Here is a 113049-nt window from a genome sequence, read left to right on the forward strand (position 1 = left end):
CCAGCGCCGACGGCGCGGACCCGTGCTGCATGGTCGGATCCCACGGTCCGGCAGCATCGGAGCTGACGGCGACCCGATTGTCCGCGATGCGGAAGATCGGCCGCATCAGCGCGCGCCTCGCCACGCCTCAACCCGCGCTGGCAAAGGCGCGGTCGGCGCCATTGGGCAGTTCGATGTCGACCTCGAGCGTCGAGACATGTTTTCCCCGGTCCATGCGAACGATGACCTTGTCCGGATCAAGTACCACATGGCGCGAAACCACGGCGAGGATTTCCTCGCGCAGCTGCATCAGGAGATCGGGCTGTCCACGCAGGCTGCGCTCATGCGCGAGCAGGATCTGCAGCCGCTCCCGCGCGACGGGCGCCGAGGCTGCACGCCCCGTAAAGAGCCGCAGCACACTCATGCAGCCCTCCGTCCCAAGAGCAGGTTCATCAGGCCCTTGCGCTCGGTCGGGATCTGCATCTCGACCTCCTCGCCGAGCAGCCGGCGCATCGCATCGTGATAGGCGCGTGCGGGGGCGCTCGCCGGGCTGTTGAGCGTCACCGGACAGCCGACATTGGAGGCGCGCAGCACGTCCTGGCTCTCCGGCACGATGCCGAGCAACGGCGTCGCCAGGATTTCCAGCACGTCGTCGATCGACAGCATCTCGCCGCGCGCGGCGCGGCCGGCATCGTAGCGGGTGATGAGAATGTGCTTCTCGACGCGCTCGCCGTTCTCGGCGCGCACGGTCTTGGAATCGAGCATGCCGATGATGCGGTCGGAATCGCGCACCGACGACACCTCGGGATTGGTGACGATGAGAGCCTCGTCGGCATAGCGCATCGCCAGCATGGCGCCGCGCTCGATGCCGGCCGGGCTGTCGCAGATCACCCAGTCGAATGTCTTGCGCAGCTCAGCGATGACGCGGCCGACGCCGTCCTCGGTCAGCGCGTCCTTGTCCTTGGTCTGCGACGCCGGCAGCAGCCAGAGATTCTCCAGCCGCTTGTCGCGGATCAGAGCCTGCGGCAGCTTGGCGACGCCATGGACCACGTTGATGAGATCGAACACGACGCGGCGTTCCGCGCCCATCACCAGATCGAGGTTGCGCAGGCCGACGTCGAAATCGACGACGACGACCTTCTCGCCGGCCTGCGCCAGCGCCGCGCCCATCGCCGCCGTCGTGGTGGTCTTGCCGACGCCACCCTTGCCCGACGTCACTACGAGTACTTTCGACATGTCACGGATCCTCCTGCTACTCAGTTCAATGCAACGATCTTCATGGAATGACCTTCGAGCCGCGCCTGCACGGCCCGGCCGCGCAACGCGGCGTCGATCTGCTCGGCGGTCTGGTAGTAGCCGTCGATCGCGACCAGCTCGGCCTCGATCTTCTGGCAATAGATGCGCGCCGCCGCGTTGCCGTTGATGCCGGCCATCGCGCGGCCGCGCAGCGCGCCGTAGACGTGGATCGAGCCGCCGGCGACGATCTCGGCGCCCGACGACACCGCGCCGAGCACGGTGACGTCGCCATCGGGAAACACGATCGACTGGCCCGAGCGTACGGGCTGGTCGAGCAGCAGCGAGGTCGGCTGCTGCAGCGACGGCTTCTCCGGCTCGATCTCCTGCACGGCGCAGTGACGGCCGCCCGACAACAAGGGAGGCATGCCGAGCGACAGCCGCCCCTGCTCGACGCCTTCGAGACCGAGCACGCGGATGTTGCGCGACTCGATGCTCTTGATGAGATGGGTGATGGCGAGCGGGCTCAGATCCAGCGCTGAGAGATCGAGCACGATCGGCTTGCCGACGAAGAAGCCGGGCGAGCCCGCGAGCGTTGCATCGAGCTCAGCCAGCCAATCGGCAATCGGCACAACCGGCGAAAACACGAAGGCGACGTAGGAGCGCCCGCGCAGACGAATAACAGGACGCACCGTTTCAGCGCTGGCACTCATGACCATCCGACCCAACCCTTCTTAGTGATTGGTTAACTGTCGGCGCCAGATGGTTAACGGATAGTTAAATCGACGCTAAGCCGCTCAAAAATCGACAGCGGCCCGCCCGACATAGTTCGATGATGATCGAATCAAGGCGCAATCTTGGCATCAATGAGACGCAATTCATGAGCATCTGCGTCAAGACCCGTCACGCCTCATTTTAATCACATCATGATGATAACTTTAACGTACATATAATTCGGAACCGACGACTTTAAGAGGTTCCGATCGATTGACACTCGTCAGGGGGCGGGGCATGGGATCGATAGAGGCGCCCAAGGCACGGCAAACGTGCCACGGCGCCTTGCAGGAAGGGACCGCTGGCGTGCGATCGCTGATCGACGCGAAACGTCTGATTCTGCAAGTGATTCCGTATACTCTGAAGTGGCAGACCAGCTCCCGCTCTTCGTTTGAAACTAGCTCTCATACGACCGTGGCAGAAGCGTATCAGTTTACCGGAATCGAGCGTCAGAGGAGTAGCGTATGAGTTCGTTGAGTGAACAGAATCCGATGAACCCGCAGGACCCGCTGCACTATGCGCCGCGGTGGCTGCGCGAACGTCCGGAAGCCGCGCGTCTATCTCTCGTCGGTGACAATGCCAAGGCAGCGGAGGCGGCCGAGCGTCCCGCTTCGGGACAGCAAGGACCGCTCGATGCTCGCCTGGAGACCGCCGTGTTCGAATCCCTTCGCCAGTCGCTGAATCCGCAAGTCATGCGCGAGCCGCCGGATCTGGAGCGCGAGCGCGACCGCCGGTCGGTCGTGTTCAAGGTGGCCGGCCGCTTCGCCGCCGCAACCGGCGTCGCCGCCGTCGTCGCGCTGTTCTTCGTCAACATCGTGCCGGTGTGGCGCCAGCCCGACGCGAGCTCGTCCTTCGTCGCCGCCGTGCAGTCGATGAAGACGCTACCGCCGGTCGCCGCCGACGTCCAGGACGCCAAGGCGGACCAGACCAGCGCGCTGCCCGAGCGGGTGGAGCCGCAGGCTCCGGCGCTGTCGCAGTTCAAATCGCTGCTCGCGGACGCTCCGGCGCCGACGGCAGAGACCGACACTCCAGAAAAGCCCATGCTGCAGCAGTTCATGCAGTGGAACCAGAAGACGGGTCAGATGGAGCGGGTTCGCTAACCCTCTGCACGACTGATCCGACTTCCAACACATCACAGGCGACGATGATCGACGTCCTACCGCAGAAAGCGGCAGCACGCCGTCCGCTGGCTCACGCCCGCATGGCAGCCATCCTGCTCGCGTCCCTCGTGGCCGGCGAGGCCGCTGCTGCGCCCGGCGAGAGTGTGAGCGTGGCGCGCCAGCTCGGCAGCCGCGTCGGCCCGATCATTGGCGCCGCGCTCGCGTGCCGCGACATCGCCCGGCCGCGCATCCAGGCCATCATCGAGAAATTCCAGCTCGTCATCCGCGAGGCCGCCGCCAGCGAGGCCGACCGTGACGAGCTGACGCGCCTGCTGGACCGCTATGTCGCCGAAGGTCGCAGCCTCGTCACGTCAGGCCGGCTGGATTGCGGCGGCGCCAATCGGCAGCTTGCCGATCTCGAACAATCCATCGCAGCGCCGCCTCCGGCGCGCGCGAACCTGTCTGCCGTGAGCATCGGACCTGCAACGGCGCAGGCCGCGACTGTACCGGCGCAACTGCTGCCGCCGGCCGGCAACGTGCGCGGGGTGACGCAGAGCGAGATCAAGCTCGGCATGGTCATTCCCTACAGCGGACCGGTGAAGGAGAGCGGGCGACTGCTCAAGATCGGCGTCGAGACGGCGTTCAATCGCGCCAACGAGGCCGGCGGCGTCAACGGCCGCATGCTGAAGCTCGTCACCGCCGATGACGGCTACGATCCCGCGCGCACGCTGGATGCGATGAAGCTGCTCTACGAGAAGGAGCAGGTGTTCGGCTATATCAGCAATTTCGGCTCGGCCACCGCCGCGGTCGCCATCCCCTACGCGCTCGAGCGCCGCACGCTGTTCTTCGCGCCCTATACCGGCGCCAACGTCGTGCGCCACGATCCGCCCGACCGCTATGTCTTCAACTACCGGCCGAGCTATGCCGAGGAGACCGACGCGCTGGTCCATTATCTCGTGAAGATGCGAAGGCTGCATCCGCGCCAGATCGTCGTGTTCGCGCAGAACGATGCCTTCGGCGACGCCGGCTTCGCCGGGGTGGCCAGGGCGTTCCGCACGCTCGGCGTCGGCGACAATTCGATCGTGCGGGTCAACTATCCGCGCAACACGGTCGAGGTCGACGACGCCATCAATCAGCTGAAGCTGCTGAAGACCCCGGTCAAGGCGGTGGTGATGCTGGCGACGACGCGCGCCGCAGCCAAGTTCATCGAGAAGGCCCAGGGCGTATTTCCGGGCGTCATCTTCGCCAACATCTCCGCGGTTGCTGGCTCGGCGCTCGCCAGCGAGCTGATGCTGCTCGGACCGCGCTACGCCGAGGGCGTGATCGTCAGCCAGACCGTGCCCGGCGTTTCCGGCTATTCGAGCCTGGTGCTCGAATACAAGACCGCACTTGCGAAATATGCCCCGGGCGAGCCGGCCGACTACACCTCGCTCGAGGGCTATATCGCCGCGAGCATCCTGATCGAGGGACTGAAGCGCGCCGGTCCGAACTTCGATACCGAGCAACTGGTCGAAACGCTCGAGAACATGCGCAACATCGATCTCGGCCTCGGCACGCAGCTCGGCTTCGGCCGCGCCGAACACCAGGCTTCGCACAAGATCTGGGGCACGGCACTGGACGACAGCGGCACCTACCAACCCGTCGAACTTGAATAGGATACCGCTAGAGGCGCGACGGCCTCAACTACCAGGACAAAAGAGCGACAGAGAAACCCGACATTAATTCGAAATGCCACGAATAGTAGAACGAAGAGGGTTTGAAACAAGCTGAGCAGGTGGAAGGTTCGATGGCCGTGCGTTGGTCCGCGTTGATCATCGGGAGTGTTCTCGTAGCTCCCTTCAGCCCCGCTTTGGCGGCGGCTCCCGACGTCGTCAGGGAGCTTGGCGGCCGGGTCGGACCGATCGTGGGACAGGCCTCCGCGTGCCCCGACATCGCGCAGGGCCGCGTCCAGAGCATGGTCGACAAATTCCGCGAAGCCATCCGCCAGGCGACCAGGAATGACGGCGAGCGCGATCAGCTGACCCGCAGCTTCAATGGCTACATCGCCGAGGGCCGTAGTCGTACGGGCGCCTCGCAGGCGGCCTGCGCCGCCGCGGAGCGGCAACTGACGGAGCTCGAACGCTCGCTCGACCAGCCGGCTGCGGCGACGGCCCCGATCACACCGGTCAAGGCCGAAACGACGACTGGCGCCGTCACCGCGGGCCCCGTGCGCGGCGTCACCGACCGCGAGATCCGCTTCGGCATGGTCCTGCCGTTCTCCGGCATCCGCAAGGAGACCGGGCGTCAGATGCGGCAGGGCATCGAGGCCGCGTTCGCACGCACCAACGATGCCGGCGGCGTCAACGGGCGCATGCTCCGTCTCGTGGCGGCGGACGACGGCTACGATCCGAACCGCACGCTGGCGGCGATGACGCAGCTCTACGACAGGGAACAGGTGTTCGGCTTCATCGGCAACGTCGGCACCGCCAACTCGCAGGTGGCGATCCCCTATGCGCTGGAGCGGCGCACGCTGTTCTTTGCACCGAACACCGGCGCAGCAGTGGTGCGACGCGATCCGCCGGATCGCTACGTCTTCAACTATCGGGCGAGTTACGCCGAGGAGACGGCCGCGCTGGTGCGCTACCTGATCAAGATGAAGCGCGTCTCGCCCAGGCAGATCGCGGTGTTCACCCAGCAGGACCCATTCGGCGACGACGGTTTCGCCGGTGTCGCGAAGGCCTACCGGCAGTTGAACATCGGCGATGCCGTAACGCGCATCAACTATCCGCGCGCGACGATGGACGTGGAAGAGGCGGTCAATCAGGTCAAGGCGCACAAGCCGGGACTCAAGGCGGTCATCATGGTAGCGACCGATCGCGCCGCCGCGAAGTTCATCGAGAAGACGCGCGACGCGGTGCCGGGCCTGATCTACGCCAACGTGTCCGCCGTCGGCTCGACCTCGCTCGCGGCCGAGCTCAAGCTGCTCGGCCCGCGCTTCACCAACGGCGTCATCGTGACGCAGGGCGTGCCGGCGGTTTCGGGCTATTCGAGCCTCGTGCTCGACTACAAGAACGCCCTGGCCAAATACGCGCCCGGCGAGGCGCCGGACTATACGTCTCTCGAAGGCTATATCGCGGCGACGATTTTGATCCAGGCGCTGAAGCAGACCAATCCGCTCGACACCGAGCGGCTGGTCGACACGCTCGAATCGATGCGCAGCCTCGATCTCGGCCTCGGCACGACGCTCGCATTTGGACGCGCGGAGCACCAGGCCTCACACAAGATCTGGGGCACCGCACTCGACGAAACCGGCACGTATCAGGCAATCGAACTTGAGTAGAATTAGCTTCTAAGGGGAAGAACTGGTGAAGACGTTTCGTTAGCAGGTCCTAAAGTATGATCGGAAAAAGGCGTGTCGGGTTACCGAAATGGTCATGCTCTTAGGAAAGGCTGGTCTGTGCATGGTGACGGTCTTATGTCTTCTCCGTCGCAGACACGGCGTCAATTCACCAGGCGGAAGACCTGGATGGGGTCCAAAGTGGGATAGTGGCAATGAACTTTCGTTGTAGCGTGTTCTTGGTTGCGGCATTGCTCGCAACGCCCGCCAGCGCGGCGGGCACCAATGCGGATGTGGTGCGTAATCTTGCGAGCCGGGTCGGGCCGATCGTGGGAGCAGCATCCGCCTGTCAGGCGATCGACCAGGGCCGCGTTCAGGCCATTGTCGACAAGTTTCGCGAGGTGATCCGGGAGGCCTCCACCGGCGGCTCGGATCGTGACGAGCTCACCCGCGTCTTCAACGGCTACGTCGCCGATGGACGCAACCGCGTCGGGGCGGCTCAGACCGACTGTAACTCCGCGGGCCGCCAGCTCGCCGAGCTCGAGCGCTCGCTCGGGCAAAGCGCGCCGAGCCAGACCGCCACCAGCCTCGCCGGGGTGATCGCCCCGTCCGCGGCCGTGGCTGCGACGGCACCGACCGCGACGCTGCCGCCGGCGTCCACCACCAACGTGCAGGGCGTCACCGCCAACGAGATCCGCTTCGGCATCGCCGCTCCGTTCTCGGGCGCTGCCAAGGAGCTCGGCCGGCAGATGAAGATGGGCATCGAGGCCGCCTTCAACCGCGCCAACGACGCCGGCGGCATCGCCGGGCGCTCGCTGCGGCTCTATTCGGCCGACGACGGCTACGAGCCGTCGCGGACGCTGGACGCGATGAAGCAGCTCTACGAGAAGGACAAGGTGTTCGGCTTCGTCGGCAATGTCGGCACGCCGACCTCTGCCGTGGCGATGCCCTACGCCCTGCAGCGCCGCGTGCTGTTCTACGGCGCGTTCACCGGCGCCAACCTCCTGCGCAACGATCCGCCGGATCGCTACGTGTTCAACTATCGCGCCAGCTACGCCGAAGAGACCGACACCGTCGTTCGCTATCTGGTCAAGCTGCGCCGCCTGCCGGCCAAGGACATCGCCGTGTTCGCGCAGCAGGACGCCTATGGTGATGCCGGCTTCTCCGGTGTGGCCAAGGCCTTCCGCTCGCTCGGCCTTGCCGACACGTCCATCTTGCGCCTCAACTACAAGCGCAACACGGTCGACGTGGACGACGCGGTCAACCAGCTGCGGGCGTTGAAGAACCCGCCCAAGGCGATCGTCATGGTCGCAACCTATCGCGCCGCCGCGAAGTTCATCGAGAAGACGCGCGATCTGTTCCCGCACATGATCTACACCAACGTCTCCTTCGTGGGCTCGACCGAGCTCTCGGACGAGCTGATGCTGCTCGGCCCGCGCTATGCCAGCGGCGTCATCGTCACCCAGGTGGTGCCGGCCGTCGGCGGCTATTCGAGCGCCGTGCTCGAATACAAGAGCGCGCTCGAGAAGTACTTCCCGGGCGAGGCACCGTCCTACGTGTCGTTCGAAGGCTACGTCTCGGCCAACGTGCTGGTCCAGGCGCTGCGCCGGGTTGGCCCGCAGCTCGACACCGAGGCGCTGATCGACACGCTGGAAAACATGCGTGACATCGATCTCGGTCTCGGCGCCAAGCTCGGCTTCGGCCGCGCCGAACACCAGGCCTCGCACAAGATCTGGGGCACCGCGCTGGACGAGCGCGGCAAGTTCCAGGCGATCGAGCTGGAATAGCCCGCCCGCTTGTTGCGACCTCAACAAAAAAGCGCGACAGCCCTGGCTGCCGCGCTTTTCTTTTGTCCGTCGCGGAGCCGCTTAGAGCGGCGGATCGATTGCTTCGTCATATTCCTTCTTGAAGCGCGCGATCAGCTCGGCGGCGGGCAGCACGTCCTTGATGGCGCCGATGCCCTGCCCCGAGCCCCAGATCTCCTTCCATGCCTTCGGCTTGGCGCGCTCGCCCGAGGCATCGGTGCCGAAGCTCATCTTCGACGGATCGGAGGTCGGGAGATTGTCCGGATCGAGGCCGGCGGCGACGATCGACGGCTTCAAATAGTTGCCGTGCACGCCTGTGAACAGGTTCGAATAGACGATGTCGTCGGCGCCCGAGCTGGTGATCATCTGCTTGTAGCCTTCGACCGCATTCGCCTCCTTGGTGGCGATGAAGGCCGAGCCGATATAGGCGAAGTCGGCGCCGAGCACGCGCGCGGCACGGATGGCGCGGCCGTTCCCGATCGCGCCCGACAGCGCGATCGGGCCGTCGAACCAGCTCCGCGTCTCCGCCACGAAGGCAAATGGCGAGATCGTGCCGGCATGTCCACCGGCGCCCGCCGCGACCAGGATCAAGCCGTCGGCGCCCTTCTCGATCGCCTTGTGCGCGAAGGTCTGGTTGATGACGTCGTGGAAGACGATGCCGCCCCAGCCATGCGCCGCCCGGTTCAGCTCCTCGCGCGCGCCGAGCGAGGTGATCATCATCGGCACCTTGTACTTCTCGCACAGCGCGAGATCCTGCTCGAGCCGGTTGTTGGAACGGTGCACGATCTGGTTGACGGCGAACGGCGCCGACGGGCGTTCCGGATGCGCCCGGTCATAGGCAGCGAGCTCCTCCGTGATGCGCGCCAGCCATTCGTCGAGCAGCGCGGCCGGCCGCGCGTTGAGCGCCGGAAACGAACCGACCACGCCGGCCTTGCACTGCGCGATCACCAGGTCGGGCACGGAGATGATGAACAGCGGCGAGCCGATCACCGGGATCGTCAGGCGGCCCTTGAACAAGGCGGGCATGGACATGGATGGGAATTCCTCTTGCGTTGAAATGCGGAAACACTCGTGATCGCGAGCATGCCCGACATCATGCCGTGATGGCAATTCGCTCGCAGAGGGACCGGAAAAGCCGGACCAGGGTCTTGCGTTGAGACGCTGGCGTGCCGGCGTCATTGGCAGAGCGCCGAGGTCACGTAGGTGTCCGTCCGGCAATCGCCCGGCTTGCGCTCGCGACCGGGGATCAGCACCCGCGCCGAGCAGGTCTCCGCAGAATCGGTGTTGAGGCTCTTGCCTTCCTTGTAACCCTTGCCCTGGCACAGCCGGTCGGCGCCGAGCTTGCAATCCGGCGTGCCGTTGGCGGCGATCGGGCAGACCGAGCGGCCGGAGATCATGCTCGAGGGCTGGGCGAGGCGCGACAAGGTCTCGCCGGTCTCCTTCAGCACGTCGGCGCCGCCCTTCGGCGCGACCGGGCCACCGGGCTGCACCGGTGTCGCGGCGGGCTGATCCGCGGCAGCGCCGGTGGGATCGCTGCCGGCCGCCGGCGGCTCGGCGCGGGCATCGCCCGAAGGCTTCAGCGGAATGATCGACATCTTCTCGAACAGCTTGCCGAGCTCCTCCACCAGACCCGGACTGGAGGGCGGCGCAGGCTGGACGGCAGGCTGCTGCGGTGGCTGTTGCGGCGCTTCTCGCAGCCCCAAGGAAGGCGTCGTTTGCGCCCATGCCGCGGCGGCGGAGAGAACCGAGACGACGGCGAGCAGCGCCGCGCCTGCCCCCAGCCCCGGGCGCAGCGGCCGCATCAGATCAGCTTCACGGCGATGACGAATCCGGCCACCAGCACGGCCGCGCCGATCGCCACCCACAGGCCGAGATGCTTCTCGATGCGCACCCTGATCCATTCGCCATAACGGTTGAGCAATATCGCGGCGATGAAGAAGCGGCCGCCGCGCGCGATGATCGAGCAGACGATGAACAGAAACAGATTGTAGCCGGCGAAGCCCGACGTGATCGTGACCAGCTTGTAGGGGATCGGCGTCAATCCCTTCACCAGGATGATGACGGCGCCCCACTCGGCGTAGGAGGCACGGAACGCCTCGACCTTGTCGCCGAGGCCGTAGAGCTGGATCAGCCAATGGCCGAGGGAGTCGTAGAGCAGCGCGCCGATGGCATAACCGACCAGGCCGCCCGCCACCGAGGCCGCGGTGCAGACGCCGGCGAACAGCCACGCCCGCTGCGGCTTCGCCAGCGACATCGGGATCAGCATCACATCCGGTGGCACCGGAAAGAACGAGCTTTCGGCGAAGGCAACCGCGGCCATGATCCACATGGCATGCGGCTTGTGGGCGGCGTCGATACACCAGTCGTAGATCCGTCTGAGCATGCTGGCGATGAAGCAAACCGGGCAGGATTTGTCCATGGCCCATATGTCGGCCCGAATCGGACCGCCACACTAGTGCCGCTTGCGGAGGGTCCGGCTTTCGGCCGCGACGATCGGTCGCCCCGCCACCCGTCCGGGCGCGGCCTTGGCGACCTTCACCGGCGATTTCGGCAGCTTCTCGGCGATGCCGAGCATCAGCTCGCGCCGTTCCATCTCGCGCCAGACGTCCTCGGGCTGGACATCGAGCTCGGCCCACAGCACGGCCAGATTGTAGATCAGGTCGGCGCTTTCGCGCACCACGGCCTGGGCGTCGCCGCCGACGGCATCGATCGCAACCTCGATCGCCTCCTCGGCGAGCTTCTTGGCCATCTTGGCCGTGCCCTGCTGCATCAGCTTGGCCGTGCGCGATCGCGCGGGGTCGAGATCCCTGGCCGCCAGGACAGCGCGATAGAGCCGATCGATCGAATCAGTCATCTCGCCACAATAGTTAAATTCGATGACCCGCATATTAACGTTCGCCGCAGGCAAGAAAAAATCCGCCGGCACGGCGGCCGGCGGATCGTTTCGTCCGATCTCACATCACCAATGCGGGTGATGGTAATAGCCGCCACCGTAATAAGGGCCGCCGCCGTAATACTGATAGCGCGGTCCGTAGCCATAATAGGCCGGCCGGCCATAGTAATAGTTGTCCTCGTAGTAGGAGCGGCGGTTCTGCGTCGCCGCGATGGCAAGCCCGGTGCCGACGATCCCGGCGAACGCCGCCGCAGCCGCCGCGCCGCCATTGCCGCGATAGTGGCGCCGGCGCGCGCTGACATCGGTCAGGCCGCCATCATTGGCCGTCTTGGCGACGACGCCCTTCTCGGCCGGCGCGGAGCCGGCAAAGGCGAGTGTCGGCTGCACGGCCGTCAAAGTCACCGCGGCCACCGTCGCCAGGACGGTAGCACGGCCAAAGCGTGAAAAACTTCCGCGCTGTGCGATCATGTGGATCCTCCGTACGATCTAATCTCGGGTACCAACTCGCGAACTGCGTTCACAGTTCCCCTCGCGAAACCCGAAGTCGAAGCCGCAAATCGCCGCAGGCCTTGCTCATGGACCGTTCACATTCGATCCGACATGATCAGGCACCGCCGGCCCGGAGCGGCAGCGAGACCGCGACGTTGTCACGAAATTGACATCTCGATCCCGCGATGGCCGGCGAACTGATTAGAATACCGGCGTGACAAGACCGGTACGGCCTGCGAATACCGGCGTGACATGATGCGCATGCGACGACCCGTCACCCTGCTTGCCTTGGCGCTCCTCGCCGCCTTCGTCGTGCCCTCATGCCTGTCGAGAGAGGAAGCCGCAGCGGAGGAGCCGAAACGTCCGGTCGCCGTCATGTTCGCGCTGGATCGGCCGCTCGATGGCAGCATGGCGCCACTGGTCCTCGCCGCCGGCCGCGGGCTGTTCGCCACCGAGGGCGTGACCGTCACCATCACCACGGCCAAGGGCTCTCCCGATGCGATCGCGCGGGTGGCCTCCGGCGAGACCGACATGGCGCTCGCCGACATCAACGAGCTGATCCGCTATCGCGACGCGTCGAACAGCCAGCCGGTCAAGGCCGTGTTCGTGCTGTTCAACAGGGCGCCTTATGCGATCATCGCGCGCAGGAGTCGCGGCATCAACGGGCTCGGCGACATCGAAGGCAAGACGCTCGGCGTCGCCGAGGGCGATCTCTCGATCCGGCTGTGGCCGGCGGTCGTGAGGCACAACCATCTCAGGCCCGAGACCATCAAGCTGTCGCGCGTCGGCGCGGCCGTGCGCGAGCCGATCCTGTCCGCCGGCCAGGTCGATGCCGTCAGCGGCTTCTCGTATCTCTCGGCGATCAATCTGCGCGACCGCGGCGTGCCCGCCGCCGATCTCGCGGTGCTGCGGTTCGCTGACTATGGCTGCGAGGCCTATGGCCATGCGGTGATCGTCAATCCCGGCTTTGCGGCCAAGCAGCCGGCGGCGGTGAAGGGCTTCCTGCGCGCGCTGACATCGGGGCTCCAGCTTGCCATCAAGGACCCTGCCGGCGCGATCGCCGACGTGGTGAGCCGGATGGATGACGGCTCCCGCGAGCTCGAGCTGCAGCGGCTGCAGAGCGTGCTCGTCGACAACGTGCTGACGCCGGACGTCCGCCGCGATGGCATCGGCGGCATAGAGCCCGCCCGGTTCGAGCGGGCCCTCGACCAGCTCGCCGAGGACGGCAAATTCCACCACAGGCGTCCGCAACCCGCCGACATCTTCGACGACAGCTTCCTGCCACCCGCCGACAGCCGGCTCGTCAACTGAGCGCTCGCCGCGGCGGCCGTTCCCTTGCTAACATGGTGCCGCGCGCGCCCAGCGCTGATTCCAACTGCCGACACGAAGCGCCCCGCCCATGTCCCTGCTCCGCATCTATGCCCGCGTGCTCCATCTGCTCGGAAAGGAGGCGCGGCTCGGCTGGTTTCTCGCGATTGCCAACCTGGCGCTGGCGGTGGCGCAGTTCGCCGAGCCGGTGCTGTTCGGACGCATTGTCGACTCGCTCTCCGGCAAGGCCTCGGCCAGCACCGCCTGGCCGCTGCTCGCGGCCTGGGCCGGATTCGGCCTGTTCACGATTCTGGCCAGCGCCTGGGTCGCGCTGCAGGCCGACCGGCTGGCGCACCGGCAGCGCCACGCGGTGCTGACGAGCTATTTCGAGCACATTTTGCAGCTGCCGCTGACGTTCCATTCCGGCACGCATTCCGGCCGGCTGATGAAGGTGATGATCAACGGCACCGACGCGCTGTGGAAGCTGTGGCTGTCGTTCTTCCGCGAGCACTTCGCCGCGATCATGTCGGTGCTGGTGCTGCTGCCGCTGTCGCTCTATCTGAACTGGCGGCTCGCGATCCTCTTGTTCGTGCTGTGCGTCGTGTTCACCGTGCTGACGACGCTGGTGGTGCGCAAGACCTACGGCATGCAGAGCGAGGTCGAGGAGCATTACAGCGACCTGTCGGCGCGTGCCTCCGACGCGCTCGGCAACGTCGCGCTGGTGCAGAGCTTCGTGCGCATCGATGCCGAGGTGCAGGGCCTGCGCACCGTCGCCGGACAATTGCTGTCGGTGCAGATGCCGGTGCTCGGCTGGTGGGCGCTGGTGACGGTCATCACGCGTGCCTCGACCACCATCACCGTGCTCGCGATCTTCACGCTCGGCATCGCCCTGCATCAGGCCGGGCTGACGTCGGTGGGCGAGATCGTGATGTTCGTGTCGTTCGCGACCATGCTGATCCAGAAGCTGGAGCAGGTCGTGTCCTTCATCAACAACGTGTTCATGGAGGCGCCCCGGCTGGCCGAGTTCTTCACCGTGCTCGATGCCGTGCCGGCCGTGCGCGACCGCCCCGACGCGATCGAGGTCGGCCGACTCTCGGGCCTGGTCGAATTCAACGATGTGTCGTTCTCCTATGACGGCAAGCGGCCGGCGGTGGAGGACCTCACTTTCACCGCGCTGCCCGGCCAGACCATCGCGCTGGTCGGCCCGACCGGCGCCGGCAAGTCGACGGCGATCGCGCTCCTGCATCGCGCCTTCGATCCGCAGTCGGGCTTCATCAAGATCGACGGCATGGATGTGCGCGGATTGAAGCTCGCGGCGCTGCGCCGGAACATCGGCGTCGTGTTCCAGGAGGCGCTCCTGTTCAATCGCTCGATCCGCGAGAACCTTTTGGTCGGCAAGCCCGACGCGACCGACGAGGAGCTGCGCACCGCCGCCGCGCGCGCCCAGGCGCTCGACTTCATCGATCGTGCCGACCAGGGTTTCGATACCAACGCGGGCGAGCGCGGCCGCATGCTGTCCGGTGGCGAGCGCCAGCGGCTCTCGATCGCGCGTGCCCTCTTGAAGGATCCACCGATCCTGATTCTCGACGAGGCGACCTCCGCGCTCGATGCCGTCACCGAGGCCAAGCTCAACGCGGCGCTCGACGAGGTGATGAGAGGACGCACGACCTTCGTGATCGCACACCGGCTCTCGACCATCCGCAACGCGACGCGAATCCTGGTGTTCGAGAACGGACGCGTGATCGAAAGCGGAACGTTCGATGAACTCGTCGCCAAGGGCGGCCACTTCGCGGAACTCGCGAAGGCCCAGTTCATGGTGCAGGAGAGCGCGCGCGCGACTCTCGCAGTGCCCGAGAGCGACGGCACCATCGTCAAGACCTGATCGCGGGACGCTTTCATCGTGGAATTGAATGGCTCGCCTCTGTTCTGGAGCGTCGAGCCGGTATAGGTTCGCGGCCTGCCGCAACCAAAGCGGCGCCGGACACGCTTGAAACCCGAAAGCCCGCTTGCCCACCTCGCCGCGCGAGGCGGGTCTCAAAGGACCGGACCAGACCAGTGCAGACGCTTCGCCTGTTGTTCCGCTACGCCCCGATCAAGATCATCGCTCTCGCTGCCGCTCTCGTGCTCGCGCCGCGCTGGGCCCATGCCGAGGCGCTGCTGCTCGTCGAAGCCGACACAGGCAAGGTGCTGGAGGCGCAGAACGCGACCTATCCGTGGTACCCTGCATCGGTCACCAAGCTGATGACGGCCTATGTCACCTTGAAGGCGGTCAAGGACGGCAGGATCACGCTCGACACGCTGTTCACGGTCTCACCGACCGCGGCATCACAGTCGCCGTCGAAGATGGGCTATCGGCCCGGCACGCAGGTCACCGTCGACAACGCACTGAAGATGATGCTGGTGAAGTCCGCCAATGACATGGCGGTGGTCTTGGCCGAGGGCGTCGGCGGCTCCATCGACGGCTTCTCGGCGATGATGAACGACACCGCCCGCAAGCTCGGCATGACGCAGACCAGCTACGTGAATCCGAACGGACTGCCTGCCGACGGCCAGATCACCTCGGCGCGTGATCTCGCGATCCTGGCGCGCGCCATCATCCGCGATCTTCCCGAGTACGAATATTTCGTCCACATCCCGTCGATCCGCTACGGCCGCCGCGTCGTGCAGAACTTCAACAAGCTGATCGGGCGCTATCCCGGCGCCGACGGTTTCAAGACCGGCTTCATCTGCGCCTCCGGCTACAATCTCGTGGCGTCGGCGACCCGCAACGGCAAGCGCCTGATCGCGGTGGTGCTCGGCGCCTCCTCGGGACAGATGCGCGCCGTGCGCGCGATCCAGATGCTGGACCGTGGCTTCAACGGCAACCAGCTGAGCTGGCTGAAGTCGCCGCTGGGCACGGTCGATCAGTTGCCCCCCGTCGACGCGACGCCGCCCAACCTGCGCGACGACATGTGCAACGGCCGCCGCCACCGACCAGCCAGCGACGACGACGAGGACACCGTTGCCGGTGCGGACGGCGAAGCGACCGGCGGCACCCTGCTCGCCGGCCTGCAGACGCCGACCATGAAGCCGTCCGAGCTGCTGGCGGCGGCGCCCGCCCCGTCCGAGCCGGTGCTGGTCTACACCGGCCCGACGCGCACCGGCGCGGCGCTGATCGCCGCCGTCGCCGCCGATGCCGACGCGCAGACCGCGACCAAGCACCGCGGCAAGAAGGCGCATGCCGCCGCCCGGAAGGACGCCAAGCCGGCGACCCGGACCGCCGCCAAGACCGATGCGGATGCGAAGGCCGCTGCGAAGCCGCAGGCCAAGCCGGCTGAGGCCAAGCCGGGCGCGGCCCGCCACGTCGCCGCCAAGCACGAAGCCGGCGGAAAAACGGCGGAAAAAGCCGGCTCCGACGCGCCCAAGCCCACCAAACCCAAGGCTGCCGCAAAGCCGAAGACGGACGGCAAGCCCGCGCCGAAGGACGGCTGATCCCGCGCGGCGCATACGGCCGCAGCCAGCAATTGGCACGGGCCCCCGGCCCGGATCGCCCGTCCCTCCCCTTTCGTCGCCGCGCCGGCCGCTTGCCTTGAACGGCCGGAAATTCGATATTGGCGCCGCCGGCCCGAGCGAGGCCGGCGGCTGCCGATAGACGAACAAGAGACGATCAGAGAGGAAGGGTCATGGAGCGCATCTGGCTCAAGCACTATCCGGCCGGCGTTCCCGCCGATATCGATCCGGGCAAATACCCGTCGCTCGTCGACCTGCTGGAAGAGAGCTTCAGGAAATTCGCCGATCGCCGCGCCTTCATCTGCATGGACAAGGCGATCAGCTATCGCGAGCTCGACGATATGTCGGTCGCGATGGGCGCCTATCTGCAGGGCCTGGGGCTGGCAAAGGGCGCGCGCGTCGCGCTGATGATGCCGAACGTGCTGCAATATCCGATCGCGATCTCCGCGGTGCTGCGCGCGGGCTACGCGGTCGTCAACGTCAACCCGCTCTACACGCCGCGCGAGCTCGAGCACCAGCTCAAGGATTCCGGCGCCGAGGCGATCATCGTGCTGGAGAACTTTGCCCACACGGTGCAGCAGGTGGTCGGCCACACCCAGGTCAAGCACATCGTCGTCGCCAGCATGGGCGACCTGCTCGGCTTCAAGGGCGTGATCGTCAACCTCGTCGTCCGCCGCCTGAAGAAGATGGTGCCGGCGTTCTCGCTGCCGGGCGCGGTCCCCTTCAACGATGCGCTCGCCGCCGGACGCGGCAAGCGCTTCCAGAAGCCCGCCATCGGTCCGGACGACGTCGCCTTCCTGCAATATACCGGCGGCACCACCGGCGTCTCCAAGGGCGCCACGCTGCTCCACCGCAACGTCGTCGCCAATGTGCTGCAGAACGATGCGTGGCTGCAGCCGGTGATGGACAAGCCGCCGCATGTCGATCAGCTGCTGATCGTCTGCGCGCTGCCGCTCTACCACATCTTCGCGCTGACCTGCTGCTTCCTGCTCGCGGTGCGCGCGGGCGGCGCCAATCTCTTGATCCCCAATCCGCGCGACATCCCCGGCTTCATCAAGGAGCTCATGAAGTATCAGGTCACCACCTTCCCGGCCGTCAACACGCTCTACAACGGCCTGCTGCATCATCCTGACTTCCGCAAGATCGATTTCTCCAAGCTTAAGGTCTCCAACGGCGGCGGCATGGCCGTGCAGCGCCCGGTGGCCGAGCAGTGGAAGCAGGTGACGGGCTGCAGCATCGCCGAAGGCTACGGCCTGTCGGAGACCGCGCCGGTGCTGACCTGCAACGTGCCGACCTCGACGGAATTCACCGGCACCATCGGCCTGCCGCTGCCGTCGACCTGGCTCTCGATCCGCGATGACGACGGCAACGAAGTGCCGCTGGGACAACCCGGCGAGATCTGCGCCAAGGGCCCGCAGGTGATGGCAGGCTACTGGAATCGTCCCGACGAGACCGCCAAGGTGATGACGGCGGACGGCTTCTTCCGCACCGGAGACGTCGGCGTCATGGCCGCGGACGGCTCGGTCAAGATCGTGGACCGCAAGAAAGACATGATCCTGGTCTCCGGCTTCAACGTCTATCCGAACGAGGTCGAAGAGGTCATCGCGACCCATCCGGGCGTGCTGGAGACCGCCGTGATCGGGCTGCCGGATGAGAAGACCGGCGAGGTCGTCAAGGCGTTCGTGGTGAAGAAGGATCCCAACCTCACCTCCGAGGACATCATCAAGCACTGCCACGAGCAGCTCACGAACTACAAGGTGCCGAAGCAGATCGAGTTCAGGACCGAGCTGCCGAAGACCAATGTCGGCAAGATCCTGCGCCGCGAGCTGCGCGACGAGAAGAAGAAGCCGGCAGCAGCGGCCTGAGTCCATTGGCGCCGCGAATCCCGGCGCACGATGAGGGACGTGCGATGACGGATACGTGATCACGGCGGGCCGTTGCCGTTTCCGGCCCGCCGAATAGTGTAGCGCGCACCGCGCAAGACACATCCAGGGGAAGGAGTAACTCGAATGACCATCCAGGTTGGCGATAAGCTGCCGCAGGCCCAATTCCGCGTCATGACCGGCGAAGGCCCGCAGGTCAAAACCACCGACGACATCTTCAAGGGCAAGAAGGTCGCGCTGTTCGCGGTGCCCGGCGCCTACACCGGCACCTGCCACAAGATGCATCTGCCCAGCATCTTCCTCAATGCCTATGCGTTGAAGGACAAGGGCGTCGACACCATCGCGATCGTCTCGGTCAACGACGCCTTCGTCATGAACGCCTGGAAGCGCGACACCGACCAGCGCGACGAGGCCGTGTTCCTGGCCGACGGCAATGCCGAGTTCACCAAGGCGATCGGCATGGAGCTCGACGCGTCCGGCGCCGGCCTCGGCATCCGCTCCAAGCGCTATTCGATGCTGGTCGAGGACGGCGTGGTCAAGAAGCTGAACCTCGAAGCCGCGCCGGGCAAGGTCGAGGTCTCCGGCGGCGACACGCTGCTCGGACAGCTTTAGGCCAGCATGGCTTGATCTGAATATGAAGGCCCGCGCTCACGTGCGGGCCTTTTGCTTATTTGGTCCTGCGTGCTGTTGCCGAACCGAGAAGAGTATCTGAAACGTTCTGTCGCTAGGGAGAGACAGGAGCAGGCTCGGAGGTCGTATGACAACAATCCTGATCACCTGCGCCTTGGCCGTATTTTGCCTATGGCGCATGCGCCGCGCTCACGAGGATGCGGCAGAGCATTGGGCGAGCGGCTTGGCCCGCGACCCGCTCTACTGGATCGGCAGCGTCATGGCGCTGATCGTACTCGGATTGGCGATGTACATGGCCCGTGAGCACATGGGCTTCACGGGCGCAGGACGCTGGTTCTGGGGCGCAGAACTCATACTGATCGTTGCGACTCTCTTGGTCCGCCGGACGCTCAAATGGCGGTATGGCTAACTCCGCACGTTCTTCTGCATCCTGGCCATCGCCACGCCGTCGCGGGCGAGCTGATCGGCGCGCTCGTTCTCGGCGTGCCCGGCATGGCCCTTGACCCAGTGCCAGTTGACCTTGTGCGGCTTCAGCGCCGCGTCGAGCCGCTGCCACAGCTCGGCGTTCTTGACCGGCTTCTTGTCGGCGGTCTTCCAGCCGTTGCGCTTCCAGCCGTGGATCCATCCGGTGATGCCCTGCCGGACATATTGGCTGTCAGTGTAGAGCTCGACCTGACACGACTTCTTCAGCGCCTCCAGCGCCGAGATCGCGGCCATCAGCTCCATGCGGTTGTTGGTCGTGTGCGGCTCGCCGCCCTTGAGCTCTTTTTCCTTGTCGCCGAAGCGCAGGATCGCGCCCCAGCCGCCCGGCCCCGGATTCCCCGAGCAGGCGCCATCGGTGTAGATGCTGACGACCGGATGCTCGCTCACGCCAATGCTCCGCCGATGCCGTAGTCGCGCACGCTGGTCACCGCCTGGTGGAAGCGCAGCTTGCGGACATATTCGAGCGGGTCCTTGGGCCTGACCAGCGCCCCCGCCGGCACGTTGAGCCAGTCCACCAGCCGCGTCAGCAGGAAGCGGATCGCGGCGCCGCGCGCCAGCAGCGGCAGCGCCTCCAGCTCGGCGTCCGACAGCGGCCGGACGCGGCCATAGGCGTTGAAGAAGGCGCGCGCCTTGGTGACGTTCAGCGAATGATCGGCCTCGAAGCACCAGGCGTTGAGGCAGATCGCGACGTCATACGCCAGAATGTCGTTGCAGGAGAACGGGAAGTCGATCAGCCCCGAGAGCTTGTCGCCGAGGAAGAACACGTTGTCCGGAAACAGGTCGGCATGGATGACGCCTTCCGGCAGATGCGTCGGCCAGGAGCGCCCGAGATGATCGAGCTCGGCGGAGAGCAGCGCGGAGAGGCCGGCCTGCACCGTGTCGGCGCGGTCGGCGGCCTGCGCGAACAACGACCGCCAGCCGGCGACCGAGAGCGGATTCTTGCGCACCAGCGGGAAGTCGCGTCCGGCCAGATGCATCTGCGCCAGCGCCGCGCCGACGCCGGCGCAGTGGGTGACGTTCGGCTTGCGCGGCCACATGCCTTCCAGGAAGTTGATGATCGCCGCGGGCCGGCCGGACAGGCTCGAATACACCGCCCCGTCGCGGTTGCGGGCGGGCTGCGGACAGCTCACGCCGCGCTCGGCGAGGTGGGCCATCAGCCCCAGAAAATACGGCAGGTCATCCACCGCCACGCGCTTCTCGTACAGCGTGAGGATGAAGGAGCCCTTGGTGGTGTGGAGCAGGAAGTTGGAGTTTTCGACCCCTTCGGCGATGCCCTTGTAAGAGAGCAGCTCGCCGATGTCGTAGGTCTTGAGGAAATCCGCAAGCTCGTCGGCGGCGACGTCGGTATAGACCGCCATGCGCTATCCCAGTTATCGAAGTTCGCCTGCCCCCGCCTCTCCGATGCGAACTTCGTCACCGAACAGGCCCGTAGCGCCCTTCATCGCGCATGCGGGCGCCACGTTCAAGGCCGAGAGGCCGCCGGGGGCGGAAAAGAAGCGGCCGACTTACTCGGCTGCCGCTTCCGGCCGGAGCGAGCGCGGCAGCGGGAAGAATTCGTTCTCTTCCGCCGCAGAGACCGTCTCGACATGGAGCACGTAGCGCTCGGCAAAAGCGCCCATGATCTCCTCGACGATCACCTCCGGCGCCGAGGCGCCGGCTGTGATGCCGAGGCTCTTGATGCCCTCGAAGCGCGCCCAGTCGATGTCCGAGGCGCGCTGCGCCAGCACGGCAATCGGGCAGCCCTCGCGCTCGGCGACCTCGCGCAGGCGCTGCGAGTTCGACGAGTTCGGCGCACCGACCACGATCAGCGCATCGACCACCGGGGCCACCTTCTTGACCGCCAGCTGGCGGTTGGTGGTGGCGTAACAGATGTCTTCCTTGTGCGGGCCCGAGATGTTCGGGAAACGGCCCTTGAGGATCGCGACGATATCCTTGGTGTCGTCGATCGACAGCGTGGTCTGGGTGACGAAAGCGAGGTTGTTGGGGTCTTTCGGGGTGAAGGTCGCCGCGTCCTCGGCGGTCTCGATCAGCGTCACGGCGCCGGCCGGAAGCTGGCCGACGGTGCCGACCACCTCCGGATGGTGCGAATGGCCGATCAGCAGGATCTCGCGGCCGCGCTTGAAGTGGATCGCCGCCTCGCGGTGGACCTTGGTCACCAGCGGGCAGGTCGCGTCCAGGGAGAAGAAGTTGCGCGCCTGGGCCTCGGCCGGAACCGATTTCGGCACGCCATGGGCCGAGAACACCACCGGTGCATTGGTACTGTCGGGAATCTCCGCCAGTTCCTCGACGAAGATGGCGCCCTTGGTCTTCAGGCTGTCGACGACGTATTTGTTGTGCACGATCTCGTGTCGGACATAGACCGGGGCGCCATAGATGGCGAGCGCCCGTTCCACGGTGTCGATGGCGCGCACCACGCCGGCGCAGAAGCCGCGCGGCGAGCAAAGCACGATTTTGAGGTCTGGTTTGGCTGCCATGGGGCTGGTCTGAGCTGATCTATGCGGGCTGGTTTCGGCGACCACGGACCCCCGGGCCGGCAAGCGGGGGCGGTCGATACGCGAAGAACTTGGGTCTGACACTCGTTTGGGTAGGACTTGGGACTGCTTTCGAGCGCTGTCAAGGCCGTTTTCTCCAGGCCATTGCGCCCTGCCCCCGGGACGGCTTATATAGGGCCAATTCCCGTCATCGCCGATGACCGCAGGTTTCGCCTCCAGGGCCGGGGCGGAGCACAAAGGAGATTTGCCATGAGCAACGCCCCGCTGATGCCGAAGGCAACTGCCGTGTGGCTGGTCGACAATACCGCCTTGACCTTCGACCAGGTCGCCGATTTCACCAAGATGCACCCGCTGGAGGTGCGCGCCATTGCCGACGGGGACGCCGCCCAGGGCATCAAGGGCATGGATCCGATCTCGACCGGGCAGCTCACCCGCGAGGAGATCGAGAAGGCCGAGCGCGACCCGAATTACCGGCTCCGGCTGCAGGAGAGCAAGGTGGTGCTGCCGCCGCAGCCCAAGCGCAAGGGCCCCCGCTACACCCCGGTCTCGCGCCGCCACGAGCGCCCGAGCGCCATTCTCTGGCTGGTGCGGAACCATCCCGAGCTCAAGGACGCCCAGATCATGCGCCTGGTCGGCACCACCAAGACCACGATCGCGAGCGTGCGCGACCGCACCCATTGGAACGCGCAGACACTGACGCCGATGGATCCGGTGACGCTCGGCCTGTGCTCGCAGATCGAGCTCGACTTCGAGGTCCAGCGTGCCGCCAAGGAAAAGCCGCTCGACGCCAATTACAGCGGCGCCACCCTGCTCCCGGCCTCCGAGACCACGCGCAAGGACGAGTACGAGCCGGCGGGCCGCGATGAGGACGATCTCAACGTCGACGCCGTGTTCGCCAAGCTCAAGACCATCGGCGGCAAGAAGCAGGACGACGAGGAGGAGTAGGACGGGCACCTCCTGTCCTCGGGTCAATTCACCCGCGACTGCCCCACCATCGGTGTCGTCCCTGCGAACGCAGGGACCCATAACCACAGGATTGCGTGACGGCCCAAGCTGGCTGTAACTCAGCGCGTCTTTCCTCACTCCCGCTGCGGCGTATGGGCCCCGGCTCAAGGCCGGGACGACGCCTGTTTTACAGGCCCGAGCCCGAGCTTCGCGACCCGCAAACAGTCCAAAAAAAATGGCGCCGGGAATGCCGGCGCCATGACAGTCTTGGGAGGAACTGAAAAAATCAGAACTTGTAGGTGACGCCGACGCCGACCAGCCACGGATCGATGTTGGCGCGGCCGGTGACCGGAATTGCGCCGTTGACGGTCGCCGAGTAGTTCGGCTGCAGCCACAGCTTCTTGACGTCGACGTTCAGGCCCCAGTGCCTGTCGAGCATGTAGTCGAAGCCGAACTGGACCGCGGCGCCCCACTGGTTGGAGATGTGCAGGTTGGTGACGGCAAGACCGTTCCACACCTGGTTCGCGGCGCTCTGGTTGAAGAAGACCGTGTAGTTCACACCCGCGCCGACATACGGCTTGAACGCGCCGAAATCGGTGAAGTGATATTGCAGGGTCAGCGTCGGCGGCAGCAGCCAGGCCTTGCCCATGTTGAGGCCGTCGAGCGAGCCGGTGCCGCCGATGGAATGCCGGGTGACGCCGAGGATCAGCTCGGCCGCGATGTTCTTGGTGAAGAAGTAGCTGATGTCGAGCTCGGGCACGACCGAGTTGGAGATCGACAGGCCGGAGTTCGGCGACGACAGCGCCGGCACGCCGGTCACGTTCACGGTGGAGCCGCCAGCATCCGGCAGCACGCCGAGCGCGCGCACACGAAGCATCCACGGATTCCACGCCTCGACCACCGGCGCCTTGGTGTAGACCGGCGCCGCCTGCAGGTCGGCCGCTTGCGCCGAGCCCATGGCTCCGCAGATCGCCGCCAGCACCAGCAGCGACGACGAGAGTTTCAACATCCTGTTCATCGAGATCCCCATAGCCACCCTTGAGCAACATCTGCGCGGGCACGGCCGCGCCTTGCGGTCACAGATGTGGCAGGGACGCCATGGAGTTGGATTTGATCTCAATCAATCGGCATTGTTGCAGCGCCGATGTCACGCAACTGTTGCATCGAAGTCACGCGCCATGAGAGGCGCTTGCACTGGCGCTCAGGGCCGGTCGGGGTGGTTCATCATGTATTCGCCGAGATCGCGCTGCCGGCGGTCGGCACGTGCCTCGGCGCGCTGCCGCTGCACGTCGCGGTCCTTGCGGCAGGCGACATATTCGGCGGAGCCCGGCGCGACCTTGCCACCGGCCTGACAGACCGCATCATCGTCGTCATTGCCGAGCGCCACCGCGGGACCCTGGTTGCGGGAGGCGCAGGCCGAGAGCGAAAATACGGCCATCAGCACCAGGGCCAGGCGGGCGGAGGTCTGTCGCATCGAACGTTCCATTCTCGTCAATCGGGCTGGTCTGACGCCGTTGCTTGACGAGAATGGGCGCCCGGGTCAAGCCCGGGGCACGTTCAGCGGCGTCGTGTCAGACGCGGCTCTTCAGCGCCTCGCCGATTTCCTCGAGCACCTTGGGATCCTCGATCGTGGCCGGCATGCTCCATTGCTCGCCGTCGGCGATCTTCTTGATCGTGCCGCGCAGGATCTTGCCGGAGCGCGTCTTCGGCAACCGGCCGACGGTGATGGCGAGCTTGAACGCAGCGACCGGTCCGAGCTTGTCGCGTACCAGCGCCACGATCTCCTTTTCGATCTGCGACGGGCTGCGCGAGACACCGGCCTTGAGCACGATGAAGCCGCACGGCACCTCGCCCTTGATCGCATCCTTGATGCCGAGCACGGCGCATTCCGCGACGTCGGGATGCGAGGCCAATATCTCTTCCATGCCGCCGGTCGACAGCCTGTGGCCGGCGACATTGATGATGTCGTCGGTGCGGCCCATCACGAAGACATAGCCGTCCTCATCCTTGTAGCCGGCGTCTGAGGTCTTGTAGTAGCCGGGGAATTCGCTGAGATAGGATTCCTTGAAGCGGTCCTCCTGCTGCCACAGGGTCGGCAGGCAGCCGGGCGGCATCGGCAGCTTGATCACGATCGAGCCCATGGTGTTGGCGGGCACGGGCTTGGCGGCCTCGTCGACGATGTCGACCTGGTAGCCCGGCATCGGCACCGTCGGCGAGCCGTGCTTCACGGGCAACAGGCCAAGGCCGACCGGATTGCCGGCGATGCACCAGCCGGTCTCGGTCTGCCACCAATGATCGATCACCGGCACCTTCAATTGCTGCTCGGCCCATTCCACCGTCGGCGGATCGGCGCGCTCGCCGGCCAGGAACAGGGTGCGGAAATGCGATAGATCGTATTTGCGCAAGAAAGTACCTTCCGGATCCTCCTTGCGGATGGCGCGGAATGCCGTGGGCGCGGTAAACAGAGCGACCGCCTTATGATCGCTGATGACGCGCCAGAACGCGCCGGCATCGGGCGTTCCGACCGGCTTGCCCTCGTACATCACCGAGGTCGCGCCATGGATCAGCGGGCCGTAGATGATGTAGCTGTGGCCAACCACCCAGCCGATGTCGGAGGCGCACCACCAGACCTCACCCGGCTTGATGCCGTAGAGATTCTCCATCGACCATTTCAGCGCGACGAGGTGCCCGCCATTGTCCCGCACCACGCCCTTCGGCTTGCCGGTCGTGCCGGAGGTATAGAGGATGTAGAGCGGATCGGTCGCCAGCACCGGCACGCACGGCGCCAGCTTGCCATTGGCGAGCGCAGACTTGCGCAGCGCCGCCCAGTCGTAATCGCGGCCGGGCTTCAGCTCGCAGACATGCTCGGGACGCTGCAGGACGATGCAGGCCTTGGGCCTGTTGTCGGCGAGCTCGATCGCCTGATCGAGCAGAGGCTTGTATTGCACGATGCGGCCGGGCTCGATGCCGCAGCTCGCCGACAGCACGAGCTTGGGCGTGGCGTCGTCGATGCGGGTCGCGAGCTCCTTGGCCGCGAAGCCGCCGAACACCACCGAATGCACCGCGCCGATGCGCGCGCAGGCCAGCATCGCGACCATCGCCTCGGGCACCATGGGCATATACAGGATGACGCGGTCGCCCTTGCCGACGCCGAAATCCTGCATGATCGCGGCGAGCGTCTGCACCTCCTTCAGCATCTCGGCATAGGTGAGCTTCGTGACCGAGCTGGCGAGCGGCGAATCGTGGATCAGCGCCAGTTGATCGCCGCGGCCGGCGGCGACGTGGCGGTCGAGCGCGTTGTAGCAGGTATTGACGACGGCCCCCGCAAACCAGCGGCCGTAGGCGCCCATCGCGGGATCGAAGATGGTCTTGGCCGGCTCGATCCAGTCGATCGCGCGGGCGGCCTCGGCCCAGAACCCTTCCGGGTCCTGCAGCGACCGTGCATGGACCTCGTGATAGCGGCTCGCAGCGCTCATGACGTTTCCCCAAGATCTGTGTTTATTCCCGAGTATTGTCACGGGACAAAGCGACAGTTCAAGCCGTCATGAATTGATCCAGATCAGGCAGGCCCGGACGTCCGCGCCATTTTCCGGGCCGGATCAATGCGCTCCATCGCGGAGGGTATCCAGGCGACGCTGCAGGTCTAGACGAAGGTCGTAGCCGGGCTTGCCGAACCGGGCATTGCGCTCCGCGATGAAGTCACGCTGCGTTCCGCGCAGCTCGGCAGCGGCGCGGCCGCGGGAGGACTTCAAGCGCCGGGCATAGCTTTCGGAAATGCCGAGATCGAGCACCGAGAGCTGCGGGTCGGCGCAGATGACCTTCTCGACCTCGCGCGCGGCCGTGGCGCAATCGAACGACGGACCGCTTCGCTCTGACGGCGCGTTCAACGGACGCGGCGGCTCGGCGCCGAACTTCTTGATCTCGGCCAGCATGACGCGCCGGCCGGCGATGGCATTGTCGTTGCCGGGATCCAGCCGCAGCGCGGCCTCGTAGTCGGCCAGCGCCTTGGCGCGCTCGCCCATCTTCTTGTACAGCACCGCCCGGTTGTTGTAGGCGAGCGCGAAATTCGGATCGAGCCGCAGCGCGGCGTCGTAGTCGCTGAGCGCCGCGCCGAGCTCGCCCTTGAACTGATGGGAATCGCCGCGGTTGGTGAAGAAATTTGCCCGCTGCTCCATCCTGATCGCCTGATCATAATCGGCGATCGCCTTGTCGTACTCCTTCATGGCGGCGTAGGTGAGGCCACGATTGTCGTAATATTCCGACACCTTCGGATCGCGCCGGATCGCCTCATCGTCATCGGCCAGCGCCTTGTCCATCTGGCCGAGCTTCTTGTAGGCCGCGGCACGGTTGGTGAATGTGCGCGGCCGTTTCGGGTCGAGCCGGATCGCCTCGTCATAGTCGCGCACGGCCTTCTCGTTGTCGCCGCGCAGGTAGAAGGCGACGCCGCGGTCGGCAAAGGCCTGCGCGTAGTCGGGCTTCAGCCGGATCGCCTGGTCGTAGTCGGCCAGAGCGCGATCAAGACGGCGCTGCTCGGTATAGACAACGCCACGCAGCTCATAGGCTTCGGCGTCATTCGGATCGAGCGAGATCGCCATGCTCAGATCGGCCGCCGCCCTGCCGGCATCGCCACCGGCTTCGCGCATCAGGTCGCCACGCAGCCGATAGGCGCGCGCATTCTTGCCGTCGAGCGCGATGGCACGGTCGAGGTCCTTCAGGGCCTGGGTCAGGCCGCCCGAGATACGCGCACGGGCATCGGCGCGGGCAACCAAGGCGATGGATTGATCCTTCGGCGAACTCGATGCCTGCTCGATTGCGGTCGAGCAGGCGGTGATGAGCTCGGACGGGGGCGCCTTGCTGCCCAAAGCGCATTCGGGGTCCGCGGCGAATGCAGGCTGGGCCCCGAGGCCAAGGACAAGACCGGCTGCAAGACCCAGCGCGAGGTAGGATGAGCAGGATGAAATCGAACGAATGAAAGCGTGCATCGGCATGGACTCGGCTCGAATTTCGACTGTTGCGGGTGAGACGCTGATCTCCCCCGTTGTCGTCTCCGGCCGGAACCCGGTTCAAGCGGCCACGCCGATGGTTAATAGCCGTCGACGCCGTTCAGCCGCCGCAGGCGGTCCTCCATCGCCTTCTTGAGATCGTAGCCGGGCTTGCCAAAGCCGGCGTTGCGCCGCGCGATGAACGCGTCCTGCTCGCGCTGCAGGGCGCGGGCTGCGGCGGGGCCGGCCGCCTCGCGAACGACGCGGGCCTGCGCGCCGTCGATCTCGCGATCGAGATTGGCGAGCTCCGGATCGGCGCAGATCGCCTTCTCCACGGCGCGACGCGCCGTGGCGCAATTGAAGCTCGGCCGCCCCGCGACGGCCATCTGCGCGCCCAGGCGCTCGAGCTCCACAGCGAGTGCGTGGTAGTTGCTGCGGGCGCTGGCGTGATCCGGATTGAGCCGCAGCGCCGCGGCGAAATCGGCCAGCGCCTTCGGACGGTCGCCCTTCTTGCGATGCAGTTCGCCGCGCGCGTTGAAGATGCTGGCGAGGGTCGGGTCGAGCTGCAAGGTCACGCCGTAATCGGCGATGGCGCGATCGATCTCACCCCTGGTGATGAAGATCGAGGCGCGCGCGATCAGTGCGTTGATGCGATCGACCCTCGCGGCCTTGGGATTGTCGATCACGGCGCCGCATTCGGTGAGCACCTTGTCGCCATCGTGCGCCTCCGAGGCCGCGATGCAGGCACCGGCATCCACCGCCGGCTCCTTGCCGGGCTCGGCCGCGCCGACCGCATGGGCCTGGGTCGAGACCAGCCATCCGAGCGTGACCAGCGCGGCCAGGCGCAGCACCCCATCCCGGCGATCGGCAGCAGCCCACGAGGAGACGGATGCGGTCAAGGCAGATGGCTCTCTCAGGTCGTGGGCGATCCGGCACGGCGCGCGGGGGGCGCAATCGCCGCCGCGGCACTTCAACTATACAGCGGCAGCAGCGGTGCGACAGTCCCTTTCCGGGAGAAGGCGACCTTTGCGAACGGGAGCTCGCGAGTGGATTGCGGCCTCGACTGAAATGCGCGTGATCGTGCCGCGCATTCCCCTCAAGATGTTGTGGATGCGCACCCCGGCGACGTCCTCGGTCGCCATTTGAACCTGTTGCGGTCCCCGCAGACACAACCGCATGACTATTCTGACCGACAATTCGCGCGCACGCGGCGTCGTTGCGTCCCCTGCGCGCTATTTCTATTTCAACATGGCTCTGGCCTGCATGGCCATTGCGATCATCGGCTTCGCACCGACCTACTGGCTGCCACTGGCCCGCCGCTCATTCTCCGGCGCGCCCGTGATTCATTTCCATGGCTTCCTGTTCTTCGCCTGGACTCTGTATTTCGCGCTGCAGAGCTGGCTTGCCGCATCCGGACGCACGGCGCGGCACCGCTCGCTCGGCATCTTCGGCGTATCGCTCGCCACGGCGATGACGATCTTTGGCTTCCTCGTTGCCATCGAGGCGATGAAGCGCTCCGCGGCGATGGGTCAGGCCAACGAGGGCATCGCCTTTGCCATCGTGCCCCTCAGCGGCATCGCCTTCTTCGCCGTGGTCTTTGCGCTCGCGGTTGTCCATCTGCGCCGGCCGGAAACGCACAAGCGGCTGATGCTGCTCGCCGGCATCTCGCTGCTCGACGCCGCCGTGGCGCGCTGGTTCCTGACATTCCTGGCGCCGCCCGGCCCGCTCGGCCCGCCGCCGGTGTTCGTGACGATCCCACCGGCCTTCGTCGCCTACCTGCTGCTCGTCGTCGCGATCGTCCACGACCGCCGCACGTTCGGACGCGTCCACCGGGTCTACGTCTATGGCGGGCTGGCGCTGATCGCCGTGAAGCTCCTGAACTGGCCGATCAGCATGACCTCGACGTGGCATGCGATTGCAGGCGGCATGCTGGCGATGGCGCAATAGCCGCAGCGCTGATCTCTCCTGTAACACGCGTCATTGCGAGGAGCCGAAGGCGACGAAGCAATCCAGGGCTTCCTGGAGACTTCCGCCTTCGCTCTTCGAGCGACGGCGGACACATCGCGTTGCTCGCAATGACGCGCGCGGCGAGACCTAACTCCGGCAGGTCAGCCCGCCATCCACCACCAGCATGGTGCCGGTGACATAGCGCGACTCGTCGGAGGCGAGGAACAAGGCGGCATTGGCGACGTCGAAGGCGTCGCCCATGTGCCCCATCGGCACCTGCGCATCACGCTTGCGCCACATCTCCTCGACATCGCCCTTGGCGTAGCTCGCGGCCAGCCCCGCTGAGTGCTCGACCATCGGCGTCTTCATGAGCCCGGGCAGGATCGCATTGACGCGGACGTGCTTCGGCGCGAACTCGACCGCGGTCGTGCGCGTCATCTGGTTCATCGCCGCCTTGCTGGCGCCATAGCTGACATAGAAGATGCCGACCTGGCGGATCGAGGCGACAGAAGAGATGTTGATGATGGAGCCGCCGCCCTGCCCGATCATCACCGGAATGACGTGCTTCATGGCGAGATAGGCGCTCTTGAGGTTGACCGCGAACACGCGATCCCACTCGGCCTCCTCGACATCGACGACGCTGCCCATCTCGGCGATGCCGACATTGTTGTCGAGCACGTCGATACGGCCATAGGCGGCAACGCAAGCCTTCACCATCGCCTCGACCTCGACGGCCTTCGAGACGTCGGCGGTGAACGCCTCGGCCTGCCCGCCTTCGCCTGAAATGATCGAGGCGGTCTCCGCGGCGGCGTCCTTGTTGCGGTCGACGCAGAACACCTTGGCGCCCTGCCGCGCAAAGGTCACGGCCGTGGCCTTGCCGTTGCCCCAGCCCGGCCCGATCGAGCCCGCACCGACCACCAGCGCCACCTTGCCCCTGAGACGATCCATCGTGTTCTCCCGTCGCTTATTCGTTATTCGGTACAGGCGCTCATCGTGATGGTCGCTGCGCCGATGTCATGGCCGAAGATGTCCGACAGCGTCCGGCATTGCCCGTCCGCGCAGATGCGCCACTCGCCGGCCGCGCCGGAATTGGCGAGCACGATCCGCGACAGCGGCCCCCGCTGGGTCTGCCACTGGAACCAGCCGTCGACCAGCCGCGCCTCCGGCGGCGGCTCCATGCCCGCGCCGGAGCCCTTGACGCGCGCCTGCACCAGTTCGAGACCGTCAGACGTGACGCGCCAGTCCTCCTGCCACGCGGTCTTCTCGACCGAGTGGGTCCAGGCCAAGGTGAAGCCGGCGAGGGTCAGCGCCTTCACCACACCTGATGAGGCGAGGCAGAGGCTCAAGCGGACGCCGCCACGGCAGCCGGCGGCCGCTGCCGCCACTGCCACGCCACGATCACCACCGCCAGGGCAAATCCCAGCACGTCACTGTAGGGAAATTCGCCGAGTAGGCAGACGGACGCGACAAACGCCAGCAGGCGCTCGACCAGGGTCATGCGCACGTACAGGAAGCCGATCGCCACCATGCCGAACAGGCCGATCGAGATCAGCGCCTTGACGGAAGCATACGCCACCGCGCCGATGAAGCCGAGTTGCGTCTCCATCGGGTCACCCGGCTGCAGCATCAGCGCGGGCGAGTAGACGAACAGGAACGGAATGACGTAGCCGGCGAGCGCGATCCGCATCGCCTCCCAGCCGATCTTGTCGGGATTCTCCTTGGCGATCGGGGCGGCCGCCAGCGCGGCCAGCGCGACCGGCGGCGAAAGGTCGGCCATGATGCCGTAGTAGAACGCGAACATGTGGCTCGCGATCAGGGGCACGCCCAGCTTGGCGAGCGCGGGGGCCGCCAGTGCCGCGGTGATGATGTAGGTCGGGATGGTCGGGATGCCGGTGCCGAGCAGGATCGACAGCAGCATGGTCATGATCAGCGCCGCGAACAGGCTGGTCTTGCCGAGGCCGATCACCCAGCTTCCGAAGATCGAGCCGACGCCGGTCTGCGTCATCATGCCGATGATGACGCCGACGATCGCGCAGGCCATGCCGACGGTCAGCGCCGACTTCGCACTTTCAGCCAGGGAATCGCGGCAGGCGTGCAAGGTGCCCATTCCGCCGCGCACGAAGCCGGTGATGACGATGAGCGCAACGACGACGGAGGCGACGGGAATGATCTGCAGGCCGTTGCGCGACAGCGCGCCGACGACGAGCGCGAGCCCGATCCAGAAGACGTAGCGCAGCACCTGGTTGGAGAAGCCCATGGTGATCGAGGTGCCCAGGATCAGCGCCACCGTCAGCGCGAGTCCCATCGAGCCCGCATACAGCGGCGTGAAACCCTCGAACAGCATGTAGACCAGCGCGGCGAGCGGCAGCACGAGATACCAGCGCGCCACCAGCGCCTTCCAGGCGCTCGGGATCTCCGACGGCTTCATGCCGGTCAGGCCGTGCTTGCCGGCCTCCAGATGCACCATCCAGAACGCCGAGGCGAAATAGAGAATGGCTGGAATGACCGCCGCCTTGACGATCACCGAGTAGTCGACGCCCAGGGTTTCGGCCATGATGAAGGCGACCGCGCCCATCACGGGCGGCATGATCTGTCCGCCCATCGACGCGGTGGCTTCGACGCCGGCCGCAAAGGCGCGGCGGTAGCCGAACCTGATCATCAGCGGAATCGTGAACTGGCCGACAGTGACGACGTTGGCGACGCCCGAGCCGGAGATCGTGCCCATCATGCCGGAGGCGAACACCGCGACCTTGGCAGGACCGCCGCGGGTGCGACCGAACAGGCCGAGCGAGACGTCGGTGAACAGCTGGATCATGCCGGCATGCTCGAGGAACGAGCCGAACAGGATGAACAGGAAGATGTAGGTCGCCGAGACGTAGATCGGCACGCCGTAGAAGCCCTCGGTGCCGAAGGAGAGGTGTGTAATCACCTGATCGAAATCATAGCCGCGATGGTTGAGCGGCGCCGGCAGATACTGGCCGAAGAACCAGTACAACAGGCAGGCGCCGCACATCAGCGGCAGCGCGAGCCCCATCAGCCGGCGCGTGCCCTCGAAGATCAGTACCGCCAGCAGGGTTCCGACCACGAGATCGGTGCGCGTCGGATCGCCGTCGCGCGCGATCAGGTCGGCATAGAAAATCCACTGATAGAGGCCGCACAGGAAGCCGATGGCGCCGATGGTCCAGCCCGCGATGCGCCCGGCGTCGGTCCTGGCGGTGAAGTTGCCGATCAGGCCGAAGGTCAGCAGCAGTAGGAAGCCGACATGGACGCCGCGCACGACCTGGCTCGGCAGATAGTTGAAGGCGGCGACGTAGAGCTGGAATATCGCAAAGGCGAGCCCGATGCCGTAGGCGAGATAGCCCCAGCGGCCGGGGCCGAAGCCTTCCGGAAAGCCGTGCTCGAAATTGTCGAACTCGACCTTGACCGGCGTTTCCATGTTCACGGCTTCGATCGTCATGATCCCCCCAACGCGCCCATCAGGCGCTGCTGACCATGGCCGCAATCACCTGAACGACAAGACTGCGCGGAATGTTTCCCACGCAGCCGGTTGCGAATGATCCGGCCTACAAGGCAGGCCGGGCGAGCAGCGTCCTTATTTCAGGATGCCCTTTTCCTTGTAGTAGCGGATCGCGCCGGGGTGCAGCGGCACCGGGCTGTCCTGCGCCGCCGTCTCCAGCTTGATCTCCTTGCCGGCGGCATGCGCATTGGCGAGCTCCGGCAGCGACTCGAAGATCAGCTTGGTCATCTGGTAGGCGAGATCGTCGGATACCGCCGAGCTGGTGACGAGATAGTTGATCACGGCCGCGGTCGGCACGTCCTTGTCCTGGCCGGTATAGGTGTTGGCCGGGATGGTCGCCGCGACGAACGGGGGCCCGATCTTGTCGACGACCTCCTTCGGCACCGACACCACGGTGATCGGCGACGAGGTCGATAGATCCTTCAACGATGCGACGCCAAGGCCAGCCGACTGCAAGGTGGCGCCGAGCTGCCGGTTCTTCATCAGGTCGACCGATTCGGCGAACGGCAGATACTCCACCTTGCCGAGATCCTTGTAGCTCATGCCGGCGGCGGCGAGGATCGCGCGCGAGTTGAGCTCGGTGCCGGACTTCGGCGCGCCGACCGACAGACTCTTGCCCTTGAGATCCGCCAGCGTCTTGATGCCGGACTCTGCCGTCGCGACGATCTGGATGTAGTTCGGATAGATCGCGCCGATCGTGCGCAGCTTGTCCAGCTTGGACTTGAAACCGGCCTCCTCCTCGCCGTTCCAGGCGGCCTTCAGGGAGTCGCCGAGCGCGAAGGCGAGTTCGCCGCGTCCCTGCTGCAGCAGGATCAGGTTCTCGACGGAGGCCTTGGTCGCCTGCACCTGGGTTTTCACATTGGGGATCTTGTCGCCGTAGATCTTCCCGATCGCGACACCGAGCGGATAGTAGACGCCCGACGTGCCGCCGGTGAGCACGTTGATGAAGCTCTGGGCCTGCGCCGCTGGCGCCGCGAGCAGGCAGGCGGCTGCCAGAATGAAACCGGTTGCAGTGCCAGAGATTTTCGAGAAGCGCATGGATCCTCCCATTGATTTTGCCGCAAATTGGACGGCTGCGGGCGCGGGGTCAACCCATCCGAAAGACTGGCGCACCAGCCTCTCCCGCTCCCACGGCGCGAGGCCGGGACCGATGCGCCCCGCGTTCAATCTTACATTGACAGCACCACCAGCTTGAACCGCAGGTGCAGCCCAGAGGAGCGGGCCGCCTCGCTCGCAAGGCCGCCGGTCACTGGAACGTCATGTCGAGGCACTTGGAGATGTCCGAGCCGAGCCCGGACGAGATCGTCATGCAGCCGCGCACCTTCTGCTGGGTCGTATCCGCCACCCAGATCGAATAGCCGCCATTGCCGAAGAAGGAATTGGTGTTCGCCGGCTCGGTCTCGGTGGCGTCGAACTCATATTTGGAATCGGTGTCGAACACGCGCGGCTTCCTGGTGCAGCCGCCGTCGGTCTGGACGTTGATGACTTCCTTGTTGTCCCTGGTCAGCGACAGTGAGACCTGGCAGCGGAAATATTCCGAGGTCTTCACGTTGAAGAGGTAGGCGTAGGACTTGCAGACGGCCGTATTGAGCTTGCCGGCGGAGAGACCGCGGCTGCAGGCGATGCGCTGGTTGTTGGACAGCTTGAAGTCGTCGGCCCGGGCGGATGCCAACGTCACCAGCGACAACGCCGCAACCCAACCGATCTTCGTGACAAGGCTCATCCGAATCATCCCCAAATTGTTTTCTTGGCCTATGTTTCTAAACCACGCTGCAGGATAATCGCGAGATCGGCGAATGGAAAATCCGCCCAACGATCACTGCACTGCGACGGGGCGACGTTGACGTCGCGTCAGCGTTCGTGATTTGTTCGAGACGACATCGATTGGAGGAGGACATGAAGAGCTTGGTTCTGAAAGCCCTGATCGCCCTCGGTGCGCTGGGTGCACTGACCAGCGCGGTGCGCGCGGCACCACCGGAGCCGTGGGAGCTGAAGCCCGACATGGGCTACGCCTATGGCAAGGATGGCCGGACGCTCGCCTACAAGATGGGCACCAAGAACGCCGACATGCTGCTCAAGGGCGCCAAGAAGGTACCGAAGGGCACGCTGTTCTTCGTCGGCCAGAACGGTCAGCTCTACATGCGGACGGCCCCCTATCTCGACGGCGACGGCAGCTTCTCGTTCGGCGCGGATGAGTAAGGGCGAGCGAGCGCAGCCTCAGAACGCGGCCGCCAGCTCCTTGGCGCCGGGCAGGCTGCTGAGCGAGTCCATCCTGGAATCCGTCACCGCAAGCAGCTTCGCCACGGTGTTGTGGCGAACGGCGACCGGATTGCGCTCGTAGCCGCCGCGCTGGAAGAAGTTGGCGGTCGGAACCTGATCGCGCATCTCGAGCGGCATCGTCACCATGTCGAAGCCCGTGCCGTCGCCGGTGAGATTCATCATCTCGAGCTCGGCGGCCGAAAGCGGCCGCGTGTAGCCCTTGGCGCGTGCGAACAGCACCGAGGTCAAGAGCTTGTGGGTCTGCAGCATCGGCCCGACGTCGATGTCGAGCACCATCGCATGCATGGCCCAGCCTTGCGGCGTGTTGCCGATCTTCTCATGCGCCGACCAGTCGTCCGGCACGGAGCGCGCGATCGCGACCATCTTCTTCAGGACCGCGAGCTTGTGCTCCATCGCGCCGCGTGCCGGGCCGGACGTCCGCGCCACGCGTTCGCCGAGCAGGCGGATGAACAGCGGGCCCTGCTCGGCCAGCAGCTCGACGCTGTTGGTGGTCAAGAGCTGATTGTAGCCGATCGCGGTCGAGATCGCGCGGTTGCCCTTGAAGCCCGATTGCGAGTCGTGCTTGCCGTTGCCGCCGGTCTCGAAGGCATAGACGCGCACCGCCTGCTCGCGCGTCAGTCCCGACGCCGCGGCGAAGCGCCCATAGGCGCGTTTGAAATCGATGTCGTTGGCAGGGCGCTGCGGCGACCATTGGAAATGCTCCTGTGCCGCCTTCACGAGGTCGGCGACCACGGGGATGTACTTGCGCTCGCGCGGCTCGCCCTCAGGTTCCGGCTCGGGGTTCACCGGCCGCTTCGGCCCCGTGTAGACCGGCGGCTGCTCCAGCACGTAGTCGTCGAGCCCGATCGGCTGGCGGTCGCGGCGCTTGGCGTTGCGGATGCGGCGCTTATCCGAGATCGCCTTCCAGTAGGCGCCCGCCTCCTGGTCGAACACCGCCCGCGCCTGCTGATATTCGGCGAGCCTGCGTTGGTACTCCGCGATCGCGGCGGGCGAGGCCATCTGGGCCAAGGCATCGCGCGGAGCTGCGACTGGCGCGGGTTCCACGGCCAGCAATGGCGGTGCGCCCGCGACCGCGCAGGCGAGAATCAGGACAAGCGTGCGAATCGGCTGATGAAGCATGCCGCCCTTGTAGCCGAAACGGCGGCTACTTCCAGGCAAACACCGGCTGTTCCAGCTCATGCACCCGGGTGTCGCGGCCGGACAGCACCTCGCGGAACTGATAGATCAGCGCTGCGGTGGGCGCGTGAATGAGGCCCTCGCGGGCGTGAAAGCGGATCACGCGCCGCGTGCTCTCTGGGATCACGGTGAAGTCGAACGCGTCATCCGCCGTGATCGCATCCAGGCCGATCCGGTGCACCGAGGAGACCTCGTCCGGATTCGGTCGCAGCGTGCGGCCATCGCCCGCCCATACCACGACCGGGGTAATCAGATAGCCCGACCGTGTCGGGTAGTCGTCGAGCAGGCCCAGCACCGCATCCGGCGCCAGGATCAGCCCGAGCTCCTCTGCGAGCTCGCGCAGGGCGGCCTCGACCGTGGTTTCGCCGGCGTCGCAGCGTCCGCCCGGCAGCGCCCATTGCCCGCCATGGCTGCGCAGCCCTGCGGCACGCAGAGTGAGCAGCAGCGCCGTGTTGCCGGTCTCGTGGTGGGGGGCCAGCGCGATCACCACCGCCGCGCGCTTCAGCGAGGCCGCCGCCGCAGTCGCCTCCAACCGCACGAAGCCCGCGCAGCAGCTTGCGATTTTCCGCCTGGTGGCATCGTCGAACGGCATCGGCATGCAGCTTGACTACACCAGGCCGGCGACAGATGAAACGACCTCCAGGCCGGCTCGGGCCACAACGGGAAGGGTCTTCAGCGATGACGAAATCGGCCGCGGCCAGGATGACGTCCGACGGCTGGGAGATCGTCGACACCTCCGGTTTCCTGCATCTGATCGGCCCGCTGTGGCAGCGGGTCGTCGGCGGTGTCCACGAGTACGCCATCGTCACCGAGGACAAGCACCACAACCGCCGCGGCCTGGTCCAGGGCGGCGTGATCATGACGCTGGCCGACCGCAGTTGCGGCATGACGGCCCGCTACGCCGCAGGCAAGGAGCACATGGCGACGATCCAGTTCGACACGCATTTCGTCGAGTCCGGCAAGATCGGCGAGACCCTGGTGTCGCGGCCGCATGTGGTGCGGATCACCCGCAGCCTGGTGTTCATCACCACCGAGGTCACGGCCGGACCTCGCGTGATCGCGATGGCCTCGGGCGTGTTCAAGATCTTGAAGAGCGAATAGGGGTCACTCGCTCCGCCGTCATCGCGAGGAGCGCAGCGACGAAGCAATCCAGGGTGGCGGAAAGGACTCTGGATTGCTTCCGCCTACGCCCCAAGGGCTTCGGCGGACACGTCGCTGCGCTCGCAATGACGCGTTGATGGGTTTATCGTCCTATCAAACCCATGCGCGCGTGTGGCAAGAATGAGGCATCAATGAACTATCGCCAGCTCGGCCGTTCCGGCCTGAAAGTGTCGCCGATCTGCCTGGGCACGATGATGTTCGGCGGTCCCACCGACGAGCCGGCATCCGCCCGCATCATCGCCAAAGCGCGCGACGCCGGCATCAACTTCATCGACACCGCGGATGCCTACAACAAGGGCGTCTCGGAAGAGGTGGTCGGCCGCGCCATCGCGCGCGAGCGCGACCGCTGGATCGTCGCCACCAAGCTCGCCAACCCGATGGGCGACGATCCCAACCGCGCCGGCCTGTCGCGGCGCTGGGTGCTGCAGGCCGCGGACGAAAGCCTGCGGCGGCTCGGCACCGGGCACATCGACATCTACTACCTGCACAAGGAAGATCACGCGACGCCGCTCGAGGAAACCGTGCGCGCGATCGGCGATCTCATCCGTGCCGGCAAGATCCGCTATTTCGGCGTCTCCAACTACCGCGCCTGGCGGCTCGCCGAGATCTGCAATCTCTGCGACACCATCGGCATCGACCGCCCTGTCGTCAGCCAGCCCTACTACAACGCGATGAACCGGATGCCCGAGGTCGAGCACCTGCCGGCCTGCGGCTATTACGGCCTCGGCGTCGTGCCCTACAGCCCGCTGGCGCGCGGCGTGCTCACCGGAAAATACAGCCCCGATGCGCCGCCGGACATGGACACCCGCGCCGGCCGCAACGATACGCGAATGATGCAGACCGAGTGGCGGCCCGAATCGTTGAAGCTGGCGCAGGAGATCAAGCGTCACGCCGAGGCGAAGGGCTTCACGCCGGGACAGTTCGCCGTGTCCTGGGTGCTCAACTCCGCCTTCATCAGCTCCGTGATCGCGGGTCCGCGCACCGAGGCGCAATGGGACGACTACATCCGCGCGCTCGACTATCCCTTTGCCGCCGACGACGAGGCGCTGATCGACCGGCTGGTCGTGACCGGTCACGCCTCGACGCCCGGCTACAACGATCCGGCCTATCCGATCGAGGGCCGCAGGCCGCGGGTGGGCTAGCACTCTTACAGGAGCCCGTAGAACAACAGCTTCAACCGAAAGGAAAAAGATATACTCAATAGATATTGATGAGGCGACGTGGCATGCTCCGCATCCCAACTCAATCGATGCTATGATTGGTGATGTCGATGACCGAACCGTCGTTGCCCGAACCTATTGTCCAGGCCCCCCTCTATCCGCCCTTTTCCGAAATCGCTCATGCGATTCGGCTGCTCGAAGGTGAGCCTGTCCAACGGGTGCGCGATATGCTCAGCGCAATCGCGGCGCAAATGGGCAGCCCCCAGAACCCCGTTGATTGGTCAACTCCAGACTCCTGGATTGCCGAGCGCCTTACTGGCGACCTCGAAATTCTGGCCCGGAAGATATGGGAAGGTAGCAATAAGGAATTGAATCCCCGCTACCTGAATGGTTGCTACCTGTTCATAAATCGCATGAATTTACTGGATCAGATTCATGGGATCTACAAATTGGGCGAGCGAGGAAGAAAGTTCCTAGCCCAGAACGAAGGGCTTTTCCAGGAATTGGACGCTGCGGAAGGCATCCCAAAATTACTATCGCTTGTCGCCGAGCGTTCACCCTGCAAACGCGGAGACATTTTGCCGGCATGGTCAGATTATCTCAAAGCTGTATCCCAATTTTCAACTCCAAACACCTTCGCAGACACTCTCAGACGCCGACTGATAGCAGCTGTGGAGCGCGGTCTAATCTCCCGAGAAGGCAACTTCTATGCAATCACCGATCTTGGCCTTCGCTGGCTGAAAGGGTTTTCTGCGCCGGTTGACAGCGCTCCAATCGCGGCTCCTTCACCCAAGCGAACCACAGTAGCCGAAGCTGCCCACGCACACAACGAGGAGCAATTGTCTGCATTTCGAACTCGTTTAATGCAGCTCGAGCCGGTTCAATTTGAACATTTCGTCAAGGAGCTCCTTGATGCCATGGACTACGAGGATGTCCGCGTCACGAAATTTAGTGGCGACAAGGGAGTTGACGTTGTTGCACGCGTACAATTTGGCATCACCGAGATTACTGAAGTTGTGCAGGTAAAGCGAACGGAAGGGACGATAGTCCGGCCAAAGATTGATGAGCTCCGAGGAGCGCTACCTTATCATAAAGCCATCCGAGGAACCATTATCAGTCTTGGCAGCTTTGCAAAGGGCGCACAGGAAGGAGCCTTGTTTCCCGGCGCGGCACCGATAACACTGATCGATGGAAAGCGACTGCTAGACCTCTGTATCAAGCATCAGGTAGGAATTCGTCGTCGCCCCGTGGAAATCTATGAAATAGACGATTCCTTCTTTTTGAGAAAATTCAATCGGGAAGATGTTGAGGAGGCTACGCCTATTCTCGACGAGACTGACTAGCTGCTGTGGATTAGGACGCCTTCGATGAAGATGGATATCGATACGCCTGTAGCCAGACGTATGACTACGTCATTTCATCTAGACGCGCATCAAGTGCTCCGGCTGCGCCCTCGCTCATACCTGATATCTGATCGCAGGCATCGGGTGGGCTAAAGATGGAGGAGGATCGCTACGGCCTGCCACTGTCGACGGCCTCCACTGACGCGGCCGCAGCCTATCGCGAGGGCATGGATCTGCTGCTCGCATTCTGGCCCGGGGCCATTGACGCGTTCGAGCGGGCGATCATGCTCGATCCGGAGTTCGCGCTGGCGCACGCGGCGCGTGCTCGCATCCACGCGATCTACATGCAGCGCGAGGCGGCGCTGCAGACCATCGCGCGCGCCCGCGACCTCGCTGCCAAGCGCGGCACCCCGCGCGAGCAGAGCCATGTCGCGACCCTGGTGCTCGCCATCGAAGGACGCGGCACTGACGCTCTGACATCGACCCTGGCGCATCTGGCGAACTGGCCGCGGGACGCCATGATCATGGCGCTCCCGCTCGGCGCTTTCGGCCTGCTCGCCTTCTCCGGCCGCGCCGATCACGATGCCGCCCGCCGCGACCTCTGCGACCGCTTCGCCGCTGATTATGGCGAGGACTGGTGGTTCATGTCCAACCATGGCTGGGCCCTGACCGAGGCCGGCGAGTTGGCGAAGGGCCGCGCCGTCACCGAGCGCAGCTTCGCGCTGCGCCGGCACAACGCCTATGCCGTGCATGCGCTGCTGCATGCGATGTTCGAGGAAGGCGCGGTGGACGAGGCCGATGCGCTCGTCGAGGGGTGGATCGGCGACTATGATCGCACGGGAATGCTGCATGGCCATATCTGCTGGCACCAGGCGCTCGGCGCGCTGGACCGGGGCGATGCCGACAAGGCGCGGGCGGTCTATACCGACGTGCTGGTGCCGACGATGGACTCGGCGCCCCCGCTCAACACCCTGTCCGACTGCGCCTCGCTGCTGTGGCGGCTGATGGCTGACGAGCAACCGGTGCCGCCCAACGCATGGGCCGACACGGCGGCCTATGCGAGCACGCGCTTCACGGGTTCGACCCTCGCCTTCGCCGAGATGCATCTGGTGATGATCGCGGCAGCAACGCATGACAGCGCCGCGCTCAAGGGACGCCTTGCCGCGATCGAGCGGCGGCAGGCCGAGGGCAGGCTGCCGGCCGGGCGCATCGTGCCGCACATGTTGCGGGCACTGCGTGCGTTCGCCGATGACAATTGGCGCGGATGCGCGCGCGAGCTTGCGCCCGTCATCGGCGATCTCCCCCGCATCGGCGGCAGCCACGCCCAGCGCGAGGTGATCGAGGACACCTACATCCTGGCGCTGATCCGCAGCGGCGCGCTGGCCCAGGCGCGAGACCTGCTCGATGCCCGCCTGCACCGCCGCCCCTCCGCGCGCGACACCCGCTGGCGGGCGCTCACCGCGAGCTGAGCCGGATTATCCCTCGGTCTCCAGCCCGGTCGGCATCGGCACATTCTCGGGCTGCAGCTTGAGGCCGGCGGCGAGCGCCACGGTCTCCAGCAGTGCCGCAAAATCCTTCTCCAGATAGGCGGCGGGATCCGATTGCAGCGAGGCCGCGCCGACATGGGCCTGCAATGCCTCGCGCGTCGCGGCCGTCACCGGCATCGCGACGTCGAGCTGGCGCGCCGCCGACAGGCCGAGATCGAGATCCTTGCGCAGCAGCGGCGGCGTGAAGGTCGTGGTCCAGTCGAGATTGACCAGCGCGTTGCTCTTGTACTTCGTGAAAGTCGAGCCCATGACGCTGGCGTTCATGAAATTCAGGAAGGCATGGCGCGGCACGCCGGCCTTCTGCGCCAGGATGGTGATCTCGGCGAGGTTCTGGATCACGACGCCGAGGAAGACATTGTGCGCGATCTTGCAGATGCGCGCGAGCTCGCCCTCGCCGACATAGGACACGCCGGAGACAGCGATCTTCGCCAGATAGGGTGCGATGACCTCGAATGCGGCCTTGGGGCCGGAGACGACCGACGACAGCTTGCCGGCCTTGACGCATTTGCCGTTGCCGGACACCGGCGCGCGCACGAACTCACAGCCCAGTCGAACGAGCTTGGCGGCGATCGCCTCCGACTGCTCGATGCCGATCGAGGAGCAGTCCACCAGGATCCGGGGACGCGATCCGGAACTGGCAGCCACCAGGCCGTTGTCGCCGAAATAGACCTGCTCGAGATCCTTGCCCGTCGACACCATCGTGAACACGATGTCGCACGCGGCGAGATCACGGGGATGATCGACGATCACGCCGCCTTTCGCCGCCAGCGGCTCGGCCTTGGCACGGGTGCGATTGTAGATCGACACCTTGTGGTCGGCCTTGAGCAGGCGCTCGGCCATCGGATAGCCCATGCGCCCCATGCCGATCCAGCCGAGCGAATGCGTCGTGGTCATTGTCGTCTCCTCGTCCTACTTATCACGGATGCCGTCATTGCGAGGAGCGAAGCGACGAAGCAATCCAGAGTCACGGATGCCGCCCTGGATTGCTTCGCTTCGCTCGCAATGACGAAAACACGAAGACCACTCTCCTGGTCGCACCGTCCGTTCGCTCAATAGCGGTTGGCGATCGGCAATTCCTCGGCCGGGAACAGCGTGATCACCTGACAGCCCTTGTCGGTGACCACCACCTCCTCCTCGATCCGCGCGGCCGAGAAGCCGTCGGTCGCCGGACAGTAGGTCTCGAGCGCGAACACCATCCCGGTCTTGATCTCCATCGGATTGTCCAGCGAGACCAGCCGCGAGATGATCGGGCGCTCATGCAGCGCGAGCCCGAGGCCGTGGCCGAACTGCAGGCCGAAGGCGGCCATCTCCGAGGGAAAGCCGAACTCCTCGGCCTTAGGCCAGACCTTGGCGACGGTGTCGGTCGAGACGCCCGGCTTGATCAGCGCGATCGCATGATCGAGCCATTCGCGGCACTGCTTGTAGGCGTCGTGCTGCGCCGGCGTGGCGCGGCCGACGTTGAAAGTGCGGTAGTAGCAGGTCCGGTAGCCCTGATAGGACTGCAGGATGTCGAAGAACGCCTGGTCGCCCGGACGCAGGATGCGGTCGGTGAAATTATGCGGATGCGGATTGCAGCGCTCACCGGAGATGGCATTGATCGCCTCGACGTCGTCGGAGCCCATCTCGTAGAGCATCTTGTTGGCAAGCGCGACGATGTCGTTCTCACGCACGCCCGGCTTCAGGTGCTCGTAGATCGAATGATAGACGCCGTCGACCATGGCCGCGGCCTGGTTGAGCAGCATGATCTCGTCGATGTTCTTGATCTCGCGCGCGTCCAGCATGACCTGCTGGCCATCGACCACCTTCATGCCGGCCTTCTGCAGCTCGAAGAACATCGCAGTTTCCGCAAGGTCGACACCGACCGGCATGTCGGCAACACCTGCAGCGCGCAAAAGGCTCATGACCTCCTCGGCATGCGCCTTCATCAGCCCGACCGCGGGCGGCACGGTGCCGCGCATCCCGAGCATGCCGGCGCGGCAGTTCTCCGGCGCCAGCCAGTCGCAGAACAGACGATGGTGGACGGCTGCCGAACCGAAATCCCACACGATCGGCTCGCCGTCGCCGGCCAGCAGCGCGAAACGGCACAGCTTGTCGCGCTCCCATTCGCCGATCTTGGTGCCGGACACGTAGCGAATATTGTTGACGTCGAACAGCAGCAGCGCACCATAGCCCGACGCCTTCAGCGCCGCGCGCGCCCGCGCCAGTCGGTAGCGCCGCAACCTGTCGAAATCGACGCGGCGCTCGAAATCCACCGAGACATGGCCATGCGACGGAATCGCCCGCCCCCAGCGCCAATGCGGATCGAGATGCTCCGGACTGACCAGATGCGGCTTCAACGCGCTGGCTGTCATGTGGACGTTTCCCATTGTGCTGTTGCAATCGATTGCAGAGCCGGATTTATTGCACGCACACAAAATGTGTCAAGGTACCGCGCGATCAAAACGTCGTTGCGCTGCGGCATCGGGGAGCGGGGATGAAACGGACGTCGCCATCGACAAGGAGCCCGCGCGCAACGGCGTCCTCACGCCCGACGATCAAGGACGTCGCCGCGCGCTGCGACGTGCATCCCTCCACGGTGTCGCGCGCGCTCAGCCCGGCCATGAAGCATCTGGTGGCGGGCGATGTCGTGGAGCGGATCCAGGCCGCCGCCAACGCGCTCGGCTATCGGCTGAACATGGCCGCCAAGGGCCTGCGCACCGGGCGCAGCGGCCTGATCGGTGTGCTCGCGCCCGATATCGCCGATCCCGGCTTCCCGCCCGTGCTGTCCGGCATCGCCGATCATCTCAACGCCGAGGGCTATGCGACGATCGTCGTCGACGTCGGCAGCAAGGGCTCGGAGCAGGATCTGGTCGACCGGCTGATTGCCCGCGGCGTCGACGGTCTGGTGCTGGCGACGGTGAGCTTGCGCGACGATGTCGTGAAGCACTGCCTGGACGCGGCGCTACCGGTGGTGCTGGTCAATCGCGTCGATGCCGCCGGACTCCTGCCCTCGGCAGCCAGCGACGATGCCGCCGGCATGCGTCTCGCCGTCCAGCATCTCGTCGCGCTCGGCCACCGCTGCATCGGTCACGTCGCGGGCCCGCAGCACATCTCGACCGGTGCACGGCGCCGCGCCGGCTTCGAGGCCAGCATCAGGGTCGCGGGACTGTCCGCCCGCCATGCGCCGGTCGAAGCCGTCGAAGCCTATACGCGGGCGGCGGGTCGCGAGGCTGCGCTGCGCCTGCTCGCGCGGCGGACGCGTCCGACCGCGATCGTCGCCGCCAATGATCTGCTGGCGCTCGGCGTCTATGACGCGCTCGCCGCGCGCGGCCTGACCTGCCCCGGTGATATCTCCGTGGTCGGCCACAACGACATGCCGTTCGTCGACATGGTCGCGCCGCCGCTGACCACGGTGCGGATCGCCCAGCGCGACATGGGGGAAGCCGCGGCGCGGCTGCTGCTCGACCGCCTTGCCGGGCGCGAGGCAGCGACCGACCACATCGTCCTGGCGCCGGAGCTCATCATCCGCGGCTCGACGATCGCATACCAGCACTGACAGGTCCGCGGGGCATCGCTAAACTGCGCGGCAAAGCAACAACGGGAGGATACGCCGATGACGGAGATGGTCGGTCTGGAGGCGCTCGTCGCATCCATCGCACCGGGGCAATCGATCGCGATCCCGGTCGACCGTGCCGGCGTCTCGATGGCGGCGACGGCGGCCATGATCGAGGCCGGCCTCACCGGACTGCATCTCGTCTGCGTGCCGATATCAGGCCTCCAGGCCGATCTGCTGATCGGCGCCGGCGTGGCCGCGGTGGTGGAAACCAGTGCCGTCTCGCTCGGCGAGGCCGGCGGCGCACCGCGCTTCGTCTCGGCCGTGCGCGACGGCAGCATCCGCCTGCGCGATGCCACCTGCCCTGCGATCCATGCCGGCCTGCTGGCCGGGCAGAAGGGCGTGCCGTTCATGCCGATCGCAGGCATCATCGGCAGCGATCTGCTGCAGGTCCGCCCCGATTGGAAGGTGATCGACAGTCCGGTCGGCGAGCCCGGCAAGGTGGTCGTGGTGCCGGCGATCACGCCCGACGTGGCGCTGTTTCATGCTCCCGAGGCCGACCGCTTCGGCAATGTCCGCATCGGTCGCTACCGCGAGCTGGCGACGATGGCCTATGCGGCGAAGCGCACGCTGGTCACCGTCGAGCGCATCGTCGATCGCGATTTGATGGCAACCGAAGACTCGGCGGCCGGCGTGCTGCCGGCGCTGTATGTCGATGCCATCGCGGTGGCCGCGAACGGGGCCTGGCCGCTGCCGCTGTGGGATGAATACGAGACCGATGGCGCAGAGCTGGCGCGCTACGCCGCGATGGCGCGCACCGACGAGGGCTTTCGCAGCTATCTCTCCGCCTTCCTGACCCGCTGCAAGGAGGTGGCATGACCATGCACGATGAACGCGCGCGCAAGGAGCTGCTGATCACCACCATCGCCGACCTGCTCGATGGCATCCGCCATGTCGCTGTCGGCGCCTCGTCGCCGATCCCGGCGGCCGGCGCGATGCTGCTGCGCGCACGGAACGCGCAAGCGGGCAAGCCGCCGGTCCGCATCTCGATCCTCGGCTCGAGCCGGCACAATTTCTTCACCAATGGTGGCGTCGAGCTGTTCGACTGCGCCGCGCAGGGCCGCGTCGACGCGTTCTTTCTCGGCGGCGGTCAGATCGACGGCAGCGGCAACATCAACCTGGTCGGCACCGGCGACTATCCGCGGATGGATGTGCGCTGGCCGGGCTCGTTCGGCTCGGCCTATCTCTACCATCTCATTCCGCGGGTGATCCTGTTTCGCGAAGAGCATTCGCCGCGCGTGTTGGTGCCGAAGGTGGATTTCGTCAGCGCCGCCGCGACCACGCCGGAGGTGAAGCGGCGCGGCGGCCCGCAGGCGCTGCTGACCAATCTGGCGCTGTTCGATTTCGACCGCGAGCGCGGCAGCTTCCGGCTGCGCTCGGTGCACCCGGGCTACTCCGCCGACGACGTGCGCGATCGCACCGGATTCGATTATACGGTGCCGGAGATCGTGCCGCCCACGCCCGCGCCGGACCGGGCGACGGTCGAGCTGATCCGCGGCCGGATCCTCGACGAGCTCGCCGAATGCTATCCGGAATTCGCGCGCGCGATGGCTGCAGCGGCTTAGCTAGCGATCCAGGCTACGCCTGTTCATGCTGGTGCCGACGCCAAAATTGGATCGCCAATTGGATGGATAGGCCACCGCGCGCCGCGGGGCGGGCATTTTGAACTCGGCAAATCCGCCAAGGCTCAAATGGACGAACGAGTAAGAAAACTCAGGCCCATCGCCATTCCGCTGAGCTATGCTGCGACCGGAACGGTTTGCCGCCACTGGTAGCGGCGGGTCTGGCGCACGCGCCGTCCACGATGCCCGGGGGGCCAAAGCCGCCCGTCGACTCGGTCGGCATCATGCGATGCCGCGCCGGTGAAACCGGCGCACGGGCAAGCCGCGCGCCGCCTTCAGCGTTGATCAGTTTCACTGTTGATCAGTGACGTGCCGCCGCAGCACCGGCATAGACACCGGCAATGAAGGCCGCCGCCGCTCCGGCAACGGGCGCCAGCGCCGGAACGAACTTCGCGCCTGCCGCAGTATCGATGATCTGCTGCAGCGCATTGCCGTCCTTGGCCTGGGCGGACTCCTGGTAGATGCGCGTTGCGGCTGCTTCGATCTCGGCGAAGGTCGCCGTGCAGATCACCTTGTCGATGCCCTGATACGATACAGGTCCGGCTTTGCTGTCGTGAAGGTATTGATGCGTGAGTTGCAGGCCACCGCCGATGATCGCTCCTGCGGCTGCAGCGCCGAGCGCCAGCACGGCGGGCGCGATCTTCGGCCCGAATTCCTTCGCGCCCGCTGCTCCTGCTTCAGCGAACGCCAGAGCCGGCATGTGCAGCCAGGACACGGGAATGTTCGCCAGCGCGGCTCTGACGTCTTCATTTGCATTCATGGGATACTCTCCTCGGTTGGGTTTGATTGGACCAGACGACTTTCGCCAGCGCCTTCCCGCGGCCGCAGGTACCGACGAACGACTCCGCTCAACCTGCGGAGGCGCCCTTCGGTCAGGCGGGCGCCGCGATACGGCGCAGGATTTGTTCGATCTCGTTGTGGTGGTGCATGACGCGTTGCACGACCCGCACGTGATCATCGGCACTGTTCGTTGCGTCCGCGCCTGCGTGGCAATGCGGGCATTCCGGCTCTCCCTGATAGAAGAAGTGCTTGCAGGACTCGCAGAGCAGCAGCTGGTCCAGCCTCGCCGCCGCGTCAGGCGCGAGATCCTGGAACTCGTCGCTCGCGTACACTTCCTGGCCGTATCGGCGGCCGTGGGCGTCCTCGATCATGATGTCGAAGCAGCCATGGTCGAACGGCTGTCGTCCCGATGGCCTCGTCCGCTGCACGATCACCTCGCGCCAGCCGCGTTCGGCCAGCCGCAATACCCGGTAGTGGCAGAACGGATTGTTGCCAGGCCGTCCCGACAGCACGTGCGTGGTCCAACTGCACCCGGCGCGGCACATCGGACCGTAGTAGCATTTGGCGCAGAACCCCCAGCGGCGCCCGCGGCTCTCGTCGAGATCGCGCATGAAACGCAGTTCGGCGCTGTCGTTCCAGATGTCGGTAAATGATCGATCGCGGATATTGCCGCCGACATAGGCGGCCGTGGGGAGCGACGGGCAGCCCTTGATGGCGCCGTCAGCCTCGATTCCCAGGCCAGCCCGTCCGGCCTGGCAGCCGCCGTAGTATTCGAATCGTCCGGAGGTACTGCGCCAAGCCGCTTCGTATGGGCCAAAATACCCGATGTTGTTACCGGGCATAAGCTGCAGGCCGCGATCGAGGCCCTCTTCGAACAGTGCAAACAGCTCCGGCATCAGCGCAGCGAGATCGAAGGGCTGCAGCAGCAAGGATGGAGCATCGGCCGCATTGCCCATGGGCACGGTGAGCTGAATCTGCCAGGCGGAGGCCCCGGCGTCGATGATCGTATCGAAAATGTCGCGCAGGCCGCCCAGGGTAAGACGATTGACCTGCGAGTTGGCGGTCGCCATCAGCCCATGCTTTCGCGCGTTCCGGATCGCGGCCACCGCTTGGCCGTGGCTGCCCTTGATACCGCGGAGCCGATCATGTGTAGCGGCCGGGCCGTCGATGGAAACGCCGACGGTCTTGAGTCCGGCGCGCGCGGCTGCTTCGATCTTCGCTTCCGTGAGTGCCCGGGCGCCGGTCTGCAGGCCGCAGACAATGCCGTTGCGAGTGATCTCCTCGACGAGGACCAGCCAATCGGGGCGGAGGTAAGCTTCGCCGCCGATCAGAACGATCTCCTTGGTGCCAGCGCGCGCAAGTTCGCCAATCAGAGCGATGCATTCCGCGGTGGTCAGCTCGTCATTGCGAGGTGCGCCGGCCCGGGACCCGCAATGGCTGCACTTCAGGTTGCAGAGGAGCGTGATCTCCCAGACCACATAGCGCGGTTGAGCGGTAGGCAAGCCGCCGGAAGGGATTGATCGGACCGGCATCTCGGTATCGGCGTGGGGTACACGAGAGAACATGAAATTTGCCGCGACATCGTTGACGATTGGTATCGTAAAATACTAACCTTAGATTGTATAGAGGACGAGGGAGGCGAATTTGGCGAAGGAAGGCGTTCCAGGCGGAGTGGTGCCTCTGTACGGCCTTGCGATCGGCAATGCGCTCGCAAGTGGCGGTATCACTCTGGACGAGTTGGTCACATTGCGCTCGCACGCGAAGGCGATCGTCGACGCTCAAGGCGATCTGGTTTCTGCGGTGAACGCGCTCGACGAGGAAATCGTCAAGCGCGGCGGACAGGCGGCCGCCAAGGGCGCGGCGCCTGCCGAGGTCGTGCCATCCGAACGCTTCACCGTGCAGATCACCGGCCTTCCGATCGAGCCACAGGCGAGACAGAGCATCGAGCAGGCCGTCAATAATGCGGTGAAGGCTGCCATTGCCGCTCACGATAGCGGCGGCGACCTGAAGATCACGGCGTTGTCTCAAATCCAATCGTTCGGGGGAACGCACGGCGGCGCCACTGCGGGTCTGATCGCCACGATCGATCTTCAGTCAGCGCCTTGAAGGTCTGGAGGAGGACATCATGACCGAGAAGAGTACAGCTGGCGGAATCGCATCCTTCGCCGGTGGAGCAATCATGGTCTATGGCGTTGCCATTGGCAACGCGTTGGCGGCGGCCGTCAAAGGGCCCGCATCCATCGACGATCTGGTGTCGTTGCGCGACCATGCGCGCCAGATCGTCGGCGTCCAGGGTGATCTTGTCGCTGCGCTGGCCGCTTTGGACGCTGAGATTGCGAAGCGTGGAGGCGCCAAGGCGGCGCCGGCGCCGGAGATGGAGCGCTTCGTCGCTCAGATCGATGGCGGTCCGCTCTCCGGCCAGTTGAAGTCTGAGATCGAGCAAGCCATTCAGAAGGCGGTGACGGCTGAAATCGCAAAGCTCGATACGCGCGGCGACATGGTTGCGACGCCGCTGTCGCAGATCAAGGCGTTCGGAGCGGGACCTGGCTCCCACATTTACGGAGCTGTCTATCGACCGAAGCTGGATAATCCCTGAGTGCGGTCGAATGCCCGGCACACGTTCGGATCACGGCGATGTCCAGACCAAGCAAGCCGGGCGAGGCGAGAGCTAATCGAGAGGCGTTCAGGCGATGTCCGATGCAGCATCCGTGAAGCCGAAGTCGGTGCCGATGTGCCCGAGTTCGCGCTGCGCCGACGGCAACACGCTGCTCGGCATCGTCAATGCCGAGGGCCGGATCGATTTCATTCCCGAGCGCTTCGAGGTCGACGCCGCCTTCGTCGCGATCGCCCGGCAGGGACGTCCGCCGGAACAGCGCTTCCGCTTCTCGTCGCCGTGCCTCGCGCGCGGCTGCGGAAAGTGGGACGGTAAGCGCTGTGGCGTCGCCAAGATCCTGAACGAGCACGGGCTGGAGCTCTTGCCGAATGAGCGGACCGTGGCGCTGCCGCGGTGTTCGATCCGCGCGAACTGCCGTTGGCACGGCGACTACGGCGATGCGATCTGCGCGGTCTGCGCCTGGGTGGTCACGGAAAGCGGCAATCGGCTCGAACCGCCGGCTTGATGTTTGCGAGCCGAGACATCAGGGGGACGGAAATGGCCAAGGGCATTTCGCTGCATATCGGTCTCAATCGGCTGGATCCGAAGCACTATGCTGGGTGGGACGGCAAGCTGAACGCCTGTGAGAATGATGCGCGCGCAATGGAGGCGATTGCGAAGACGGCGGGCTATCGGACCGGCATTCTGCTCAGCGAGCAGGCCACGCGCGGCGCCGTGACCGACATGCTGACGATGGCCGCCCGCGACTTGAACAGCGGAGACATTCTGCTGCTGACCTATTCGGGCCACGGCAGCCAGGTTCCGGACCTCGATGGTGACGAGATCGACGCACTCGATGAGACCTGGTGCCTCTATGACGGACAGATGATCGATGATGAACTCTATCGCGTGTACGGCGCGATCTCCGATGGTGTTCGTGTTCTGATTCTCTCCGATTCCTGCCATAGCGGCACTGTGGCCAAGGTGAGCTACTACGAGATGGCGCAGGCCGCCGGCTTCGCCGGGAATTTGGATATCGCCGTGGCCGGCAGGGCCGCGACGAAAGGGATCAGCTATGCGCCCAAGTTCTTGCCGCAGGATATCGCCCTTCGTACTTATGAGCAGAACCGCGCATTTTATGAAGCCATCGGCCGGGCCGCAAAGGGCGCGCCGGGTGCGAAGTCGAGCGATGTCGCCAAGGCCAGCATCCGTCTGATCTCGGGCTGCCAGGACAATCAGGTGTCATTCGATGGCGCCATCAACAGCGTCTTCACCGCGGCGCTGCTGCTGGTCTGGGCGAACGGTCAATTCAAGGGCAACTACAACGATTTCCACCTTCAGATTCAGCGCAAGATGCTGCCGACGCAATCGCCGAACCATTACAGGACCGGCAAGGAAGATCGTGAGTACGACAGCCAGCGCCCGTTCACGATCTAGCTAGATCACCGCCGTGATCCGCGCGTGATCACCTGCCCCGCACGCGCCTTCTGGTGCGTGCCCTGCCACCAGGTCAGCGCGCCATTGACGATGACGGCCTCGATGCCGGCGGCCGGCACGCAGGGGGCATCATAGGTCGCGCTGTCCCGGACGCTGGCGGCATCGAAGATCGTGATGTCGGCATGGTTGCCGACCGCGATCGTGCCGCGTCCCTCGACGCCGAAATTCCGCGCGGTCAGCCCGCTCATCTTCCACACCGCGGTCTCCAGCGAGAACAGCTCGAGCTCGCGGCAGTAGTAGCCGAGCACGCGCGGGAACGTGCCCCAGAGCCGCGGATGCGGACGCTCGCCGAACGGCAGCCCGTCGGAGCCGATCATGGTCGGCTCGAAGGCGAGGATGGTCTGCACGTCGGCCTCGTCCATCGCGAAGTAGATCGCCGACGCCGGCTGCAGCCGCTTGGCGGCTTCGAGCCGGTCGACGCCCCAGCCCGCGGCGATGTCGGCGAGATCCCGACCCGCCATTTCCGGATGGGGTCCGGAGGCCGCGACGACGACCTTGACCTGCAGCTTGGCCGGGTCGGTGTGCAGCATGGTCGACGAGGCGTTGTAGGGATAGCAGTCGAGTGCGACGCATTGGCAGCTCATCGCCTTCGTGATCAGCGGCAGCGTCTCCCTGGTGCGGCCGAAATTCGCTGGCCCCACCACCTTGTGATGCGAGATCACGACCTGGACGTCGAGCGCCTTGCCGATGGCAAAGCTCTCCTCCAGCGACTGGATCACCTCGTTCGCCTCGTTGCGCATATGCGTGGCATAGACGCCGCCGCTGCCTGTGAGCGGACGGCACACCTCGATGATCTCCTCGGTCGGCGCCGCCTCCGCCGGCGGATAGAACGTCCCGGTCGAGACGCCGATGGCGCCGGCGTCGAGCGCCTCCTGCACATGCGCGCGCATCTCGGCGATCTCCACGTCCGTCGCGGCCCGGCCGAGGTCGCTCACGACCGACGCACGCAGCGCGGTGTGGCCGACCATGGGCGCCACGTTGACCGCCGCGGGCGCCGTGCGCAGCGCGGCGACGTAGTCGGCGAACGCGGCATACTCGACCACCTGTCCCTCGCTCGGCGATAGCAAGCCGAGCGGCATCGGCCGCGGCGAGCCCGGCTTCAGCGGCGCGATGCTGACGCCGCAATTGCCGGTCACGACGGAGGTCACGCCCTGCGAGACCTTGCAGGTCATGTCGGGATCGACCAGCACGGCGCTGTCGTCATGGGTGTGGGAGTCGATGAAGCCCGGAGCAACGATGAGGCCGGTGGCGTCGATCTCCCGCCTGGCTCGCCGGCCGTCAAGCCCGCCGATGGCGACGATGCGGCCGTCCTTGATGCCGACATCCGCCTCGAAGCGTGGCGCACGCGTGCCGTCGATGACGGTGCCGCCGCGGATGATCAGGTCGAAGGACTCGGACGAAGGCTGGTTGTCGGTCATGAAATCTCACGCGGAATTGTAGGAAGCCGGGAGACTATCCGCGAGCCGCACCGATGCGTCCAGAGCGATGCGCATGTGATCCGAGCCGGGCTGGACTGCATTGGAGGCGCGACGCGCGTCCGCCGTCGCCTTTCGTCCTGGCCACCCGGGACACACGATAGTGATAGGGACTCTGGCCAGGATTGATACGCCTCAACGGCGCGCGACCTCTCTGGCGCCATCCATCCTCCGGGAAGCAACCTGCGGAGGTACGTCATGAAAGCCCTGGTCTATCATGGTCCCGGCCAGAAATCTCTCGACGAGCGCCCGAAGCCGACCATCATCGAGCCTGGCGATGCGGTGGTCAAAATCCTGAAGACGACGATCTGCGGCACCGACCTTCACATTCTCAAGGGTGACGTGCCGACATGTACACCGGGCCGCATTCTCGGCCACGAGGGCGTCGGCGTGGTCGACGCGGTTGGCAGCGCCGTGCGCGCGTTCAAGCCGGGCGACCACGTCATCATCTCCTGCATCTCGGCCTGCGGAACCTGCGACTATTGCCGGCGCGGCATGTATTCGCATTGCCGCCATGGCGGCTGGATCCTCGGCAACAAGATCGACGGCACGCAGGCCGAGTATGTTCGCACGCCTCACGCCGACACCAGCCTCTACCACGTGCCTCCTGGGACTGAGGAGGATGCGCTGGTGATGTTGAGCGACATCCTGCCGACCGGTTTCGAATGCGGCGTGCTCAACGGCAAGGTCGAGCCGGGATCGGCGGTGGCGATCGTCGGCGCCGGCCCGATCGGATTGGCGGCGCTGCTGACGGCACAGTTCTATTCGCCGGCCGAGATCATCATGATCGACCTCGACGACAACCGGCTCGAGGTCGCCACCCGCTTCGGCGCCACCAGCGTCGTCAACAACGCCGACGGCAAGGCCGTCGAGAAGGTCCTGGCGCTGACGAATGGCCGCGGCGTCGACACCGCGATCGAGGCAGTCGGCATGCCCGCCACGTTCGTGACCTGCGAGGACATCATCGCCCCCGGCGGCACCATTGCCAATGTCGGCGTGCATGGGGTCAAGGCCGACCTGCATCTGGAGAAGCTGTGGGACCGCAACATCGCGATCACGACGCGGCTGGTCGATACGGTGACGACGCCGATGCTGCTGAAGACGGTGCAGTCGCGCAAGCTCGAACCGAAGCGGCTGATCACCCATCGCTTCAGGCTTGATCAGATCCTCGATGCCTACGAGACGTTCGGCGCCGCGGCCAAGACCCATGCGTTGAAGGTTCTCATCGAGGCATAGGCCTCCCGACCCGTACGCCGCGGCGCTCAGCCTGCCGGACGCCGCTGCGCGACGATCTGCCGGTAGAGTTCGGCGTAACGGCCGGCGCGGTGGCGCCAGGAGACGTCGGTCAGCATCGCATTGAGCTGCATGCGGGTCCAGTTCGAGGCGTTGCTGCGCGCGGCGTAGAAGGCCGCCGCGGCGCGGCGCAGGGTCTGATCGAGCGCCTCCGCTGTCACGGACGCGCACTTGAACCCGGTTGCGGCGACGCCTGCCTCGGTCTCGTCAATGACGGTGTCGGCGAGACCGCCCACCGCAGTGACGATCGGCAGCGCGCCGTAGCGCAGGGCGCAGAGCTGCGTCAGCCCGCACGGCTCGAACCGCGACGGCACGACCAGCGCATCGCAGCCGGCCTGGATGAGATGCGCCAAGCCCTCGTCGTAGCCGATGACGACGCCGATCTTTCCGGGATCGTTCGCGGCCGCGGCACGGAACGCGTCGCGCAGCTCGGCCTCGCCGTCGCCGAGCAGCGCCAGCTGGATGCCGCTACTGGTCAAGGTCGGCAGGCAGGACAGCAGCAGGTCGAGCCCCTTCTGCGAGGTCAACCGGCTGACGACGCCGAGCAGGAACGTCTCCGGCGCCACCTGCAGGCCCATGCGCGTCTGCAGCGCGGCCTTGTTGGGCGCCCGCGCCTCGATCCGGTCGATGCCGAAATGCGAGGCGATCGCCGGATCGCTGCCGGGATCCCACACCGCCGTGTCGATGCCGTTGAGGATGCCGACGAGGTCCGACGCACGCTGACGCAGCAGGCCGCCGAGGCCCATGCCCTGCTCGTCGCTCTGGATTTCCCGCGCATAGGTCGGCGACACCGTCGTGATCTTGTCGGCGAACTGCAGACCCGCCTTGAGGAAGCTGATGTCGCCGTAATATTCGAGGCCGTAGATCGAGAAGGATTCCGGCGGCAGGCCGAGCGGCGGCAGGAAGTGGCGCGGAAAGCGGCCCTGGAACGCCAGATTGTGCACGGTCACGACCGTGCCGGGATGCGGCCGGTGGCTGTACAGCAGATAGGCCGGCACCAGCCCAGCCTGCCAGTCGTGGCCGTGGACGACATCGGGCACGAAGGCCGGCACCGCGCCGAGCCCGATATAGGACGCCGCGCGGGCCAGTGCCGCGAAGCGGAACGCATTGTCCGGCCAGTCCTTGCCGTCGGGCCCCAGATACGGGTTGCCCTCGCGGTCGTAGAGATGCGGCGCGTCGAGCACGAACAGGTCGAGCGCGCCATGGCTGCCGCCGAGCAGCCTGGCGTTGCCGCCAAAGAAGTTCGGCAGCGAGCTGATCTCGCTGGCCTGCTCCAGCGCCTTCATGACCGCGGGATAGCCGGGAATCAGCGTGCGGACCTCGACGTCCTCCGCCAGCAGCGCCCACGGCAGGGCGCCGACGACATCGGCGAGGCCGCCCGTCTTGACGATGGGATAGACCTCGGAGGCAACCGACAGAACGCGCAGTGGCGTCATGAATTGAGCCCGTCGATCATCGGCTGGGTAATCAAGGTCACGCCGTTCTCCGTGGTCCTGAACCGCTTGGCGTCGAACTCCGGATCCTCGCCGACCACGAGCCCCTCCGGAATCTGCACGCCGCGATCGACGACCACGTTGGTCAGGCGCGCATGGCGCGCGACGTTGACGTAGGGCAGCAGCACCGCGTTCTGCAGCTTGGCGTAGGAATGCAGATGCGCTCCCGTGAACAGCAGCGAGCGCTGCACCTGGGCGCCGGAGACGATGCAGCCCCCGGACACCAGCGAGCAGGTCGCCTCGCCGCGGCGGCCGTCCGTGTCGTGAACGAACTTGGCCGGCGGCGTGATCTCAGAATAGGTCCAGAGCGGCCAGGAGCGATCGTAGAGATCGAGCTCGGGCACGACGTCCGTCAGATCCAGATTGGCCGCCCAATAGGCGTCCACCGTTCCGACGTCGCGCCAGTAGCTGCCCTGATCGTGGGCGGCGCGGACACAGGAGCGCGAGAACTGGTGCGCCACGGCGCGGCCGTTTCTGACGATGTAGGGAATGATGTCGCGACCGAAATCATGGTTGGAATTCGGGTCCGCTGCGTCGCGCTTCAGCTCCTCGAACAGGAATTTGGCGTCGAACACGTAGATGCCCATGCTCGCGAGCGACTTGTCGGGCTTGCCCGGCATCGGCGGCGGATCGGCCGGCTTCTCGATGAAGTCGCGGATCGTGTCGTCCTCATTGATGTGCATGACGCCGAAGCCTGAGGATTCCTCGCGCGGCATCTCCAGGCAGCCGACGGTGACGTCGGCGCGCTGGTCGACATGCTGCTGCAGCATCAGCTCGTAGTCCATCTTGTAGATGTGGTCGCCGGCCAGCACGACGATGTATTTCGTGTTGTAGGTCTCGAGAATGTCGATGTTCTGGTACACGGCGTCGGCCGTGCCGACGTACCACATCGTCTCGGAGACGCGCTGGCTCGCCGGCAGGATGTCGAAGCTCTCGTTGCGCTCGGGGCGGAAGAAGTTCCAGCCCATCTGCAGATGCCGGATCAGGCTGTGCGCCTTGTACTGTGTCGCCACGGCGATGCGCCGGATGCCGGAATTGACGGCGTTCGACAGCGCGAAATCGATGATGCGCGACTTGCCGCCGAAATAGACGGCGGGCTTGGCGCGCCGGTCGGTCAGCTCCAGCAGCCGGCTGCCGCGTCCGCCAGCCAACACGAAGGCCAGCGCGTGACGGGACAGCGGCTCGGTCCGTGCGGCGGGTGCCATGGTTCTCCTCCCTGCAACTCTTTGTCGCGTCAAGATTTCCGCGGCCCGGGCAGAGGAGTCTCGCGATCGCGCTTCCTCGTCCGGTACTCACATATGACGGGGGAACAGCCAACCAGTTCCCAATGACGAGTGCAATGGGGAGCTTCAGCCCAGGCGATCCCAGGTTGCAGCCACGTCGTCCCAGCGCGGCGGGTCGGCGCCCTCGCGGGTGCAGGTGACGGCCGCACAGGCTGCGGCAAAGGCGAGCGCCTTGCGCATTTCGGTCTGGCTCAATCCTCTCAGGGCCTCCCGGTCGATGCGGCCGAGCTTGCGCAGCGCGAACAACAGCCCCGCCTGGAAGGAGTCGCCGGCGCCGATCGTATCGACCACCTCGATCGCGGGGACCGCAACCTCGACCGCGCCGGCCTGCGCATGCCAGCCGAGCGCCCCCTTGGGACCCCGCGTGACGACGACCAGGCTGGTGCCGCGCGCCAGCAGCGCGCCCGCCCACGCAGCGTAGTCGTCGTGGCCATGCAGATAGTCGAAATCGACATCCGACATCTTGATCAGGTCGGCGCTCGCGGCGAACCCATCCATGTCAGCGCGATAGCCGGCCTTATCAGTCACCAGATTCGGACGGCAGTTCGGGTCGAAGGAGATCGTCACCGCGCCCTGCGTGGCGGCGATCAGTGCACGGGTCTCCGCGGCACCGAGATCGTGGATCAGCGTGGTCGATCCGACATGGATGGCGTCGATGTCTGCAAAGGCAATACTGCCCGGCCGGAACGTCCACTTCCGCGCGGCGGTCTCGGCGTCGTAGAAGGCATACTGCGCCTCGCTGCCGACATGGCGCACGAAAGCGAGCGTGGTCTGGTCCGGGCTGCGCGTGGCGTAGCCGAGGTCGACGTTCGAGCCTTGGGCATGCGCCGCGATCATGGTGCCGAACAGATCGGTCGAGATGCCACCGACGAAGCCCGTGGGCGCGCCGAGCCGCGCCACGCCGACGGCGACGTTCAGGCAGGAGCCGCCGACCACTGGCCGCAAGGCATCGCGCCCGTCGGCCAATCTGGCCGGGACGAAATCGATCAGCGCGTCGCCGCAGCTCAGGATCATCAGCGTGCCTCCTCATCGACACCATGCATCACGGAACGGCTCTCGCGATCAAGCGTCCGCAGCATGCCGTGGATGCGCCGCTTGCGGCGATGGAAGGCCGCGATGTTCGGATCGGTCGGGTCGCTGAGACGCCCGAGCGAGGACATCGAGGCCATCGTATCGCCGATCGAGCGGAAAGCGCCGCTGGCGACCGCGCCGAGCATGGCCGCACCGAGCAGCACCGGCTCCTGGGTGCCCGGCAGCGCCACCGCCATCCCGGTCGTATCTGCCATGATCTGGCGTACCAGCGGGCTGCGTGAGGCGCCACCCGCCATGACCAGCGTCCGGCTGGTAACACCGTTGACGGCGAAGGCATCGATGACGTCGGCAAGGCCGTAGGCGAGCCCGCACAACCCGGCCATGAACAGCCGCTCCATCGCGGAGACGTCGGCATCGAGATCGAGGCCGGCAATGACGGCGCGCGAGTCCGGATCGGCATAGGGCGAGCGGTTGCCGAGAAATTCCGGGAGAATGTGAAGATCACGCGCCAGCAGCGCCGCGCTGCCGGCATTCGGCACCCGCGCCATGATCCGTTTTTCGAGCAGGGTGATCAGGTCGAGCCCTTCCGCGCGCGCCGCAGCGGTCGCCTCGGCCGCGGCCGGGTGCGAGCGCAGCAGATGATCGATCGCCGCCCCCGCGGCAGACTGGCCACCCTCGTTGAGCCAGAACCCAGGCACCATGCCCTGATAATACGGTCCCCACACGCCGGACACGAAGGACGGCACCCGCGTCGTCGCCATGATGCAGGCCGAAGTCCCCATGATGTAGGCGAGCCGGTCGCAGACATCGACCTCCCCGCCGTCAGCCGCGCGGCCACCGATGGCGCCGATGCCGCCGGCATGGGCATCGATCAGCGCGGCTCCGACCGGCGTACCCGCGACGAGCCCGAGTTGTTCGGCCGCGTCCTGCGACAGCCCACGGCCGAGCGGCGTACCGGGCGCGACGATCTCGGTGCCGATCCGCGCGTAATCCTCGCGGACGAAATCCTCCAGCCCGATACGGCGAAAGAAGGCCGCGCTCCAGCGCGTCTCGTGCGCCAGATAATTCCATTTGCAGGTGACGGTGCACATCGAGCGCGCCAGAGAGCCTGACGCACGCCAGGTGAGGAAGTCGGCGAGATCGAAGAAATGGCCGGCCGCATCGAAACTCTTGCGCAGATGCCGCTTCAGCCACAGCAGCTTCGGCATCTCCATCTCCGGCGAGATCGAGCCGCCGACATAGCGCAGCACCTCGTCTTGGGTCGCATTGATGTCGCGGGCCTCGGCCAGAGCGCGATGATCCATCCACACGATGACATTGCGGCCGGCGTCGCCGGAGCCGCTGACGGTGACCGGCGCGCCCTGGCGGTCCAGCACCACCAGCGAGCAGGTGGCATCGAAGCCGATCCCCTTGATCAGCTCCGGCGCGATCGCGGCTTCCGCTAGCGCGGCTTTGACCGACGCGCAGCACGCACGCCAGATGTCGTCGGACGACTGCTCGACGACATCGCCGGCCTCGTGCCAAGTCTGGATCGGATGCCGCGCCGCGGCAAGCAGCCGGCCGTTGCCGTCAAAAATCCCGGCGCGCGTGCTGGTTGTGCCGACATCGACACCGATGAACGCCTGCCGCATGTTTCGCTCCCGTCAATTTTGACGCGAGCTTACCAGCAAGTGTAGCCGCCATCGACAACGACGACGCTGCCGGTCATCAAACTTGCGGCTTCCGAGGCCAGGAACAGCACCACCGAGGCGATCTCCTCGACCTGCCCCATCCGTGCCATCGGGGTTCCACCGATCCAGGCGTCGTACATCCGCGGATTGCTCTTCACGAAGGCGTTCAGCGGAGTCTCGATATAGGTCGGCGCGACCGCGTTGACGCGGATGCCCCGCGCGCCCCATTCGGCCGCCAGCGACTTGGTCAGATGGTGCACCGCAGCCTTGGACGCGTTGTAGAAGCACTGCTCCTGCGGCTTGTTGACGATGAAGCCGGACATCGAGCCGATGTTGACGATGGCGCCACTGTTGGCCGCCAGCATGTGCTTGCCGAAGGCGCGGCAGCACCAGAAGGTGCCGTTGAGATTGACGTCCAGCACGTTCAGCCAGTGCTCGTCGGTGACGGTCTCGGCCGGCGTCTCGCTGCGCGCGATGCCGGCATTGTTGACGAGGATGTCGATGCCGCCGTAGCGCGCGACCAGATCGTCGGCCACCTCGTTGACCTGAGCCGAGTTGGTGACGTCCATCAGCGCGGTCTCGGTGTCATAGCCCTTGGCCTTCATCGCCGCCTGCCCGTCCGCCGCCGCCTTGGCGTCGCGATCGGCGATCACGACATGCGCGCCCGCCTCCGCCAGCGCCTCGACGCAAGCCAGGCCAATGCCCTGCCCGCCGCCGGTGACCAACGCGGTCTTGCCGTTCAGTTTGAATTTTTCGAGGTACATCGTCGTGGTCCGTTGTTGTCGTTGACGCCCGAAGGGGACGTCACCTCTCATGCGAAGATCGAATTGCCGCTCTCGTCGAAGCGGTAGATGCGGCTGGGCTCGGGCCGCAGCGTCACAGTGTCGCCGGCACTGAGTCGTTTCTCGCCGACGACGCGCACGGTGAGCGTCCCGAGCGCGCCGGCATCGACGTAGAGAAAGGTGTCGCTGCCGAGATGCTCGGCGATCACCACCTTGCCGGGCCAGCCCTCGCCGCCGTCGTCGACGACCGCGACATGCTCGGGCCGCACGCCGATCGTGGTCGCATGGTGTTTGTCCGCTTCCGCGCCGGTGATGAGGTTCATCTTCGGCGAGCCGATGAAGCTGGCGACGAACAGATTGGCGGGGCGCTGATAGAGCTCGATCGGCGAGCCATATTGCTCGATGCGGCCGGCGTTCAGCACCACGATCTTGTCGGCCATGGTCATGGCCTCGACCTGGTCGTGCGTCACGTAGATCGCGGTGGTGCCGAGCTGCTTCTGCAGCCGCGTCACCTCGAGCCGCATCTGCACGCGCAGCGCGGCATCGAGATTGGACAGCGGTTCGTCGAACAGGAACGCTTTGGGCTCGCGCACGATGGCGCGGCCGATCGCGACACGCTGGCGCTGGCCGCCGGACAGCTCGCGCGGCTTTCGATCGAGATAGGGCGTGAGGTTCAAGGTGGCCGCGGCCGCCTCGACCTTCTGGTTGATCTCGGCCTTGGGCAGCCCGGCCATCTTCAGGCCGAAGGCGATGTTGCCGCGCACGCTCATATGCGGATACAGCGCGTAGGACTGGAACACCATCGACAGCCCGCGCTTGGCCGGCGGCACATCGACGACATTGTTGCCGTCGATCAGGATCCGTCCGCCGGAGACGTCCTCGAGCCCCGCGATCAGCCGCAGCAGCGTGGTCTTGCCGCAACCGGAGGGGCCGACGAACACCACGAAGGCGCCGTCGGGAATGTCGAGATCGGCGCCCTTGATGATGTGGACCGGCCCGAACGATTTCTGCACACCTTCCAGCGTGATCCGTCCCATGGTCAGCCCTTTCGTTACTTCACTGCGCCGAAGGTCAGCCCGCGCACGAGCTGCTTCTGGCTGAACCAGCCGATGATCAGGATCGGCGCGATCGCGAGCGTGGACGCCGCCGACAGCCGCGCCCAGAACAGGCCTTCCGGGCTCGAATAGGAGGCGATGAAGGTCGTCAGCGGCGCCGCATTCAATGTCGACAGGTTCAAGGTCCAGAACGCCTCGTTCCAGGCGAGGATCAGGTTCAGGAGAAGGGTCGAGGCCAGCCCCGGGATCGCCATCGGCGTCAGCACGTAGATCAGCTCGCGCCCGATCGTGGCGCCGTCCATCCGCGCCGCCTCGAGGATGTCCTTCGGGATCTCCTTGAAGTAGGTGAACAGCATCCAGATCACGATCGGCAAATTGCCGAGGCACAGGATGAAGACCAGCCCGGTGCGGGTGTCCAGCAGACCGAAATTCTTGTAGATGAGATAGATCGGCACGAGCACGCCGACCGGCGGCATCATCTTGGTCGAGAGCATCCAGAGCAGGATGTCCTTGGTGCGCTTGGTCGGCGCAAACGCCATCGACCACGCCGCAGGGATCGCGATCAGCATCGCGATCAGGGTCGAACCGCCGGCGATGATCAGCGAGTTCAGCGCGTGGTGCAGATAGTCGCTGCGCTCCTGCACGGTGACGTAGTTCTCGGTGGTCCAGTGGAAGAACAGGAACGACGGCGGCGTCGCGAACGCCTCCAGCTCGGTCTTGAAGCTCGCCAGCACCATCCACAGGATCGGGAAGAAGATCACGAAGCCGGCCAGCCACGCGGCCACGGTCGAGATCGCGACATGACGTCCGGTGACCTTGCGCGCCATGGTCAGGCCTCCAGATTGCGGCCGACGATGCGGACCAGGAAGAAGGCGACGATGTTGGCGATGACCACCGCGACGAGGCCGCCGGCCGAGGCGGTACCGACGTCGAACTGGATCAGCGCCTGAGAATAGACCAGGAAGGCGATGTTGGTGGTCTGCAACCCCGGCCCGCCGCCGGTGGTGACGAAGATCTCGGCGAACACCGTGAGCAGGAAGATGGTCTCGATCAGGATCACCACCGTGATCGGGCGCGCCAGATGCGGCACGGTCAGATAGATGAAGCGCGACAGCGCGCCGGCGCCATCCATCTCGGCGGCTTCCTTCTGCTCCTCGTCGAGCGACTGCAGCGCGGTCAGCAGGATCAGGGTCGCGAACGGCAGCCACTGCCAGGCGACGATGAAGATGACCGCGAGCAGCGGCGCGTCGGTGAACCAGTCGATCGGCGTCAGCCCCAGCGAGGTCGCGATCCAGGCAAACAGGCCGGACACCGGATGCATCAGCAGGTTCTTCCACACCAGCGCGCTGACCGTCGGCATCACGAAGAACGGCGCGATCACCATCAGGCGGATGATGTTGCGGCCAATCACGGGCTGGTCGAGCAGGATCGCGAGGGGAATGCCGAGACCGATGGTCAGCAGCAGCACCGAGCCGACCAGCACCAGCGTATTCTGCAGCGAGGCGAGGAAGGCGGGATCGGTGAGGAAGTAGGTGAAGTTCTCGAAGCCGACGAAGCTCTCCGAGCCGGGATCGAGCAGGCTGTAATGCAGGGTCGAGAAGTAGATCGTCAGCGCCAGCGGCACGATCATCCAGATGAACAGCAGGATGACCGCCGGCGACATCAGCGCGCGGGCGAGGAGTTGCGTCTGCCTGGTGGCCATTGCCGCTGTCCATTTGCTCGATGAACACTGCCGTCATTGCGAGCGAAGCGAAGCAATCCACAATCACGGGGGACTCTGGATTGCTTCGTCGCCTTCGGCTCCTCGCAATGACCACGCCGCCGTGAGAATAAAAGCCTCGGGCACGGTGCACCTCGCCCCGCAAGCGGGGAGAGGGAGCGCACCGTCGTCCGGGCAAGAGCTCGAACAACGTTGGAGAGAAAATGCGGCCATCCCTGTGGGGAGGGATGGCCGCCAGTGATCAGCTCGGGAGGAGTTTCGTGTCGAGCTGATAACTTTGCGCGCCTATTTGATGTAGCCGGCGCGCTTCATCTCGCGTTCGGTGGAGGACTGTGCCGCCGCGAGCGCCGCATCGACGGTCATCGAGCCGGCGAGTGCCGCCGAGAACTGCTGCCCCACCGCGGTGCCGATGCCCTGGAATTCAGGAATCGCGGCGTATTGCACGCCGACGTAAGGCACCGGCTTGACCGTCGGCTTGTTCGGATCGGCGGCATCGATCGAGGCCAGGGTCAGCTTGGCGAACGGCGCGACCTTCAGGTACTCCTCGTTCTTGTAGAGCGAGGTGCGGGTGCCCGGCGGCACGTTGGCCCAGCCGTCCTTCGACGCGACGAGCTTCAGATAGTCCTTGCTGGTCGCCCAGGCGATGAACTTCTCCGCCGCCTCGACCTTCTGCGAGCCGGCGGGCACCGCGAGGCTCCACGCCCACAGCCAGTTGGCGTTCTTGCCGAGGCCGGTGTTCGGCGCCAGCGCGAAGCCGACCTTGTCGGCGACCTTCGACTCCTTCGGGTTGGTCACGAACGAGGCCGCCACGGTCGCGTCGATCCACATCGCGCATTTGCCGGAGTTGAACAGCGCGAGGTTTTCGTTGAAGCCGTTCGAACTGGCGCCGGGAGGGCCTGCCTCCTTCATCAGCTCGACATACGTCGTCAGCGTCTTCTTCCATTCCGGCGTGTTGAACTGCGGCTGCCATTTCTCGTCGAACCAGCGCGCGCCGAACGAATTCGACATCGCGGTCAGGAACGCCATGTTCTCGCCCCAGCCGGCCTTGCCGCGCAGGCAGATGCCGTACACGCCGGCCTGCTTGTCGGTGAGCTTCTTGGCGGCGTCGACGACGAAGTCCCAGGTCGGGCTTTCCGGCATCTTCAGCCCGGCCTTGTCGAACAGGTCGGTGCGGTACATCACGAACGAGCTCTCGCCGTAGAACGGCGCGGCATAGAGCTTGGCGTCGACCGATACCGCGTCCTTGATCTTGGGCAGGATGTCGCCCGCGTCATAGTCGGCGCCGAGCTTGTCGAGCGGCACCAGCCAGTTCTTCTTGGCCCAGATCGGCACCTCATAGGTGCCGATGGTGAGGATGTCGAACTGGCCGCCCTTGGTGGCGATGTCCGTCGTCACGCGCTGGCGCAGCACGTTCTCTTCCAGCGTCACCCATTTCACGGAGATGTCGGGGTTGGCCTTGGTGAACTCGCTGGTTAGGCCCTGCATCCGGATCATGTCACCGTTGTTGACGGTGGCGATCGTCAGACTCGTCTCCGCCAGTGCGGGCGCATGTGTCAGCAGCGTGGCGGCGCCCAGCAGGGCGGCAAGCGTGCTCGTCCGAGTGAAGATGGTCTTCACGGTCTCCTCCCATTCCCGCGGTTATTGAATATATGCTCACGGGCTGAGCTGATGTTCACAACACTGATCGGGCTTTGTCAAGCATGCGCCGGCGCCCACAGGTTGTGCGGCGCGACAGGAATCCGATCTTTGATAGAACAATGCGCAGCAGCGCCGCGGGCCTTCACGCCAGGATGGCGCGCGCCGTGGCCTCGTCGGTAATCAGGCCGTTGACGAGCCGCCCGGTCAGCGCGGCGCGGATGGCCGGGATCTTCGCCGGTCCCAGCGCCGCCGCGATCGTCATCGCGCGGGCCGGCACCTCGGGCGGAATGCTGGTGAGTCTGCGGTTGGTGCCGCCGGCGATCACCCTGCCGTTGGCGTCATAGGCCCACCCGGTGATCTCGCCGATGGCCCCGAGCCGCATCATCTCGGTGAGCTCGTCGCGGGTGACGAAGCCGTCGACATGCATCTGCGCCTTCTGGTCCATCTGGCCGATGCCGACCAGCTTGAGGTCGGCCTTGTCGGCGACCGCCTTGACCTTGGCGATGGCATCGAGCCGGACCATGCGGTCGCGCTCGTCCTCGGTGCCCATCAGGAACGGCAGCGGCATCGGATAATGCCGCGCGCCGGTGCGGTCGGCGAGCCGGCCGACGGTGTCGAAGAAGCTGGCGGAGCCGTCGGCCAGGATGTTGCCGACCAGCGAGACGATCTGGTGCTCGGGCCGGTCGACCGGCGAGACGCGCTCGACGGCGGCGCGCACCGCCCGGCCCGTGCCGAGCGCGATGATGACCGGCGTCTCGGCGCGCAGCGTCGTCTCCAGCAGGTTGGCGCAGCGTTCGGCGATCCCCGCTGCGCCGGCCGGCGCGGCCGGATCGGTCGGGACCACCTCGCAGTGCACCAGCGCGAAGCGCTCCTTGAGCTGCGCGGCCAGCGCCATGCACGAGGCGATCGGATGCTCGAGCCGGAACGTGATCAGCCGCTCGGCAAGGCACAGCGACACCAGCCGCTGCGCCGAGGCGCGCGACACCTGCAGCATCCGGGCGATCTCGTCCTGGGTATGGCCCGCGATGAAGTACAGCCAGCCGGCGCGAGCGGCATCGTCGAGCCGTGATTTGTCGCTGTCGCCCGCCATGACGCCGAGCCGGCCTCCCTTTCAGAACACGTCTTCCCGGCCGAGCGCGGCCCGACGCTGATCGGCCTACACTATGCCATGGCGCTCACGGCGCCGGGAACCGAGGCGCGCCACCATCCCCAGGAGGAACGCGGCAGGGTCATCCAGACCAGATCATATGCTCTGATCGTGGGCAATAGCCCAATCTCGGCAGGTTGCGCCCAGCGTCGCGGACCCTCGCTCGGCGCACGACGGCTGCGCATCCCCGAGGGATGCGGCGGCTCGGCCGGCCGCTTAGCTCGGGGGCATGGCCCTCCCCTCTCTCGTCCGCCCCCGCCGCGCCGCTCCGGTGTTCGTCTGCCGCAAATGCCTGAAGCGCAGCGATGACCCCAAAGCATTGAACAAGGCCTTGAAGAAGGCCATCAGGCACGCGCTGGAATCCCACGACAGCCCCGGCAACCGCGCAGGCGAGAAGCCGGCCCGCGTCATCGCGACGAGCTGCTTCGGCCTCTGCCCGAAGCGGGCGGTCGTGGTCACCGGCGGCGTCCACGCGGCACGCGGCGAATATGTGCTCGTCTCCGCAGCCGGGGATGTGCCCACCGCCCTGGCGATGCTGCGCGACGATCCAGACCGGCCGCGTTGAGTTCGTGATGGTGAACAAAACCTTGAGCCGGACGCTCGAGTCTCATCGGCGGTCTTGACACTTGCTTGGTGCGCCGCGGGCTTAGCTGGCGCATCACGTCATCAGCAAGCGCCGCCATGAGTCCCACCGCCACCATCGCAGTCTCCGGCATGCAAGCCGCCTCGCGCCGGCTCGAGGTGTCCGCCTCGAACGTCGCCAATGCCAGGAGCACGGGCGCGCTGCCCAATGCCGACGGCACGCTGCCGGCCGGTGCGCCGAAGGCCTACGACCCGCTCGAGCTGGTGCAGAGCGACGTCGCCGGCGGCGGCACGCAGACGACCATCACGCGTTCGAGCTCGGGTACGTCCGCGAGCTACGATCCCACCGCGCCGTTCGCCAACAAGGATGGCCTCGTCGCCGCGCCCAATGTCGATCTCGCGCAGGAGATGATCAGCCAGCTCGTCGCCAAATACAGCTTCGCCGCGAACGCGAAAGTGCTGAAGGCGAGCGACGAGATGAGCCGCACCGTGATCGACATGAAGGTGTAGGCCGGCCTCGATAGCCCGGCGACTCCCGCGTCAGCGCGAGAATACGGCGACTAGCCAGTGGATCAGCGTGGCACCGCCAATAGGCGCGACCATAAGCAGCATCATGTTGAAGCCGATCAGCACGAGCAGCAGCTTTTCACACCGCGGCGACAGCCGTCGCTTCAGCGGCTCCGGCTTCGGATCATGCGGCCAGTGGCCGGGCAAGTCGACGAACATTGCGGCCCTCACCTGTCGCTGCAGAACGCCGGAGCGGGCGGACCGGATGCCCCTGCGGACGACGAGCATCGTAGCACGGCGAGATCATGGAGACGGCCGACAGCGCGTCCTGCGCCGTGCTCACGCGGTGTCCTGACCCAGCTCGGCCAGCACCCCTGGCTCCACCAGCAGCCCCTGCCGCTCATAGCGCCCGCGCGTCCGGCTGAAGCGCACCACCACCGCATGGCGTTTGCTCTTCGCCTTGGCCCGCCGCGACAGCAGCGCGTTGCCGGCGGGCAGAAACACGAGATCGCCGAGACCGACGCATGAGAGACACGCCGGACCGCCATCCTCCATCATGAGGACATCGCCGGTCCCGCCGCAGCGATGACAGCTCCAGCCGTCCCGCGCCGGCACGATCGCCACCAGCTCCGGCACCCGGCTCGCCTTCGCTGCCACACGCTCGCGCTTCTTCTCGGAGAGCGCCGGCGAGACCCAAAATCGTGCACGCTGACAAGGCGCGCATTATCCAACAGAGCCGGCGGCGATCAAGAGCGGCGCGACCGCGGCATCGGGCCACGCGGTGACGCGGCCCGATTCAACCGCGTGAAGAGATCTTCCTAGGCGCTTTTCGCGACCGCGCCCTGCCCCGTCCGCTCGCCGGTCACCTCGCCGGCCGGCTCCGGGCTCAGCCAGCGATAGATGAAGCCGCCGGCCGCGCCGCCGAGCAGCGGCGCCACCCAGAACAGCCAGAGCTGCGCCAGCGCCCAGCCGCCGACGAACAGCGCCGGCCCGGTGCTGCGCGCCGGGTTCACCGAGGTGTTGGTGACGTGGATGCTGATGAGGTGAATGAGCGTCAGCGCCAGCCCGATCGCCAGCGGCGCAAATCCCACCGGCGCCTTGCCATGGGTCGCGCCCATGATCACGAACAGGAACATCATCGTCAGCACGAACTCGCTGAGCAGGCAGGCCCCGAGCCCATATTTGCCGGGCGAATGCTCCGCATAGCCATTGGCGGCAAAGCCGCTCGCCGTGCTGAAGTCCGGCGCCCCGCTGGCGATCGCATACAGCACGGCCGCGCCAACGATGGCGCCGACCACCTGCGCGATGATGTAGGGCACGATCAGCCCGGTCGGGAACCGCCCGCCACACGCCAGTCCCACGGTGACAGCCGGATTGAGATGGCAGCCCGAGATGTGCCCGATCGCATAGGCCATGGTCACCACGGTGAGCCCGAACGCGAGCGCCACGCCGAGCATGCCGATCCCGACATCCGGCACGCCGGCTGCGATCACCGCACTGCCGCAACCGCCGAAGGTCAGCCAGAACGTCCCGATCGCCTCCGCCACGAGCTTGTTGTTGTTGCCGTTCATCATCGCCTCCCTGGGTGCGTGTGATTGGCTGGAGCCCGCCTCTCCCGTCAATGGAGAAGATGATCACTTCGACAACCTGGAGTCAAAGGCGGATTCGCGGTCGGCCGTGGGATGCCAGTGACTTTGAGTCAGAAAGAGTCCGACCGTTCGTAGTTCGTAGGGCGGATGAACGAAGCGTCATCCGCCAGCTTACGCTGCTTGCCAACAGCCGTCGGCGCTCATTCCTGGAGGAAGCTCGTTCCTTCCGTGAACCAGCTTGATCGGCGAGAGGCTGCTCATCGAGCTTGCGGCCGACGGTCCAAGCCGACATCGATGATCCCGCATGGCGGATGATGCTCCGCTCATCCGCCCTACGTGCTATCGATTTTGCTGACATGCCGGCGAGAGCATCGGCACGTTCGCCCACGGCCAATTGTGCCAGCGCCCGTCTTCGCCGACGCAAGCGGAGGATGTCGGAGACGGGCTCGTTGTCGCAGCCGCGGATGCTTCAAGCGCGGCAAACCGGTGGTCGACATAGGTCGTGGACAGGTACCCCGCGACGGTCACCACCAGGACGACCGCAAATCCCTTGGCTGAGTCACTCCAGCGCATGTCATCACATCCCTTGTTCGGCGTGCCAGGAACACACGGGAATACTTTGACGCGCAATCGTGCAGCGGGCTGTGAGAGAGGTCACATCGACATCAAGCCGTTATGTCGGCTCCTGATCGGCCGGCTTGTTCGCGGGGGTGGGTCTCGGCGTGACGGATGCCTCGGCGTTAGTGGAGCGTCACCGTAATCCTACGAGCCGCGCGCAACGAAGTATCCGTGGCCCCGCTGGAGATTCAAAACTCATCATCGAAAATATTTCCAACAATCCTTACAATTTCGATTGACATGTAAGGATGTTTGGGATATACATTTATTACGCTACGGATCGGCCGAGCGATTTCAGAACGAAAGGAATATCGAATGGATTTTGACCCCAGGTATCAGGACGAGAAGAATGGTCCCTTGAAAAAGGAAGTACGAGATCGACTGAGACGCTTCCGCAGCCTCTTCACGCTGGCTGAGATTGGCGAAACCCTCAAATTCAGTGGGCCGTTCGTCAGCCAATTGCTGAACGAGAAGAACCCTGCGCGCGTGGACAGCAAGCATATTGAGCGCATCGTCCGCGCTATCGAGGAAGGCGAAGTGAAGCACGCGAAAAAGCTGGGACTGAACAAGCCCCCGCCTCAAAATGGCTCAGCGCCACACGCCCCTGCTTCTGACGAGAAGCAGACGCTAGACTACCACCTTGCCGCAATTGACGCGCTTGGATGGAAAATTACCGGACTTCAGCGCAAAGAAGTTTAAGCACCTAACAAACGCGGCGGGTTCACATTAAGAGCCCGCCGTTTTCGTTGCAGACTGCCGGCGAGTGATACATTTCGCGACCTGCCCATTTCTGAAGGACGACAAAGTACGTCTTGTAGCTTCGCCCGACACGCTGAGGACTACGGTGACGCTGCAGTTTTCTCGCCGCGTGGCGAGCACCAAGCAATGATTTGTCGCGCTCGGGCAGCAGTACCATCCGTACGCTCTACGTCCGGCGATCGATATGCGAGGCAAGACAGCACGCAGGCCGCAAATTCTGAATACCAGAATATTTATTGACACCACCCCCAAATCAGTGATTTTATTCCCGCCATCCTGCTTCGCCGAGAGGGGCGTATCGCGATCGTCACGGCACGTGAGGCGGGGATGCGGTGGCCGCTACTTCGTCTGGCGCTTTTTGCGCGACGACTGATGAGGTGCGGACGGCGAAGTCGCGTGGTCCTGGCGCCCCGATGCTGGCGTCAAGGTCGCGGCGTTCATGACGAGCGCAGCGGGCGACGGGGGCAACACAGCCGGTCCCCGGGGAGATCGCGTATAAGCCGTAAAGCCATCGCGCGGGGAAGGCCGGATGTTCGGCCGTACCTGTGGTTCTGCCGCGTGCTTTCTTGCTGCACGCGGACCGCGGGTGCGACCAGCACCCGGCCTTCCCCGCGCCCTCTCGTCTGACGAGGACGCCAACGGCAGCAGAGCTCGGGCCGACGCGGCCGCGAGAATGCGGCGGCATGGCTGTGAGCAAGGCTGCGATGAGCGGCAGGCTGTTTGACAGGTTTGATCGGGATCAGAGAGCGTGGCTCAAGGCGCGAGCAGAGGGGGCTCAAACGCCCGGCTTCGCCAAGAGGCTTCGCCGGGCACGCTTCGCCCGTTGGACTACAGCGCGGCTGCGCCACGCGTAGCCCAACGGGCGAAGCGTGGTGCCCAGGGGCGGAATCGAACCACCGACACTGCGATTTTCAGTCGCATGCTCTACCAACTGAGCTACCTGGGCAGGTCTCTTGAGGGGCAAAAAAGCCCGGCGAGCCGGCGGGTTATAGTCAGAGCGGGCGGCGCTGTCTACCGCCCTGAGGCGAAGTTTTCACATTCCTTTCGCAGTTGCGCGGAAGGCCCCGGGACCGCCGCCGGACGGCCGGCTGCGCTGGGGCAAAGCCATGAAAACACGGCCCTATTCGACGTCGTCCTCGTCGCCCTCGGTGGCCGGGATGACATAGGAGCCGCTGAGCCAGCGATGCAGGTCGACGTCGCGGCAGCGCGGCGAGCAGAATGGGCGGACGGCCGCGGCTGCGGGCCGGCGGCAGATCGGACAGCGGCCGGCGGGCTTGGCGGAGGCGGCGGATGGGGAGCTGGTCGATTCGTCGGACATGGCCGCTATCTAGGCGCCCGCGACGCGCGATGCACCTCCTCAAGGATGGCGTCAGACGCCGACGGTGTTGAGCCAGCCGAAGCGGATCGGAAACCCCTCGCCGGCGAGGAGCGTCGTGGTCTCGTAGAGCGGCAGGCCGACGACGTTGGTGTAGGAGCCGACCATCTTGACCACGAACGAGCCGGCGATGCCCTGCACGGCGTAGCCGCCGGCCTTCCCCCGCCATTCGCCGGAGCCGATATAGGCCTGGATGTCGTCCTCGCTGAGCCGCTTGAAGCGGACGCGGGTCTCGACCAGGCGCTGGCGGAACGCCTCCTTCGGCGTCACCAGGGTGATTGCGGTGTAGACGCGATGGTTGCGGCCGGACAGGAGGCGCAGGCACTGCGAGGCCTCGTCGACCAGATTGGCCTTCGGCAGGATGCGGCGGCCGACCGCGACCACCGTGTCGGCGGAGATGATGAAGGCGCCGCGCAGCTCGTCGTCGAGCTGGACCGATTTGAGCGCGGCATCGGCCTTGGCGCGGGCCAGCCGGTTGGCGCAGGCGCGCGGCAGCTCGCCACGCTTCGGCGTCTCATCGACGTCGGCCGGGCGCAGCGCGTCGGGCTCGATGCCGGCCTGATTGAGCAGCGCCAGACGCCGCGGCGAGCCGGATGCAAGAACGATTTTGGGACGGCCGAGCATGCTGATTTCGCTGGGGGATTCGGAAGCGGCGGGGCGTGCGCGCGGAACCTATCGGAAGGGCTGCCATTCCACAACCCGAAGGCTGCGACAAGCTGCGACGGGCCTGCTCTACGGCCCGAATTTGAGCGGGGGACGACGTTGGTATTTCGGTTCGATGACACCTGCGGTGGAACCGGGAACCTACAGGCCCGCCGGACCGGGCTTGCCGAAACGCTTGCGGATCCGCGTGAACAGCCCGTCGCAGACCTCGCGATAGGCCGCGAGCTTCTGCTCGCGATTGCCGTCGGTGCCGGTCGGGTCGGGCGTCGGCCAGTATTCGACGTCGGCGGCGATGGTGCGGGTCAGCTCCAGGGCCTTGTGATGGGCCTCGGGCGAGAGGGTGATGATGAGGTCGAAATTCAGCCCCTCCCAGTCCTCGAGCTCCTCGAAGGTGGTCGGCTTGTGCTGCGAGATGTCCTGGCCGAGCTCGGCCATCACCGACACCGCGAACGGATCGAGCTCACCCTTCTTGACGCCGGCGGAGCGGACATAGAGCGCCTGCGGATACATCTGGCGCAGCAGGCTCTCGGCCATCGGCGAGCGGACGCTGTTCTGGCCGCAGGCGAACAGCACCGCCTGCGGCTGGCGCGCGCGCGGCGGCCCCTCGGCCATGCGCCTAGGCGCCCTTGGCCGAAAGCTGGGACGCGCGCGTGGCGGCCCGCGGCATCACTGGCCCTCGCCCTTCCAGTGCAGCACCGTGATCAAAGTGAACAGCCGGCGCGAGGTCTCGAAATCGACCCGCACCTTGCCCTTCAGCCGCTCCTGAAGGGTGCGCGAGCCCTCGTCGTGGATGCCGCGGCGGCCCATGTCGATGGCCTCGATCTTGTCCGGCGTCGCGGTGCGGATCGCCTGGTAGTAGCTGTCGCAGATCATGAAGTAGTCCTTCACGATCCGCCGGAACGGCGACAGCGACAACAGATGCGTCACGACCGGCGTGCCGTCCTCCTTGCGGATGTCGAACATCAGCCGGTTGGCGGTGATACCGAGATGCAGGGTGAAGGGACCGGCGCCGTCGGCACCCTCGGGCGCGAACAGGTTCTCCTCGACGAGGTCGTAGATCGCGATCGCCCGCTCATGCTCGATGTCCGGACCGGAGCGGCCGATCGACTCCTCGTCGAGCGTCACCGCCACGATGCGATTGGTCCGGTCGTCGCCTGGCGGGTGCTGGGTCATGGCAGATTGAGGCGTATTCCCACGGAGCGTGAATGGGCGTCGAGACCCTCGGCCTTGCCCAGTGTCATCGCCGCTGGCCCCAGCGCGCGCAACTGCTCGGGGCCGCATTTCAACAGCGACGTGCGCTTCATGAAGTCGAGCACGCCGAGACCTGAGGAGAACCGCGCCGAGCGCGCGGTCGGCAGCACGTGATTGGAGCCGCCGACATAGTCGCCGATCGCCTCCGGCGTGTGCGCGCCCAGGAAGATGGCGCCGGCATTGCGGACACGGGCCGCGAACGCGTCGGGATCGGCCGTCATGATCTCCAGATGCTCGGCGGCGATGGCGTCCGCCAGCGGCACGGCCTGGTCGAGATAATCCACCTCGATGATGGCGCCGAAATCGGCCCACGACGCGCCGGCGATCGCGGCACGCGGCAGGGTCTTGAGCTGGCCCTCGACGGCGCGGGCGACATCATCGGCCAGGCGGCGGCTGTCGGTGATCAGGATCGATTGCGCGCTGGCGTCATGCTCGGCCTGGGCGAGCAGATCGGCGGCGATCCAGTCGGCATTGCCGCTGTCGTCGGCGATGACCAGCACCTCGGAGGGGCCGGCGATCATGTCGATGCCGACCTTGCCGAACACCAGCCGCTTGGCGGCGGCGACATAGGCGTTGCCCGGGCCGACGATCTTGGCGACCGGGGCGATCGTCGCGGTGCCATGCGCCAGCGCGGCCACGGCCTGGGCGCCGCCGACGCGGTAGATCTCGGAGACGCCGCCGAGATGGGCGGCGGCCAGCACCAGCGGATTGAGCTTGCCGTCCGGCGTCGGCACCACCATCACGAGCCGGTCGACGCCGGCGACCTTGGCGGGAATGGCATTCATCAGCACCGAGGACGGATAGGCCGCGGTGCCGCCGGGGACGTAGAGACCGGCGGATTCGATCGCGCTCCAGCGCCAGCCGAGCTCGACGCCGGCTTCGTCGGTGAAGCGCTGGTCGGCCGGCAGCTGCTTGAGATGAAAGGCCTCGATGCGGCCGCGGGCGAATTTCAGCGCATCCAAGGTCGCGGCGTCACAGGCCTTGAAGGCGGCCTCGATCTCGGCGGCCGTCACGCGCAGCGAGGAGGCATCGAGCTCCAGCCGGTCGAACTTGCGCGTCGCCTCGAGCAGCGCCGCATCGCCGCGCCGGGCGACGTCGTCGACGATGGCGCGGGCGGCGGCTTCGACGTCGGCGGAGGTCTCGCGCTTGGCGGCGAGAAACTGCCGAAACTGAGTGTCGAAATCGGTGCTGGCGCGGGACAGGCGAATGGGCATCTCTGGCACTTTCCGAAGGGGTGGCTGCCCCCGACCCCCTGCTCAATGGCGCGGCAGCGCGGGGCCGTCAACCCTTTGAACCGGCGCCTACCCGGTCAGCGGCGGACCGCCATCGATATCGCTGGTGCCGAGATCGTCCTCGCCAAGATCGGTCAGCTCGCATTCGAGACATTCGACATCGAGCCGCAATGCGCCGCCATGGGAGAACAGCAGCAGCGCGCTGCCGGCGGGCGGCTCGGCGCCGGCATGGAATTCGATGCCGATCAGCTCCAGCACGGCCGCGGGCGCGGCGAGGTCGATGCGGCGCGACTTGCAGGCCAGCACCCGGTCGAACCGCAACGCCGCGAGCAGCCGGCGCGGCTCGCTCTCACCATGCAGCGCCTGATCCCAGTCGAGCCGGTTCATGCCGATCACCAGCCGCTTCTCGGCCTGGCGCCAGATGATGTCGGCCGCCTGCACCCGCGCGTCCTGTACATGGGCCGAGATGACGGCGAGATCGTCGGCATCGAGCGCGATCAGTTTGAGCCGGTCGGTCACGGTCTCATCCTCTTGGCAGCGCCTTCACTCGCGGATGCGCTCGATCGTGGCGCCGCAGGCCTTCAGCTTGTCCTCCAGCCGCTCGAAGCCGCGATCGAGATGGTAGACGCGATTGATCATGGTTTCGCCTTCCGCAGCAAGCCCGGCAATGACCAGCGACACCGAGGCGCGCAGATCGGTCGCCATCACGGGCGCGCCGCGCAAATGAGAGGTGCCCTCGATCCGCGCGGTCTCGCCGTCGAGACTGATACGCGCGCCGAACCGTGCGAGTTCCTGCACATGCATGAAACGGTTCTCGAAGATGGTCTCGGTGATCGCCGAGGCGCCCTGCGCGCAGACCATCAGCGCCATCAGCTGGGCCTGCAGGTCGGTCGGAAAGCCGGGGAACGGCGCGGTCGTCACCTGCACCGGGCGGATGCCGTGGCCGTTCCTGACGACACGGATGCCCTCGGCGTCGCTCGAGATCTCGGCGCCGGCCTCGGTCAGCACGTCGAGCGCGGACTGCAACAGCTCCGGGCGCGCGCCGGCGAGCCGGACATCGCCGCCGGTCATCGCCGCGGCGATCGCATAGGTGCCGGCCTCGATGCGGTCGGGCAACACGGTGTGACGCGCGCCGTGCAGCGACACCACGCCCTCGATCTCGATGCGTGGCGTGCCGGCGCCAGAGATGCGCGCGCCCATCTTGTTGAGACATTCGGCGAGATCGGTGATCTCCGGCTCGCAGGCGGCGTTGGTGATGACGGTCGCGCCCTTGGCGAGGCTCGCGGCCATGACCGCGACATGGGTGCCGCCGACGGTGACCTTGGGGAAATCGATCGTGCCGCCGCGCAGGCCGCCCGGCGCCTTGGCGACGACATAGCCGGCATCGATCTCGATGCTGGCGCCGAGCTTTTCCAGCGCCATGATCAGGAGATCGACCGGCCGCGTGCCGATGGCGCAGCCGCCGGGCAGGGACACCCGCGCCTCGTGCATCCGCGCGAGCAGCGGCGCGATCACCCAGAAGCTGGCGCGCATCCGCGACACCAGCTCATAGGGCGCCGTGGTGTCGATGATGTTGGCCGCCGAGATCTGCAAGGTCTGCCCCTGGTATTGGCCATCGCCGGGACGCTTGCCGACCGACATGATGTCCACGCCGTGATTGCCGAGGATGCGCTGCAGCTGCGCGACGTCGGCGAGGCGGGGGACGTTGTCCAGGATCAGCGTCTCCGGCGTCAAAAGACCCGCGATCATCAGCGGCAGGGCGGCGTTCTTCGCGCCCGAAATCGGGATGGTGCCGCGAAGTGGGTTGCCGCCGACGATGCGAATGCGATCCATGCTGGTCCTGTGGGGCTGGCCGGGAAATTGGGCTAAGGTCGGCGCAACAGGACCGACATTACGGCGATTTGATGAGTTCGCAACGGCAGGTCGCAGCCGCCGGGAATTCATCCCCTGACGGTACGGCCCCCGCGGCGGAAAGGCGCGAATCAGACCGGCGGGACCAGCGCATCGGCCAGAAACCCGTGCAGCGCGGCGACGACCTGGGCCCCCTCGCCGATCGCACCGCCGACGCGCTTGACCGAGCCGGAGCGGACGTCGCCGACCGCATAGACGCCGGGCACCGAGGTCTCGAGCGGCGACACCATCCGCCCGGCATTCTGCTCCGACTGCGCCCCGGTGACGACGAAGCCGGCGCGATCGAGCGTGATGCCGCAGCCGTCGAGCCAGCCGGTGGCGGGATCGGCGCCGACGAACAGAAACAGATTGCTGATGTCGGCCGGCGTCTCTTCGCCGGACAGCCGGCTCTTCAAGGTGATGCGTTCGAGGCCGGTGTCGGCCCCGCCATCGAGCGCGACGACCTCGGTGTTGAACAACAGCTCGATGTTCGGCGTCGCCTCGATGCGCTCGATGAGATAGCGCGACATCGACGCGGCAAGCCCGCCGCCACGGATGATCATCCGCACCTTCTTGACGTGCCCCGACAGAAACACCGCGGCCTGCCCCGCGGAATTGCCGCCGCCGACGAGGGCGACCTCCTGCCCCGCGCACAGCCGCGCCTCGATCGGCGAGGCCCAGTACCACACGCCGCGCCCCTCGAACTCCTTGAGCCGGGCAAGATCAGGCCGGCGATAGCGCGCGCCGCTGGCGACCACCACCGAGCGCGCCCGCACCTCGTCGCCGCCCTCGAGCGCCAGCACGAAGGCGCCGGCCTTGCGCTCGCAGTCGAGCGCATTGACCGACACCGGGATCATGATCTCGGCGCCGAACTTCTGCGCCTGGTTGAAGGCGCGCGCGGTCAGCGCGAGGCCGGTGATGCCGGTCGGGAAGCCGAAATAGTTCTCGATGCGCGCGCTGGCGCCGGCCTGGCCGCCGAACGCACGCGAGTCCAGCACCGCGACGGAAAGACCTTCGGAGGCGCCATACACCGCCGTGGCAAGGCCCGCCGGCCCGCAGCCGACGACCGCGACATCGTAGATCTTCTCGCCGCGCGGCCCGCCGATCATCCCGACGGCACGCGCCAGCTCGGTCTCGCTGGGATTGCGCAGCACGCTGCCGTCGGACACCACCACCAGCGGCAGCTCGGCCGGGGTCGGCGAATAGCGCGCGATCAGGTCGGCGGCGTCGTGATCGACGGCGGGATCGAGCAGATGGTGCGGAAAGCCGTTGCGGGTGAGGAAGCTCTGCAGCCGCGCGATCGCCGCCGATTGCGGCGGCCCGATCATGACCGGGCCGCCGGCGCCGCCCTGAATGAGATTCACACGGCGCAGGATCAGCGCCCGCATGATGCGCTCACCGAGCTCGGCCTCGGCGATCAACAGCGCGCGCAACCGTTCGGGGCGAATCAGGATGACCTCGACGTCGCCCTCGGCATGGCCATCGACCAGCGCGACGCGGCCGGAGAGCTGGGCGATCTCGGCCAGAAACTGCCCTGGCCCCTGGTCGATCACCGGGGTGACGTGACCGAGGCCGTCACGCTGGGTGATCGCGACATGGCCTTTGAGGATGACGAACATGCCGGGGCCGGGCTTGCCGGTCTCGAACAGCAGCTCGCCGTCACGATAGGTCTGGATCTCGCCGAAGCCGCGCAGGCGCGCGATCTCCTGGGGCGTCAGCTCCGGAAAAGTCTGGTCGAAGCGCGGCAGCGTCTTCGCGAGCTCCGCCCGTTGTGCCGCCGCATCCGCCGTCATCCCTTCATCCGCTGCCATCACGCCCACCCCGCCTGCCATCTGCTCAATGCTTCGAATCGTCCCGGCCGTCGGCAGCGGCCTCGTCCAAGCCGTCCTTCTCGACCGTCACCGCCTGGCTGCGCTCGCGGCTCTGCGCCTTGCGCCGCTTCAGGTTCTCGCGCAGCGCCTGCTTCAGCCGCTCCTCGCGCGCGCCCTTCGGCGCCGCCTTCCCGGTCTTATCGGTCATCCCCTTCCTCCGGTCACCCCATACCAGAGGCACAATTGGGGCCGCAGGTGCGAAAGCCAAGAGGCGTTGGCGATGCAGACGGTAGGGTTCCGCCCGGCCGGCCGTCGCCTGCCCGGATGGGGAGTTGCCGCTGCGCCCCGGGCATTGGGGACGCCAAGGGCGACCAACCGCGAAAATCCGCCGCGAAAGGGCGATTTCGTTCCGATTCGGAGGTCTTTCGCTCCGTTTCGATACATCACGCTGACGTCTTTCCCGGAAAACCGGGCGAGCCGCGCTTGCGCAGGCGGGGACCTTGTGGCAAGAACCGCCCGCGTTCGGTCGCGGCTTTCGGGCCGGTCCCCGCCAGTCCCTTTGCTGCCGTAGCTCAGTGGTAGAGCACTCCCTTGGTAAGGGAGAGGTCGACAGTTCAATCCTGTCCGGCAGCACCAGGGCGTTCTTCCCCAAACATGATCTTCGGCGACGCCTCGGGACCACAGGCCACGCGCAGATGCACGTCGTCGGCCTCGCGGCGCAATTTGCGTCCGAGCTCTGCTGCAGCACCGCCCTCTCCGGAAATCGAGGGCGCAGGGAAGGCCGGGCGCTGGCCGCGCCCGTGGCCCGCCTGCAGAAAAAGAATGCAGGCGGCAGTCACCACAGGTCTGGCCGAACACACCCGGCCCTCCCTGCGCAATGGCTTTACGACTTATACGCGCTCTCCCTGGGGACCGGGCTTTGTTGCCCCCATCACCCGCGATGCACTGACGCACATCAGCGAGCTTGACCTCAGCATCGGGAGGCCAGGACCACGCGACTTCACCGTCCGTATCGAAGTTGTTCGTCCGCTCGCGAATGCGCGCTGCAACTCCGACCCGGCCATCGCATCCCACACCCAACGCTCGTGACGACTCGCGAACGCCCCTCTTCGATGAGCACGGGACGGCCGGAAATGTGCAGGTGATTTGCCCGACGGCACAAGGGGAATGGGTGCGGCAGAGTGGCACGACGGGCAGTTTCAGCAGAGCTGGGATACGGGCGGCGGAGGGGGCTTTGTTTGGTGCAGCGTCACCGTAATCCCAGCGTCACCGTAATCCCCGGACGGGACCGTCCTCGACCGCGCCGGCTTCCTGCGGCAAGTCGCCCGGAAGTCGCCGGTCACCGAGATTTCCGGCAGCGACATCCAGATCAGGGTCCTTGGAGACATCGGTGTCGTGAATGCACGCACGCACTTCACCAAACCCGACGGAAGCCGGGGGACTGGCTGCTACACGGACGTCTAATGGAAGCGTGGCGACCGCTGGCGTTGCATTTCCGTTTCGCGCAACTGACGTGGAAGCACGGCGGTCGTACCTTGCGGTCGGGCGCCCGCGAGACAGATCGAGATTGGTTTGATCTTGCCTGTCATGAGATTGCCTCAACAGAGTTGCCGAGGCGATCAATCATGAATGAGGATAAACCCGCTGCCCGCTATTCAACGCCTGTGAGACCTTCACCTCACGTCCACATTTCATGCGTATGGAAGCTGCAAGGCTCAGCGTCCACTGACTCATGCTAGCGTCGGGAAAGACGGCGAATGGCGGCGCGGTGTTCTCCGTCGACGCGATGAGCTTCATCGACGCCCTGCCGATCGACAATTACAACGGTGCGGCGCGTAGCTTTAATGTACATAAAGTTATGCGGTTTAAATCGATCTTTGAAGTTGACTCGATCATACTGCTGATACATCCTAAGGGTGTATCTTAGTCACGAGAAAACCTGGCTGGTCTTCGATGCAACGGGAGCAGATCGAAGCCATAACTCGCGATATTGGGCAACAAGAAATTCTTGAACGTGAAATTCTTGCGATTGCCTCTCGCGAGAGACAGCGCATTGGGCGTGAACTCCACGACGGGCTCTGCCAATCGCTCGCCGGCTTAGCGGCGCTAGCTGCGGCGCTGTGGCGAAGTTTGGCGGCGAGCGGCCAACCGGGTCCCGCCGCGGCCGCGGCCGAACTCGTACGATTGCTGAACGAGACCATCGGCGAGGCGCGTGACCTCGCTCGTGGGCTCAGCTCGATCGGTCTGAATAGCGCGGATCTTGTCGGCTCCCTTGAGAGCCTCGCCCGCAACGTCAGCGCCGCTCATGGCGCCTTTTGTGCGTTTGTGGAAGATACCCCTTGTCCCGATCTTGGCCGCGAAACCACGAGCCACCTCGTGCGTATCGCCCAAGAAGCCGTCCGCAATGCGGTCAGCCACGGCCGAGCCGACGAAATCGAGATCCGTCTGGCGTGCACTGCAGGCTCGGGACTATTGAGCATCCGGGACAACGGTGTCGGGCTTCCCGAAAAATGGCGCGATCATGACGGCATCGGGCTTTATACCATGGACTACCGCGCGCGGGCGATCGGCGGTTCTCTTACTGTGGAGCCGCAGGCCCGTCGCGGCGTCATGGTTGCGTGCGCGTTTCCGCTGTTATCGAATTACGAACGGCAGGAAAGTATCGGCGATGCCCACTTGCCTGGCTGAAGCCGCGGACGCGGTGCGGAAGAGGCTGCTTGTCGTCGACGATCATCCCGTGCTGTGCCGCGGGTTGATCGCCCTCATCGAGGCGGAAAACGGCCTCGCCGTTCACGGCGCGGTCGGTACGCGCGTGGCCGCGCTCAAGACCATCGCGATCAGTCGCCCTGATCTGGTGATCGTAGACCTTGCTCTCGGCGACGAGGACGGCCTAGATCTCGTCAAGGAAATCAAAGCGCGTCATCCCGGCGTTCGCTCGCTGGTGCTTTCGATGTACGACGAAGAGGTGTTCGCCGAGCGCGCGCTTTGCGCCGGCGCCCTCGGCTATGTCACCAAACAACAGCTCGAATCGACCGTGATCGCTGCCATTCGTCGGGTGCTTGCAGGCGAGACCTACATGAGCGAGGCTCTGCAGCGGCGGCTGGCTGAACGATGCGTCGGCGCGCGACCGCTCGAGACCGCCTCGCCGGTGCGCACGCTGAGCGATCGGGAATTGCAGGTATTTCGGCTCGTTGGTCAGGGCCGAACCACGCGGCAGATCGCTGGTCTACTGAACCGCAGCGTCAAAACGGTAGAATCCCATCTTGAGCACATCAAGAATAAGCTGGCGATCGAATCGGCTGCTGAACTCGCCCAACGCGCGGCTCAATGGGTTACAATCGGCCGATTGGGTTGAGTCATAAAGTTCGCCCAAGTGCGCGGCTAGTGTCATACACGTCTGCCATGCCGCCGATGACTTCTCGACCAAGCAGGCACAGCCCCTCTCCGGCAAGCGCGACGGCCGAACACGCGGTCTGGGCCATGGTGCTAAAGCGGACTGCGCAATCAGCACGGCGCACGCGGCGTCTGCTCATTGTGGACAGTCACCCCTGATGCGGCGCAGGCTGACCGCGCTGATCAATGCTGAGCCCGGTCTTGTCGTATGTGCCTTGGCGGCCACCCAACGGGATGCGCTCGTGGCCATCGCGGCCACGAAACCCGATCTAGGGATCGTCGATCTGTTCCTTGGCGATAGCAATGGTTTGGATCTGGTGAGAGACGTTCGCGCGCGCTTTGTTCGTCTGCCGCTACCTGGATTGAGCAGGCATGATTCGCCGCAATACGTCCGCCGCGCTTTCGAATCCGGCACCGACGACTACGTCGCCAAGCAGGAGATGACAGAAGACCTTCTGGTGGCGATCCGCAGCGTGCTGCTCGGCGACCCTTACGGCGCACCGGCGCCTTGATCCATGCCCGTCTGCGTCCGGCAAGTTGACGCGTGCGAAGCTGGGCGGCCCATGGGGGATTCTCCCAATGCGAAAACGGGGTGCGACCCCGATGTCAGTTTAAGTCTCCAGCGTTAGCATTGGTAGCTACCAATGCCGTGCCCGCTTTGACGACTGAAATGCTGGTCGAGCCCTTCGCTTATCGGCTCGATCGAGACCATCACCGCTTCAAATGGGAAAAACGATGAGAAATATCTGCACCGCCGCCGCAATAGTCGCGATTGTTTTCATTCCTTGGACCGTCCATGCGGGCACTTGCTACAAAAACTTAGGTTGCAAGGGCGCTACGTCGACCACTTCTTGCAAGACATGTCTTGGAAACCCCTCAAAGGGAGAGGGTTGGAAGCAAAACTCAAAGAGCACCTGTATCGGAAACTTCAACCATTGTCCGGCGGTCCGTTAACGGTACTGGCGCTGGTCCCGCGCCCCGGCACCAGCAAGGCCGCCTCCGGCCACAAGATCCATCCCTATCTGCTGCGCGGCGTCAGCATCACCGATGCCCAATCACGTCTGGGCGGCCGACATCACCTACATTCCGATGGCGCAGGGGTTCCTGTATCTGGTGGCGATCATCGACTGGGCCACCCGGGCGGTGCTGGCGTGGCGCTTGTCGAACACGATGAATACGGGCTTTTGCATCGCTGCGCTCGACGAGGCGATGGCGCGTCACGGCCGGCCTAAGATCTTCAACACCGATCAGGGCGCGCAGTTCACCAGCTCAGCCTTCACCGGCAGGCTGGAGGCTGCAGGCATTGCGATTTCGATGGACGGACGCGGCCGTTTCATGGACAACATCTTCATCGAACGATTGTGGCGCTCGATCAAGTATGAGGAAGTGCATCTGAAAGCCTATGCTGACGGGCGCGAAGCGCGAGACGGCATCGGCTCATGGATGACCTTTTAAAATCATCGCCGCCCGCACCAGGCGATGAACAATCAGTTTCCCATGGCGGTATGGCGCGCCGGCATGGATGTGATCGAGGCGGCCCAGACTGTGGATATGCCGCTTCGCTTGGACAACGCAAACGCGTTGCCCACATACCCACAGCAGGCCCAGACGCAGCAGCAGGAAGCTGCTTGATTTGAACGACAGGGCAGGCGCGATCACACCTTAATTTTCGGCGATCCATGGTCCCGTGCGTGGGGTCCACTTCAGTTGAACGTGTCTCGCAAGCTAACATCCGCCTGGGGTTATGGATTCCCGCGTTCGCGGGAGAACGGGGCAGCCGAGAAGAACAAAGGGCGCGATCGGTCCGATCGCGGAGCATCGGCAGCAGCGCAGATCTGAGTAGCTGTAGCCCGGATGAGCGGCACCGATATCTGAGGGGGCTGGCCCCGCATGTCGCTTGCGCTCATGCGGGCTATAGCTGCTGCGATCGGGTGGCGATGCGCGGCCCTCGTCGAGGCCACGCATAATGCACCCTCACGCCGCGCGCACCGAGTCGAGGAAGCGGCTGACCTCGTCGCGGAGGCGGCTGCTCTGGCCGGACAGCGACTTCGCGGCGGACAGCACCTGCGAGGAGGCCGAGCCGGTCTCGTCGGCGCCATGCCGGACGCTGGCGATGTTCGCCGACACCTGCTGCGTGCCGTGCGCCGCCTGCTGGACGTTGCGCGAGATTTCGCGCGTCGCCGAACTCTGCTCCTCGACGGCGGAAGCGATGGCGGACGCGATCTCCGACATCCGGGCGATGGTTTCGCCGATCTCCTTGATCGAGCCGACCGACTCCTGGGTGGCCGCCTGGATGCCGCCGATCTGCTGGCCGATCTCGCCCGTCGCCTTGGCGGTCTGCTCGGCCAGCGCCTTCACCTCCGAGGCGACCACCGCGAAGCCGCGGCCGGCCTCGCCGGCGCGGGCGGCCTCGATGGTGGCATTGAGCGCGAGCAGGTTGGTCTGGCCGGCGATCGCGTTGATCAGCTCGACGACGTCGCCGATCCGGGCCGCGGCCTTGGCGAGCTCGGCGACGTTGTCGTTGGTCTTGCGCGCCTGCGCCAGCGCCTCGTTGGCGATGCGCGCGGAGTCCTGCACCTGGCGGCTGATCTCGTTGACCGACGAGCTCATCTCCTCGGCGGCCGCGGCGACCGAATGCACGTTGGTCGAGGCTTCCTCGGACGCCGAGGTCACCACGGTGGCGAGCTCCAGCGAGCGGCCGGCGGTCGTCGTCAGCGTGGCGGCGGAGCGCTCCAGATCGGCCGACGCCGATGACACGATGCCGACGACCTCGCCGATCGCCATCTCGAACTCGCGCGTGAAGCGCTCGACACGCTGGCCGCGCTCGATCTTGGCCTGCGCGTCGGCCGCGGCCGCCTGCTCGGCGCGCTTCTTCTCCAGCAGCGCCTCCTTGAAGGTCTGCAGCGAGCCGGTCATCGCGGCGATCTCGTCGTCGCGATCGATCGTCGGGATCGCCACGTCGTCGTGGCCGGCCGCCATCTGGCCGATCAGGCCGGTCAGGTTCACGATCGGGTTGATCACGCGGCGGCGCAGCAGCATGGTGACGAACACGAGAATGCCGGCGAGGGCCGCGACCACCGCCGTCGCCAGCGCGAGCATCAGATAGGCTGCATCGCGCGCCGCGACGGCGCGTTCGCGGGCCTCGGCGATCGCGGCGTCGCGCACGACGAAGAACTTCTGCACGGCCGGGACGACCGCCTCGGCCAGGCTGTCGGCGGTGAGTGCGTAGTTGAGATCGCCGAGCCCGGCTGCGATGTCCTTGTCGACGATCGGAACGGCGCGCCCGAAATAGGCGTCACGGGCCTCCTTGAACGCCGTGAGCAGCCGCTCCGGATTGCCGAGTTGGTCGATGCCGGCATCCAGGCGCTCGCGGTCGGCTTCGGTGCGGCCCTGGGCGCGGTCCATCGCCGCCTTCTCGGCCGGTGCCACGGCGCGGCGGGCGCTGAGCGCCGGCGACAGCGCGGCAGCCCGGCCGCCGGCGGTCACGCGCAGGTCCTGCGCGGTGCGGGCGACGTCGAGCAGCGTCGTCAGCGATGCGTCGGCATTGGCGATGCGGTTCTGCAGCTGGTTCAGGATCGGCTCGATTGCCAGGGCGACCTGGGTGACCCCGGGGAGAAAGCTCTTGATGACGGCCGGATCGCGCGCGTTCAGCGGCGCGGTCAGCGCGGGGTCCACCTTGGCGAGGATCTCGTTCAGCTTGGACGAGGCCTGGTCCAGGCTGCGCGTGATCGCCTCGCCGTTGGAGACGTTCGCCAGCTGCGCGCGCGCCCTGGCGAAGGATGCGTCGGCGGACTGCCTGATCTTGCGCACGCCTTCGAGCTGCGCGGGCGTGGCGGGAGCATCCTGGAAGATCGGCGTGATGTAGGGGGCGCGATGGCCGACCACGTCCTGCGCGTAGAGCAGCACGGCGCCGAACGCCTCGACCGTCTTGATCGCCTCGGCCTTGTGGCTGACAGCCCTGACCTGCTCGATCACGACTTGAACAGCAGGCAGGACGGCCAAAGCCGTCACCGACAACATGGAAATTGCGAAAAGTCGGCCGATCTTCATTATTGCCCCCGGATTGCGCGGGCTCACGCTAGGTTCCTTATGATTAAGGTTGCGCTTAATTCGATCCCCGTAGTTTCCCGGACTCATCGTCATACGCGGACGCTGTGAAGGCGGCAGCCTGGAACGGCCGTCAACCCGGCCATCGCAACAGACTGCCCGAGCGAGCCAGAAGGCTTCGGCAACGGCTGTCTGCCACGTCGCGCGCCCAGCGCTGCGCGTCATCGATCGCCCCCTGCAGGTCGATCAGCGCTTGCGCCTGCCAGTGCTCGCGATCGCGGCCAAGCGGGAGCGCGTCCGTTTCGGAGTCGATTCCAACCAGGGGAAGAATGTCGACATCGGTCTCGAGCCGCGCGGTGAAGCGAAGCCTTGCGATGCTTCGCGCACCCTCGATCGGAGACACGGCGCCGGACAGGACATCCCGCGCCACTTGAAGGATGTCCTGGCGCGCGGCGATCACTTGGGGCTGATTCCAGCTCATGAAAATTTGGATGTCCCTACAGATCAAAATTCGTCGGCAGCATCACGACGTCGCGGATGGTCATGCCGCGCGGACGGGTCAGCATGAACATGATCACCTCGGCGACCTCCGAGGGCTCCAGCAGGCTGCCGGACTCGCGCGCCTCCTTCAGCTTCTCGGCCGGCCAGTCGGCGATCAGCGCGGTGACCACCGGGCCTGGCGAGATCGCGCCGACGCGGATGCCATGCTTGAAGACCTGGCGGCGCACCGTCTGCACGAAGCAGTCGATCGCCCATTTGGACGACGCATAGACCGGCTCCCACGGCGTCGGGTAATGGGCGGCGAGCGAGCTGGTGACGATGATGTCGCCGGACCCGCGCGCGATCATGTGCGGGAGCGCGTCGCGCACGTTCTTCATCACGACATTGACGTTGAGGTTCAGCATGCGGTCGATCGCGTCCGTCCTGGCGTCGACGAGATCGCCGCCGAGATAGCTGCCGGCATTGGCGTGAAGGATGTCGAGCCGGCCGGCCGCATCGAGCACGCGCGGCAGCAGGGTGGCGCAATCCGTGGGATCGAGCAGGTCGATCACCACGGGGATCACGGCCTCGCCGTGCCGCTCGCGCAGGCTCGCCAGCGCCGCGGCGTCGCGGTCGATCATGACGACGCGCGCGCCGGCGGCCAGCATCGCCGCGCTGCTGGCGAGGCCGATGCCCGACGCCGCCCCGGTGACCGCCGCCACCTTGCCTTCGAGTTCCCTGCCCATTCATCTCCTCCTTGTCCGGCCAGACTACAGCAAACCGCGCGGCATTGCCGCACTCCGTTGGACCCATCGCAATCCCTGCGCGTTGCCTCCCGGCCGCCAGCATCACCCATGAAGAGCCCGATGGAGACGATCGAAGCCTATCTCGCCCGCAAGCATCAGGAGCTGCAGCTCCTGAATTGCTGCCTGCGGAGACCGCATGCGCTGCCGGCGCCGCGCTCCGTGATGGAGGTCGTCCGGCGCAAGTTTCAGCTCACGGCCGCGCTGAAGGCCGAGCACGCACTCAGCGACTGGACCGCGACCGAGACGGCCTGGGCGGATGCGGACGATCATCGCGCCGGACCGTTCGCCTTCAGCTACGACTATCAGCGCGCCGATCTCGACGTGCGCGGGCCGTCGTTCTACGCGGCGGGCGAGAGCCGTCATGACACCATCTACACCATCTCCGGCATGGCGGCGATCGCGGCACTGCTGCTGGCGACGCGGCCCGTTCTCGGTACGGCGGACCTGCTGATGCTGCCGGGCTCCTATGGCGAGACGCAGGAGCTGGTCGCGGCGCATGCGCGGCACCTGCGCCCGGTGACGCTGACCCGTGACCTTGCCGCCGCGCTGGCGCAGCCCGCGCCCGCGCCGCGGCTGCTGCTGATCGATTCCAGCGCGACCGCGCCGCGCTTCGAGGCCGTGCTGAATTGCGACCGCCCGGCGATCGATCTCCTGATCTTCGACACCACCTGCTTTGCCAACGGCTCCGGCCGCGTTCGCCGCGTGCTGGCCTGGGCGCGACGCTGGGACGTGCCGGTCGTGATGGTGCGCAGCCACACCAAGCTCGACTCGCTCGGCGCTGAATATGGCCGGCTCGGCTCGGTCGCCTTCATCGATTGGAGCAAGGCCGGCGCCGCGGGCCGCGTTGTGCTTCAGACGCTGCCGGACGAGACGCGCAACGCCGTCAGGCGGCGCGGCGCTGCCGGCGCATTTCCCGCCTTATGTCGGCCTGCCCGCCTATCGCGAACTGACCGCGCGGCGCGTCGCCGCCATCCTGCGCAACAGCCGGCGCGCGCGGCGTCAATTCGCGACCGCGCTGCACGGCCTGACCGCGGAGCTCGACTTCGCGCACGGGCTCTACGTCACGCTCGCCGGCCGCGCGCCGCTCGACGAGGCCACCGCGCGGCAAGCCGCAACCGCCATGAGCGACGATCTCCGGCGCGCCGGGCTGCCGATCCGCCACGCCGGCAGCTTCGGCTTCGATTTCGCTGCGACGGAATGGTTTCACGACGCCACCACGGATCGCTACAGCGTGCGCGTCGCCGTGCCCGACCTGCCGACCGCGACCTGGGACGAACTGACGGACGCGATCGCCGCGTGGTGGTCCGCGCACCAGGGGCGATCCGCCGCGGCGTGACCGCTGCGCCATGGCACGCCTTGCCTCCTCAACGGCAAACGATTTCGATGCCACACGCGCCACGTCGTGCCCGGCGGTCGCGGCGCCACCGCACTCAGCGCCCTGGCACCGCGCCTCGCTTGGGCGCAGGAGATTTGGAGCAACGCCTTCGCGCCGTTCGCAAGTGGCTGAACCCGCTTCGCGAGCAGGGACCGACGGCCCCTCCCCTCACAGCCATCCGCGCCGGTGGAACTGCCAGTACAGCACGCTGCACACGGTGGCGATGAAGCCCAGCACGGCGTAGTAGCCGTATTGCCATTTCAGCTCCGGCATGTGCTCGAAGTTCATGCCGTAGATGCCGGCGACGGCCGTCGGCACCGCGAGGATCGCCGCCCAGGCCGTGAGTCGACGGGCGATGTCGGTCTGCTGCGCCTGGCCGGCCATCATGCTGGCCTCGAACACGAAGGCGAGGATCTCGCGCAAGGAATCCGCATCCTCCTCGGCGCGCTTGGCGTGGTCGAGGACGTCGCGAAACAGCGGCGCCATCTCGGCGTCGATCGCGACGTTGTCGACATGCTCGAGCCGCTTGCAGACGTCGACCACGGGGCCGACGGCGCGGCGCAGCCGCAGCAAGTCGCGCCGCAGGCGATACAGAAGGTCGACCTCGTGGCGCGCGAGCGGCCGCTGCAGCACCACCTCCTCCAGCGTCTCGACCTCGGCCATGATGCTCTCGGTCACCGGCCGGTAGTTGTCGACGATGAAATCGAGGATCGCATAGAGGATGTAGTCCTCGCCCTTGGCGAGCGAGCCCGGACAGCTCTCGCAGCGCTCGCGCACCGCGCCATAGGAGGTCGAGGCGCCGTGGCGCACCGAGACCACGAAGCCGGGGCCGACAAAGATGTGGGTCTCGCCGAACACGATGTGCTCCTTGACGAGCTGCGCGGTGCGGGCGACGACGAACAGCGCGTCGCCGTAGCGCTCGACCTTGGGCTGCTGATGCGCCTTCGACGCATCCTCGATCGCGAGCTCGTGCAGCCCGAACTGATCCGCGACGCGCTGCAGCAGCGCCGCATCCGGCTCGTGCAGCCCGATCCACACCACATGGCCCGGCCGCCTGCTCCAGGCGCCGGCCTCCTCGATCGCGACGTCGGCGACGCGGCGGCCATCGGCATAGGCGCTCGCCGCGACCACGCCGGGCTCGCGCGACGCGCCGCGAACCTGAACGGCCGGCGTATCGGCCGGTGTCTGCGTCGTCACGTGGCGCATCGTGCCTCCCTGCTGTCCGGTCTCAACGGATCCACGCGGTGGCGCGTTCCCGTTGCACCGGCCTGTTTCCGATTTTCGGCGCGTTGCAGCCGCCGGTCAAGCAACGCGCCGGATCAGATCGGTGCCGATACGGCTTGTTGATGATCTGTCGCTCGCCGTCATGGCGACCGGCGCGTTCCTGTGTTTTGCTCGACGCCACCGGGAGAACGGCGCTACATGATCGCCGTCGTCATCCGTGAAAGGCAGGAGTCATCGTCATGGCCACACAACGTGTCGCACTGGTCACCGCGGGCGGCAGCGGCATGGGCGCAGCGGCCGCGCGCCGGCTTGCCGCTGATGGATTCCACGTCGCGATCCTGTCGTCGTCGGGCAAGGGCGAGGCGCTGGCGGCCGAGCTCGGCGGCCTCGGCATCACCGGCTCCAACACGTCCAGCGACGATCTGAAACGCCTCGTCGACGGCGCGATGGACCGCTGGGGCCGCATCGATGTGCTCGTCAACAGCGCCGGCCACGGCCCGCGCGCGCCGATCCTGGAGCTGACCGACGAGCAGTGGCACACGGGCCTCGATACCTATCTGCTGAACGTCATCCGCCCGACACGCCTGGTGACGCCGATCATGCAGGCGCATAAGGGCGGCGCGATCATCAACATCTCGACCGCCTGGACCTTCGAACCGTCTTCGATGTTCCCGACCTCGGCGGTGTTCCGCGCCGGGCTCGCGTCCTTCACCAAGATCTTCACCGACACCTACGCGGCCGACAACATCCGCATGAACAACGTGCTGCCGGGCTGGATCGACAGCCTGCCGGCGACGGAGGAGCGCAGCAAGACGGTGCCGATGGGCCGCTACGGCAAGTCCGAGGAGATCGCCGCGACCATCGCCTTCCTGGCCTCCGAGGGTGCCGCCTACATCACCGGCCAGAACATCCGCGTCGACGGCGGGCTGACGCGCAGCGTGTGAGGGGCCACCGCGCCGTCAGAACATCTCGAAATATTCGCGCTGCTCCCAGTCGGAGACCTCCTGCTGGAAGCGCTCGAGCTCGGCGTTCTTGATGAAGGTGTAGTAGTCGATGAAGGTCGAACCGAACGCCTCGCGGAAGAACGCGTCGTCCTTCAGCGCATCGACCGCCTCGCGCAACGATTTCGGCAGCAGGCTCGCCTTGGTCTCATAGGGCACATCCGCCGACGGTCCCGGATCGAGCTCGCGGTCGATGCCGTCGAGGCCGGCTGATATCTGCGAAGCCATGTAGAGATAGGGGTTGGCGGCGGGCTCGCCGATGCGGTTCTCCAGGCGGGTGGCGCGATCGCCGGGGCCGCCGAGCACGCGGATCATGACGCCTCTGTTGTCGCGGCCCCAGATCGCGCGGTCCGGCGCCAGCGAATAGGCGCGGTAGCGCCGGTAGCCGTTGATCGTCGGCGTCGAAAACAGCGCGGAGGCACGCGCATGCGCGAGCAGACCCGCCATGTAGTGGCGGCCGAGCGCGGACAGACCTTCGGCGTCCTCCGTCATGAACGCGTTGCTGCCGTCGCGCGCCACCAGCGACTGGTGCAGATGCCAGCCCGACGACATCACGTTGGGGATGCGCGGCCGGCACATGAAGGTGGCGTGATAGCCGTGGCGCTGGCAGATCTGCTTCACGGCGCTGCGGAACAGCACCATCGTATCCGCAGGCGCCAGCCCGATGCCCGGCTGCAGCACGAATTCGCACTGGCTCGGTCCATATTCGAGCTCGATCGAGCGCAACGGCAGGCCCAGCGCGACGAGGTTCGCCCGGATGATCTCGAGCGCCGGCTCCATCTGATCGAAGCGCTGCTCGGTGAGATATTGATAGCCCTGGGTCAGCAGGCTGACCGTCGGCGGCACGCCGGGCTGACCGGGCGAGCCGGCATCACCGGGCGCGAGCCTGGGATCCTCGACCTTGAAGATGTGGCACTCGACCTCGAGGCCGGCCATGAACTGATAGCCACGCTGTTCGAGAGTCGCCAATGCCGACCGATAGAGATTGCGCGTGGCGAACGGGACCGGCGCACCGTTGGCGAAGTACAGATCACACAGCACCCAGCCGGTGCCGGACGCCCAGGGCAGCACCCGGAACGTGGTCGGATCGGCGACCATCAGCGCGTCGCTGCCGCCCTGCATCTCGGCCATGCCGAAGCCGCCGCCGGCGGTGAACACCGGAAACACGGTGCGATGCGAGGTGTCCTTGGCGAGCAGGGTCGTCGTGATCGAGCAGCCGTCCTCGAGCGAGGACAAAGCAGCATCGACAGTGAGTGTCTTGCCGCGCAGAATGCCATGCTGGTCCGGGAACGAGAAGCGGATGGTGGTGAGGCCGTGCTCCTCGGCGAGGCGGCGCATGCGCATTGCGGCCTCGGCCTGCTCGACGGTCCACAACTGATGCTTGTCGACGAAACTCAACGATGGCTCCTCGAATCGTAGGACGGGCAAAGGCGCGCTCGCGGCGCTGCCTCCGCTGTTGCGCCAGTGGACACTGCGAACGCGACGCGCCCACCGCCGCGACGGTGCGCGTGAATGGTGGGCGCGCCGTCGGTCGGCACGCTGCGCCGTTCCGCCGGCCTTGCCCACCCTACGGCAGCTCGGAGCAAAGGAGCTACTCCGCCGCGCTCAGATGCGGGGCCCGCCGCACGATATCCGCGGGCACCGGCGGGGCCCAGGGGGCGTTGCGGCGGCGGCGGACGTCGACTTCCATCCAATAGGTCTCCCAGCCGCGCGTCGGACCGATCCCGTCCATCGTCGCCGGGCCCTGCACGCTGCGGGCCTCGGCGGCATCGAGGAACAGCATCGGCGGCTCGCCGCTCGCGACCTTCTCGATCTGCTCGCGCAGCAGCCGGCGATATTGGATGATCGCCTTGTCGGATTGGCCCAGATGCTCGCGGGTGCGGTCCTGGATCCGGCCCATCGACTCCACCGCCCACTGGTCGTGCACGTTGATGTCGTTGCCCATGCCGGTGTAGGTCGCGGTCGCCTGCTCCCGTGGATCGAAGCCGTAGTCGTTGCTCTTGTTCTTGCGCGAGCGATAGTCGGGCAGCTCATAGAGCTCGAGCCGCTGCGCCCGCATCTTCGCCCGGTCGACCGGCGCGCCATAGCTGGTGAAGATCGCGTACCAATAGCAGCTCTCGTCATCGACCGGCACGTGCCACTGCGTGATCGTCATCTCCGTGCTCATCGGAATCACGAAGGCATGCGGGAACAGCTGATTGGTGACGCGCACGTGGGTGCGTTCGGCATCGATCTCACGCAGCGCGATGATGCGCAGGCCGTATTCGGTCCCCTCGACATTGATGATCGGACGATCGTATTCGCGCAGCACCTTGGTCATCGGCAGCTCGCTGTCGGCGGAGGCGCCGCGGAACTGCTTGCCATAGGCGGTCGACGTATCCTCGTCCTCGAAGAAGCGGTGCAGGAACGAGGCATGCGCGGGGTCGATGCCGACCTCCAGCGCTTGCAGCCAGTTGCACTCGATCAGGCCCTTGAAGGCGAAGGTGTAGGCGTCTGGCGCGGTGAAGCAGTCGAGATCCGGGAACGCCGGGGCGGCGCCCTCGCCCAGCCAGGCCCAGAGGATGCCGCCCTTCTCGACCACGGGATAGGCGCGCTGCTTGACGTTCTTGCACAGCGGCGAGCCCGCCGGTTCGGCCGGCGTCTCCAGACAATTGCCGTCGGCGTCGAACAGCCAGCCATGGAAGGCGCAACGCAACCCGCCGTTCTCCAGCCGTCCGAAGGCGAGATCTGCGCCGCGATGCGGACAATCGCGATCAAGTAGTCCGTAGCGGCCCTGCGCATCCTTGAAGAGCACGAAGTCCTGGCCGAGCAGCTTCACCGCGCGCACCGGCCGCTCGCCCGCGAGCTCATCGACCAGCGCGGCCGGCTGCCAGTACATCCTCATTAGTTTACCGGCGGGCGCGCCGGGACCGACGCGCGTGATCAGGTCGTTCTGCTCCTGGCTCATCATGATGGCCGTCTCTCCTGTTCCGTCGCAAGTCGGGCGTTGAGCGTCACGCGATCATCTAATAATGTTCGCTAGACGAACACATGTTCGCCCAGATTAGATTCGCTTTAAGTGGGGAGAAGCGCAAGTGAAAAAGCTACAACCGAAGCCGAGGGGCCAACGGACTGCAGCTTCACTGCGGCCGAAAACAACAACAGCGGATCATGTCAGGCCGATGCCGAAACTGAAGCGCACTGATGAGGAGAAGAAGCAGGCTCGGGGCGACGGTCCCGAGTTCGTGGAAGCGCTCGATCGCGGCCTGCGGGTGATACAAGCCTTCAGCCGCGAGGGCCGGCCGATGACGCTGAGCAAGGCCGCGGAACTCACCGGCCTCGCCCGTGCCACGGTGCGACGGATTCTGCTGACCCTGAAGGCCTCCGGCTTCGTCCATGGCGACGACCGGCTGTTCTCGCTGACGCCGCGCGTGCTGCTGCTGGCCTCCAGCTATCTCGCCTCCAACCAGATCAACAGCGTGATGCAGCCGTTGATGGACAACACGGCCGGCGAGGCGCGCGAGGTCTGCTCGCTCGCCGTCCTCGACGGCGAGTCGGTCGTCTTCATCGCGCGCGCGACCTCGACGCGGATGTTCTCGACCGGGCTCGAAATCGGCTATCGGCTGCCGGCGTTCTGCACGTCGGTCGGCCGCGTGTTGCTGAGCCGGATGCCGGACGATCAGTTGCGCCAGGCCGTCGAGCGCATGACGCTGACCGAGATGACGCCGCAGACGATCACCGACAAGGAAGCATTGCTCGCGTCGATCATCGCCGTCCGCGACGACGGTTACTCGCTCGTCGACGGTGAGGCGGAGCAGGGTTTCCGCTCGATTTCAGTGCCGATTCGCCGCTATGACGGCGGCATCATCGCCGCCGCCAACATCGGCGGCCACGTCGATCGCATCGGCGTCGACGAGATGAAGGAGCGCTTCCTGCCGCTGCTGAAGAAGCTCGCGGCGACGGCGCAGCCTCTGCTCGTCTGATCGTCGAGGAGAGGCCTCGGCCGCTGGCACGCTCGCTCTCGCTCGCGCATCAGGTCACGCCACCGCAACCTTCGCATCGAACTCGCGTCGCATCGAACTCGCGGCCACGAGCGCCGCTGCTCCATCCGGCAGCGACATCGCCGAGAGGCATCGTCGCGCCGCTGATCGAGCACGTCGTCCCGCCCCTCGCTGCATCGCGGATCGGCGCACTCGCCGTTCTCGTGAGAGCCGGACTTCGCGCGACAATCCTTCCGATGTCATCACCGACAGCGCGGTGCTACCAACTTATCTCCGCAGCAGCACGAGAGAGCCGGCCATCGCCGGCCACGTGAAGTTACCGGCCGCGCGAACTAATCGTTGTGGTCGCAGGCCTTGCGACGCCGCGGCCCACGCCCATTACGTGATATTATCGTGACGCCCGACCCTGTTTGCCACGATTGATGGTCCGTCCAGGTATCATCGCGCTGCATGCGATGGTGGCATGATCCGGAGCGGAAGTAGTTCGATCTCCGATCTCACGCGCGAATTGCGGACGACGCCACCAGATTGCCGCGAATGGCGCCGCAATCACGAAAGCCGAAGGCGCCGCGGCTCAAGCAGCATCGCGGGCGACCCGATCACCGCAATCATCCGACCGGCCCCCCGCTGCCGCGAAGAGGCGCAGGAGGAGCCAGGACACGGCTGGGGACGAGGTCGTCGCCCTGGGCGGCGGGCGCGAGCCGCAGCACATCGTTGGACATCGGCCGCCTCTCGCGCGTAAATGGCATGCCGGGCGGACAACACCCGGACCTGCAGGTGAATGCCGTTTCCGGGGGGAAGACCCATGACTGATGCGCTGCCGCTCGTGCTGGTGCCTGGCCTGATCTCGTCGCCCCGCATCTATGCGCCGGTGATCCCGGCGCTGTGGCGGCTCGGGCCGGTGATGGTGGCCAACCACATCCGCGATGACAGCATGGCCGCGATCGCCCGCCGCATCCTGGCCGAGGCGCCGCCGCGCTTCGCGCTCGCGGGACATTCGATGGGCGGCTACATCGCGCTCGAGATCATGCGCCAGGCGCCGGAACGCGTGGGTCGGCTGGCGCTGATCAACACCCAGGCGCGGCCCGACACGCCGGAGGCGAGCGCCCGCCGCCGCACCATGATCACCCGCGCCAAGGAGGGCGACTATCACGGCGTGGTCGACGAGCTGTTCTCGGGCTTCGTGCATCCGTCGCGCCAGGATGATCCGCGGCTGCGCCAGCTCGTGCACGACATGGCCGAGGAGGTCGGCGTCATCGGCTTCATCCGGCAGCTGACGGCCATCATGTCGCGTCCGGACTCGCGGCCGACCTTGACCGCGATCCGCTGCCCGACCCTGGTGCTGACCGGCGACACCGACAACACCATCCCGAACAGCCTGTCGAAGGAAATGGCCGACGGCATCGACGGCAGCTGGCTGGTCGTGCTGGAGAATTGCGGCCACCTGCCGCAGCCCGAGCAGCCGGAGGAAACGGCGCAGGCGCTGATGGAGTGGTTGAGGGGGTGAGATGGCCATCACAGTACATTGCTGGCGTTGTGGCATCGAGATGCCCATGCTCGATGAGAAGGAGTGGGTGGAGATCGAGCCTCTCCTGAGGAAACCGATCGACGACATCAAAGACTACCGGCGGTTGAATGAATGTACTCTCGGGCAAGCCGCCGCTGCGGTCGATAGCAAAGCGGGCGTGCTGCAGCGCTACCGTGAACTGACCGGCTTTGACGAGACGAATGCCCTTGCGATCTGGCACCATCGACGAAGTGATTTCGGTCCGGCGTGCACGTCGTGTGGAAAGCCGTTGAGAACACCCCGCGCGAAATTCTGCGCCGCCTGCGGGACGCCGGTTTCATAGCATCACCCCACGCCAACTTCGTCATTCCGGGGCATTCGCGCAGCGAATGAGCCCGGAATCCATACTCACAGGTCTTGGTTGTGGAGCGAGAGGGCCGTACAGAGGCACTGCGAATTTCAGCAACAGAACGTGGTTATGGATTCCGGGCTCGCGCTTCGCGCGCCCCGGAATGACGATGGAGGGAGCATCCGGATCTACGGAGTATCGCCCGGACGAGAGTGCCGTCGGACGTGTCGGCCCGGGCAAGTCAATGAGCGGCTAATACGCAGCGTGAGGCAATCTCACGCCCGCCCCTTCCCCACCCGCAACCCATCCACGAACACATCCAACAGCCGCAGCACGCTCTGCTGCCAGCCGGTCTGGTCGTGCATGTAGCACATGCCGATCAGCGCGCGCAGGACGTCGTCGGCGCTGATGTCGCTGCGGATCTCGCCGGCCGCGACGGCACGCGCCAGCAGCGCGCCGATCGAGCGGGTGAGGTGGCCGTGCGAATAGGCCGCGAGCTCAGAGTTCGCGTTCATGACGATCGCGAGCGCGGCCATCATGCCCTTCTTGGTGGCGACGAACTGCACCGTCGAGCGCAGCCAGCGGCGGAGCGCCTCGACCGCCGACTGCTCGCTCTTCAGCTCTTCCGCAAGCTCGGCGAGCTGCTCGACCTCGCGCCGGTACACCGCTTCGAACAGATCCTCGCGGGTGGGGAAATGGCGATACAGCGTGCCGATGCCGACGCCGGCCTGGCGCGCCACCGCCTCCAGGCTGGCCTCGGCGCCGCCGACGCTGAACACCGCCTTGGCCGCCTCGAGCACGCGCTCGCGATTGCGCTGCGCATCGGCGCGCGGCTTGCGATGGCGGTCTTGTGGTTTCGTCTCCATCTCACCAGCTCTTGATGACGGACCGTTCATGTCCCCTTGCTAAACGGAGGAACCCTCCGTATAAATAGACCTGCCACCCGGGACAGCCAACCTTCCTCAGCTGTCGTCCCGCGGTCGCTGGATCTGGACGGACATTCGCCCGTAAGGCGGTGTCCGCTGCGATCCGATTAGGCCATCGCTTCGATCGGAACAACGCATGAATTGGACTGTCAGACTCACCGTCAACGGTGAGCCGCGAACGCTTGCGCTCGACGACCCCAGGGTCACCCTGCTCGACCTGCTGCGCGAGCGCCTCCACCTCACCGGCACCAAGAAGGGCTGCGACCGCGGCCAGTGCGGCGCCTGCACCGTCCTGGTCGACGGCCGCCGCATCAATTCCTGCCTGACGCTGGCCGTCAGCCTCGACGGCGCGGCGATCACCACCATCGAAGGACTCGCGCAAGGCGACCGGCTGCACCCGGTGCAGGAAGCCTTCATCGCCCACGATGCCCTGCAATGCGGCTTCTGCACGCCCGGCCAGATCATGAGCGCGGTCGGGCTCATCAACGAAGGTCACGCCGGCGGCGATCCGGAGCGCGTGCGCGAAGGCATGAGCGGCAATCTGTGCCGCTGCAGCGCCTATGTCGGCATCGTCGAGGCGGTGCTCGACGCCCAGGCGACGCTCGCCGAGGACAAGGAGCGCGCGGCATGAACCGGTTCGACTATGTGAAGCCGTCGACGGTCGCGGAGGCGGTCGCAGCGGCCAGCGCGCCCGGCGCGGCCTATCTCGCTTCGGGCACCAACCTGCTCGATCTGATGAAGGGCAATGTCGTCCGGCCGGCGCGGCTGGTCGACATCTCGCAGATCAAGGAGCTGACGCGGATCGAGACGCTCGGCAATGGCGACGTCCGGATCGGCGCGCTGGTCCGCAACGCGGACCTTGCGCATGACGCGGCCTTCGCGCGCGATTTCCCGGCGGTCGCCGAAGCGCTGCTGTCGGGCGCCTCGGCACAGTTGCGCAATGCGGCCACCGTCGGCGGCAATCTGCTGCAGCGGACACGCTGCGCGTATTTCTATGATCCGGCCTCGGCCTGCAACAAACGCGCGCCCGGCGCAGGCTGCGACGCGCGCGGGGGCGACACCCATCAGCACGCCGTGCTCGGCTGGAGCGAGGCCTGCATCGCCACCAACCCCTCGGACTTCTGCGTGCCGCTCGCCGCGCTCGATGCGATCGTCGAGATCGAAGGCGGCTCCGGCCGGCGCGAGGTCGCGCTGGAGGCGCTGCATCTGCTCCCCGGCACCACGCCGGAGCGCGAGACCGTGCTCGCGCCGGGCGAGATGATCGTCGCGGTCCGGCTGCCCGCGGCGGCGCGGGCGTTCGCAAGGCACGCGCGCTATCTGAAGGTGCGCGAGCGCAATTCCTATGCGTTCGCCGTCGTCTCCGCCGCGGCCGGTCTCGTGATCGAGAACGGCGCGATCAAGCACGCACGCCTGGCGCTCGGCGGCGTCGCAGCCAAGCCGTGGCGCGCCCACCAGGCCGAAGCGCTGCTCGCAGGCCAGCCGGCTATGCCGCACACATTCCAGCAGGCTGCCGACATCGCGCTGCGCGATGCAAAGCCATCCGGCGACAACGCCCACAAGATCCCTCTCGCGCGCAGCCTGATCATGCGCGCGCTTGCCGCCGCTGCGCAAGGCACGCCGTCGCGCGTGCCGGCGCTGCCGGCCTCTCCCTTCTCCGCCGTTCCAGGAGCACTTCATGACGCCTGAGCTCAATCTCTCCCGCGATCCCGCCCATGTCAGACACGGCTCCAACATCGGCCAGCCGCTGTCGCGCGTCGATGGCCGTGCCAAGGTCACCGGCACGGCGCGCTATGCCGCCGACAACAATCCGCCCGGCCTGCTCTATGCCGTGCTCGCCGTCTCCAGCATCGCGCGCGGCCGCGTCGTCGCGCTCGACGTCGAAGCCGCCAAGGCGCATCCCGGCGTGGTCGAGGTGATGACCTCCGCCAACCGGCCGCCGCTGCACGCTGATCCCGACGGCAAGCCGAACCCGTTCGCATTCCGCTTCGAGGCGCTGCAGAACGACCGTGTGCGCTACGCCAACCAGCCGGTCGCGCTGGTCATTGCCGAAAGCCTGGAAGCCGCGACCGAGGGCGCCGCGCTGCTGTCGCCGCGCTACGAGGCCGAGCCGGCCCGCATCGGTCTCGATGCCGCCGACGCCTATGTGCCGCCTGTCGTCGGCATGGGTTTTCCCGCCGAGAGCCATCACGGCGACGTCGAGGCCGCGCTGGCGGGCAGCGACAAGCAGATCACCGCGATCTACGAGACCCCGCCGCATTATCACAATGCAATGGAGCCGCACGCGATCGTCGCCGAGTGGCAGGGCGACAGGCTCATCATCGACACGCCGACCCAGGGCCTGGTGATGATGCGCGGCCGCCTTGCCGAACTGTTCGGCATCGCGCCTGAGAACATCCTGATCCGCAGCCCCTATCTCGGTGGCGGCTTCGGCGGCAAGGGCCTGATGGCCGGGCCGCAGGTCCTCGGCATTCTCGCCGCCAAGATGGTCGGCCGCCCGGTGAAGCTGGTGGCGCGGCGCGAGCAGCTCTACGGCCCGTTCGGCCATCGCTCGCCGACCCGGCAGACGCTGCAGCTCGGCGCCAGCAGCACCGGACAATTGTCGGCGATCCGTCACCACGCGAGGATCGCAACCTCGAGCTTCGAGGACTTCTACGAAGCGGCGGCGCATGTGACGCACACGCTCTATGCCGCACCGGCGATCGCGACGACCTATGACGCGGTACGCATGGACACGGGCACGCCGCTGTTCGTGCGCGCCCCCGGTATCGCGCCGGGATCGATCGCGCTGGAGAGCGCCGTCGACGAAATGGCGGAAGCCTGCGGCCTCGATCCGCTCGCCTTCCGGGTCAAGAACTACGCCGAGGTCGAGCCGGCCACGGGCAAACCGTTCTCATCCAAGGCGCTGCGCGAGTGCTACACGCAAGGCGCCGAGCGATTCGGCTGGTGGGAGCGGCCGCTGAAGCCGCGGATGATGCGCGACAAGGACGGCTTCCTGGTCGGCTGGGGCATGGGCACGGCGACGTTCCATGCGCTGATGTTCGCGGGCCAGGCCCGCGCGGTGATCCGGCGCGACGGCACCGGCGTCGTGGAGAGCGGCGCGCACGACATGGGCCAGGGCGCCTGGACCGCCTTCGCACAGATCGCGGCAGACTCGCTCGCGCTCGAACTGGACCGGGTGACGTTCAAGGCCGGCACCTCCGACCTGCCGGATGCCGGCATCGCCGGCGGCTCGGCACATACGGCAACGGTCGGCACTGCGATCCACAATGCGGGCGCCGCCGTCATCGCCAGGCTCGCCGAGCTCGCGACATCAGACCAGCGCTCGCCACTGTTCGGCGCCGGCAACGCCGGCGTGATCGCGCGCAACGGTTGGCTGCTTCGGCGCGACGACGAGGGCCGCGGCGAGAGCTACGCCGACATCCTCGCCCGCGCCGGCCTCGACCAGGTCGAGGGCTCCGGCAGCGGCATGCCGGACCCTGCGGCCAACGAGCAATATGCGATGCATTCACATGGCGCTGTCTTTGCCGAGGTGAAGGTCGATCCCGATCTCGGCCAGGTCAGGGTGACCCGCATGGTCGGCGCGTTCGCGGCGGGACGGATCATCAATCCGAAGCTGGTGAAGAGCCAGCTCGTCGGCGGCATGATCTGGGGCATCTCGCTGGCGCTGCACGAGGAGGCGGTCACCGATCGCCGCACCGGGCGGATCATGAATGCCAATCTCGGCGAGTATCATGTGCCGGTGAATGCCGACGTCCCGGCGATCGAGGCCTTCACGGTCGAGGAGCACGATCCGTTCGTCAACCCGCTCGGCGTCAAGGGCGTCGGCGAGATCGGCATCACCGGCTCTGCCGGGGCGGTCGCCAACGCGGTGGCGCACGCGACCGGCATTCGGATCAGGCGCTTTCCGGTGCGGATCAGCGATCTGGTCTCGCGCCAATGACATTGGCGCGTTGACGAAGCCCGTTCGAAGCAATGCCTCCGTTCTCCTGACCGAGAGCGGAGGCAGGCGACCTCGCTCCGTCTAGGCCGCCTGCCGTGCGAAGGTCCGCCTGAACCATGCCAGGAACGCCTCGCGATTTTGGCCGGGGTCGAACTCGACATGCAGCGCGTCCTTTTCACGGGCGCGAACCCGATACGGCACGCTGCCGTCGAAGCCGCTGAATTCCATGACGCCGCGATCGCCGATGCCCGGCTCGGGGTCGAACCGGAACCAGGCGCCGCCTTCGGAAATGTCCACCAGATCGGCCTTCACCGCGCCCCTGCGATCGTCGACGACCTTGATCGACAGGCTCGACTTCAACCGCGGCGACTGACGGCGATCGGCTTCGGCGGTCGCCGTCCTGACGGCCTTCACCAGCGTGGCACGGAGCGAGGTCAGGCCCGTTGCCACGGAGCCGATGGCGTTGCGCACCTCGGCGGCCCGATCATTGACCATGCCGGCGTCCCTGCCGACATTGCCGATCTTGGACGACACGTCGCGCGCCGCGCTGGCCGATGACTGGACCGAGCGGCTGATCTCCTGGGTCGCCGCGTGCTGCTCCTCCATCGCCGCGGCGATCGAGGCTGCGACCTCGTCGATCTCGGAAATCTGGCTGCCGATGCCTTCGACGACGTCGACGGTCGCCTGCGTGGTGGTCTGCACCTCGCCGATCAGGCGCGAGATCTCCTCGGTCGATTTGGCGGTCTGATCCGACAGCGACTTGACCTCGGCCGCAACCACGGCAAAGCCGCGACCGGCATCGCCGGCGCGCGCGGCCTCGATGGTGGCATTGAGCGCCAAAAGGTTGGTCTGCTCGGCAATGCCGCCGATCAGGTTGGAGACCTCGGCGATCTTGTCCACGGCCGTGGACAAGGAGAGCATCGTGTTCTTCGCCTTCTCGCGCTCGGTCACCGCCGATTTGGTGATCGTGCTGGCGCGCGCCACCTGGCTCGAGATCTCGCGGATCGCCGAGCTCAGTTGCTCGGCTGCCGACGAGACCGTCTGGGCATTGGAGAGCGACTTCTCCGAGGCTGCGGCCACCGATTGCGCATCGGTCGACAGTTCCTCGGCCAGTTTCGAGAGGCCTGCGGCGACGGCCTCGACCTGGCGCGATGCGCCGGCCGCAGCTTCGACGGACGTCTCGGTCTCGCGCTCGATCACGTCGGCCATGTCGAGCATGGCGCGCTTCTTATGCTCCTCGGCGGCCGCACGATCGCGCTCCTGCCTGTCGCGGAGGCTCGCGTTCTCGAGCGCGTTGGTCTTGAAGATGCTCAGCGCGCCCGCCATCGCGCCGATCTCATCGCCGCGTTCCGAATAGGAAATGTCGGCCGACAGATCGCCCTCGGCGATCCGCCGCATCAGCCCGGTCATGCGCGACAGCGGACGGACGACGCCGATCACCAGCCCCGACATGCCGGCGACGACCAGAGCCAGAACGATGCCGGACACGGTCCACACAATGATGGAGATGCTGCGATCCTGGGTCGCCGCCGTCGCCTCCATGTCCGAATTCAGCTTGTTCGCCTTGTCGACCAGCGTATCGATCACCGCGCGGTGGGCGGCGTAGGCTTCGGCCAGCCGGGCATAGGCGGCATCGGCCTTCGCCATGTCGCCGGAGCGCAGCGCCGGGATCAACTCGGCCTCCAGGGCCTGCCAGAATTTCCGGACCTCGCCGTCCGATCGTTCGACCAGCAGCGATTTCAGATCGGACTGCAGCGCCGAGCCGGTCCAGAACGTCTTGCGATCCTCATAGTCCTTCTTCAGTTGCGCCAGCTTATTGACGTGCGTGTCGAGATCGTTCGGCGTCCGGAGTGCGAGGGTCGCCTCGAGATAGGCCTCGAGCACATATTCAGGCGGCGGCAGGATGTCGGCCACCAGATCATTGCCGAGCTTGATCTTGTCGTAGAGGGGCCCGCCGACCTTGAGCTCGCGCAGCGCATAGGCGCTGGTCAGCACGACCGCACCGAAGCCGAGTGCGAGCACAAGGCCAAAAGCCGCAATGAACGTGGAAATGGAGAGACGCATCTTCATGTCGGCGGCACATTCGCTGGAGGGTGGACTGCACCCGCCGTCGCCCCGCCGGAGCCCTCTCCGCTCGCTTGCATGGAGCTGGTCCGTCCGGAACGACCGGCATCGAGTCGTTAATTTGATCAGCGTGCACAACCTTTTCTCAGGGAAGGTAAATTTCCGCCCCCGTAGAAATGCGGTCCAACCCGCTTCGGCAGAGGATGCAGGCGCTCCTCCCACTATGACCTGGCGCAAGGCGGCCGGAGGCGGATCTGCGAACATTTACGGATCGTCGCTTCAGGAGCCACCATGTCGAAACCCATCCCGGACAAGGCCGAGATCGCGCTCGAATATCCCGACAAGTTCTATGCCGGCACGTTCGAGCATTCCTCGCGGTTCGAAGCCCATCTCGAATCATCCGGCCTGGCATTGACCCTGGAGCGGCCCGGCCCAGAGGACGTCCGCAAGTCGATCCATATGCACCTGAACTTCGGACTGCTCGCCGCGATTCTGCACGAGCTCGCCGCCGGCATCGCTTCGATGCCCAAGGACGACATCGTTCATCGCGAGCAGCTGCGCGACGCAGTCGCGGCTCTGCATCGAGCTCTTAACGCGCCTTAACCGGTTGTGCCGCGGCGGCACAAAGGAGTCCGGCGTTAACTCCCGGTTCAGCCTTCGTTAGTGTATTGCTAACTACGCCAGAACCTTTGCCCGGAGAAGGTCGGGTTGGAGGCCGGTGTGCTGCGGGAGTGACAGCATTTTATTCAAAAGCGATCTATCTCCGATCCATCGACGGCGCGCGATGCGCGAGCCTTGTTAGTTGAGTATCGGAGACCCGCCATGAAGAAGATCCTGTTCGCAACCGTTGCCGTCGCCGCGCTGGCTTCGGCCCAGTCCGCTGTCGCCGCCGATCTCGGCGCCCGGACCTATCCCTACGCCACCAAGGCGCCGCCGGCTTACGCCGCCCCGATCTACAACTGGACCGGCTTCTATCTCGGCGCCCATCTCGGCGGCGCGTTCTCCAGCGACAACAACTTCTCCGGCCTCGCCACCGGCAACAACTCCAACGGCCGCTTCCTGGGCGGCTTGCAGGTCGGCGCCGACTGGCAGTTCGCACCGACCTGGGTGATCGGCGCCGAGGGCCAGTACAGCTGGCTGAGCGGCAGCGTCGGCGCCGCCTTCCCCGGCGGCCTCGTCTACACCAACAGCCAGCGCGGCCTCGGCTCGATCACCGGCCGCTTCGGCTATACCTGGGGTCCGGGCCTGCTCTACGTGAAGGGCGGCTACGCCTATTCCGACAACAACGAGAAGGTGACGTTCGCCGGCACGCCGGTCGGCTTCGCGACCAATGGCGACCATCGCAACGGCTGGACCGTCGGCGGCGGACTCGAATACATGTTCGCGCCGAACTGGTCGGCCAAGGCCGAGTATCAGTACTACAATTTCGGCAGCGCCACCTTCACGGCGCCCGCCGCGCTGGTGCCGACCGGCAGCTTCACCACCGACGACCACACCTTCAAGGCTGGCGTGAACTACCGCTTCAACTGGGGCGCTCCGCTCGCGGCCCGCTACTGATCCGCAGGCGTCAAATAACAACAAACGACGGGAAGGCCGGCAGCGATGCCGGCCTTTTCTGTCATAGGTTATCGAAAGCGCGGCCCAACAATCCCTTCCGTCCCGTTAAATGCCGCACGGTGAAATGCGAAAATGCGAGAAAACTCAGCACTGCCCGAGTAGTTTCCCGGATTTGTTAACCGCCCGCCGCGATACTGCCTGCAAGCAACAGCTCCAAGTAGTGCATATCGGGGGACACCAGAGATGGCGATTCGGTTCAGCTTCAGCAGGGTGCTCGGAGTCCTGCGACCCAGATGGGGCGTCCGCGGCAGCCTGTTCGCAGCCTTCGCAGTGATCGCGGGCATGGCGATCGCGATCAGCGTCGCTGCGGGACTGATGCTGCGACACGTCGGCGGCACCATGGTCGAACTCTCGGGCCGCGAGATTCCGCGCCTGACCTCGAGCCTGCAGCTGCTGGCGCAGAGCTCCGGCCTGGCCAGCCTCGGCCCGGCGCTGCTGCAGTCCCAGAGCGAGGACGCGCTCAACGAGCGCCTGAAGAAGATGCAGGAGATCCAGAAGACCACGCAGGAGCGCCTGAGCGAGATCAGCGCGCTCGGCGCCGCGAAGAGCGTGGTGGCTCCGCTCGCCGAGACCATCAAGAACATCAACGAGGCCAATCAGAGCCTGGTGTCGGCCGCACGCGAGCGGCTCGAAGTGGCGGCCCTGCACAACAAGCAGTATGACGCGTTGCGCAAGGCGCAGGCGGACTTCACTGCCGCCGCCAACGAGCCGATGCTGGATGCCCAGACGCAGCTCAACGCCGTGCTCGGCGCAGCCGAGGTGTCGGCAGACGACGCAACGGCAGCCGCACGGTTCGTCGAGCAGCTCGGCAATGTGATCGCGTCCGGCAACCTGCTGGTGGCGCAGATGGCTGCCGCGCTATCGGCCAACGACAGCGACACGCTGGAGACGATCGAGCGGCAGTTCAAGGAGGCGGTGGCGCAGCTCAAATCCAATCTCGAATTGCTGCCGACCGGCCGCAGCACCAAGGCAATCCACGATGCCGCGCTGAAGCTCGCCGCGCTCGGCGAGGGCAAGGCCCGCGTGTTCAAGACGCGCGAGAAGGAGCTCGACGCCAACGACTACGGGCAGACCGTGCTGGAGGAGACGCGCAAGCTCAATGTCGGTCTCGACATCAGCGTGCAGCAGCTCGTCGAAGGCGTGCGCAAGTCGACCGAAAGCACCACCGGCACGGCGGGCCGTGACATCGAGCTGGCAACGCTCGGCATGGCCGGTGCCGGCGCAGCCACGCTGCTCGGCTCGGTGCTGTTCGTCTGGCTCTATGTCGGCGGCAACATCCTGCGCCGGATCAAGCGGCTGCAGCAGGCGATGCAGACGCTGTCGAGCGGCGATCTCGACACCGAGATTGCGGCCTCGAAGCAGCGCGACGAGATCGGCACGATGGTCGACACCCTGCAGGTGTTCCGCGAGAACATGGTCCGTGCCCGCACCCTGGCCGCCGAGCAGGACCGCGAGAATGCCGCCAAGGCCGAGCGCGCCGCGCGCATGGAGGCCCAGATCGCCACGTTCGAGGCGACGGTGCGCAGCGCCCTCGGCACGCTGCAGAACTCCGCCACGGCCATGCAGGCGACCGCGCAGAGCATGTCACAGACCGCCGACCAGTCCAACTCGCTGGTCAATGCGGTCGCGGCGGCTGCCGAGGAGACCTCGGTCAACGTCCAGACCGTGTCGGCCGGCACCGAGCAATTGTCGTCGTCGATCGCGGAGATCAGCCGCCAGGTCGTGACCTCGGCCCAGATCGCCAAGAAGGCGGTCGAGGAAGCCGGCGCCACCGATTCGACGATGCAGGGACTCGCCGACAACGCGAGCCGCGTCAGCGTCGTCGTCGACCTGATCCAGGCGATCGCCTCGCAGACCAACCTGCTCGCGCTCAACGCCACCATCGAGGCGGCGCGCGCCGGCGAGGCCGGCCGCGGCTTCGCGGTGGTCGCGCAGGAGGTGAAGAGCCTGGCGAGCCAGACCGCCAAGGCCACCGACGAGATCCGCACCCAGATCGCAGGCATGCAGCAGGTCGCCTCGTCGGCGGTGTCGGCGATCCGCAACATCGGCGAGACCATCGCCGAGATCGACAACGTCACCACCGCGATTGCCGCCGCCGTGGAGCAGCAGGGCACCGCGACGCACGAGATCGCCCGCAACATCCAGCAGGCGGCCTCCGGCACCACCGAGGTCTCCAACAACATCACAGGCGTCTCCAGCGCCTCGGCCCAGGCCGGCACCTCCGCCAACGAGGTGCTCAGTGCCTCCGAAGCGCTGCGGCGCGAGGCCGACACCCTGCGCGCCGAGGTCGATGCGTTCCTGACCAACATCCGAGCGGCGTAGTTGCTACTCGCCGGTCATTCCGGGTTCGAGGCCTGCGGCCTCGCCCCGGAATGACGGGGGCGTGGCGAAGCAGAAGGCGTCGAGGCAGGTCATGCTGGCGCGACCCGAAGCACCTTCCGTACCCCGGAATGCCAAGCAGCCATGTGTTTTTCGGCTGGCGCTCGTCCGCGGCGGCCGTTAATCGATGAGGCATGACCAAGACCGACACCGCCACCTCCTCCGCCGAAGCCCTGCGCTATCCCTGGGAGCAGCATCCCGGCGAGGACCAGGTCGTCGAGGTCGCGCCCGGCGTGCTGTGGCTGCGGCTGAAGCTGCCGTTCCGCCTCAACCATGTGAACATCTATCTGCTCGCCGACGGCGACGGCTGGGTCGCGGTGGACTCCGGCTTCGGCAACGAGGAGTCGATCGCCGCCTGGACGCGGCTGCTCGACGGCCCGCTGAAGCATGTAAAGATCACCCGGCTGATCGTCACGCATTCGCATCCCGACCATGTCGGGCTCGCCGGCTGGATCGTCGAGCGCTTCAATTGCCCGCTGGTGATGTCGCAGGTCGAGTACCTGCAGTCGGTCTATCACCAGAACCGCGGCACCGAGGAGCGCCGCAATGCCCAGCGGCTGTTCTTCCGCCGCCACGGCATGGACGAGACCCTGACCGACAAGCTGCTCGGCCGCGGCCAGGAATATCTGCAGCGCGTCTCGGTGTTGCCGGCCTCCTACCGCCGCATCTCCCATGGCGACGAAATCCAAATCGGCAGCCGGCGCTTCAAGGTCATCACCGGCGGCGGGCACGCGCTCGACCAGGTCATGCTGTACTGCGCCGCCGACAAGCTGTTCCTGTCCGCCGACCAGGTGCTGAGCAAGATCTCGCCCAATGTCAGCGTCTGGGCGGTCGAGCCCGACCAGAACTCGCTCGGCGAATATCTGGCGTCGCTGGCGAGCCTCACCACCACCCTGCCCTATGACGTGCTGGTGCTGCCAGGCCATGGCGTGCCGTTCTACGGGCTGAAGACGCGCATCAAGCAGCTCGCCGACCACCATGAGGAGCGCTGCCGGATGATCGCCGACGCCTGCCGCGACGAGCCGAAGACCTCGGCGCAGCTCGTGCCGGTCGTGTTCCACAAGCACGTGCTCGACCCGCACCAGATGGGCTTCGCCGCCGGCGAGCTGATCGCCCATGTCAACTACATGCTGGTCGAGGGCCGCCTGACCAGCCAGACCATCGACGGCGTGCTGCATTATCGCACCACCTGAGGCTGCGGGGCCGCGACGCCGCCGCGTCGCCGCAATCCCGGCGCCGTTCGGCCGAGATCACTCCCCCCTTGGACAAATCGCCCAATTCCTGCCTTGGGATTCCGGCTCGACAGCCGCTCTGGAAACGCTCTAAGAAGACCTCACGCCACGCATGCCGCGAGGTTTTCGCTTCAGGTGCTGCACTGCAGCGCGCCAGTTCGGGTTTCGTGATGGACTACAGCCAGTACTTCAGTGCCGCCCTCGGTCGCCTGCATGATGAGCGTCGCTACCGAGTCTTCGCCGATCTCGAACGCATCGCCGGCCGGTTCCCGCACGCGACCTGGCACTCGCCGAGTGGACCGCGCAATGTCGTGATCTGGTGCTCCAACGACTATCTCGGCATGGGCCAGCACCCGAAGGTGGTCGGCGCGATGGTCGAGACCGCAACCCGCGTCGGCACCGGCGCCGGCGGCACCCGCAACATCGCCGGAACCCATCATCCCCTGGTGCAGCTCGAGGCCGAGCTCGCCGACCTCCACGGCAAGGAAGCGGCGCTGCTGTTCACCTCCGGCTACGTGTCGAACCAGACCGGCATCGCCACGCTCGCCAAGCTGATTCCCGACTGCCTGATCCTGTCGGACGCGCTGAACCACAATTCGATGATCGAGGGCGTGCGCCAGTCCGGCTGCGAGCGCCAGATCTGGCGCCACAACGATCTCGCCCATCTCGAACAGCTCCTGATCGCCGCCGGTCCTAACAGGCCGAAGCTGATCGCCTGCGAGAGCCTGTATTCGATGGACGGCGACGTGGCGCCGCTGGCTGCGATCTGCGATCTCGCCGAGCGCTACAATGCGATGACCTATGTCGACGAGGTGCACGCGGTCGGCATGTACGGCCCGCGCGGCGGCGGCATCGCCGAGCGTGATGGCGTCATGCACCGCATCGACATCCTCGAAGGCACGCTGGCGAAGGCGTTCGGCTGCCTCGGCGGCTACATCGCCGCGAAGGGCGAGATCATCGACGCGGTTCGCTCGTACGCGCCGGGCTTCATCTTCACGACCGCGCTGCCGCCGCCGATCTGCTCGGCCGCCACGGCTGCGATCAAGCACCTGAAATCGTCGAGCTGGGAGCGCGAGCGCCACCAGGACCGCGCCGCACGGGTGAAGGCGGTCCTCAACGCCGCCGGCCTGCCGGTGATGACCAACGACACCCACATCGTGCCGCTGTTCGTCGGCGATCCCGAGAAGTGCAAGCAGGCCTCCGATCTCCTGCTGGAAGAGCACGGCATCTACATCCAGCCGATCAACTACCCGACGGTCGCCAAGGGCACCGAGCGCCTGCGCATCACGCCCTCGCCCTACCACGACGACGGCCTGATCGATCGCCTGGCCGAGGCCCTGCTGCAGGTCTGGGAACGGCTCGGCCTGGCGCTGCACAAGAAGCCGCTCGCGGCGGAGTAGCATCGCTCTCTCCGTCATTCCGGGGCGTGCGAAGCACGAGCCCGGAATCCATCGGGCAGCACGGCATCAGGCGACATGGATTCCGGGCTCGCCCTGCGGGCGCTCCGGAATGACGGCGGAGACTGCGGGGTCTCCCGCGCTAACGATGACTCCAGCTCCGCGCTCTCTCGGCAAGATCGCTATCGCCCTGCCTCCAGCAACGGGCTAGATTTCCCGGACAACGGGATCAGCCCGGAGCCTTCGAGGAAGACGTCGGAGACGCGTAGGAGATGCTGCACGACTGGGGCGTGATCCTGGCCGCGTTCGGCTATATCGGGTTCCTGTTCCTGGTCGCCAGCCGCGGCAACCGGGCCGGCGAACGGCGGCCGGCAGAGAGCCGCGGTCGGCTGGCCGGGCTGATCTACCCGCTGTCGCTGGCGATCTACTGCACGTCCTGGACCTTCTTCGGCTCGGTCGGCTTTGCCTCCCGCACCAGCGTCGACTTCCTCGCGATCTATCTCGGGCCGATCCTGATGGTCGGCGCCTGCACGCCGCTGCTGCGCCGGGTGATCCGGCTCGCCAAGTCGCAGAACATCACCTCCGTCGCCGACCTGATCGGCGCCCGCTACGGCAAGAGCCAGGCGGTGGCGGCCACCGTGGCGCTGATCGCGATCATCGGCTCGGTGCCCTACATCGCGCTGCAGCTCAAGGCCGTCGCCTCGTCGCTGCAGACCATCCTGATCGACGACCGCGCCTTCGCCCACATCCCCTTCGTCGGCGACATGGCGCTGATGGTCACCTTGGCGATGGCTGTCTTCGCGGTGCTGTTCGGAACGCGGCAGACCGACGCCACCGAGCATCAGCACGGCCTGATGCTGGCGGTCGCGACCGAGTCGATCATCAAGCTGGTCGCCTTCATCGCCGCCGGCGCCTTCGTCACCTTCTGGATGTTCTCGCCGGTCGAGCTGATCGAGCGGGCCATGAAATCGCCGGAGGCCGAGCGCGCGCTGGAATATGTGCCGGGCATCGGCAATTTCCTCACCATGACCCTGCTGTCGTTCTGCGCCGCGATGCTGCTGCCGCGCCAGTTCCATGTCAGCGTGGTCGAGAACGCCGACGATGCCGAGGTGTCGCGTGCGCGCTGGCTGTTTCCGCTCTATCTGATCGCGATCAATCTGTTCGTGATCCCGATCGCTCTCGCCGGCCTCATCACCTTCCCGTTCGGCGCCGTCGACAGCGACATGTACGTGCTGGCGCTGCCGATCGAAGCCAATTCGCAATGGCTGTCGATCCTGGTCTTCGTCGGCGGCCTGTCGGCGGCGACCGCGATGGTGATCGTCGAATGCGTGGCGCTGTCGATCATGGTGTGCAACGACATCGTCGTGCCCCTGGTGCTGCAGCGCCAGGAGCAGCGCGAGATCGGCCGCGACTTCGCCGGCTTCCTGCTCGGCACCCGCCGCATCGCGATCTTCGCCATCATGGTGATGGCCTATTTCTACTACCGCGCGCTCGGCAACACCCAGCTCGCCGCGATCGGCCTGCTGTCGTTCGCCGCCATCGCGCAGCTCGCGCCGAGCTTCTTCGGCGGTCTGTTCTGGCGGCGCGCGACCGCGCGCGGCGCGATGGGCGGCATGCTGGTCGGCTTCGCCGTCTGGCTCTACACGCTGTTCATCCCGAGCTTCCTCGACACCTCCACCGCCGGCATCCTGTTCCTGCAGCACGGTCCGTTCGGCTTCGAGCCGCTGCGGCCGCAGGCGCTGCTCGGCACCGATTTGCCGCCGCTGCTGCACGGCGTGCTGTGGAGCCTGTCGCTCAATCTCTTGACCTACGTCGTGCTGTCGCTGGCGCGGCAGCCGTCGTCGATCGAGCTGTTGCAGGCCGACATCTTCGTGCCGGCCGAGCTGACGCCGAGTGCGCCGAGCTTCCGGCGCTGGCGCTCGACCGTGACGGTGCAGGACATCCAGAGCACGGTCGGCCAATATCTCGGTCCCGACCGTGCCCGCGCCTCGTTCGAGGCGTTCGCCGCCCAGCGCAACCTCCCGCTCGATCCGGCCGCGCCGGCCGATTTCGAGCTGCTGCGCCATGCCGAGCACCTGATCGCCTCCTCGATCGGCGCGGCGTCGTCGCGCCTTGTGATGTCGCTGCTCCTGCGCAAGCGCACGGTGTCGGCCAAGGCCGCGCTCAAGCTGCTCGACGATTCCCATGCCGCGCTGCATTTCAACCGCGAGATCCTGCAGACCGCGCTGAACCATGTGCGCCAGGGCATCGCGGTGTTCGACGCCGACCTGCAACTGATCTGCTCCAACGGCCAGTTCGTCGACCTGCTCGGGCTGCCGCCGGATCTGGTGCAGATCGGCAGTCCGTTGAAGGAGATCCTCGAATTCATGGGCACGATCGGCGCGCCCACCTATGAGGACGGCGAGGCGCTGCTGGCGCGGCGGCTCGCCGCCTACACCACCGAAGGCGAGC

104 protein-coding genes, 2 tRNA genes and 3 pseudogenes (2 of these 109 cut by a window edge) are annotated in these 113049 nt (G+C 66.1%); 49 read left to right on the forward strand and 60 right to left on the reverse strand.

All coding sequences use genetic code 11. From position 1 onward, the window contains the following. The 4 genes in view from QX094_RS08895 to minC are tightly spaced (at most 21 nt apart) and all read right to left on the reverse strand, a layout consistent with a single transcriptional unit that may run on beyond the window. Positions 1 to 106, reverse strand: partial view of a thioesterase family protein gene (locus QX094_RS08895; protein ID WP_316185448.1) — the 5' end (the start) only. It extends 668 nt beyond the left edge of the window; the window shows 106 of its 774 coding nt (coding positions 1–106); its start codon is at positions 104 to 106; its stop codon lies off the left edge, out of view. Between the two features lie 21 nt (positions 107 to 127). Next, the gene (gene minE, locus QX094_RS08900) at positions 128 to 403 is read right to left on the reverse strand and encodes a cell division topological specificity factor MinE (RefSeq protein WP_315716282.1); all 276 of its coding nucleotides are present in this window, start codon (positions 401 to 403) and stop codon (positions 128 to 130) included. Then, positions 400 to 1215, reverse strand: coding sequence for a septum site-determining protein MinD (gene minD / locus QX094_RS08905; RefSeq protein ID WP_315716283.1), 816 nt, complete (start codon positions 1213 to 1215; stop codon positions 400 to 402). Before minD ends, minE begins: the two co-directional genes overlap by 4 nt. A gap of 20 nt (positions 1216 to 1235) precedes the next feature. Further along, positions 1236 to 1931, reverse strand: coding sequence for a septum site-determining protein MinC (gene minC, locus QX094_RS08910; RefSeq protein ID WP_315716284.1), 696 nt, complete (start codon positions 1929 to 1931; stop codon positions 1236 to 1238). Between the two features lie 519 nt (positions 1932 to 2450). Between minC and QX094_RS08915 the strand changes: the two genes are divergently transcribed. From QX094_RS08915 to QX094_RS08930, 4 genes are all read left to right on the forward strand, one after another. Beyond that, positions 2451 to 3086: a hypothetical protein gene (locus tag QX094_RS08915; RefSeq protein ID WP_315716285.1), complete on the forward strand. Its 636-nt coding sequence runs from the start codon at positions 2451 to 2453 to the stop codon at positions 3084 to 3086. A gap of 44 nt (positions 3087 to 3130) precedes the next feature. After that, positions 3131 to 4741 carry an ABC transporter substrate-binding protein gene (locus tag QX094_RS08920; RefSeq protein ID WP_316185451.1) on the forward strand — a complete coding sequence of 537 codons (1611 nt, stop codon included), beginning with the start codon at positions 3131 to 3133 and terminating at the stop codon, positions 4739 to 4741. A 131-nt stretch (positions 4742 to 4872) separates the two neighbouring features. Then, positions 4873 to 6405: an ABC transporter substrate-binding protein gene (locus tag QX094_RS08925; RefSeq protein ID WP_316175715.1), complete on the forward strand. Its 1533-nt coding sequence runs from the start codon at positions 4873 to 4875 to the stop codon at positions 6403 to 6405. A gap of 212 nt (positions 6406 to 6617) precedes the next feature. Then, the gene (locus QX094_RS08930; RefSeq protein ID WP_315826560.1) at positions 6618 to 8189 is read left to right on the forward strand and encodes an ABC transporter substrate-binding protein; all 1572 of its coding nucleotides are present in this window, start codon (positions 6618 to 6620) and stop codon (positions 8187 to 8189) included. Between the two features lie 81 nt (positions 8190 to 8270). Here QX094_RS08930 and QX094_RS08935 read toward each other — a convergent pair whose 3' ends face one another. The 5 genes from QX094_RS08935 to QX094_RS08955 form a co-directional block, all read right to left on the reverse strand. Beyond that, positions 8271 to 9239 carry a nitronate monooxygenase family protein gene (locus QX094_RS08935; RefSeq protein ID WP_315716289.1) on the reverse strand — a complete coding sequence of 323 codons (969 nt, stop codon included), beginning with the start codon at positions 9237 to 9239 and terminating at the stop codon, positions 8271 to 8273. A gap of 143 nt (positions 9240 to 9382) precedes the next feature. After that, positions 9383 to 10009 (reverse strand): hypothetical protein, encoded by a 627-nt coding sequence (locus QX094_RS08940; protein ID WP_316187831.1) that lies wholly within the window; start codon positions 10007 to 10009, stop codon positions 9383 to 9385. After that, complete coding sequence (locus tag QX094_RS08945; RefSeq protein WP_316185633.1) at positions 10009 to 10590, reverse strand: YqaA family protein; 582 nt, start codon at positions 10588 to 10590, stop codon at positions 10009 to 10011. The genes QX094_RS08940 and QX094_RS08945 overlap by 1 nt, the downstream gene beginning before the upstream one ends. A gap of 69 nt (positions 10591 to 10659) precedes the next feature. Then, on the reverse strand, positions 10660 to 11061 hold the full coding sequence (gene hisE, locus QX094_RS08950) for a phosphoribosyl-ATP diphosphatase (protein WP_316187832.1): 402 nt from the start codon (positions 11059 to 11061) through the stop codon (positions 10660 to 10662). Between the two features lie 105 nt (positions 11062 to 11166). Further along, on the reverse strand, positions 11167 to 11568 hold the full coding sequence (locus QX094_RS08955; RefSeq protein WP_315716292.1) for a hypothetical protein: 402 nt from the start codon (positions 11566 to 11568) through the stop codon (positions 11167 to 11169). A gap of 276 nt (positions 11569 to 11844) precedes the next feature. Between QX094_RS08955 and QX094_RS08960 the strand changes: the two genes are divergently transcribed. The 6 genes from QX094_RS08960 (at position 11845) to QX094_RS08985 (ending at position 19308) form a co-directional block, all read left to right on the forward strand. After that, entirely contained in the window at positions 11845 to 12900 is a 1056-nt protein-coding gene (locus QX094_RS08960; RefSeq protein WP_316187833.1) for an ABC transporter substrate-binding protein, read from the forward strand. Between the two features lie 88 nt (positions 12901 to 12988). Continuing rightward, positions 12989 to 14779, forward strand: coding sequence for a glucan ABC transporter ATP-binding protein/ permease (locus tag QX094_RS08965; protein WP_316187834.1), 1791 nt, complete (start codon positions 12989 to 12991; stop codon positions 14777 to 14779). Positions 14780 to 14952: 173 nt separating this feature from the next. Further along, positions 14953 to 16368, forward strand: coding sequence for a D-alanyl-D-alanine carboxypeptidase family protein (locus QX094_RS08970; RefSeq protein WP_316187835.1), 1416 nt, complete (start codon positions 14953 to 14955; stop codon positions 16366 to 16368). Between the two features lie 191 nt (positions 16369 to 16559). Further along, positions 16560 to 18251, forward strand: a complete 1692-nt coding sequence (locus tag QX094_RS08975) for a long-chain fatty acid--CoA ligase (RefSeq protein ID WP_316187836.1) — start codon at positions 16560 to 16562, stop codon at positions 18249 to 18251. 144 nt (positions 18252 to 18395) lie between these two features. After that, a complete protein-coding gene (locus QX094_RS08980; RefSeq protein ID WP_315716297.1) occupies positions 18396 to 18881 on the forward strand; it encodes a peroxiredoxin in 486 nt (161 codons plus the stop codon). Positions 18882 to 19026: 145 nt separating this feature from the next. After that, positions 19027 to 19308, forward strand: a complete 282-nt coding sequence (locus QX094_RS08985; RefSeq protein ID WP_316187837.1) for a hypothetical protein — start codon at positions 19027 to 19029, stop codon at positions 19306 to 19308. On the opposite strand, the gene rnhA is transcribed toward QX094_RS08985, so the two are convergent. The 3 genes from rnhA to ispH all read right to left on the reverse strand — a co-directional run bounded on the left by rnhA (position 19305) and on the right by ispH (position 21856). Beyond that, the gene (gene rnhA / locus QX094_RS08990; protein WP_315716299.1) at positions 19305 to 19769 is read right to left on the reverse strand and encodes a ribonuclease HI; all 465 of its coding nucleotides are present in this window, start codon (positions 19767 to 19769) and stop codon (positions 19305 to 19307) included. The genes QX094_RS08985 and rnhA overlap by 4 nt on opposite strands. Then, positions 19766 to 20740 carry a homoserine kinase gene (locus QX094_RS08995; protein WP_316187838.1) on the reverse strand — a complete coding sequence of 325 codons (975 nt, stop codon included), beginning with the start codon at positions 20738 to 20740 and terminating at the stop codon, positions 19766 to 19768. The genes rnhA and QX094_RS08995 overlap by 4 nt, the downstream gene beginning before the upstream one ends. A gap of 147 nt (positions 20741 to 20887) precedes the next feature. Continuing rightward, entirely contained in the window at positions 20888 to 21856 is a 969-nt protein-coding gene (ispH, locus tag QX094_RS09000) for a 4-hydroxy-3-methylbut-2-enyl diphosphate reductase (RefSeq protein WP_315716301.1), read from the reverse strand. A 267-nt stretch (positions 21857 to 22123) separates the two neighbouring features. Between ispH and QX094_RS09005 the strand changes: the two genes are divergently transcribed. After that, the gene (locus QX094_RS09005) at positions 22124 to 22819 is read left to right on the forward strand and encodes a DUF1013 domain-containing protein (protein WP_315716303.1); all 696 of its coding nucleotides are present in this window, start codon (positions 22124 to 22126) and stop codon (positions 22817 to 22819) included. A gap of 286 nt (positions 22820 to 23105) precedes the next feature. Here QX094_RS09005 and QX094_RS09010 read toward each other — a convergent pair whose 3' ends face one another. The 5 genes from QX094_RS09010 to QX094_RS09030 form a co-directional block, all read right to left on the reverse strand. After that, positions 23106 to 23837 carry an OmpW family protein gene (locus QX094_RS09010; protein WP_315751420.1) on the reverse strand — a complete coding sequence of 244 codons (732 nt, stop codon included), beginning with the start codon at positions 23835 to 23837 and terminating at the stop codon, positions 23106 to 23108. Between the two features lie 183 nt (positions 23838 to 24020). After that, entirely contained in the window at positions 24021 to 24293 is a 273-nt protein-coding gene (locus QX094_RS09015; RefSeq protein WP_315716305.1) for a hypothetical protein, read from the reverse strand. A gap of 97 nt (positions 24294 to 24390) precedes the next feature. Beyond that, positions 24391 to 26295, reverse strand: coding sequence for a propionyl-CoA synthetase (locus QX094_RS09020; protein WP_315716306.1), 1905 nt, complete (start codon positions 26293 to 26295; stop codon positions 24391 to 24393). Between the two features lie 123 nt (positions 26296 to 26418). Continuing rightward, a complete protein-coding gene (locus QX094_RS09025; RefSeq protein ID WP_410052221.1) occupies positions 26419 to 27801 on the reverse strand; it encodes a tetratricopeptide repeat protein in 1383 nt (460 codons plus the stop codon). A gap of 101 nt (positions 27802 to 27902) precedes the next feature. Continuing rightward, positions 27903 to 28652: a tetratricopeptide repeat protein gene (locus tag QX094_RS09030; protein WP_315716460.1), complete on the reverse strand. Its 750-nt coding sequence runs from the start codon at positions 28650 to 28652 to the stop codon at positions 27903 to 27905. 325 nt (positions 28653 to 28977) lie between these two features. Here QX094_RS09030 and QX094_RS09035 point away from each other — a divergent pair, with 325 nt between their 5' ends. Next, positions 28978 to 29748 carry a hypothetical protein gene (locus QX094_RS09035; RefSeq protein ID WP_315716308.1) on the forward strand — a complete coding sequence of 257 codons (771 nt, stop codon included), beginning with the start codon at positions 28978 to 28980 and terminating at the stop codon, positions 29746 to 29748. Between the two features lie 147 nt (positions 29749 to 29895). On the opposite strand, the gene QX094_RS09040 is transcribed toward QX094_RS09035, so the two are convergent. The 5 genes from QX094_RS09040 to QX094_RS09060 form a co-directional block, all read right to left on the reverse strand. Continuing rightward, complete coding sequence (locus QX094_RS09040) at positions 29896 to 30696, reverse strand: SDR family oxidoreductase (RefSeq protein ID WP_316187839.1); 801 nt, start codon at positions 30694 to 30696, stop codon at positions 29896 to 29898. A 23-nt stretch (positions 30697 to 30719) separates the two neighbouring features. Continuing rightward, positions 30720 to 31094: a DUF1850 domain-containing protein gene (locus QX094_RS09045; protein WP_315716310.1), complete on the reverse strand. Its 375-nt coding sequence runs from the start codon at positions 31092 to 31094 to the stop codon at positions 30720 to 30722. After that, the gene (locus QX094_RS09050) at positions 31091 to 33184 is read right to left on the reverse strand and encodes a TRAP transporter permease (protein ID WP_315826740.1); all 2094 of its coding nucleotides are present in this window, start codon (positions 33182 to 33184) and stop codon (positions 31091 to 31093) included. Before QX094_RS09050 ends, QX094_RS09045 begins: the two co-directional genes overlap by 4 nt. A gap of 156 nt (positions 33185 to 33340) precedes the next feature. Continuing rightward, complete coding sequence (locus QX094_RS09055; protein WP_315758862.1) at positions 33341 to 34303, reverse strand: TAXI family TRAP transporter solute-binding subunit; 963 nt, start codon at positions 34301 to 34303, stop codon at positions 33341 to 33343. 208 nt (positions 34304 to 34511) lie between these two features. Then, positions 34512 to 34988 carry a hypothetical protein gene (locus tag QX094_RS09060; RefSeq protein ID WP_315716312.1) on the reverse strand — a complete coding sequence of 159 codons (477 nt, stop codon included), beginning with the start codon at positions 34986 to 34988 and terminating at the stop codon, positions 34512 to 34514. Between the two features lie 173 nt (positions 34989 to 35161). Here QX094_RS09060 and QX094_RS09065 point away from each other — a divergent pair, with 173 nt between their 5' ends. Next, on the forward strand, positions 35162 to 35464 hold the full coding sequence (locus QX094_RS09065; protein WP_315716313.1) for a hypothetical protein: 303 nt from the start codon (positions 35162 to 35164) through the stop codon (positions 35462 to 35464). 18 nt (positions 35465 to 35482) lie between these two features. Here QX094_RS09065 and QX094_RS09070 read toward each other — a convergent pair whose 3' ends face one another. Further along, entirely contained in the window at positions 35483 to 36664 is a 1182-nt protein-coding gene (locus QX094_RS09070; RefSeq protein WP_316185635.1) for a hypothetical protein, read from the reverse strand. A gap of 25 nt (positions 36665 to 36689) precedes the next feature. After that, positions 36690 to 37319 (reverse strand): CoA pyrophosphatase, encoded by a 630-nt coding sequence (locus QX094_RS09075; protein ID WP_315751410.1) that lies wholly within the window; start codon positions 37317 to 37319, stop codon positions 36690 to 36692. 80 nt (positions 37320 to 37399) lie between these two features. Between QX094_RS09075 and QX094_RS09080 the strand changes: the two genes are divergently transcribed. The 4 genes from QX094_RS09080 to QX094_RS09095 all read left to right on the forward strand — a co-directional run bounded on the left by QX094_RS09080 (position 37400) and on the right by QX094_RS09095 (position 41854). After that, the gene (locus QX094_RS09080) at positions 37400 to 37822 is read left to right on the forward strand and encodes a PaaI family thioesterase (RefSeq protein WP_315716316.1); all 423 of its coding nucleotides are present in this window, start codon (positions 37400 to 37402) and stop codon (positions 37820 to 37822) included. Positions 37823 to 38013: 191 nt separating this feature from the next. Beyond that, positions 38014 to 39024 (forward strand): aldo/keto reductase, encoded by a 1011-nt coding sequence (locus QX094_RS09085; RefSeq protein WP_315716317.1) that lies wholly within the window; start codon positions 38014 to 38016, stop codon positions 39022 to 39024. 122 nt (positions 39025 to 39146) lie between these two features. Beyond that, positions 39147 to 40385: a restriction endonuclease gene (locus tag QX094_RS09090; protein WP_315716318.1), complete on the forward strand. Its 1239-nt coding sequence runs from the start codon at positions 39147 to 39149 to the stop codon at positions 40383 to 40385. 155 nt (positions 40386 to 40540) lie between these two features. Beyond that, positions 40541 to 41854 (forward strand): tetratricopeptide repeat protein, encoded by a 1314-nt coding sequence (locus QX094_RS09095; protein WP_316185470.1) that lies wholly within the window; start codon positions 40541 to 40543, stop codon positions 41852 to 41854. Positions 41855 to 41860: 6 nt separating this feature from the next. Here the strand turns inward: QX094_RS09095 and QX094_RS09100 are convergent, their stop codons facing one another. Further along, on the reverse strand, positions 41861 to 42826 hold the full coding sequence (locus tag QX094_RS09100; protein WP_316185472.1) for an NAD(P)-dependent oxidoreductase: 966 nt from the start codon (positions 42824 to 42826) through the stop codon (positions 41861 to 41863). A gap of 155 nt (positions 42827 to 42981) precedes the next feature. After that, entirely contained in the window at positions 42982 to 44283 is a 1302-nt protein-coding gene (locus QX094_RS09105; protein ID WP_316170769.1) for a Xaa-Pro peptidase family protein, read from the reverse strand. Positions 44284 to 44405: 122 nt separating this feature from the next. Here QX094_RS09105 and QX094_RS09110 point away from each other — a divergent pair, with 122 nt between their 5' ends. From QX094_RS09110 to QX094_RS09120, 3 genes are read left to right on the forward strand one after another with little or no spacing between them, the layout of a single operon-like run. Then, entirely contained in the window at positions 44406 to 45467 is a 1062-nt protein-coding gene (locus QX094_RS09110; protein WP_316170768.1) for a LacI family DNA-binding transcriptional regulator, read from the forward strand. A 57-nt stretch (positions 45468 to 45524) separates the two neighbouring features. Continuing rightward, positions 45525 to 46343: a CoA transferase subunit A gene (locus QX094_RS09115; protein WP_316170767.1), complete on the forward strand. Its 819-nt coding sequence runs from the start codon at positions 45525 to 45527 to the stop codon at positions 46341 to 46343. Next, positions 46340 to 47089, forward strand: a complete 750-nt coding sequence (locus tag QX094_RS09120; protein ID WP_316175704.1) for a CoA-transferase — start codon at positions 46340 to 46342, stop codon at positions 47087 to 47089. Before QX094_RS09115 ends, QX094_RS09120 begins: the two co-directional genes overlap by 4 nt. 358 nt (positions 47090 to 47447) lie before the next feature. Here QX094_RS09120 and QX094_RS09125 read toward each other — a convergent pair whose 3' ends face one another. Together QX094_RS09125 and QX094_RS09130 are read right to left on the reverse strand one after the other, a co-directional pair. Continuing rightward, positions 47448 to 47906, reverse strand: a complete 459-nt coding sequence (locus QX094_RS09125) for a hypothetical protein (RefSeq protein WP_315716325.1) — start codon at positions 47904 to 47906, stop codon at positions 47448 to 47450. Positions 47907 to 48018: 112 nt separating this feature from the next. Continuing rightward, the gene (locus tag QX094_RS09130) at positions 48019 to 49491 is read right to left on the reverse strand and encodes a radical SAM/SPASM domain-containing protein (RefSeq protein ID WP_316170765.1); all 1473 of its coding nucleotides are present in this window, start codon (positions 49489 to 49491) and stop codon (positions 48019 to 48021) included. A gap of 79 nt (positions 49492 to 49570) precedes the next feature. On the opposite strand from QX094_RS09130, the gene QX094_RS09135 reads away from it, so the two are divergent. The 4 genes from QX094_RS09135 to QX094_RS09150 all read left to right on the forward strand — a co-directional run bounded on the left by QX094_RS09135 (position 49571) and on the right by QX094_RS09150 (position 51956). Continuing rightward, positions 49571 to 50032 (forward strand): DUF1843 domain-containing protein, encoded by a 462-nt coding sequence (locus QX094_RS09135; RefSeq protein ID WP_315716327.1) that lies wholly within the window; start codon positions 49571 to 49573, stop codon positions 50030 to 50032. Positions 50033 to 50051: 19 nt separating this feature from the next. Further along, positions 50052 to 50522 (forward strand): hypothetical protein, encoded by a 471-nt coding sequence (locus QX094_RS09140; RefSeq protein WP_315751390.1) that lies wholly within the window; start codon positions 50052 to 50054, stop codon positions 50520 to 50522. Between the two features lie 94 nt (positions 50523 to 50616). Further along, positions 50617 to 51045, forward strand: a complete 429-nt coding sequence (locus tag QX094_RS09145) for a hypothetical protein (protein WP_315826541.1) — start codon at positions 50617 to 50619, stop codon at positions 51043 to 51045. After that, positions 50934 to 51956 (forward strand): caspase family protein, encoded by a 1023-nt coding sequence (locus QX094_RS09150; RefSeq protein ID WP_316185476.1) that lies wholly within the window; start codon positions 50934 to 50936, stop codon positions 51954 to 51956. Before QX094_RS09145 ends, QX094_RS09150 begins: the two co-directional genes overlap by 112 nt. 5 nt (positions 51957 to 51961) lie before the next feature. On the opposite strand, the gene QX094_RS09155 is transcribed toward QX094_RS09150, so the two are convergent. Next, positions 51962 to 53434 carry a D-aminoacylase gene (locus QX094_RS09155; protein ID WP_316187840.1) on the reverse strand — a complete coding sequence of 491 codons (1473 nt, stop codon included), beginning with the start codon at positions 53432 to 53434 and terminating at the stop codon, positions 51962 to 51964. 255 nt (positions 53435 to 53689) lie between these two features. Between QX094_RS09155 and QX094_RS09160 the strand changes: the two genes are divergently transcribed. Beyond that, positions 53690 to 54727, forward strand: coding sequence for a zinc-dependent alcohol dehydrogenase family protein (locus tag QX094_RS09160; RefSeq protein WP_315826538.1), 1038 nt, complete (start codon positions 53690 to 53692; stop codon positions 54725 to 54727). Positions 54728 to 54753: 26 nt separating this feature from the next. Here the strand turns inward: QX094_RS09160 and glgA are convergent, their stop codons facing one another. The 10 genes from glgA to QX094_RS09210 form a co-directional block, all read right to left on the reverse strand. Next, positions 54754 to 56220 (reverse strand): glycogen synthase GlgA, encoded by a 1467-nt coding sequence (gene glgA, locus QX094_RS09165; RefSeq protein ID WP_316187841.1) that lies wholly within the window; start codon positions 56218 to 56220, stop codon positions 54754 to 54756. After that, positions 56217 to 57482 carry a glucose-1-phosphate adenylyltransferase gene (gene glgC / locus QX094_RS09170; protein WP_316175700.1) on the reverse strand — a complete coding sequence of 422 codons (1266 nt, stop codon included), beginning with the start codon at positions 57480 to 57482 and terminating at the stop codon, positions 56217 to 56219. The genes glgA and glgC overlap by 4 nt, the downstream gene beginning before the upstream one ends. Positions 57483 to 57626: 144 nt before the next feature. Then, positions 57627 to 58574, reverse strand: coding sequence for a carbohydrate kinase (locus QX094_RS09175; RefSeq protein ID WP_316175699.1), 948 nt, complete (start codon positions 58572 to 58574; stop codon positions 57627 to 57629). Further along, positions 58574 to 60223 (reverse strand): FGGY-family carbohydrate kinase, encoded by a 1650-nt coding sequence (locus QX094_RS09180; protein WP_316175698.1) that lies wholly within the window; start codon positions 60221 to 60223, stop codon positions 58574 to 58576. The genes QX094_RS09175 and QX094_RS09180 overlap by 1 nt, the downstream gene beginning before the upstream one ends. 29 nt (positions 60224 to 60252) lie before the next feature. Then, positions 60253 to 61026: an SDR family NAD(P)-dependent oxidoreductase gene (locus QX094_RS09185; protein WP_315716337.1), complete on the reverse strand. Its 774-nt coding sequence runs from the start codon at positions 61024 to 61026 to the stop codon at positions 60253 to 60255. A 47-nt stretch (positions 61027 to 61073) separates the two neighbouring features. Continuing rightward, positions 61074 to 62081 (reverse strand): ABC transporter ATP-binding protein, encoded by a 1008-nt coding sequence (locus QX094_RS09190; RefSeq protein WP_316185486.1) that lies wholly within the window; start codon positions 62079 to 62081, stop codon positions 61074 to 61076. Positions 62082 to 62095: 14 nt separating this feature from the next. After that, positions 62096 to 62926 (reverse strand): carbohydrate ABC transporter permease, encoded by an 831-nt coding sequence (locus QX094_RS09195; protein ID WP_316170757.1) that lies wholly within the window; start codon positions 62924 to 62926, stop codon positions 62096 to 62098. 2 nt (positions 62927 to 62928) lie between these two features. Further along, positions 62929 to 63801 (reverse strand): sugar ABC transporter permease, encoded by an 873-nt coding sequence (locus QX094_RS09200; protein WP_315751372.1) that lies wholly within the window; start codon positions 63799 to 63801, stop codon positions 62929 to 62931. A gap of 303 nt (positions 63802 to 64104) precedes the next feature. Next, positions 64105 to 65436 carry a sugar ABC transporter substrate-binding protein gene (locus tag QX094_RS09205; protein ID WP_316187842.1) on the reverse strand — a complete coding sequence of 444 codons (1332 nt, stop codon included), beginning with the start codon at positions 65434 to 65436 and terminating at the stop codon, positions 64105 to 64107. Between the two features lie 163 nt (positions 65437 to 65599). Continuing rightward, on the reverse strand, positions 65600 to 66547 hold the full coding sequence (locus QX094_RS09210) for a sugar-binding transcriptional regulator (RefSeq protein WP_316175695.1): 948 nt from the start codon (positions 66545 to 66547) through the stop codon (positions 65600 to 65602). 286 nt (positions 66548 to 66833) lie between these two features. Here QX094_RS09210 and QX094_RS09215 point away from each other — a divergent pair, with 286 nt between their 5' ends. Together QX094_RS09215 and QX094_RS09220 are read left to right on the forward strand one after the other, a co-directional pair. Continuing rightward, positions 66834 to 67169 (forward strand): hypothetical protein, encoded by a 336-nt coding sequence (locus QX094_RS09215; RefSeq protein ID WP_316175694.1) that lies wholly within the window; start codon positions 66834 to 66836, stop codon positions 67167 to 67169. 116 nt (positions 67170 to 67285) lie between these two features. Continuing rightward, a complete protein-coding gene (locus QX094_RS09220) occupies positions 67286 to 67696 on the forward strand; it encodes a flagellar basal body rod protein FlgC (protein ID WP_315716344.1) in 411 nt (136 codons plus the stop codon). Positions 67697 to 67726: 30 nt separating this feature from the next. Here the strand turns inward: QX094_RS09220 and QX094_RS09225 are convergent, their stop codons facing one another. From QX094_RS09225 to aqpZ, 3 genes are all read right to left on the reverse strand, one after another. Further along, positions 67727 to 67912, reverse strand: a complete 186-nt coding sequence (locus QX094_RS09225; RefSeq protein WP_316175692.1) for a hypothetical protein — start codon at positions 67910 to 67912, stop codon at positions 67727 to 67729. Positions 67913 to 68032: 120 nt separating this feature from the next. Next, the gene (locus QX094_RS09230; protein WP_316187843.1) at positions 68033 to 68350 is read right to left on the reverse strand and encodes a hypothetical protein; all 318 of its coding nucleotides are present in this window, start codon (positions 68348 to 68350) and stop codon (positions 68033 to 68035) included. A 161-nt stretch (positions 68351 to 68511) separates the two neighbouring features. After that, positions 68512 to 69264: an aquaporin Z gene (aqpZ, locus tag QX094_RS09235; protein WP_316187844.1), complete on the reverse strand. Its 753-nt coding sequence runs from the start codon at positions 69262 to 69264 to the stop codon at positions 68512 to 68514. A gap of 951 nt (positions 69265 to 70215) precedes the next feature. Here aqpZ and QX094_RS09240 point away from each other — a divergent pair. Further along, complete coding sequence (locus QX094_RS09240; RefSeq protein ID WP_316185491.1) at positions 70216 to 70599, forward strand: hypothetical protein; 384 nt, start codon at positions 70216 to 70218, stop codon at positions 70597 to 70599. 930 nt (positions 70600 to 71529) lie between these two features. Here QX094_RS09240 and QX094_RS09245 read toward each other — a convergent pair. The 10 genes from QX094_RS09245 to QX094_RS09290 all read right to left on the reverse strand — a co-directional run bounded on the left by QX094_RS09245 (position 71530) and on the right by QX094_RS09290 (position 79089). Then, positions 71530 to 71605 (reverse strand) — tRNA-Phe (locus QX094_RS09245). A gap of 174 nt (positions 71606 to 71779) precedes the next feature. Further along, complete coding sequence (gene yacG, locus QX094_RS09250; protein ID WP_316185493.1) at positions 71780 to 71977, reverse strand: DNA gyrase inhibitor YacG; 198 nt, start codon at positions 71975 to 71977, stop codon at positions 71780 to 71782. Positions 71978 to 72028: 51 nt separating this feature from the next. Beyond that, a complete protein-coding gene (locus tag QX094_RS09255) occupies positions 72029 to 72658 on the reverse strand; it encodes a Maf-like protein (RefSeq protein ID WP_006613056.1) in 630 nt (209 codons plus the stop codon). A gap of 180 nt (positions 72659 to 72838) precedes the next feature. Continuing rightward, a complete protein-coding gene (locus QX094_RS09260) occupies positions 72839 to 73309 on the reverse strand; it encodes an arsenate reductase ArsC (RefSeq protein ID WP_315717868.1) in 471 nt (156 codons plus the stop codon). Between the two features lie 54 nt (positions 73310 to 73363). Next, complete coding sequence (locus tag QX094_RS09265) at positions 73364 to 73870, reverse strand: UPF0262 family protein (protein WP_315717869.1); 507 nt, start codon at positions 73868 to 73870, stop codon at positions 73364 to 73366. After that, the gene (hisD, locus tag QX094_RS09270) at positions 73867 to 75162 is read right to left on the reverse strand and encodes a histidinol dehydrogenase (RefSeq protein ID WP_316187845.1); all 1296 of its coding nucleotides are present in this window, start codon (positions 75160 to 75162) and stop codon (positions 73867 to 73869) included. Before hisD ends, QX094_RS09265 begins: the two co-directional genes overlap by 4 nt. 87 nt (positions 75163 to 75249) lie before the next feature. Further along, the gene (locus QX094_RS09275) at positions 75250 to 75699 is read right to left on the reverse strand and encodes a DUF2948 family protein (protein WP_316187846.1); all 450 of its coding nucleotides are present in this window, start codon (positions 75697 to 75699) and stop codon (positions 75250 to 75252) included. Between the two features lie 24 nt (positions 75700 to 75723). Further along, on the reverse strand, positions 75724 to 77013 hold the full coding sequence (murA, locus tag QX094_RS09280) for a UDP-N-acetylglucosamine 1-carboxyvinyltransferase (RefSeq protein WP_315828010.1): 1290 nt from the start codon (positions 77011 to 77013) through the stop codon (positions 75724 to 75726). 149 nt (positions 77014 to 77162) lie between these two features. After that, on the reverse strand, positions 77163 to 78863 hold the full coding sequence (locus QX094_RS09285) for an FAD-dependent oxidoreductase (RefSeq protein WP_410052261.1): 1701 nt from the start codon (positions 78861 to 78863) through the stop codon (positions 77163 to 77165). A 43-nt stretch (positions 78864 to 78906) separates the two neighbouring features. Next, entirely contained in the window at positions 78907 to 79089 is a 183-nt protein-coding gene (locus QX094_RS09290) for a hypothetical protein (protein ID WP_316165560.1), read from the reverse strand. Between the two features lie 353 nt (positions 79090 to 79442). Here QX094_RS09290 and QX094_RS09295 point away from each other — a divergent pair. The 7 genes and pseudogenes from QX094_RS09295 to QX094_RS09320 all read left to right on the forward strand — a co-directional run. After that, positions 79443 to 79517: transfer RNA gene (locus tag QX094_RS09295), tRNA-Thr, on the forward strand. 186 nt (positions 79518 to 79703) lie between these two features. Next, positions 79704 to 79970, forward strand: a complete 267-nt coding sequence (locus QX094_RS09300) for a hypothetical protein (RefSeq protein WP_316187848.1) — start codon at positions 79704 to 79706, stop codon at positions 79968 to 79970. Between the two features lie 201 nt (positions 79971 to 80171). Next, a pseudogene (locus tag QX094_RS34535) lies at positions 80172 to 80345 on the forward strand (nuclear transport factor 2 family protein); the annotation flags it as partial. Between the two features lie 489 nt (positions 80346 to 80834). After that, positions 80835 to 81569, forward strand: coding sequence for a sensor histidine kinase (locus QX094_RS09305; protein ID WP_315751346.1), 735 nt, complete (start codon positions 80835 to 80837; stop codon positions 81567 to 81569). Next, positions 81550 to 82236 carry a response regulator transcription factor gene (locus QX094_RS09310; RefSeq protein WP_315717876.1) on the forward strand — a complete coding sequence of 229 codons (687 nt, stop codon included), beginning with the start codon at positions 81550 to 81552 and terminating at the stop codon, positions 82234 to 82236. The genes QX094_RS09305 and QX094_RS09310 overlap by 20 nt, the downstream gene beginning before the upstream one ends. A gap of 196 nt (positions 82237 to 82432) precedes the next feature. Continuing rightward, on the forward strand, positions 82433 to 82786 hold the full coding sequence (locus QX094_RS09315) for a response regulator transcription factor (protein ID WP_315717877.1): 354 nt from the start codon (positions 82433 to 82435) through the stop codon (positions 82784 to 82786). Positions 82787 to 83236: 450 nt separating this feature from the next. Continuing rightward, a pseudogene (locus tag QX094_RS09320) lies at positions 83237 to 83906 on the forward strand (IS3 family transposase); the annotation flags it as partial. A gap of 342 nt (positions 83907 to 84248) precedes the next feature. On the opposite strand, the gene QX094_RS09330 reads toward QX094_RS09320, so the two are convergent. The 3 genes from QX094_RS09330 to QX094_RS09340 form a co-directional block, all read right to left on the reverse strand. Continuing rightward, positions 84249 to 86324, reverse strand: coding sequence for a HAMP domain-containing methyl-accepting chemotaxis protein (locus QX094_RS09330; RefSeq protein WP_316187850.1), 2076 nt, complete (start codon positions 86322 to 86324; stop codon positions 84249 to 84251). Positions 86325 to 86454: 130 nt separating this feature from the next. Then, positions 86455 to 86802 carry a hypothetical protein gene (locus QX094_RS09335; RefSeq protein WP_316187851.1) on the reverse strand — a complete coding sequence of 116 codons (348 nt, stop codon included), beginning with the start codon at positions 86800 to 86802 and terminating at the stop codon, positions 86455 to 86457. 16 nt (positions 86803 to 86818) lie between these two features. Further along, complete coding sequence (locus QX094_RS09340; protein WP_316187852.1) at positions 86819 to 87547, reverse strand: SDR family oxidoreductase; 729 nt, start codon at positions 87545 to 87547, stop codon at positions 86819 to 86821. Positions 87548 to 87667: 120 nt separating this feature from the next. On the opposite strand from QX094_RS09340, the pseudogene QX094_RS09345 reads away from it, so the two are divergent. Beyond that, a pseudogene (locus QX094_RS09345) lies at positions 87668 to 88943 on the forward strand (hypothetical protein). 207 nt (positions 88944 to 89150) lie between these two features. Here QX094_RS09345 and QX094_RS09350 read toward each other — a convergent pair. Then, on the reverse strand, positions 89151 to 90188 hold the full coding sequence (locus QX094_RS09350) for a magnesium and cobalt transport protein CorA (RefSeq protein WP_315717882.1): 1038 nt from the start codon (positions 90186 to 90188) through the stop codon (positions 89151 to 89153). 257 nt (positions 90189 to 90445) lie between these two features. Here QX094_RS09350 and QX094_RS09355 point away from each other — a divergent pair, with 257 nt between their 5' ends. After that, on the forward strand, positions 90446 to 91150 hold the full coding sequence (locus tag QX094_RS09355; protein ID WP_316187853.1) for an SDR family oxidoreductase: 705 nt from the start codon (positions 90446 to 90448) through the stop codon (positions 91148 to 91150). Positions 91151 to 91165: 15 nt separating this feature from the next. Here the strand turns inward: QX094_RS09355 and QX094_RS09360 are convergent, their stop codons facing one another. Together QX094_RS09360 and QX094_RS09365 are read right to left on the reverse strand one after the other, a co-directional pair. Then, entirely contained in the window at positions 91166 to 92605 is a 1440-nt protein-coding gene (locus tag QX094_RS09360) for a glutamine synthetase family protein (protein WP_316187854.1), read from the reverse strand. A gap of 193 nt (positions 92606 to 92798) precedes the next feature. Next, a complete protein-coding gene (locus tag QX094_RS09365; protein WP_316165567.1) occupies positions 92799 to 94157 on the reverse strand; it encodes an aromatic ring-hydroxylating dioxygenase subunit alpha in 1359 nt (452 codons plus the stop codon). Positions 94158 to 94368: 211 nt separating this feature from the next. On the opposite strand from QX094_RS09365, the gene QX094_RS09370 reads away from it, so the two are divergent. The 3 genes from QX094_RS09370 (at position 94369) to QX094_RS09380 (ending at position 97037) form a co-directional block, all read left to right on the forward strand. Then, positions 94369 to 95169, forward strand: coding sequence for an IclR family transcriptional regulator C-terminal domain-containing protein (locus QX094_RS09370; protein ID WP_315717886.1), 801 nt, complete (start codon positions 94369 to 94371; stop codon positions 95167 to 95169). Between the two features lie 823 nt (positions 95170 to 95992). Then, positions 95993 to 96694, forward strand: coding sequence for an alpha/beta hydrolase (locus tag QX094_RS09375; RefSeq protein WP_315751328.1), 702 nt, complete (start codon positions 95993 to 95995; stop codon positions 96692 to 96694). Positions 96695 to 96740: 46 nt separating this feature from the next. Beyond that, positions 96741 to 97037: a zinc-ribbon domain-containing protein gene (locus QX094_RS09380; RefSeq protein ID WP_315751326.1), complete on the forward strand. Its 297-nt coding sequence runs from the start codon at positions 96741 to 96743 to the stop codon at positions 97035 to 97037. A 281-nt stretch (positions 97038 to 97318) separates the two neighbouring features. Here QX094_RS09380 and QX094_RS09385 read toward each other — a convergent pair whose 3' ends face one another. Further along, positions 97319 to 97909 (reverse strand): TetR/AcrR family transcriptional regulator, encoded by a 591-nt coding sequence (locus tag QX094_RS09385; protein WP_315751324.1) that lies wholly within the window; start codon positions 97907 to 97909, stop codon positions 97319 to 97321. A gap of 196 nt (positions 97910 to 98105) precedes the next feature. Here QX094_RS09385 and QX094_RS09390 point away from each other — a divergent pair, with 196 nt between their 5' ends. From QX094_RS09390 to QX094_RS09400, 3 genes are read left to right on the forward strand one after another with little or no spacing between them, the layout of a single operon-like run. After that, on the forward strand, positions 98106 to 98600 hold the full coding sequence (locus QX094_RS09390) for a (2Fe-2S)-binding protein (protein WP_316187855.1): 495 nt from the start codon (positions 98106 to 98108) through the stop codon (positions 98598 to 98600). Next, a complete protein-coding gene (locus QX094_RS09395; protein ID WP_316187856.1) occupies positions 98597 to 99655 on the forward strand; it encodes a xanthine dehydrogenase family protein subunit M in 1059 nt (352 codons plus the stop codon). Before QX094_RS09390 ends, QX094_RS09395 begins: the two co-directional genes overlap by 4 nt. Beyond that, positions 99645 to 101909, forward strand: a complete 2265-nt coding sequence (locus QX094_RS09400) for a xanthine dehydrogenase family protein molybdopterin-binding subunit (protein WP_316187857.1) — start codon at positions 99645 to 99647, stop codon at positions 101907 to 101909. The genes QX094_RS09395 and QX094_RS09400 overlap by 11 nt, the downstream gene beginning before the upstream one ends. An 81-nt stretch (positions 101910 to 101990) precedes the next feature. Here QX094_RS09400 and QX094_RS09405 read toward each other — a convergent pair whose 3' ends face one another. After that, entirely contained in the window at positions 101991 to 103979 is a 1989-nt protein-coding gene (locus QX094_RS09405; protein WP_316187858.1) for a methyl-accepting chemotaxis protein, read from the reverse strand. Between the two features lie 285 nt (positions 103980 to 104264). Here QX094_RS09405 and QX094_RS09410 point away from each other — a divergent pair, with 285 nt between their 5' ends. From QX094_RS09410 to QX094_RS09435, 6 genes are all read left to right on the forward strand, one after another. After that, positions 104265 to 104576: a hypothetical protein gene (locus QX094_RS09410; RefSeq protein ID WP_315717894.1), complete on the forward strand. Its 312-nt coding sequence runs from the start codon at positions 104265 to 104267 to the stop codon at positions 104574 to 104576. A gap of 219 nt (positions 104577 to 104795) precedes the next feature. Next, on the forward strand, positions 104796 to 105530 hold the full coding sequence (locus QX094_RS09415) for a porin family protein (protein ID WP_315717895.1): 735 nt from the start codon (positions 104796 to 104798) through the stop codon (positions 105528 to 105530). Between the two features lie 243 nt (positions 105531 to 105773). After that, positions 105774 to 107912 (forward strand): methyl-accepting chemotaxis protein, encoded by a 2139-nt coding sequence (locus QX094_RS09420; RefSeq protein WP_316175655.1) that lies wholly within the window; start codon positions 105774 to 105776, stop codon positions 107910 to 107912. A 191-nt stretch (positions 107913 to 108103) separates the two neighbouring features. After that, positions 108104 to 109162, forward strand: coding sequence for an MBL fold metallo-hydrolase (locus QX094_RS09425; RefSeq protein ID WP_315751312.1), 1059 nt, complete (start codon positions 108104 to 108106; stop codon positions 109160 to 109162). 209 nt (positions 109163 to 109371) lie between these two features. Further along, on the forward strand, positions 109372 to 110601 hold the full coding sequence (gene hemA, locus QX094_RS09430) for a 5-aminolevulinate synthase (protein WP_315717898.1): 1230 nt from the start codon (positions 109372 to 109374) through the stop codon (positions 110599 to 110601). Positions 110602 to 110870: 269 nt separating this feature from the next. Beyond that, positions 110871 to 113049: the 5' portion of a PAS domain-containing hybrid sensor histidine kinase/response regulator gene (locus QX094_RS09435; RefSeq protein WP_315717899.1), read on the forward strand. 1340 nt of this gene lie beyond the right edge of the window; only the first 2179 of its 3519 coding nucleotides appear in the window; the start codon lies at positions 110871 to 110873; its stop codon lies beyond the right edge, outside the window.

The sequence above is a fragment of the Bradyrhizobium sp. SZCCHNS1050 genome, from assembly GCF_032484785.1.
Taxonomy (GTDB): domain Bacteria; phylum Pseudomonadota; class Alphaproteobacteria; order Rhizobiales; family Xanthobacteraceae; genus Bradyrhizobium.

What these genes read in the sequence shown, in the direction of transcription:
- QX094_RS09080 (WP_315716316.1), top strand. Translation starts at nt 37,400, where the DNA reads ATGACGAAATCGGCCGCGGCCAGGATGACGTCCGACGGCTGGGAGATC.
- QX094_RS09395 (WP_316187856.1), top strand. Translation starts at nt 98,597, where the DNA reads ATGAACCGGTTCGACTATGTGAAGCCGTCGACGGTCGCGGAGGCGGTC.
- QX094_RS09390 (WP_316187855.1), top strand. Translation starts at nt 98,106, where the DNA reads ATGAATTGGACTGTCAGACTCACCGTCAACGGTGAGCCGCGAACGCTT.
- QX094_RS09090 (WP_315716318.1), top strand. Translation starts at nt 39,147, where the DNA reads ATGTCGATGACCGAACCGTCGTTGCCCGAACCTATTGTCCAGGCCCCC.
- QX094_RS09385 (WP_315751324.1), bottom strand. Translation starts at nt 97,909, where the DNA reads ATGGAGACGAAACCACAAGACCGCCATCGCAAGCCGCGCGCCGATGCG.
- QX094_RS08985 (WP_316187837.1), top strand. Translation starts at nt 19,027, where the DNA reads ATGACAACAATCCTGATCACCTGCGCCTTGGCCGTATTTTGCCTATGG.
- QX094_RS09240 (WP_316185491.1), top strand. Translation starts at nt 70,216, where the DNA reads ATGGATTTTGACCCCAGGTATCAGGACGAGAAGAATGGTCCCTTGAAA.
- QX094_RS09100 (WP_316185472.1), bottom strand. Translation starts at nt 42,826, where the DNA reads ATGACCACGACGCATTCGCTCGGCTGGATCGGCATGGGGCGCATGGGC.
- QX094_RS09375 (WP_315751328.1), top strand. Translation starts at nt 95,993, where the DNA reads ATGACTGATGCGCTGCCGCTCGTGCTGGTGCCTGGCCTGATCTCGTCG.
- QX094_RS09310 (WP_315717876.1), top strand. Translation starts at nt 81,550, where the DNA reads ATGCCCACTTGCCTGGCTGAAGCCGCGGACGCGGTGCGGAAGAGGCTG.
- QX094_RS09290 (WP_316165560.1), bottom strand. Translation starts at nt 79,089, where the DNA reads ATGACCGATAAGACCGGGAAGGCGGCGCCGAAGGGCGCGCGCGAGGAG.
- hisD (WP_316187845.1), bottom strand. Translation starts at nt 75,162, where the DNA reads ATGCCCATTCGCCTGTCCCGCGCCAGCACCGATTTCGACACTCAGTTT.
- QX094_RS09020 (WP_315716306.1), bottom strand. Translation starts at nt 26,295, where the DNA reads ATGAGCGCTGCGAGCCGCTATCACGAGGTCCATGCACGGTCGCTGCAG.
- hisE (WP_316187832.1), bottom strand. Translation starts at nt 11,061, where the DNA reads ATGACTGATTCGATCGATCGGCTCTATCGCGCTGTCCTGGCGGCCAGG.
- minC (WP_315716284.1), bottom strand. Translation starts at nt 1,931, where the DNA reads ATGGTCATGAGTGCCAGCGCTGAAACGGTGCGTCCTGTTATTCGTCTG.
- QX094_RS09140 (WP_315751390.1), top strand. Translation starts at nt 50,052, where the DNA reads ATGACCGAGAAGAGTACAGCTGGCGGAATCGCATCCTTCGCCGGTGGA.
- QX094_RS09210 (WP_316175695.1), bottom strand. Translation starts at nt 66,547, where the DNA reads ATGGCGGGCGACAGCGACAAATCACGGCTCGACGATGCCGCTCGCGCC.
- QX094_RS09130 (WP_316170765.1), bottom strand. Translation starts at nt 49,491, where the DNA reads ATGTTCTCTCGTGTACCCCACGCCGATACCGAGATGCCGGTCCGATCA.
- QX094_RS08965 (WP_316187834.1), top strand. Translation starts at nt 12,989, where the DNA reads ATGTCCCTGCTCCGCATCTATGCCCGCGTGCTCCATCTGCTCGGAAAG.
- QX094_RS09405 (WP_316187858.1), bottom strand. Translation starts at nt 103,979, where the DNA reads ATGAAGATGCGTCTCTCCATTTCCACGTTCATTGCGGCTTTTGGCCTT.
- QX094_RS09185 (WP_315716337.1), bottom strand. Translation starts at nt 61,026, where the DNA reads ATGTACCTCGAAAAATTCAAACTGAACGGCAAGACCGCGTTGGTCACC.
- QX094_RS09305 (WP_315751346.1), top strand. Translation starts at nt 80,835, where the DNA reads ATGCAACGGGAGCAGATCGAAGCCATAACTCGCGATATTGGGCAACAA.
- QX094_RS09300 (WP_316187848.1), top strand. Translation starts at nt 79,704, where the DNA reads ATGCAGGCGGCAGTCACCACAGGTCTGGCCGAACACACCCGGCCCTCC.
- QX094_RS08980 (WP_315716297.1), top strand. Translation starts at nt 18,396, where the DNA reads ATGACCATCCAGGTTGGCGATAAGCTGCCGCAGGCCCAATTCCGCGTC.
- QX094_RS09370 (WP_315717886.1), top strand. Translation starts at nt 94,369, where the DNA reads ATGCCGAAACTGAAGCGCACTGATGAGGAGAAGAAGCAGGCTCGGGGC.
- QX094_RS08955 (WP_315716292.1), bottom strand. Translation starts at nt 11,568, where the DNA reads ATGATCGCACAGCGCGGAAGTTTTTCACGCTTTGGCCGTGCTACCGTC.
- QX094_RS08940 (WP_316187831.1), bottom strand. Translation starts at nt 10,009, where the DNA reads ATGCGGCCGCTGCGCCCGGGGCTGGGGGCAGGCGCGGCGCTGCTCGCC.
- QX094_RS09415 (WP_315717895.1), top strand. Translation starts at nt 104,796, where the DNA reads ATGAAGAAGATCCTGTTCGCAACCGTTGCCGTCGCCGCGCTGGCTTCG.
- QX094_RS09060 (WP_315716312.1), bottom strand. Translation starts at nt 34,988, where the DNA reads ATGAGCCTTGTCACGAAGATCGGTTGGGTTGCGGCGTTGTCGCTGGTG.
- glgA (WP_316187841.1), bottom strand. Translation starts at nt 56,220, where the DNA reads ATGACGCCACTGCGCGTTCTGTCGGTTGCCTCCGAGGTCTATCCCATC.
- QX094_RS09110 (WP_316170768.1), top strand. Translation starts at nt 44,406, where the DNA reads ATGAAACGGACGTCGCCATCGACAAGGAGCCCGCGCGCAACGGCGTCC.
- yacG (WP_316185493.1), bottom strand. Translation starts at nt 71,977, where the DNA reads ATGTCCGACGAATCGACCAGCTCCCCATCCGCCGCCTCCGCCAAGCCC.
- QX094_RS09265 (WP_315717869.1), bottom strand. Translation starts at nt 73,870, where the DNA reads ATGACCCAGCACCCGCCAGGCGACGACCGGACCAATCGCATCGTGGCG.
- QX094_RS09285 (WP_410052261.1), bottom strand. Translation starts at nt 78,863, where the DNA reads ATGACGGCGGATGCGGCGGCACAACGGGCGGAGCTCGCGAAGACGCTG.
- ispH (WP_315716301.1), bottom strand. Translation starts at nt 21,856, where the DNA reads ATGGCAGCCAAACCAGACCTCAAAATCGTGCTTTGCTCGCCGCGCGGC.
- QX094_RS09335 (WP_316187851.1), bottom strand. Translation starts at nt 86,802, where the DNA reads ATGAGCTGGAATCAGCCCCAAGTGATCGCCGCGCGCCAGGACATCCTT.
- QX094_RS09315 (WP_315717877.1), top strand. Translation starts at nt 82,433, where the DNA reads ATGCGGCGCAGGCTGACCGCGCTGATCAATGCTGAGCCCGGTCTTGTC.
- QX094_RS09035 (WP_315716308.1), top strand. Translation starts at nt 28,978, where the DNA reads ATGACTATTCTGACCGACAATTCGCGCGCACGCGGCGTCGTTGCGTCC.
- QX094_RS09260 (WP_315717868.1), bottom strand. Translation starts at nt 73,309, where the DNA reads ATGGCCGAGGGGCCGCCGCGCGCGCGCCAGCCGCAGGCGGTGCTGTTC.
- QX094_RS09005 (WP_315716303.1), top strand. Translation starts at nt 22,124, where the DNA reads ATGAGCAACGCCCCGCTGATGCCGAAGGCAACTGCCGTGTGGCTGGTC.
- QX094_RS08995 (WP_316187838.1), bottom strand. Translation starts at nt 20,740, where the DNA reads ATGGCGGTCTATACCGACGTCGCCGCCGACGAGCTTGCGGATTTCCTC.
- QX094_RS09180 (WP_316175698.1), bottom strand. Translation starts at nt 60,223, where the DNA reads ATGCGGCAGGCGTTCATCGGTGTCGATGTCGGCACAACCAGCACGCGC.
- QX094_RS08975 (WP_316187836.1), top strand. Translation starts at nt 16,560, where the DNA reads ATGGAGCGCATCTGGCTCAAGCACTATCCGGCCGGCGTTCCCGCCGAT.
- QX094_RS09195 (WP_316170757.1), bottom strand. Translation starts at nt 62,926, where the DNA reads ATGGCGCGCAAGGTCACCGGACGTCATGTCGCGATCTCGACCGTGGCC.
- QX094_RS09215 (WP_316175694.1), top strand. Translation starts at nt 66,834, where the DNA reads ATGGCCCTCCCCTCTCTCGTCCGCCCCCGCCGCGCCGCTCCGGTGTTC.
- QX094_RS09050 (WP_315826740.1), bottom strand. Translation starts at nt 33,184, where the DNA reads ATGGAAACGCCGGTCAAGGTCGAGTTCGACAATTTCGAGCACGGCTTT.
- QX094_RS09055 (WP_315758862.1), bottom strand. Translation starts at nt 34,303, where the DNA reads ATGCGCTTCTCGAAAATCTCTGGCACTGCAACCGGTTTCATTCTGGCA.
- QX094_RS09015 (WP_315716305.1), bottom strand. Translation starts at nt 24,293, where the DNA reads ATGCGACAGACCTCCGCCCGCCTGGCCCTGGTGCTGATGGCCGTATTT.
- QX094_RS08960 (WP_316187833.1), top strand. Translation starts at nt 11,845, where the DNA reads ATGCGCATGCGACGACCCGTCACCCTGCTTGCCTTGGCGCTCCTCGCC.
- QX094_RS08945 (WP_316185633.1), bottom strand. Translation starts at nt 10,590, where the DNA reads ATGCTCAGACGGATCTACGACTGGTGTATCGACGCCGCCCACAAGCCG.
- QX094_RS09105 (WP_316170769.1), bottom strand. Translation starts at nt 44,283, where the DNA reads ATGACAGCCAGCGCGTTGAAGCCGCATCTGGTCAGTCCGGAGCATCTC.
- QX094_RS09410 (WP_315717894.1), top strand. Translation starts at nt 104,265, where the DNA reads ATGTCGAAACCCATCCCGGACAAGGCCGAGATCGCGCTCGAATATCCC.
- QX094_RS09420 (WP_316175655.1), top strand. Translation starts at nt 105,774, where the DNA reads ATGGCGATTCGGTTCAGCTTCAGCAGGGTGCTCGGAGTCCTGCGACCC.
- QX094_RS09350 (WP_315717882.1), bottom strand. Translation starts at nt 90,188, where the DNA reads ATGCGCCACGTGACGACGCAGACACCGGCCGATACGCCGGCCGTTCAG.
- QX094_RS08930 (WP_315826560.1), top strand. Translation starts at nt 6,618, where the DNA reads ATGAACTTTCGTTGTAGCGTGTTCTTGGTTGCGGCATTGCTCGCAACG.
- QX094_RS09070 (WP_316185635.1), bottom strand. Translation starts at nt 36,664, where the DNA reads ATGCTTCATCAGCCGATTCGCACGCTTGTCCTGATTCTCGCCTGCGCG.
- QX094_RS09225 (WP_316175692.1), bottom strand. Translation starts at nt 67,912, where the DNA reads ATGTTCGTCGACTTGCCCGGCCACTGGCCGCATGATCCGAAGCCGGAG.
- QX094_RS09425 (WP_315751312.1), top strand. Translation starts at nt 108,104, where the DNA reads ATGACCAAGACCGACACCGCCACCTCCTCCGCCGAAGCCCTGCGCTAT.
- QX094_RS09400 (WP_316187857.1), top strand. Translation starts at nt 99,645, where the DNA reads ATGACGCCTGAGCTCAATCTCTCCCGCGATCCCGCCCATGTCAGACAC.
- QX094_RS09085 (WP_315716317.1), top strand. Translation starts at nt 38,014, where the DNA reads ATGAACTATCGCCAGCTCGGCCGTTCCGGCCTGAAAGTGTCGCCGATC.
- QX094_RS09025 (WP_410052221.1), bottom strand. Translation starts at nt 27,801, where the DNA reads ATGCACGCTTTCATTCGTTCGATTTCATCCTGCTCATCCTACCTCGCG.
- murA (WP_315828010.1), bottom strand. Translation starts at nt 77,013, where the DNA reads ATGGATCGCATTCGCATCGTCGGCGGCAACCCACTTCGCGGCACCATC.
- QX094_RS09095 (WP_316185470.1), top strand. Translation starts at nt 40,541, where the DNA reads ATGGAGGAGGATCGCTACGGCCTGCCACTGTCGACGGCCTCCACTGAC.
- QX094_RS09115 (WP_316170767.1), top strand. Translation starts at nt 45,525, where the DNA reads ATGACGGAGATGGTCGGTCTGGAGGCGCTCGTCGCATCCATCGCACCG.
- QX094_RS09365 (WP_316165567.1), bottom strand. Translation starts at nt 94,157, where the DNA reads ATGATGAGCCAGGAGCAGAACGACCTGATCACGCGCGTCGGTCCCGGC.
- QX094_RS08915 (WP_315716285.1), top strand. Translation starts at nt 2,451, where the DNA reads ATGAGTTCGTTGAGTGAACAGAATCCGATGAACCCGCAGGACCCGCTG.
- QX094_RS09120 (WP_316175704.1), top strand. Translation starts at nt 46,340, where the DNA reads ATGACCATGCACGATGAACGCGCGCGCAAGGAGCTGCTGATCACCACC.
- QX094_RS09040 (WP_316187839.1), bottom strand. Translation starts at nt 30,696, where the DNA reads ATGGATCGTCTCAGGGGCAAGGTGGCGCTGGTGGTCGGTGCGGGCTCG.
- minE (WP_315716282.1), bottom strand. Translation starts at nt 403, where the DNA reads ATGAGTGTGCTGCGGCTCTTTACGGGGCGTGCAGCCTCGGCGCCCGTC.
- QX094_RS09355 (WP_316187853.1), top strand. Translation starts at nt 90,446, where the DNA reads ATGGCCACACAACGTGTCGCACTGGTCACCGCGGGCGGCAGCGGCATG.
- QX094_RS09220 (WP_315716344.1), top strand. Translation starts at nt 67,286, where the DNA reads ATGAGTCCCACCGCCACCATCGCAGTCTCCGGCATGCAAGCCGCCTCG.
- QX094_RS09175 (WP_316175699.1), bottom strand. Translation starts at nt 58,574, where the DNA reads ATGATCCTGAGCTGCGGCGACGCGCTGATCGATTTCGTCCCGGCCAGA.
- QX094_RS09190 (WP_316185486.1), bottom strand. Translation starts at nt 62,081, where the DNA reads ATGGGACGGATCACGCTGGAAGGTGTGCAGAAATCGTTCGGGCCGGTC.
- QX094_RS09330 (WP_316187850.1), bottom strand. Translation starts at nt 86,324, where the DNA reads ATGAAGATCGGCCGACTTTTCGCAATTTCCATGTTGTCGGTGACGGCT.
- QX094_RS09075 (WP_315751410.1), bottom strand. Translation starts at nt 37,319, where the DNA reads ATGCCGATGCCGTTCGACGATGCCACCAGGCGGAAAATCGCAAGCTGC.
- QX094_RS08920 (WP_316185451.1), top strand. Translation starts at nt 3,131, where the DNA reads ATGATCGACGTCCTACCGCAGAAAGCGGCAGCACGCCGTCCGCTGGCT.
- QX094_RS08935 (WP_315716289.1), bottom strand. Translation starts at nt 9,239, where the DNA reads ATGTCCATGCCCGCCTTGTTCAAGGGCCGCCTGACGATCCCGGTGATC.
- QX094_RS09380 (WP_315751326.1), top strand. Translation starts at nt 96,741, where the DNA reads ATGCTCGATGAGAAGGAGTGGGTGGAGATCGAGCCTCTCCTGAGGAAA.
- QX094_RS09065 (WP_315716313.1), top strand. Translation starts at nt 35,162, where the DNA reads ATGAAGAGCTTGGTTCTGAAAGCCCTGATCGCCCTCGGTGCGCTGGGT.
- hemA (WP_315717898.1), top strand. Translation starts at nt 109,372, where the DNA reads ATGGACTACAGCCAGTACTTCAGTGCCGCCCTCGGTCGCCTGCATGAT.
- QX094_RS09160 (WP_315826538.1), top strand. Translation starts at nt 53,690, where the DNA reads ATGAAAGCCCTGGTCTATCATGGTCCCGGCCAGAAATCTCTCGACGAG.
- minD (WP_315716283.1), bottom strand. Translation starts at nt 1,215, where the DNA reads ATGTCGAAAGTACTCGTAGTGACGTCGGGCAAGGGTGGCGTCGGCAAG.
- QX094_RS09340 (WP_316187852.1), bottom strand. Translation starts at nt 87,547, where the DNA reads ATGGGCAGGGAACTCGAAGGCAAGGTGGCGGCGGTCACCGGGGCGGCG.
- QX094_RS09010 (WP_315751420.1), bottom strand. Translation starts at nt 23,837, where the DNA reads ATGAACAGGATGTTGAAACTCTCGTCGTCGCTGCTGGTGCTGGCGGCG.
- QX094_RS09125 (WP_315716325.1), bottom strand. Translation starts at nt 47,906, where the DNA reads ATGAATGCAAATGAAGACGTCAGAGCCGCGCTGGCGAACATTCCCGTG.
- QX094_RS09145 (WP_315826541.1), top strand. Translation starts at nt 50,617, where the DNA reads ATGTCCGATGCAGCATCCGTGAAGCCGAAGTCGGTGCCGATGTGCCCG.
- QX094_RS09255 (WP_006613056.1), bottom strand. Translation starts at nt 72,658, where the DNA reads ATGCTCGGCCGTCCCAAAATCGTTCTTGCATCCGGCTCGCCGCGGCGT.
- QX094_RS09200 (WP_315751372.1), bottom strand. Translation starts at nt 63,801, where the DNA reads ATGGCCACCAGGCAGACGCAACTCCTCGCCCGCGCGCTGATGTCGCCG.
- QX094_RS08925 (WP_316175715.1), top strand. Translation starts at nt 4,873, where the DNA reads ATGGCCGTGCGTTGGTCCGCGTTGATCATCGGGAGTGTTCTCGTAGCT.
- glgC (WP_316175700.1), bottom strand. Translation starts at nt 57,482, where the DNA reads ATGGCACCCGCCGCACGGACCGAGCCGCTGTCCCGTCACGCGCTGGCC.
- QX094_RS09155 (WP_316187840.1), bottom strand. Translation starts at nt 53,434, where the DNA reads ATGACCGACAACCAGCCTTCGTCCGAGTCCTTCGACCTGATCATCCGC.
- aqpZ (WP_316187844.1), bottom strand. Translation starts at nt 69,264, where the DNA reads ATGAACGGCAACAACAACAAGCTCGTGGCGGAGGCGATCGGGACGTTC.